The sequence below is a fragment of the uncultured Parasphingorhabdus sp. genome (genome assembly GCF_963975735.1).
Classification (GTDB): domain Bacteria; phylum Pseudomonadota; class Alphaproteobacteria; order Sphingomonadales; family Sphingomonadaceae; genus Parasphingorhabdus.
This window is the reverse complement of sequence record NZ_CAXBIA010000003.1, coordinates 1-115343: the sequence shown is the minus strand read 5'-3', so window position 1 is coordinate 115343 and position 115343 is coordinate 1. Positions and strand designations below refer to the sequence as shown.

Sequence of the window (115343 nt, the reverse complement as noted above, 5' to 3'; positions counted from 1 at the left end):
CCGCCATCAACTTGGCTTCTTTCCAGCGACCGTCGAGAGCGTAAGCCAGACCCAGATTCTGGCGTGTGCGGCCAGTGACATTGGATTCGCGGATAGCCTGTTCCAGAACCTCGATCGCGGTCTTGCTGTCGCCGGTGAGCGCCAAGGCAAGTCCGTAGTCAGCGGCGGGAATATATTGACGATTGTTGACGACAAGCGCTTTTGCCTTGTCGACTTTGCCCTGACCCAATTGAGCAAGGCTCAGGCTGAGGATCGTGCGCGCATCGGTCTTGCCAAGCTCCATGGCATCCTGAAAGCTGCGTTCCGCTGAGGCCATGCGGCCAGCGGACAAATAGGCCTGACCCAGTAGCGCCCGTGTTTCCGGATCACTGCCAACCCCGGCAACCGAACGTTCGGCATAGACAATCGCGGCTTCGACATCGCCTTTAGCCAGCGCCTTTTCAGCCTTCTTGGCATATTTGGCACCATCTTTGACCGTTGCCGTACCCGACACGGATGCGACGGAGCCGCCGCCAAAGGGACCACAACCGGTCAACACGGTGGCGAACACCATGGAGGAAGCAGCCATTTTCAAAATCACATCGCGTTTCATTTCTATGCCCTCGCAATAATAGTCAGTCTTATTTATTCAAAATTCGCTTCAAGCCCTGTTCAAGCAGCTCCGCGCGACGGTATGCGCTCGGCCAGTCCATCCAACTCGGGGATAGACCTCAAATATTCGTCCACAGCTTTGGTTACCAATTGCTGCGCCGAGACGTTTTTTACCGCCGTAGCGAGCCGCAATTTCAAATGCCTGTCCGGGTCCATCCGAAGGGTGAATGCAGTGGTTGCCTTCCGCGTGCGGGATTTCGTGGCCGGACGAGATTTTTTGATCGCGCGCTTCGGTTTCTGGACCGGTTCCGGCACCGTTGAATTGTCAACCAGCGGCTGAACTTCGCGGGAAACCGGCGTCGGCGCAGGCGCAGCAACAGGTTTTTCTTCGACCTTTGGTGCCTCGACTTCGATGGCCGGTTTCTTCGCCAGTTTGGCCGCAATTTCTTCCTGCTGATGTCTGACAACCGAACCGGGATTCGGGATCGCACCAGCCAGAGGATTATGGTGAATATGCTCTATCGGATGCGCTTCATGATCCGGGTCAACATCGTAACCCATGTCATTCCAGCCGAGATCCTCATGCTCATCACTATCGTGATTTTGCGAATTGTCGGGAAAATGCGTAAAGCCCTGACGACGCATCGCCGGCTTCGCACCACCTTTTCGGGCCAATAGGCTCGACGAAAGGGACGCCTGTGGTTTTGGTTCGCTCATTTTTTCAGCCCCTGCCATCACGAACCAACGACCCGCCGGCCAAAATTGCCGCCTGGACGTTGAGCACCTGGATTGACATTTTGCGCCATTGCCGGCGCGCTAAAGATTGTCCGGCGGAAATTTTTCTCGAGCCGGTCAGAAATATACGCCCAGAGCTGGACGACTTCCTGTGCCGACCGACCTTTTGGATCGACTTCCATGACCGTACGGCCATCGATCATCGACCCGGCAAAATCCGTGCGATGATGCACGGTAATCGGTGCGACCGTACCGTGCTGGGATAGTGCAACCGCCGCTTCCGAGGTGATCTTCGCTTTCGGCGTCGCGCCGTTGACGACGAACAGCAGCGGTTTGCCGGCGCGTTCACAAAGATCGACTGTCGCGCCGACTGCGCGGAGATCATGTGGACTGGGTCGGGTTGGTATCACGATAAGTTCCGCGACGGATATCACGCTCTGGATCGCCATGGTGATCGCCGGCGGCGTATCGATGACGGCCAGTTTGAAACCCTGCTGACGCAAGATCGCGAGATCGGAAGCAAGCCGGGATACGGTGGTTTGCGCGAATGCCGGCAAATCTGCTTCCCGTTCGTTCCACCAATCAGCGAGCGAACCCTGCGGATCGATGTCGATCAATACAACGGGGCCTGCCCCGGCCAGTTGTGCCTGTACAGCCAGATGACCCGACAATGTAGTCTTGCCGGAACCGCCTTTTTGCGAAGCCATTGCTAGAACTCGCACGCTCTTCCCCTTATTCATCATAGGCAGAATTTGCCCGAAGATTTCTATTCGGGTGCTTTTGTGACAGAGCAGGGCTAAAATAGGGTTAACAAGTTCAAGACGATTTTGAGTTTGTAAAAAAAAATTTACAACCGTCCATCGGGAAATGGATGAATGATGCTGCGAGTTTTTGCTAGACTTCAAGAGTTCCTGCGGTTTAGCACGGCGGAAACGGCTCGCATCACATTGTAATTATTATTTGAACACCAAGGAATAAACCATGAAAACGGCCAACCGAACCATCACTCATTTGCTTGGCATCATGCTCGTGGCAGCTTCTGCACCAGCCTTGGCCGATGTAAAAGCCGGCGTCGATGCATGGGAACGCGGTGATTTTACCACGGCGATCAACGAGTGGCGCGGACCTGCCGAAAAGGGTGATGCCGATGCGCAGTTCAACCTCGGGCAAGCCTATAAACTGGGTCGCGGTGTTTCGCAGGATCTGGGGCAAGCGGAGAAATGGTACAAGAAAGCTGCGGATCAGGGTCATCTGCAGGCCAATGACAATTATGGTCTGATATTATTCCAGAACAACCGCCGGAAAGAAGCCCTGCCCTATTTGCAAGCTTCGTCCGGTCGTGGAGAACCGCGCGCACAATATGTATTGGGCACCGGCCATTTTAACGGTGATTTTGTCGAAAAGGACTGGATCAAGGCTTATGCTCTTATGACCCGGGCGTCGGCGCAGCAATTGCCGCAGGCAACTTCCAACCTAGCCCAGATGGATCGCTTCATTCCGATCGAGGACCGGCGGCGCGCGATCGAACTGGCGGGTCAGATGGAGCAAGACGAGAAGCGGGTACGGACGGCCCAGATTGGCGGCTTTCGGCCTGTCCAGTCGACCGGAGCGGTGCAGACGGCGCAATTGCCGCCTTCGCAGCCCGCTCTGCCCGATCCGGCTCCAGCACCCGGACCGATCACTCCGGGCGTCACCTATGCGCCGAGCCCGAAACCCGTGCCGGCAGCGCCTGTCGCGACCCAGGCTCCGGTCCGTGCGGTTGCGAGCGGCGACTGGCGGGTGCAGTTGGGCGCGTTTAGCGACGAGAATAAAGCCAAGACCCTATGGACCAAGCTGGAAAGCAGCGTTTCCGCTCTGGCAGGACTGCAGCCCTATCTGGTTAGAGCGGGCGGCATCACCCGTTTGCAAGCAGGGCCATTTGCGACGCAGGCGCAGGCCGATTCAATGTGCAGCAGCGTGAAAGCCTCCGGCAATGATTGCATCACCAAACGCAATTAGGCCTCGGCTATCAACCTGTGGCTATCGGCTGACCCACTGGTCCGCCGCTATGCCCTGAATATATAATAGCGCCGTCAGATCATTATATCTGATCGCTACATCCGCAGCTTGCGCGGCCTTTGGTTTCGCGTGATAGGCGACCCCGAGGCCGGCTCTTTCCAGCATCGGAATATCATTGGCGCCGTCACCCACGGCAATCGTTTGTTCCATGGGCAGACCTGATGCATCGGATGCCGCCTGGAGCACTTCAACTTTTCGGGTCGAATCGACAATCGGTCCATCCAGGCCTCCGGTCAGCACACCGGCATCTTCCCCCAGAATATTGGCATGAAATGACCTGAAGCCAATGGCTTGCGCAACAGGCTTGGCAAATTTGGTGAAACCGCCTGACACGAGAATCGTTTCAGCGCCGCCCTGTGCCATCGTTCTCACAAGCGTCTCCGCACCGGACATGGTTCTCACCCGTTCATCCAGACATTGCTGGATGGCCGACGTGCCCAAACCCCTGAGGAGCGCCACCCTGCCCCGCAGCGCGTCCTCGAAATCCAGCTCGCCCTGCATGGCCCGTTCGGTGATTTCGGCAATTTGTGCCTTGATTCCGGCATAGTCAGCCAGTTCATCGATACATTCGACGGTGATCATCGTGCTGTCCATATCCGAAATCAGCAGCTTTTTGAGGCGATTGGCCTCGGGTTGCACCGCGATATCGACGTCATTTCCAATCAGTTCGAGACGCGCTCGCGCCGCGACCGGGTCGCCGTCGAAGAAAATGTCGAGCACGCGCCCGTCGATCAGCTCAGACTGACGGATAATTGTGGCATCCGCTCTGCCCAGGCTGATATTTGCAGACTGAATATCTCTCTCATTCAGAGATTCTTTTGCTATGAGCGTGGCGATGAACATGATTTCTCCGAAACTGGACAAGAATGTCGCGCTGATCGTCGGACCGACGGCCAGCGGTAAATCCGCCTTGGCACTGGAGCTTGCCAAAAAGCAACCCTCGGTGATCATCAATGCGGACAGCGCCCAGGTCTATAGCGATCTCAGAATCCTGAGCGCGCGCCCGAGCGAAGAAGAAATGGGCGGGATTGAGCATCAGCTGTTCGGCTATATCGACGGCGAGGAAGCCTGCTCCGCCGCGCGTTGGGCTCATGACGCCAAGACGGCAATTGCGGCAGCCCATGAGCGCGATATCCTGCCGATACTGGTTGGTGGCACCGGCCTATATGTCCGGATATTGCTCGACGGCATTGCGCCAATCCCTGAAATCGCTCCGGCAATCCGGCAGAAAATCCGGCAAATGGAACTATTGGAAGCATATCAGGCGCTGCAAAGTCTTGATCCCGTTTCGGCGGAAAGATTGAACCCGAGCGATAGCACCCGCATCCAACGCGCGCTGGAAGTGATCCAGTCGACCGGCAAGCCGCTGGACCATTGGCAAAAGCACAAGACTGGCGGCATTGGCGAGAATATCAAATTGCATCCGCTGATACTGCTGCCGCCGCGCGAATGGCTCTATCAGCGCTGTGACTTGCGATTGCACCAGATGATGGAGGAAGGCGCGGCGGAAGAAGTCGAAAATCTTCTGCAACGGGATCTGCCGCCAAATCTGCCGGTTATGCGGGCTATCGGAGTATCTGCCATCGCCGCCTGGCTAGCCGGTGACATCAGCCGGGAAGCCGCGATAGAGCGGGCACAGACCGCAACCCGCCAATATGCCAAGCGCCAATATACGTGGTTCCGCAATCAGGGCCCGCAAGGATGGCCGAGGCTTGAAGAACCATTAAATAATGATTTTGACGAGATAATTGAAACTATATTACGCGATTAGGCCTTGACATAACATATTCAGATATGTAGCGACCCCCGAATTAACTAAGCCTTGCCTATTGTGTTGCAGTGCATCATGGCGGGGCTTCAGCGCAAACAGACAGCTAATGGAGCATGATGTGGCCGAAAAAAGCGGCGCCGATATATTGGTCGAAACCCTGCTGGAACTAGGCGTGGATACCGTTTTCGGCTATCCGGGCGGCGCGGTGCTTCCCATTTATGATGCGCTCTACGAGCATCCGAAAATCAAACATATTCTGGTCCGGCACGAGCAAGCCGCTACCCATGCCGCAGAAGGCTATGCCCGTTCGACCGGGAAGCCGGGTGTGGTGCTGGTAACGTCCGGCCCGGGTGCAACCAATGCCGTCACCGGTATTACCGATGCCCTGATGGACAGCATTCCGATGGTCGTCATCACCGGCCAGGTCGCAACCAATCTGATCGGCACGGACGCTTTTCAGGAGGCCGACACGGTCGGTATCACGCGCCATTGTACCAAACATAATTATCTGGTGAAAAAGCCTTCCGATCTGGCGCAAGTCGTTCAGGAAGCCTTTCATATCGCTACCCAGGGCCGGCCGGGTCCGGTGGTCATCGATATTCCCAAGAATGTCCAGGTTGCAGCAACAGAATATAGCAGCAATGCGACCAGGACCAACACCCGCTATCAGCCCCAGACCGAGGGTGATTTCAAGGCGATCAACGCCGCCGCCGAAATGATCATGAACGCGAAAGCGCCGATCCTCTATACGGGTGGCGGAATCATCAACAGCGGTCCGAAGGCTAGCGAGACCCTGCGGGAACTGGCCGAATTGCTGGGATGCCCGGTAACCTCGACGCTGATGGGCCTGGGTGCGTTTCCGGCTTCGTCCGACAAATGGCTCGGCATGCTAGGCATGCACGGCACTTTTGAAGCCAATATGGCGATGAACAAGGCTGACCTTGTGGTCTGCCTTGGCGCTCGGTTTGACGACCGGATCACGGGACGGCTTGACGCTTTCTCGCCCAACAGCAAGAAAATCCATGTCGATATCGACCGTTCGTCGATCAACAAGACCATCCGGGTCGATCTGCCCGTCGTCGGCGACGTTGGCCGGGTGATGGAGCAATTAATCGCCGTGCTCAAGGGCCGCCGCTTTGCAACACCGGACCTTGCCGAATGGTGGTCGCGGATTGCCGGCTGGCGGGCAACCAACTGCCTCGAATATCCGGAGAGCAAGACGGAAATCATGCCGCAGGAAGCCATTCGCAAATTGTGGCAGGCGACGCATGAGCGCGAACCGATCATCACCACCGAAGTCGGGCAGCACCAGATGTGGGCCGCCCAGCATTTCGACTTCGAAAGCCCTAACAAGTGGCTGACCAGCGGCGGTCTCGGCACCATGGGCTATGGCCTGCCTGCCGCGATTGGCGCGCAGCTCGGCAATCCGGATGCTCTGGTCATCGATATTGCCGGCGAAGCGTCGATCCAGATGAATATTCAGGAACTCGGCACCGCAACCCAATATCGGCTGCCGGTGAAAATTTTCATCCTCAACAATGAATATATGGGCATGGTCCGCCAATGGCAGGAACTGACCTATGAAAGCCGTTATTCAAATAGTTACAGCGATAGTTTGCCAGATTTTGTAAAGCTCGCGGAAAGCTATGACTGGACCGGTATCCGCATTGAGGATCCCGCTGATCTTGAAGCCGGGATTCAGAAAATGCTCGAAACCGACGGTCCCGTAATGGTTGATTGCCGCGTCGCGCAGCTGGCGAACTGCTTCCCGATGATCCCGTCTGGCGCAGCCCATACCGAGATGCTGCTTACCGCAGAGGATGTTAAGGGCACCATGGACGACCAAGCAAAGGCCCTTGTCTGATGCATATTTACGAAGAAGCCGTTGAACGCCACGTTCTTGCAGTTCTGGTTGACAATGAAGCCGGTATATTGGCCCGTATTGCGGGCATGTTCACCGCGCGCGGATATAATATCGACAGCCTGACCGTGGCCGATATCAGCGAAGATCATGCCGTGAGCCGGATAACCATTGCCACCAACGGCCCGCCGCACGTCATTGAGCAAATCATCGCCCAGCTGGACAGGCTTGTTCCCGTGCATAGCGTGCGTGACCTGACAGAATCCGGACCGCATGTGCAGCGCGAACTGGCGCTGGTAAAAGTCGCCGGTAAGGGCGAGCATCGCATCGAAGCCATGCGGCTGGCGGATATTTACCGCGCCCGGGTCGTCGACGCGACAACCGAAAGCTTTGTCTTTGAAATTACCGGGGCTCCGGAAAAGATCGAGACATTTGTCAGCCTGATGCGCGAAGTTGGTTTGGTCGAAGTTGGCCGCACCGGCGTAGTCGCCATTGGCCGGGGACCAGATCCTGCATGAAACAAATACAGCGTCTCTAGACTGGCCAAATCTGGCGGCTGTGAGCGCCCTAACCCTATTCGCTATCATCTGATTATAAGGAAGAAAAATGAAAGTTTACTATGACGCCGACGCTGACCTCGGCCTGATCACCGGCAAGAAAATCGCGATTGTCGGTTACGGCAGCCAGGGCCATGCCCATGCCCAGAACCTCCGCGACAGCGGCGTCAAGGACGTAGCCATTGCGCTGCGTGCCGGCTCAGCCACCGCGAAAAAGGCCGAAGGCGCCGGTTTTCAGGTCATGACCAACGCTGAAGCTGCGAAATGGGCCGATATCGTCATGGTCCTCGCACCGGACGAGCATCAGGCTGCAATTTATGCCGATGATCTGCACGCCAATATGAAAGAGGGCGCTGCCCTCGCCTTCGCCCATGGTCTCAACGTCCATTTCGGCCTGATCGAGCCACGCGAAGATCTCGACGTGATCATGATTGCTCCTAAAGGCCCCGGCCACACAGTGCGCAGCGAATATCAACGCGGCGGCGGTGTGCCCTGCCTGATCGCGATTGACCGCGATGTGTCCGGCAATGCCCATGACGTTGCGCTCGCTTATGCATCCGGCGTTGGCGGCGGCCGCTCCGGTATCATCGAAACCAATTTCCGCGAGGAATGCGAAACCGATCTGTTCGGTGAACAGGCCGTGCTTTGCGGTGGTATCACCCATCTCATCCAGGCAGGTTTCGAAACCCTGACCGAAGCCGGCTATGCGCCTGAAATGGCCTATTTCGAGTGTCTGCACGAGACCAAGCTGATCGTCGATCTGCTCTACGAAGGCGGCATCGCCAACATGCGTTATTCCATCTCGAACACCGCAGAATATGGCGACATCACCAGCGGTCCGCGGGTCATCACCTCGGAAACCAAGGCGGAGATGAAGCGGATTTTGGAGGACATTCAATCCGGTCGTTTCGTGAAGAATTTCGTGCTCGACAACCGCGCCGGACAACCGGAACTGAAAGCCGCACGCAAGCAGGCTGCAGCGCATCCGATCGAGGAAACCGGCGCCCAGCTCCGCGCTATGATGCCGTGGATCGGCGCCAACAAGCTGGTTGATAAAGAAAAGAACTAGAAGACAGCGAGACCGGGCGACCCAATTTCAGGTCGCCCGGTCTCGAGCCGCCGCAAAGCTCAACAATTCTTCGGCAACCTCATGGTCGCAGTCTTTTACCAGTTCGCTGACCGCCTTGGTCAGGCTGGCAGTTTGATCAACGGTTTTCGATGCCATGCTCCATCCGGGAAACTGCCTCCGGACGATCACACCGCTCTTCAACCGGAAAATGGCATGATGGCGGGCATCCAGGGATATTCGTGCAAATGTCTCCTCAACCCGGTCTTGATCGCCTTCAAGATACTGCAAAAAACGCTTGTGATCCTGGATCAATATACCGGTGATGCCATTGCGATTGTTGTTCTTTGTCGCGGCGGCCAGAATCGTATCCAGCTCTTCACTCGATAACGGACGCTTCGGCGTACTCATATAAACGAGTCGATACATTCCACAGCCCCTCCCGTGGCCTCGAACAGCTCGTGATATTATATCGACCTTAAAGAATTGCAACATATAGTAAATTTTGATTTTTTGGCCGATTTGCCCGCCTCGTTCTGATCCGGTTTACCGCTGTTAACCGTCGGACTGCGCAATTTCTCGCTCGCAGGAGGCGGCCATGCATACATCCGTGTACCGATCAAAAAAATTGCACCGGCTCAAAAAAATCGTCCTCGATGGTTGATTTATCTGCGACTCTGGATAGATACAGCAGCATGACACGGTCTAAAGCTCTCTTGCTGCTACGACTTATACGCCCTTAGGCGTACCGTTGCTGCTGCCCGAATGGCGCAGCGCCCCGCCTAAGGGATGATTTACCAGACAATATAAGCAAACTCGCGAATTTGTGCCTTGCGCGCATCTTCCAGCAGCATAAGAGTAAAGTCATGCACAAGAACCCGTCACAAAAATACCGACCGTTTCCCCAGATAGACCTGCCCAACCGGCAATGGCCATCGCGCACTATAGACAAGGCGCCCCGCTGGCTGTCCACCGATTTGCGCGACGGCAACCAGGCCCTGATCGACCCGATGGATGGCCAGAAGAAGCAGCGGTTTTTCGATCTGCTGGTCAAAATCGGGATCAAGGAAATCGAGGTCGGCTTCCCGTCCGCCGGTGCCACCGATTTCGATTTTATCAGCGGTCTCGTCAAATCGGGCAAGATACCCGATGATGTCATGGTACAGGTATTGACCCAGTCCCGCCGCGACCTGATCGAAACCAGCTTTGCCAGCCTCGAGGGTGCGCGGGCCGCGATTGTTCATCTGTATAACGCCGTATCCCCCGCCTGGCGCGATGTCGTGTTCCGGCTCGACAAGCAGGGCGTCAAGGACATCGCCCGCGAAGGCGCGACCATCTTGCGCGAGCAGGCCGAGAAATATCCCGGCACCGACTGGCATTTCGAATATTCGCCGGAGACATTCTCGACCGCCGAACTGGATTTCAGTCTGGAAGTTGTGGAAGCGGTGATGGAAATCATCGAGCCAACCGCAGAAAAGCCGTTGATCCTCAATCTGCCCGCCACGATCGAAGCCGCGACACCCAATATCTACGCCGACCAGGTCGAGTGGATGTGCAACAATATCAGCAAGCGCGAGCATGTCGTGATCAGCCTGCACACCCATAATGACCGGGGTTCAGGCATTGCCGCTTCGGAACTGGGCATGATGGCTGGCGCGGACCGGGTCGAAGGCTGCCTGTTCGGCAATGGCGAACGCACCGGCAATGTCGATCTGGTGACATTGGGTCTGAATCTCTACACCCAAGGCGTTGATCCGGAACTGGATTTCTCCAACATGGACGAGATCGTAAAAACCGTGGAATATTGCAACCAGTTACCGGTTCCCGCTCGCCATCCTTATGCCGGCGAGCTGGTCTTTACCGCTTTCTCCGGATCGCATCAGGATGCGATCAAGAAAGGCTTTACCGCCCAGGAACAGCGCAATGACGAGCTGTGGAACGTTCCCTATTTGCCGATTGATCCCCGCGACCTCGGCCGCGACTATGAAGCGGTCATCCGGGTCAACAGCCAGTCCGGCAAGGGCGGCATCGCCTGGATCCTGGAACAGGACCACGGGTTGAAACTACCCAAACGGCTGCAAGCCAATTTCAGCCGGACGGTGCAGGAACTGGCCGACGAAACGAGCCGTGAATTATCCTCGGATGATATCTGGGTCGCATTCCAGAAACGCTATCACATTGACGGCAGCGGGAAATATAGTCTGATCGATTATGACGAGCGCGCCACCGGTGGCGAGCGCATTTTCGTCGGCAAGATCAAGGGACCCGATGGCGAGATATCTGTCAGCGGCCGCGGAAATGGCCTGATTTCCAGCGTGGTTGATGCCGTTTCTTCCGCTCTCGGCGCAACCCTCGAGATCGTCGATTATAACGAACATGCGCTGGGTTCCGGCAAGGATGCGCAGGCAGCCGCTTATATCCAGTGCAAGACGGACGACGGCAAAGAATTTTTCGGAGTCGGTATCAACAGCGATGTTGCCACCGCGTCGGTCCAGGCTTTGCTCAGTGCCGTGAACCGAATTTAAGCAGTCGGTTAAAATAACAGTAGAATATGCCGCTGCATCGGTTATTGCAGTGGCATATTTTTTCAGATCGGGGTTTCCATGACTTTACCAGCCATTTTCGACAATCTTCGCCTGCCGCTTATCGGCTCACCCTTGTTCATCGTGTCGGGGCCGGAACTGGTGATCGCGCAATGCAAGGCCGGTATCGTCGGCAGCTTCCCTGCCCTCAACGCCCGTCCGCAGTCGATGCTCGACGAATGGCTGCACCAGATCACCGAAGAGCTGGCGGCATGGAACCGTGAAAACCCTGACAAGCCTGCGGCGCCGTTTGCGGTCAACCAGATCGTCCACAAGTCCAATGATCGACTCGATCAGGACATGGCAACCTGCGCGAAATGGAAAGTGCCGATCGTCATCACCTCGCTGGGCGCGATCGAAGATCTGAACACCGCCGTAAAAGGCTGGGGCGGCATCACCCTGCACGACATCATCAACAACCGCTTTGCCCACAAGGCGATCGAAAAGGGCGCGACCGGACTTATCCCTGTTGCTGCCGGAGCCGGCGGCCATGCCGGCACGCTATCGCCGTTCGCCCTGATGCAGGAAATCCGCGAGTGGTTTGACGGTCCTGTTGCACTCTCCGGCTCTATCGGCAACGGCGCATCTATTCTGGCAGCGCAAGCGATGGGCGCGGATCTTGGCTATGCCGGTTCGGCTTTCATTGCCACCAAGGAAGCCAATGCCGATCAGGGCTATAAGGAAGGCATTGTCGAGGGCAAGGCATCCGACATCGTCTATTCCGACCTGTTCACCGGCGTGAAGGGCAATTATCTGCGCAAGTCGATCGAGCAGGCAGGTCTGGACCCCGACAACCTGCCTCAGGGCGACTATAAGACCATGGACTTCGGATCCGGTGGCAATACCGAGAAAAAGGCCTGGAAAGACATCTGGGGCTGCGGCCAGGGCATCGGCCTGATCAATGACGTGATGAGCGTACAGGACATGGTCGACCAGTTCACCGCCGAATATCGGGCAGCGCGGGAAAGCCTGAAAGAGCGGTTTAACTATTAAACAACCGCCGAGCGCCGGACGCTGTAACAATGGCTCTAATCTGAAAGGATATCATTCCTGATGCAAAAGCCATTGATCACCAACAGATTCGTCGAACGCTTCAATCTGTCGACCCCGATTGCCCTGGCCCCGATGGCCCTGGCTAACGGAGGGAACCTGGCTGCCGCATGCGCGCGTGCCGGAGCGCTCAGCCTGGTCGGCGGTGGCTATGGCGATCTTGTCTGGACGCAACGCGAATATAGCGAGGCGATCAGCCTGCTCGACGGCAACCAGGACAATTTGTCGCGACTGGGCTGCGGCTTTATCTCGTGGAAGCTCGCGGAAGACCGAAGTGCCTTTGACTGGTTGCTGGATCAACCGCAGAAACCCGCTGCGGTCATGCTGTCATTCGGTGATCCGACGGCCTTTGCCAAGATATTATCCGATCTTAATATCCCGGTCATTTGCCAGATCCAGACAATGGCGCAGCTACCGCAAGCGTTGGACGCCGGCGCAAGCGTGATTGTCGCGCAAGGCACCGAGGCCGGTGGTCACGGCATGAATGAACGCGAAGGCCGCAACACATTCACCTTCGTCCCGGAAATCGCTGACTGGCTCGCGAAACATTCTCCACAGACAATATTGCTCGCTGCCGGCGGGATTGCCGATGGTCGCGGTCTCGCGGCTGCAATGACGCTGGGCGCCGACGGCGCGCTGATCGGTTCCAGATTATGGGCAACCACGCAATCACTGGCCACGGAAAGTGCGAAGAATATCGCTCTGCAGGCCAGCGGAGATGACACCACCAGAAGCAGCATTTTCGACATCTTGCGGGGCAAAAACTGGCCGGAACAATTCGACTTTCGGGCGATCAGAAATAAATTGCACAGAAAATGGGAAGGCCGGATCGACGAATTGCGCTCCGACCCCGCGGCAGCGATGGAAGATTATGCCAGCGGTGCCGGTCAGGAAGATTATGACAGGGCCCATATAACGGTCGGTCAGGATGTCGGCCTGATCAACGACATATCATCGGCGGAAGAGGTGATCGACAACATCGGCCAAGAAGCAGCGCGCTTGTTGAACGGTGGAAACACCGGAAAAATAGCCACGAGAAGATTGGCCTGACATCGACAGCGCTTTGCCTATCGATATCCGGTTTCTGCAGCGGGTAACGATGCCTCACTACTGAATATCGGATTGTCCGCACCGATGGCGAAACGCCCGCCGACCAGCCCGACAAAGAGCAGCAATATCAGCAGCCAGATCAGGAATATGCCACTGGTGATTCGCCAGTTTCGCGGCGGCAGTCCCTGCACCAGAAAGGTCACGATTCCGGCTACGTTGATGCAGACAAGGTTGGTTGCCAGCAAGAACAGCGCCCTGAAACCAAGCACCTCCTCGCCGCTGCCGAGGAATAATCCGGCTGCGGCAATCGGCGGGACCAGCGCTACTGCAATCATCACGCCGACCAGCGAGAGCGAAGCGCCCTGACTGAACGCGAGGACACCTGCGGCGCCGCAGGCCAGCGCCAGAGCAATATCGGCGGGGTGTACGATCGTGCGGTTCCTGAGTTCGGGAACCAGCGGATCGACGTCGATGAACATGCCGAGCAGGAATGTGAACGCCAGAGCGGCCAATATTCCGACGACAAGCGTATTCATGGCGCGGCGGCCAAGCGAACGATCGCCGAGCGTAGCAGCCATCGCCATCGCCATGGTCGGACCAAGCAGCGGGGCTATGATCATCGCGCCGATGACCACGGCGGTCTGGCCGCTGCGCATCCCCAAGGCGGCGATCAGCGCGGAGAGGATCACCGTCAGCAGATAATTGGGGCGCAGTTCCAGACTGGCCTCGATATCGTCATAAAGCTCGTTGGTGCTGATCCGGTCCCGGGTGAAGAATATTTCCAGCTTGCTCGGCGGTTTGCTTTCGCCAGACGGGGACGACGCAATTTCCTCCAGCTCGGGGATTTCGGGCAAAACCGCCTCGACCTGAAGAACGAGGACCGAGAATCCTGCAATATTTTTGAAGTTCCGGTCGAGCTCGGCGATCAGCGCCTCGATCAACCGGCTGGCCACTAAGCAGGAAAATTTCTCGAGACCGTCGGGCACGGGTTCCTGCCAGAAACGGCTGCAATGTCGGGCAATAATCTCTTTGGTCCGTGACACTTCTGCGTCGGGTACAATGATCTCAACCAGCCTTGCAGACATATCCGGCTCCTTCCGCTTGCGCGACGGCATTCACGCAGGATCAGCTCAGTCCGACGATCCGCAATTCACCATCGTTTCAACGCCGGGAGCCTACATTTCCCCACGTTCGCGCCGTATCGCAAACCATTTTTCGACATTGGCATTATGCTCTTTCAGCGTGTCGGCAAAAATATGCCCGCCCTTGCCGTCTGCGACAAAGTAGAGCGCGCTGGTCTTCGCCGGATTCAGAACCGCCTCGATCGACGCGCGCCCCGGGTTGGCAATGGGGCCTTTCGGTAAACCCACCATCGCATAGGTATTATAGTCGTTAACCTGGGCAATTTCCGACTGCCTGATACGCCGTCCCAGCGGCTTTCCCTTGGTGATCGGATAAATGATCGTCGGATCGGCCTGCAGCATCATATTCTTGCGGACCCGGTTGCCGTAAACACCCGCTACCGTCCGCCGTTCCCGGGCTAACGCGGTTTCTTTCTCCACGATCGCGGCCAGAATCACCGCTTCCTCCGGTGTCTTGACGACGCTGGCTTTTGTCCGCTTCGGCCAAAGCTCGGCAAGCGTTTCCTTCATCGCGTCCTGCATCCGCTGCAACACCGCAGAGCGTTGCTCACCCCGTTCGAAACTATAGCTGTCCGGCAGAATAGAGCCTTCTGCAGGAACCGGAATATCGCCCTTGAGCAACTCTTCGGCCATCAATTTTTCATACACAATGATCGACGGCGTTCCTTCGGGAACCGTGATCAGCCGTTGCACCGATTTGCCGCCCTGCAGAATATCCAGAACCTGCGCGTTGCTCGCGCCCGCCGGGATTTCGAATTCTCCGGCCTTGATTGGCTCCGATCCACCGAGAATCTTTGCCCGGTTCAGGAATGTATCGGCGGACTTGATAACGCCTTCCGATTCCATGACTTTTGCCGCCATGGACAGACTGGAACCCGGCTTGATGATGATCGTGCGCTGCTGTTCCAGCGGACCGCTGCCGTTCCAGCCATAGAGGAAATTGCCCGCCAGCAGGACTGCAATGATCGCCGCTGCCGCCAATATCAGGCAACCGAGACGGCGCATTATACTAGATGGCTTTCATGATGATGCTGGCATTGGTTCCGCCAAAGCCGAAGCTGTTGCTCAGCACAGCCTTCACTTCGCGCTTTTTCGCGATATGCGGTACCAGATCGACGCCTTCACAACCTTCATCCGGGTTGTCGAGATTGAGCGTGGGCGGCACAATCTGGTCGCGCAGGGCAAGAATGCTGAAGATACCTTCAACAGCGCCGGCACCGCCGAGAAGATGGCCAATCGCCGATTTGGTCGAACTCATCGACATTGTCTTGAGGTCATCCCCGAACAGCCGCTTGATCGCCGCCAGCTCGATTGTATCTGCCATCGTCGATGTGCCATGCGCGTTGACATAGTCGATATCGGCGGTGGTCAGGCCCGAGCGTTTCAGTGCCATTTCCATCGACCGGTAAGCTCCGGTGCCGCCAGGATGCGGCGCGGTAACGTGATAGGCATCGCCCGACATGCCATAGCCGACAACTTCGCAATAGATATTGGCGCCGCGGGCCTTGGCATGCTCATATTCTTCCAGAACGACGACGCCTGCGCCCTCGCCCATCACGAAACCGTCGCGGTCCTTGTCATAGGGACGGGATGCAGCCGTCGGATCGTCATTGCGTTTGGTGGATAGCGCCTTAGCCTGGGCAAAACCGGCGATACCAATCGGACAGATGGTCGCTTCCGCGCCACCGGCCAGCATCACGTCGGCATCGTCCAGAGCGATCATGCGAGCCGCGTCCCCGATGCTGTGCGCACCGGTCGAGCAAGCGGTCACAACCGCGTGATTCGGCCCCATCAGACCATATTTGATCGAAACCTGACCCGAGATGAGATTGATAAGCCGTCCATGGACGAAATGCGGGCTGACCCGGCTTGGTCCGCGTTCCGCGAGAACCAGCGATTCCTTTTCGATTCCGGGCAATCCGCCTATTCCGGAACCGATAGAACAACCAGCGCGCAGCCGTTCTTCCTCGGACATGTCGGTAAGGCCGGCATCTTCAAGCGCCTGACCGGCGGCGTCGATACCGTAGATGATGAACGGGTCGACTTGGCGCTGAACCTTGTGGTCAACGCGCAAGTTGGGATCGAAGCCATATTCATGGTCCGCGGGTTTCACTTCGCAGGCGATATGACATTTCTGATCGGATGCATCGAAACGGGTGATTTTTCCCGCACCAGACTTGGAAGCCAATATATTGCTCCAGGTCGTTTCCACATCTCCGCCCAGCGGCGTTACCAGGCCCATTCCGGTTACAACTACACGGCGCATATCATGCCTCTCCTTGCGGGCTTCCCTGCCCTAAATCAAAAACGGCCACCGGTTCAGGATATTCCTCCCGGGCCGGTGAGCCGCTTTGCTGTCTTTCAGCGATCATTGGCCCCGAGGCGCGCCAGTTTTCGTGGCAGCGCCTCAAAATCAATTAGCCTTTGTTTTTGTCGATAAAATCGATGGCATCTTTGACGGTACCGATTTTTTCAGCCGCGTCGTCTGGAATTTCGACGCTGAATTCTTCTTCAAAAGCCATGACCAGTTCAACAATGTCGAGGCTGTCAGCGCCCAGATCATCGATGAAGGCAGCTTCTTCGGTTACTTTGTCGGCTTCAACGCCGAGATGCTCAACAACAATCTTTTTAACCCGGTCTGCAGTCTCACTCATGAGAGGTCCCTTTTTGTTAGGATGTAATTTCAATTTCGTCCTAGTGCGGTGACGCGCGCCTTGCAAGTGTCCGTGAAGTCGAAATCGCACTAGAGATGATGTTTTTAGGCAAAGCCCTAGGAAATCATCGCCATACCGCCATTTACATGGATGGTCTGGCCGGTGACGTAAGAGGCTTCCTGACTGGCCAGATAGACCACAGCAGCGCTGATATCGTCGCCTTTGCCCATTTTCCCCGCCGGAATCTTGCGGTTGATCTCGTCTTTCTGGGCATCGGTCAGTGCATCGGTCATCGGTGATTCAATGAATCCCGGCGCAACGCAGTTGACCGTGATATTGCGGGAGGCCAGTTCCTGGGCCAAGGCCTTGGACATGCCGACAAGCCCGGCCTTGGACGCAACATAATTGGCCTGTCCGGGATTGCCAGTCGCGCCGACAACCGAGCTGATCGAGATAATCCGGCCATGGCGCGCCTTCATCATCGGGCGAGCAGCGGCACGGATCAGGCGAAAGGCCGATTCCAGATTGACGCGGATCACGTCGGAAAAATCTTCGTCAGACATCCGCATCACCAGCCCGTCGCGGGTAATGCCGGCATTGTTGACCAATATGTCGAGCTTGCCGAGCTTCGCAACCGTGTCCGGGACCAGCGCATCGACTTCTTCCGCTTTGGAAAGATCGCAAGGCATGACGATATGGCCTTCACCGGCCATTTGCGGGATCATCTCCATCAGCACATGCATGCGCGTGCCGGAAAGCGCGACGGTCGCACCTTGTTCAGCGAGGGATTTCGCGATCGCCGACCCGATCCCGCCCGATGCTCCGGTTACCAGCGCGGTCATTCCGCTTAAATCAAACATTCCCAATTCCTTTAAAATTCCGGTCCATCAAGACCGACGATATTGCTGTTACAGACTTTTCAAAAAACTCTCGATATCGTCCATCGTTACAAGGCTGACGGTTTCCGCATCGGGCGCAATGCGTCCGACCATCCCGGTAAGGACCTTGCCGCCAAATTCGACAAACTGCCCGACGCCGGCTTCTGCCATATTGCCGACCGACTCGCGCCAGCGCACGGTGCCGGTCACTTGCTGGACCAGCAGTTCGCGGATTTCGTCGACGTCGGAAACGGGGGCCGCAGTGACATTGGCAAAAACCGGAACTATCGGCGAGAATATGCTCGCTTCGGCCAGCGCTTCTTCCATCGCTTCAGCCGCAGGCTGCATCAGCGAACAGTGGAAAGGTGCCGACACCGGCAGCAATATGCCGCGCTTGATGCCATGTTCCTTTGCCGCGGCTATCGCGCGCTCGATCGCGCCAATCTGCCCGGAAATCACAACCTGAGTCGGGTCATTGTCGTTGGCGACCGTACAGATTTCACCCTGTGAAGATGCGTTCGCCAGCGCGGAAGCCTTTTTGATATCGGCACCCAGCAGGGCCGCCATGCCGCCCTCGCCTACAGGCACCGCCTTCTGCATCGACTGGCCGCGCAATTTCAGCAATTCCGCTGTCGTCGTCAGGTTTAGAGATCCGGCAGCACAAAGCGCGGTATATTCGCCAAGACTGTGACCCGCTACATAAGAGCAGAGATCGCCGAGCGACTTGCCGCCATCTTTCTCCATGACCCGCAAGGTTGCAATGGCATTGGCCATGATCGCCGGCTGGGCGTTTTCCGTCAATGTCAGCTCGTCCAACGGCCCATCGCACATCAGCTTGAACAGACTTTGTTCCAGCGCATGGTCAACTTCTTCGAACACTTCCCGGGCGGTACTACTCGCCTCGGCAAGCGCTTTGCCCATGCCCACGGCCTGGCTACCCTGTCCCGGAAAAACAAATGCACGCATATCGACCCCTCAATTCTCGAATATATTTGGAGGAATTAGGCATGATTGATGGGTCATGCAAGCGCCGCGCATCTCTGAAGCGCATCGGAGGAAACCATTTGCGCAATTTTAATCGCGTGATTAAGCCGTCTCTATGACCGATGAGCTATTTGAAGAAAAGCTGGAAATCTATTGCAAAGCCACATTTGGGGCAGAGGGTGAATTCGGCCAATTGCGGAGACTTTCCGGCGGCGCGAGCATGGAAAGCTGGGCATTTGCTTATGGCGGGGAAGAATTTGTCCTGCGCCGCCTGCCCAGCGGCCTTTCGGCAGATGATGACGGATTGCGCGGCGTACCGCTTTCCGCCCAGGCCGATATTATCGAACTGGCCTGCTCTGTCGGGGTGACGGCCCCTCAGGTTCGAGGCAGGCTGAAGCCGGAGCACGGACTGGGAGAAGGCTTCATCATGGCCAAGGCGGAGGGGGAGACCCTGCCGCATAAAATATTGGACAATCCCGAGTTTGTCGAAGCCGAAGCCAGTCTCACAGAACAATGCGCTGGAGAACTGGCGGCCATCCACAAAATTCCGCTGGCCTCCCTGCCCGCTTCGCTGGAATATTTCTCGCCAACCGAACTGATCCACCTCCAGAAGGACAAATATGACGAGATTGGTGGCCAGATTCCGATCTACGAATATGTCTTCCACTGGCTGGAACAAAATGCGCCGGACGCATCCGACAAATATCTGGTGCACGGCGATTTCCGGATGGGCAATTTGATGATCGACCAGCGAGGCCTGACCGCAGTGCTTGACTGGGAACTGGCCCGGATTGGCGATCCGGTGCAGGATCTTGCCTATTTCTGCACTCCAAGCTGGCGATTCGGTCATTATGAAAAGGAAGCGGGCGGGTTCGACAGCGCGCAATCTTTCCTGCGCGCCTATGCTGCCGCAAGCGGCGCAGAAGTCGATCCGGACCGTTTCTGTTTCTGGCTGATCTATTCCACCCTCTGGTGGGGCATAGCCTGCATGGTGATGGGCCAAATCTGGCGCAGTCACGGCGACCGTTCGCTCGAACGCACGGTGATCGGCCGCCGCGTGTCTGAAGTAGAAGTCGATCTTGCCCTGTTGTGCGAAGAAATTTTGCCGGACGACATTTGCACGCCGCTCCACTGGACAGCGCCCGATTCCGGACCAGCGTCTGGCGAAACCGGCTATGGCGAGCTTCTGACCGCTCTTGGCGAATGGAACAAGACACAAGTCCAGCCCGGATTGGAGGGGCATGACAAATTCCAGTCCCGCGTCGCAGGAAATGCCCTCGGCATCGCGCAGCGGCAGGCGGAATGGGGTCCCGCTTTCCGGGACGCTGCCCGCACGCGCCTAGCCGCTATCGGTTATGATCATCGACAGCTTTGCAGCGGACTTTCAAAAGGCGAGATCGAAATTACCGGTTCGGGAGTCTGGGACCATCTGCGACTATCGGCCCTTGAACGACTGTCTATCGACCAACCCAAATATGCAGGCCTTAAGGTCGCACTCAACAAATGGAGCCCATCATGACCGCTTTCGAAATCCCGCAGGAAATTGAAGATTATCTGGCCGTGCTGGATAGCTTCATCGAAGCCGAAATCAAACCGCTCGAACGGCGCGACGACAATATCCGCTTCTTCGATCACCGGCGCGAAGATGCGCGGACCAACTGGGAAAACCAGGGGCTGCCCACCGAGGAATGGGAATCATTGCTGGTAGAAATGCGGCAGATCGCCGATGCGGCCGGCCATTATCGCTATGCCTTGCCGGAGGAATTTGGCGGCCAGAACGGTACCAATCTGGGCATGGCACGGATCCGGGAGCATCTGGCGCATAAAGGACTCGGCCTGCACAATGATTTGCAGAACGAGAATAGTATCGTCGGCAACCTCGTGCAGCCGCTGATGCTCCGCGACTTTGGCACCGAGCAGCAAAAACGCGACTATATTCCGGAGATGCTGGCCGGACGAATGGGCTGGTGCTTCGGTCTGACCGAGGAAGATCACGGTTCGGACGCGACATGGATGGACACGACCGCCGTCCGAGAAACCCGCGACGGAGTCGACGGCTGGCTGATCAACGGCAACAAGATGTGGACCACCGGCCTGCACAAGGCTTCGCATGTGATGACCTTTGCCCGGCACAGCGGCAAGGATGGCGACGCGCGCGGTATCGGCTGTTTCATCGTGCCGGTTGATGCCGAAGGCTTCAAGATCGGCGAATATATGTGGACATTCAACATGCCCACGGATCATCCGAAATGCTCCTACACCAATGTCTGGATTCCTGCCGACGCAGTGCTCGGCGATCTCGACAGGGGTCTCGCCTGCGCGCAGCATTTTGTCCACGAGAACAGAATCCGCCAGGCCGCCTCTTCACTCGGTGCCGCGCAATATTGCATCGATGAGTCGGTAAAATATGCCGGAGAACGCAAACCGTTCGGCAAGCCTTTGTCGGTCAATCAGGGCATCCAGTTCCCATTGGTCGAATTGCATACCGAAGCCGCCATGCTCCGCCAGCTAATCTACGCGACGGCGGCGAAGATGGACACGATGCCGAAACCGGATGTCGCAAAATATCTCTCCGCTCAGGTCAGCATGTGCAATTATCGCGCGAACCGTCTGTGCTGCGACGCCGCCGACCGCGCGATGCAGGTCCACGGCGGCATGGGCTATTCCCGCCACAAGCCATTCGAACATATCTACCGGCATCACCGCCGCTACCGGATCACCGAGGGTGCCGAAGAAATCCAGATGCGCAAGATCGGTGGCGACATGTTCGGCTTCCTGAACAGGAAGAAGTAGCAATTCAGGGTTGCATCGGGAGGCTGATCGTTCAATATCCAGGCGAAGAATTGTAACAAATCAGGTAGTTCGGACGATGCAGGAACAGTTGATTGACCGTATTTACGAATGTTCCATAGTGCCGGAGCTATGGCCCGATGTTCTGGATGAACTGGCGCAGATAACCGATTCGATCGGCGGCATGCTGTTTTCCGCCCGCAAAGCGGTAAACTGGACGGCTTCGGAAAGTGTGTTCGATGCGTTTGACACTTATGTGAAAGACGGCTGGTTCGAGAAATGTCCCCGGCGGACTTGCATGATGGGCAAATCGCAACCGACATTTTTTGTCGAGCAGGATTTCTGGAACGAAGAGGAACTGGCGAAGAATCCCTTTTACCGGGACTTCTTTCACCCGCGTGGCCTCGGCTGGTCGGCGGGAACGCTTCTGCAAATGCCGACCGGAGACAATATCGTCTTCAGCATTGAACGCCAACTCGACCAGGGACCGATCGAGCGCAATCACGTCGACCGGCTGAACGAACTGCGTCCGCATCTGTTGCGCAGCGCTTTTGTTTCGACCAGACTCGGCCTGCAACGCGCGCAAGGCGCCAGCGAAACACTTGCAAAATTCGGCCTGCCCGCCCTGGTTCTCGACGCCGAGGGCAAATTTGTCGAAGCCAATGACCGGGCCCAATCCGTTGCCGACTATGTGAAATTCAACGAAGCGGGTCGCCGCGTGGCTTTTTCGGATCGGCGTTCGGAGGCCTTTTTAACCAGCGCATTGAAAACACTGAACGTCGTTGCCTCGACCGACAGCCTTTCCTTCCCGATCCGCAATCAGGACGGCAATGCGGTTTTCGTCGGCCATGTCATGCCCATCACGCTGGCGGCCCATGATATTTTTGCCAATAGCTACGCGCTCCTATTCTTCACCCCGCTCGACCAGACGCGGGCACCGTCGACCGATCTGATGCGAAGCCTGTTCGACATGACCGTAGCCGAAACCCGCATCGCCAAAGGTCTGGTAAAGGGCCGTACGCTGGCGGAAATTGCGGAAGACGGCGGCGTGTCGATCACGACCGTCCGATCGCAACTGAGCAGCATCCTCGAAAAGACCGGCTGTGGCCGTCAAGCCGAACTGGTCGGACTGCTTGCCAATATCGCACTCGGTCAAAGCGACGAGACACCGGACAGCTAGGCCTCCCGTACAAACATCGACCCACAGGGTTGTTCCTTTCAAAAGACCATGAATATTCCCGGCCTTCATTCATTTGAATGATGAACCGTCTTTTTTCCCCGCGCATAAACAATCTCACGGTTCCTCGACGGGGAGCCAAGTTTTTCCGCCTGAAAAGCGGATCTATCTGCACAGGGAGCTAGAATATCATGACCAAGTCACAGTTTATCTCGACATCAGCCATCGCCTTTGCCGCAATGATCGCTTTCGGCGCGCCGGCACAGGCGGCAAAGCAAGCACCGGTCGAGCTGACACATTGCGATGCAAGCTATGGCACGATTGCTGTGGTCGAGGGCGATACACAGGGCTGGAGCAAATTCGGACTGGGCAGTCCGCGCGAACTGGTGACAGCCATTGCGCAGCAATCCGGCTGTTTCCAGGTTCATAGCGCCGCGAGCGCGACGCCGGCAGACTTCCTCGTCAACGTCATCGCCGGTGACGAGGAAGAGGTAGACCAGGGCGTACAGGCAGCAAAAGGTCTCGCGACAGATGCTTTCGTCCGCTCCGGCGCTGCTGGACAGATGCTCGGCAGCGTGCCGGGTGCCGGCGCGCTTATGGGCATGTTCGGCGGATTGGGCGGCAAGAAAAAAGTCGTTGCCGCAGGCATTCGCGTTGTCAGCCCCGCCAATGGCCAAACCCTTGTTGCCGGAACCGGAGAGGTCAAAAAATCGACCCTGTCGTTTGCCAGCGGCACCCCTTGGGTGGCTGGCGCCAACACGGCGGGCTATGCGGACTCCAAAGATGGCAAGATGCTGACCGAGGCGTTCATCATCGCCTATAATAGCGTTGTTTCCCAGGCCGGCGCGCTATCGGCTGTTCAAGTGGCAGCGCCTGCGGCCGAAGCGAGCGCGACATATACGGTTGCGATCGACACGAACCTGTACGCCAGCGCCAACAAAAGCGCCGACAAGGTCCGCGCATTACGCGCCGATACCGAATTGACACCAACCGGCAGCAAAGCCGGCCTGTTTGTCGAGGTCAGCGACAATTACGGTACGAAAGGATGGGTTTCGGTGGAAGACTTGCGATAATAGCGACCCGATCGCAAGACTGGCATCGTCTGGAAGGGTGCTTTCCGAACGGAGAGCGCCCTTTTCCCGTCTCAAGCCCCCGACGCCTGTGCCATTGCCGGAAACCCTGATGATTGCGGCATGTTTGGCTATCTCCGGCAGGGTCAGCCTTTGCAACATGAAGCCAGATATCCGTACTCAGAATATTTAAGTTTGAGGAGGAACTTCTTCGACTGTGCCGAAGAAGCGCAAAACCAGATTTCACTCGTCAAAGAAGAGAAGACAGTAATAAATAGCCCTGTTATTCAATGTCTGAAATACAGCCGATTCGCTGGCATCTCGACGGGGGTAGAGTGATTTGATCAAAAGCTTTAAGCAGCTACACGCTGCAATTATTGTATCATTTTTGATCGTATCTCCGGCACTTGCTGGAGAAGTACCGCTATACCAGCCAGCACCAGACTGGATCGAAACTTTTGATATCGAGAGTGTTTTAGCGGCCAAAGAATCCAGCAATGATCTGATTGTGGCGGTGGACCGTCAGGTAAAGATGGAAGATGGCCAGACGTGGCAATATGCCGACGTTATTCTTCGCGGCGGTTCCAGCGAAACTCTGGCCCAGATCGGTCGGTTGCAGGGAATGTGGAATCCCGAGCTTGGCGATTTCATTGTCCATAACGTCCAGATTATCAGAAACGGCGAAAGCATCGACCCGTTGGCCGACGGCAAGACATTCGATATTCTGCGGCGGGAAGCCGGGCTGGAAAAATTACAGATAAACGGGGTTTTGACCGCTTTTCTCCAGCTGGAAGGTTTGCAAATCGGAGATCTGGTGCGTTTGAGGGCGTCAACGACAATACGCGATCCGGCAATGGGCGGGCATATGCAACTGGTCGAGCCTTTGTTGGCCGAGCCGATCCGGCTCCAATTTGGTCGGTTTAAGCTAATTTGGCCCAAGGCTGACAATGTTCGCTGGCAAGTCGCTGGCAAAGATGCGGAATCTAAAATTAGCACGAAAGGTGCGTATAAGAATCTAATCATCGAACAGCCACTTCCAAAACAGCAGGAATCTGTGCCGGGCGCACCGTTGCGCTATGTAATCAACCCTATGATTGAAGCCACCAGCTTTGAGGACTGGGCTGCTGTTTCACGAACGGCTGCCCGTTTGTACAACATTGAAGGCCTGATCGCAGAGGGTAGCGCTCTGGCCAAAGAAGCTGATATCATAGCAGGCCAGACCTCCGATCCGAAAGAAAGAACCGCAGCAGCCCTGCAACTCGTTCAGGACAAGGTCCGCTATCTGTTCAATGGTCTCGGCGGGGGCAATTATACACCGCAAAGCCCGGACAAGACATGGACTCTGCGTTACGGAGATTGCAAGGCGAAAACACTCTTGTTGCTTGCGCTTCTTGACCGCCTCGGCATTGAAGCCCAGCCTGCCATGGTCCACACAACGCTAGCTGACGCGTTATCGGAGAGACTACCGACCCTTGCCGCCTTTGACCATATTATTGCACGAGCGACTATCGATGGACGTGTCTATTGGCTGGATGGAACCCGAAGCGGTGACCGGCTTGCGGACTTGGCTGACACACCCGCTTTTCGATATGCTCTTCCGCTGGAAACCGGCGGCGCCGATCTCGAGACGATCGAATTGATGCCTATGCAACGACCTCTGGCACAGATCACTCTGTCGATCGACGCCAGCGCCGGCATCGGCTTCCCGGCACCCTATGCTTTGACGATCGTTAGTCGCGGACCAGTGGTTGAACAGATGAGTGCCGTCAAGAATTCGGTCTCCTCAACCGAATATGAAGAGTTGCTGGACGGGTTCATTACACAATATGCCGGCGACAAGGCCAGCATAACGGACAGAGAGGCCCTGTTCGACGAGGCATCGGGTACCGTATCGGTAACGGGTCGCGGTCTAATGACCTCAAGCTGGGCCAACGAGCACAACCGACGGACCTATTCAATCGACAACTATCTCGATAATACCGAGGTATTGAGCAATCGGACAAAGGCTGAATGGCAAGCCATCCCATATGCGATGCACTATCCCGGCTATTATGTTCGCAAGCTTCAAATCGTTCTGCCAAACGAAGGAGAAGGCTTCGAACTGGTAGGCCAAGCTGATGTAGCGGGGACGATAGCGGGATACGAGCAGCTGCGAAAATCGGAAATCGTCGAAGGTAAGCTCTCGGTTAACGAGTTCTGGCGTACCGCCATGTGGGAGCTTCCCGCTGACATGGTGACGGCAGAGCGGGCGAAGCTGATGAAAATTCAATCGGAAAAATTGCGAGTCAAGGCTCCGGAACTTTATCCACCGGCGTGGCTCGAGACGAAAACTGCAGTTGAAAACAATAAGCTCGAGCCAATCATCGCCGCCTATAAAGCCGATATCGCCCTGCACCCGGACGATTCGCGCCCTTATGAAAATTTTGCACGATTCTACCAGGGCACCTACCAATATGCGAAAGCCGCCGAGCAGCTTTCTTTCGCCCTCAAACAGGAGGAAAATCCGGAAACATATGTTTGGCTCGCCAGCCTATACCATATTACCGGTGACAAGCGTGCCATAGAAGCCGCACATAAGGCGTTGGAACTAGACCCCGCCTCCCTGGCAGCCATCTCCGCTATTGCTGAAATATATGCCAAGCGTAACCAGACCGACAAAGCGTTGCAGTTTCTGGCCACGGTGGAAAATAACGGGGTGGATGAGGATGCCATCGCCTCCGTAAAAGCCGAAGTGATGATGTTGGAAGGCAAATATGGTGAAGCGCTAGCCATTGTTGATAAGCTATTGGCCAAAAAGCCGAACGATCCGGAATATCTCAACCTCCGCTGCTGGAATAAAGGCCGGGCAAATGTCCAGTTGGACACCGCATTGAAGGATTGCACAAAGGCGATACAACTGGCGGAATCGTCGAGCGCTATTCTGGATAGCCGTGCTTTGGTATTCTTCAGACTGGGGCAATTTGACGACGCCATGTCGGATCTGAATACGGCACTCGACTTCAACCCCAATCTGGCGCCGTCCTTATATTTGCGCGGGATGACATATTCCCGATTAGGCGAGCAGTCCAAAAGCGCGTCTGACATTAGCGCTGCCAAATATATGATGCCGAAAATTGTTGATGACTATGCGTTCTTAGGCCTTGTCCCTTGACCCAAAGCCGCAAGACCATATTCTAGATCATTCGCAGATTGCGGACGAAATCGTGACTCTGAAATGCCGGGTTGCCGGCAAATAATAATACGCACTTTATATACACCTCTCTTCCCTTGCATTCCCTCCGCAATTCCGCCATAGGCGCCGCTTCCGCGTGAACCGGCCTGTCCGACTCATCTGGAAAAAGAAGAAAGCCGGAGGGGCGTTCGCATGGTGCGGCGTCAGCGATCGGCGGTAAATGAAGGAATGATTGCATGCCAATGTATGAGCATGTCTTCCTTGCGCGACAGGATCTGAGCCAGTCTCAGGTTGATGCCCTTGCGCAGGAAGCCACCAAAATTGTTGAATCCAACGAAGGCAAGGTCGTTTTGACCGAAACCTGGGGCCTGCGCACGCTCGCCTACAAGATCCAGAAGAACCGCAAGGCACATTATGTCATGCTGCGTCTTGACGCGCCAGGCAGCGTTGTTCTCGAACTCGAACGCCAGACCCGGATCAACGAAGATGTTATCCGTTTCCTGACCATCCGCGTCGACGAGCATGAAGAAGGCCCGTCCGTGATGATGCGTAAACCCGACCGCGATCGCAAACCGCGTCGCGATTTCGACAACAACTAAGCCAGAGAAGGAGTTAAAACATGGGACGTCCATTTTTCCGTCGCCGCAAAAGCTGCCCCTTTTCCGGCAAGAACGCACAACCAATCGACTATAAGGACGTGAAGACGCTGCAGGGATTCATTTCCGAACGCGGCAAGATCGTACCAAGTCGTATCACCGCAGTTTCAGCCAAGAAGCAGCGCGAGCTTTCCAAAGCTATCAAACGCGCTCGCCACATTGGCCTCCTGCCTTACCTCGTGAAATAGGAGCGAAACAATGGATATTATTTTGCTTGAACGCGTAGAGAAACTCGGCAGCATTGGCGACATCGTCACCGTCAAAAACGGCTATGCCCGCAATTTTCTGCTGCCTAACAAAAAGGCCCTTCGCGCCAATGCGGCGAACAAGAAGGTCTTTGAAGCCAATCGCAAGCAGATCGAAGCTGACAATGAAACGAAGCGCAAGGAAGCCGAAGCGGCATCCGGAAGCATCGAAGGCAAGCAGATCGTATTGATCCGTGCATCGTCCGCTAGCGGACAGCTGTACGGTTCTGTGTCTGTGCGCGATATTGTTGAAGCGCTGAACGCTGACGGCAAGGGCACCGTGGTAGAAAAGAGCATGGTCATTCTGGAAAAACCGATCAAGACCCTCGGTGTTTTCGATGTCCGCGTTCGACTCCACCCGGAAGTCAATGTCAACATTCAGGCCAATGTCGCCCGTTCTGACGACGAAGCTGACATGCAAAAAGACGGTGTCGACGTGATCGCTCAAATGTTTGAAGACGATCAGGCCGAACTGGCTGCTACCGCACTCTCCGCTGATAGCGAAGACGCCGGTGAAGAAGTCGAGGGTGAAGAAGCCGTCGATGCAGCTGCCGAAGTCGAAGCAGCTCCGGAAGCCACAGAAACTGAAGAACAGGACGAGACCGCAACCAAGGAATAGTCCTTTCCGAACCAATCATTGAAAGCCCGGGTCCGGAACGTCGCAAGACGCTTCACCAGACCCGGGCTTTTTCTTTGGAACTTGCATTAACCACGGGCTGACAGATCAGCCTAACGGCCATGCCTGCTTTACAGGCGACACTATGCCGCAGGACAGTTGAGCGACCTGCAGGCGGTGCAATATAATCTGATGCGACGATGGATGCGTTGAGCAGCGTTTCCGCTCAATAGCCCATCAGGCTCATGACTTCCTCGCGACTGCGCGCATCTTCCAGGAAGCAACCCAGCAAACGGCTGGTGGTCATCGACACACCCGGTGTGCGCACGCCGCGCGCGGTCATGCAGCTGTGGCTGGCTTCGATCACCACGGCCACGCCATCGGGTTTGAGGTTTTCCCAGATACATTCGGCAACTTCAGCCGTCAGCCGTTCCTGCACCTGCAGACGCCGCGCGAATCCGTGGAGAACCCGAGCGAGCTTGGAGATGCCGACGACCTTGTCGGTCGGCATATAGGCGATGCTGGCCTTGCCGATAATCGGCGCCATATGATGTTCGCAATGGGAGTGGAAGGGTATGTCCTTGAGCAGCACCAGTTCGTCATAGCCGCCAACCTCCTCGAAGGTCCGCGCCAGGTGCATGGCGGGGTTTTCCGCATAGCCTTCGCAATATTCCTTCCAGGCCCGCGCCACGCGCTTTGGCGTGTCGATCAGCCCTTCGCGCTCCGGATCTTCGCCCGACCAGCGCAACAATGTCCGTACCGCCTCCTGAACCTCGTCGGGTACCGGAATTTTCTGGGCTTCGCGCTCGGCAAGAGCGTCTTCGATAGAAAGGGAATGGTCGGCCAAAACAGGTCCTTCGGTTCATCAGGTTTGTTACCGATAAACTAGGCCAGCATCGGACCCCGCGCAAGTGCACCTTGGGGCATGATCCGATAAAAGAAGGAAAGGTGGTGCGCCCAGAGAGATTCGAACTCCCGACCCCTTGATTCGTAGTCAAGTACTCTATCCAGCTGAGCTATGGGCGCTAACCAGACGGTGCAGATAGGGGGTCAATTCCCCGCTGGCAACCCATAATTTGCGTTGCCGGCCCTACAATCAAAACAATCTTGCCTCGTTCGCGCTCACCGCCGGATACGGAAGCCTGAATGAGGCAGAATTGTCATGCCGCCTGCCCTCCGCATCCCGTGCGGGGGGCATGATTCTATTTGTTCCGCAGCGCCGCCTGTGCCGCTGCCAGACGTGCGATCGGTACGCGATAAGGCGATGCGCTGACATAATCGAGACCGGTTTTCTCGCAGAAGGCGATCGAGGCCGGGTCGCCGCCATGTTCGCCGCAGATGCCTAGTTTGATATTCGGACGCGCGGCCCTGCCCCGTTCGGCGGCGATTTCGATCAGCTGGCCAACACCCTCGATGTCGAGACTGACAAACGGATCGCGCGGAAAGATACCCTTGTCGACATATTGGGTCAGGAAACGGCCCGCATCGTCGCGGGACACGCCCAGAGTGGTCTGGGTGAGATCGTTGGTGCCAAAGCTGAAAAACTCGCCATGCTCGGCAATTGCGCCGGCCATCAGGGCAGCGCGTGGCAGTTCGATCATCGTGCCGACGAGATATTCGATCTCGCGGCCTTTCTCGGCGAAGACTTCCTTCGCCATCCGGTTGACCACATCCTTCATCAATTCCAGCTCACGCGCGGTGGCGACGAGCGGGATCATGACTTCAGGAATCGGCGCTTCGCCGCTGGCTTCTGCGACTTCACAGGCGGCTTCGAATATCGCCCGCGCCTGCATCTCGTAGATTTCGGGATAAGTGACGCCGAGACGGCAACCGCGATGGCCGAGCATCGGGTTGAACTCGTGCAATTCATTGGCCCGCTGTTTCAGCGTTTCGACGCCCACATTGGCGGCTTTCGCAACTTCTTCAAATTCCGACTGGTGATGCGGCAAAAATTCGTGCAGCGGCGGATCGAGCAGGCGGATGGTCACCGGCAGGCCGACCATTACCTCGAAAATCTGGCGGAAATCATTGCGCTGTTCGGGCAGCAGTTTTGCCAGAGCAACCCGGCGACCCGCTTCGTCCGGTGCCAGGATCATCTGGCGAACAGAGGTAATCCGCGCGGCATCAAAGAACATATGCTCGGTGCGGCACAGGCCGATGCCCTCGGCCCCGAAATCGCGCGCGACCTGGCAATCGAGCGGGGTTTCCGCATTGGTGCGGACGCCAAGGCGGCGGACCTTGTCTGCCCAGACCATCAGGACGCCGAAATCGCCGACGAGCTCAGGCTGGATCGTATCGACACGGCCGGCCATGACCTGACCATTGCTGCCGTCGATGGTCAGCATATCACCTTCCTTCAGCTCGCGGTCGCCGACCTTCATGACCTTGGTTTCATTGTTGATCGAAACCGTACCGGCACCGGAAACACAAGGTCTTCCCATGCCTCTGGCGACCACAGCGGCATGTGACGTCATGCCGCCACGCGCCGTCAATATGCCTTTGGCGGCATGCATGCCGTGAATATCCTCGGGAGAGGTTTCGATCCGGACCAGAATGACGTCATCGCCCATTTCGGTGCGCCGCTCAGCGGTATCGCTGTCAAACACGATCAGGCCGCTGGCAGCACCGGGAGACGCCGGCAGGCCGGTGGTCAGCACGTCGCGCTCGGCTTCGGGATCGAGCGTCGGGTGGAGCAGCTGGTCAAGCGCCATCGGATCGACGCGCAACACCGCTTCTTCCTCGGTGATCAGGCCATCATGCGCCATATCCACGGCGATTTTCAGTGCCGCCTTGGCGGTACGCTTGCCCGAGCGGGTCTGCAGCATCCACAATTTTCCGCGCTCTACGGTAAATTCGATATCCTGCATGTCGCGATAATGGCGCTCGAGCAGATCGAAGACGTCGGTCAGTTCCTTGTAGGTTTCCGGCATCGCCTCTTCCATCGACAGCGGCTTGGCATTTGCCTGTTCGCGCGCGGCTTTCGAGAGATATTGCGGAGTGCGGATACCGGCCACAACATCCTCGCCCTGCGCATTGATCAGCCATTCGCCATAATAAGCGCTGTCGCCGGTCGACGGGTTGCGGGTGAAGGCAACGCCGGTCGCGCTGGTTTCGCCCATATTGCCAAAGACCATCGCCTGGACGTTGACCGCGGTGCCCCATTCGGAGGGGATATCGTTGAGACGGCGGTAGACTTTTGCCCGGTCCGCCTGCCAGCTGCCGAATACGGCGCTGACCGCGCCCCAGAGCTGGTCATTCACGTCCTGCGGGAAAGGCTTGCCCCATTGCTTCTCGACCAGCGCCTTATATTCGCTGACGAGAGCCTTCCAATGCTTAGACTCCATCTCGGTATCGGTGAAAAAGCCATTGTCTTCCTTGGTAATTTCAAGAGCCTCTTCAAAGGATCCATGGTCGAGTTCGAGAACCACATCGGAATACATCTGGATGAACCGGCGGTAGCTGTCCCAGGCAAAACGCTCGTCGCCGGAGGTCTTGGCCAGACCTTCCACGGTTTCGTCGTTGAGGCCGAGGTTGAGGACGGTGTCCATCATGCCGGGCATCGAGGCGCGGGCGCCGGAACGCACCGAGACCAGCAGCGGATCGGCAGCGTTGCCGAATTTCTTGCCGGTGACGGATTCGATATGGGCCACGCCCTGCGCGACTTCGGCGGTCAGGCTGTCGGGATAGACTCCCGCGTTGTTCATATATTCGGTGCACATTTCGGTGGAGATCGTGAAACCAGGCGGTACCGGCAGCCCGATATTGGCCATTTCGGCAAGATTGGCCCCTTTGCCACCGAGCAGGTTGCGGGCTTCTGTTGAATCAGCCGGCGCGCCGTCTGAATTCATGCCGCCACCGAAACGATATACATATTGGGTCATTGCACGACTTCCTCTTTATTTTGATTTTTTTGCCATTGCGCAAAAATTGCGTCACCGAGTGTACGAAACAGAACAAGACGGGGCATGGCGGCAAAACGGACCGCCGTATAATGGCCCTTGATCGCCTGCTTTTGTTCAACCAGTTCCACCTTTGTCCAAGGTATGAACAAAGGCGGATGGAATGTTCGGAAAAAACGCCCCATTCTCAGATAAATGCCATCATCGCTATACCCGACCGTGACGCAATGGCGGTAATTGGCCGGCATGAAATCACTGCCGACCATGATCGATTCCCCGTAGAATATCTTCACATCCGCGGGAAATTCCCGTTGGCCCCGATCAGTCAGGGCATAGGATTGCCAACCTCTGAGCGCCGTGAAACCGCATATTAAAAAGTACATAATTGCCAGAAACACCAGAACAGCGGCAAAGATGATGATCAGCCATGCGTAACCCGGAAGAAAGCTCAAATCGTAAAGCGGTTGAACAGTCTTCCCCGTATCCATGAGACCGTTAGCCTTCAATCTTCGAGAAATCAGCGACCTGGTGAACGGCGTTGCGGAAGCGCGCGAGCAGGGCTAGCCGCGCTTCGCGCTTCGTTTCGTCCTCGTCGTTCACGGTCACATCCTCGAAAAACTGGTCAATCGGTCCGCGCAACGCCGCCAGCGCGGTCATCGCCGTTTCGAATTGCTCGGCGGCGATCGCGGCGGTGACTTCCGGCTGTGCGGCGTCAAGCGCGTCGATCAGCGCCTTTTCCGCTTTTTCGGGTGTGTAGGAAAGCGGTTTTGCGTCACCCTCCCCGTTCGTCTCGAGCGAAGTCGAGAGACCCTGCGCACTAACATCCGTGTCTCGACTACGCTCGACACGAACGGCACCAGCGCCCTCTTTCTTCAATATATTCGAAGCCCGCTTGTAACCGGCGAGCAGGTTCTCGCCGTCCGCGGTTTCCACAAAAGCCTGCAAAGCCTTAACCCGGGCGAGCAAGCGCACCAGATCATCTTCACCGCCGAGCGCGAATACCGCGTCGATCAGGTCATGACGGACGCCCGCCTCGCGTTGCTGTACTTTTAATCGGTCGGCGAAGAAGTCGAGAAACGGAGACAAAACATCATCAACTTCTACCGGTTCAGGAATTACTCCGATAGAAGCTCCAATGTTGCCTAGCTCAACCTTACCATCGATTACGATTTCAAAGTTGTTTGCATCCTCGTATCTGACGTCAGCCGTTTCTGCTCTTAGCATTCTGTCGATCCAAAATCTCCAATCACCCGCCTCGTCTTCGATAGCTTGTAATTTCGAAATCCATCCAATCGGAATAAACGCGGTTCTAAGAGCGGAGACCAACGGAATCCGTAATTGATTTTCATCAACTATCTTAATTACCGCTAAAGCTGCTCGTCTCAACGCAAACGGGTCCTTCGAACCCGTCGGCTTCTCATCAATCGCAAAAAACCCAACCAAAGTATCCAGCTTATCCGCCAGACTCACCCAAACCGTCACCGGATCGGTCGGCACATCATCGCCCTGCCCGACCGGCTTGTAATGATCTCTGATCGCGTGCGAGACTTCTACCGGAAGTCCTTCTTTCTCTGCATAATAGCCGCCCATCAAGCCTTGCAGCTCGGGGAACTCGCCGACCATTTCGGTGACGAGATCAGCTTTGCAGAGACGTGCAGCCAGTTGAGTCTGTTCTGGGTTGGCACGGAGTAACCCAGTCCCTTCTAAAGACGCCAACCACTCAGCCAACTTGACTACACGCTCTACCTTGTCGGCAACCGTTCCCAATTTCTCGTGGAACACAATGTTGCTCAATTTCTTCGCATGATCCTCCAACTTGGTCTTCTGGTCAAGTTCCCAGAAGAATTTGGCGTCGGAGAGCCGCGCGGCGAGGACTTTTTCATTCCCTGCGATAATTGCTTTTCCGCCATCGCTGGCGTCGATATTTGCCGTACAGACAAAATTCGGGGCGAGAGCGCCCTGTTTGTCGCGGCAGATGAAATATTTCTGGTTCACCCGGGCGGTCAACTGGATCACCTCTTCGGGGACATCGAGGAACGCGGGATCGAACGACCCGAGCAACGGCACAGGCCATTCGGTCAGGCCGGCATTTTCGATCACCAGGCCTTCGTCTTCGACCAGATCCAGTCCGGCATCCGACGCCGCCTTGGCAGCCCCGTCACGGATGATATTCTGGCGCTCTTCATGATCGACCAATACGTGGCAGGCGCGGAGCTTTTCAACATAGTCACCGGCGTTTCCGATGGTGATGCGCCCGGGTTCCGTTCGCCCTGAGCTTGTCGAAGGGTGCTGCGCGTCCGAGACAAGTGCTTCGACAGGCTCAGCACGAACGCTATTTGTTACCTGATGGTGAAAGCGATGCCCGACAGTATCATAGCCTGACGTCATGCCGTCAATTTCGCACGCGACCAGATCATCGCCCAATATCGCGACAATGCCGCTGAGCGGCCGCACCCAGCGCAGGCTTTCGGTCGACGCACTGACGTCACCCCAGCGCATCGCCTTGGGCCATGGAAAGGCCTTGATGATCGCGGGAATGGCTTCGGCCAGAACATCCTTGGTATCGCGGCCCGGCTTGTTGATCACCACGAAATAGGTCGGTCGCCCCTTGACGTCACGCACTTCGAGCTGGTCGCGGGTGACGTCATTCTTGCGGCAGAAACCCTCTACCGCCTGATCGGGTGCGCTTTCCGGCGGTCCCTTGGCTTCCTCGCTGACCGCTTCGGTCTGCGCGGGCAGGTCTTTGGCGATCAGAGCAAGACGCCGTGGCGTCGAATAGACGGTGACGCCACCAGCCTCCAAGCCGGCTGCTGCCATCTGTTCGGTGAACAGCCGTTCGAGGTCGACGCGCGCTTTTGCCTGCATGCGGGCGGGGATTTCTTCGGATAGCAGTTCGAGGAGGAAATCGGTCATCTATTTCCTCCCTGTTGCGCAGCAATGGGGAGGTGGCGTCCGCCGTAGCCTTGGCGAAGGCGGATGACGGAGGGGGCCCCTCCACCATCCTGCGGATGGTCCCCCTCCCCGTGCTTCGCACAGGGAGGAAAATACGGTGTCTCCAACCATCACGCGGCCCACCCGTTCTTTTCCATATGCGCTTCACAGCTACCCTTGGCCAAATCCCGCACACGGCCCATATAGCTGGCGCGTTCCTGGACGCTGATCACACCGCGGGCCTGCAGCAGGTTGAAGACGTGGCTGGCCTTGATCGCCTGTTCATAGGCGGGAATCGGGAGTTTCGCCTCGAGGCAGTTCTCGCATTCGCCAACCGCCTTGTTGAACAGGTCAAACAGGGTTTCCGTGTCGGCGACCTCGAAATTCCATGCCGACATCTGCTTCTCATTGTCCAGGAAGATATCGCCGTAAGATACTCCATTACCATTGAAATCCAGATCGTAGACGCTGTCGACATTCTGGATGTACATGGCCAGCCGTTCGAGGCCGTAGGTCAGTTCGCCGGCGACCGGCTTGCAGTCGAAACCGCCCATTTGCTGGAAATAGGTGAACTGGGTGACCTCCATGCCGTCGCACCAGACTTCCCAGCCGAGTCCCCATGCACCGAGCGTCGGGCTTTCCCAGTCATCCTCGACAAAACGGATGTCGTGCAGCATCGGATCGATGCCGATCGCGACCAGACTGTCGAGATAGAGCTGCTGGATGTCCGGCGGCGATGGTTTGAGCACCACCTGATATTGGTAATAATGCTGCAGCCGGTTCGGATTTTCGCCATAGCGGCCATCGGTCGGACGGCGGCAGGCCTGCACAAAGGCGGCATTCCACGGATCAGGTCCCAAAGCGCGCAGGGTTGTTGCGGGATGGAAGGTCCCGGCGCCCATTTCCATGTCATAGGGCTGCAATATCACGCATCCCTTCTCGCTCCAGTAATTGTGGAGCTTCAGGATGATCTGCTGGAAGCTGAGAGGCCTCGTATCGGACAATTTCAGGGCTTTCTTCGCGAGTGCAATATTTACGCGCTGCTTTGGCGAAGGAGGGCACTAGGGTCAAGGGAGGAGTTCCCTCTGGCGGGGATAAAAATGTCATCCCAGCGCAGGCTGGGACCCAAAGCAAATTTGCGGCTCCCCCGATCGAGCGGATTAGACCCCAGCCTACGCTGGGGCGACAGACTCTATTCCGCCGCCACCAATTCTTCTGCTCGCGCAACCGTAACCGACACCGCATTCAACACCGCATTGCCCGACAATGGGTCAAAACGCTCGGTATCGGTCAGATCGTTGATCGAAACCCCCGGCTTCTCCTGCGCCACCGAAAGACCGACGCCTTTGCGTCCGTGACCGAAGCCATGCGGGATAGACACCACTCCGGGCATGACGTCATCGCTCACTTCGACCGGGATATCGACGCTGTTCACCCGGCTGGTGACCGTCGCCATACCGCCATCGATCAGGCCGCGAGCCATGGCGTCATCGGGATGGATCATCAATGTGCAGCGGTCCGGCCCCTTGAGCAAGCGTTTGCTATTGTGCAGCCAGCTGTTGTTTTGCCGTACGTGACGGCGGCCGATCAGGCGCAGGGTATCCGGTTGCTCATTATCGAGCGAAGCGGCGAAGCGCTGCAGTTCGGCGAGAAAATCGGGATGGGCGCAAAGGATCATCTTGTCCTCGGTCCGCAGCCGTTCGGCCATGCACGGGCGCAGCGGTCCCAGATCAATACCATTGGGTGCCGCCTCGACCTCCGCCAGCGTCAGTCCGGCGGGGGAGCTTTGCAACATGCCGTCAAGCACATCGCGCGGTTCGCGGATATTGGGAACATCCTGACCGTCCTGCGCCAATATCTCCCGCGCCAGTTCCGCGATAATCTCCCAGTCGGTCTTCTCGCCATCCTGCAGTTCGAAGATTGCCGGCGAGTAGCTGGCATAGTTGCGGATCGCCAGCGGCCCGAAGAAAAACGGATAATGATCCTTCTCCAAAGGTCCGCAGGGCGGCAATATATAGTCGGCGTGGCGGCTGGTCGCGGTGACATACATGTCGAACGAGACCATCAGGTCGAGTCTGTCCAGCGCGCGGTCCAGTTTGGCGCCGTCGGGAGCAGAGAGCACCGGATTGCCGGTGACCACGAACAAAGAGCGAATGCGCTCGTCATCGTCGCGGAGCATTTCATCGGCAAAGGTCACCATCGGCAATTCGCTCATCACCGACGGCATCACGCCGCGCACCGTCTCTGCCGTGCGCACAGATCCCCTGCCCACCAGATTGATCGTATCGAGCGCCGGTTCCGGCACCATCGTGCCGCCTTCCCGGTCGAGATTGCCGGAGGCGATATTGATGATCTGGATCAGCCACTGGTTGAGGGTGCCATATTCGCAGACCGAGACACCCATCCTGCCGTAAATTGCCGCCGGCTGATCGGCCGCGAGCTGGGCCGCCATATCTTGCATGACCTCGACCGATATTCCGCAATGGGCGGAGAGCTGATCCATATCAAAGCCCACAATCGCCGGTTCGATGGCGCTCCAGCTGTGATCGAGAATGTCTTCGACTCGGGAAATATCGACCAGCCCGGCGTCAAACACGCTCTTCAATATCCCGATCAACAGCGCCGTATCCGTCCCCGGCTTCACAAAATGATGCGCGTCCGCCAGCTTGGCGGTTTCGGTCCGGCGCGGATCGACGACGACCAGCTTGCCGTCCCGCGCCTGCATTTCCTTCACGCGCTTTTTGAAGTCGGGCACGGTCCAGATGCTGCCATTGGACGCCGCCGGATTGCCGCCGATGATCAGCAGATACTGGCTGCGGTCGATATCGGGCACCGCGGCGAGGCTGACATGGCCGTACATATGATATTGCACGACATGATGCGGGATCTGGTCCAGCGTCGAGGCGGAATAGATATTTTTCAGCCCGATCGCCCGGCGCAAGGTGCTGATCTGGGTCGAAATGCCATAATCATGCGCGCTTGGATTACCCATATACATGGCGGGCTTGGCGCCCTGTCTCTTCAAATCCAGCAGCTTGGCAGCAATTTCGGAATAAGCCTGTTCCCAGCCAATTTCCTGCCACTGGCCGTCGACTTTTTTCACCGGCTTGTGCAGGCGGTCGGGGTCATCCTGAAGATCGGCGATGGCGGTCGCCTTCGGGCAGATATGCCCCCGGCTCAGCACATGGTCCGGATTGCCCTTGATCGAGAGTATCTCGCGACCCTCGACCTCTATCAATACGCCACAATTGGCTTCGCAGATATGACAGGTGCGGGCGTGGATCATGCTCATCGGGGACCTCCTTGATTTAACCATGTGATTAACAGATTTGCATCGCCGTAGCCAGCCACTGCTGATCGCCGGGCAAATTTTACTGGGCATTTGCCGTCAATTGTTCAATGAAGCCCGTCCTGTCTTCTGTTGGAGTATATATTCATGGCGCGTCGCTGGCTTTTAAACGGCTTACTCCTTCCCCTCTATCTGTCGCTGACCGCCTGCCCCGCGCCACCGGAAGATATGACCAGTGCCGGCAGCGATGCGGTTCCGGAAATCGTGGCTGAGCCTGCGGTCTTGCCGGATGACGCCGATCCCGCATTGTGGGTGATCAGGGATGAGGACACGACCATCTATCTGTTTGGCACCGTCCATATATTGAAACCCGGCATGACCTGGTTCGACGAGGCGGTGAAAGACGGTTTTGACGCATCGGACGAACTGGTCGTCGAAATGATCAAGCCCGATGCTGCAACGATGGCAAAAATCATTGGTGATCTTGCCATAGACAAGACCGGCGTGTCGCTGCGTGACAAACTGGCCGCCGACGACCGGGTTGACTTTGAAGCGGCAATGACCAGCCTGGGCCTGCCGGTTGCCGCCTTTGATCCGCTCGAACCATGGTTCGCCAGCGTCAATCTGTCGCTGATACCACTTGTGCGCAGCGGATATGATGCCAATCAGGGGGTCGAGGATGAATTGCTGGCCCATGCGAAGGCCCGGAAGATCAAAATCACCGGACTCGAAACAGTGGAACAGCAATTGGGCTTTTTCGACAATTTGCCCGAAGAAATCCAGATCCGCTTTCTCAACTTCACCGTCGACACGATTGACGAGACCGCCGATGGCATGGAACAGATGGTCGCCGAATGGGCCAATGCCAATATCGACGCGCTGGCCGGATTGATGAACGCCGGACTGGAGGACAAGATTCTTTACGAAACGCTGCTGGTTAACCGCAACGCCACCTGGGCCGAATGGGTCGATCAACGGATGGCGCAGCCAGGAACGGTGTTTCTCGCAGTGGGGGCCGGTCATCTTGCTGGCGAAAGCAGCCTGCAGGCATTGCTCGCCAAAAAAGGGCTCGTTGCAGAACGGATTGAATATTGATTTTTCAACCACCGGCTTTTCTTTTGCGGGCAAGCACACCAAATAGGTAATATGCGTATCATAACATCCATCCTGACACTGATTGCGTCGTTGATGCTCGCTGCATGCAACAACACCCCCGATCCGGTAGCCCTGAACACCGTGAAAACCGGCACGCCGGCGCTCTGGAAGGTCAGCGGCACGACAGCCGGACAACAAGGTGTCGCCTATATGTTCGGGACCATCCACATCCTGCCGGACGACGTGCAATGGCGCACACCTGTACTGGAGAATGCAATTGCAGATTCCGACACTCTGGTGATTGAAGTGCTGGGACTGGAAGACACCCGCAATGCAGCCAAAATATTCTCCCGGCTGGCGGTTTCACCCGGTCAGGAGAAGCTGGACGCACGGATCAAGCCGTCGCTGCGTGACGATCTCGACCGGATCATCGACTCTGCCAACATTCCCGAACGGGCGCTCAACCGGATGGAAACCTGGGCCGCCGCCCTGTCGCTCGCCTCTGCGCAGACCAAGGGTCTGGGTCTGAAATCCAGCGGCGGAGTCGAAAAGAAACTCAGCGCCCAGTTTGAAAAAGCGGGCAAACCGATCGAGGCACTGGAAACCATTGAATTGCAACTGGGCTATTTCGACAAGCTTCCCGAAGAGCAGCAGCGCCAGATGCTGACCAGCGTGGTTGAAGATTCCAGTAATGCCCAGCAAGCCTTTGAAAAACTGTTCAACGCCTGGATGACCGGCAATGTCGAAGAAATCGTGACTCTCTCGGATGCGGGCATATTGACCGACCCGAAGACGCGCGAATATCTTCTGGTCGCGCGCAATCTGAATTGGGCCGAACAACTGGACAAGCGCCTGCAAAATCCCGGCACATCGATGATCGCGGTTGGCGCCGCCCATCTCGTCGGGCCGGATGCGGTTCAGGCAACCCTCGCAAAGCGCGGGTACAAGATCGAAAAAATCCAATAATCGGGGCAGCACATGACATTTATATTTGATCGCGAAACTGCGCTGATTGCGCAGGATGACGGACAGTTCACGATTGAGGCGAGCGATGTATACCGCAATCCGACCGGCATGGCCTTCGGAGGTTGGGTAGCCGCCGTTGCCGCCAAGGCAGTCGAAATGCATCCGGAGTGCCGGGGCCCGCTCGTTTCCCAGCAGATAATATATATGACCGGTGTCGGACCGGGCGAGGTCAAGCTGTCGGTCACACTGCTCCGCGCAGGATCCTCGACGCAGTTCTGGCGGGTGGAGCTATCACAAAACGGTTCGCTGACCAACGCTGCGGATATTGTGACCAGCACACGTCGTCCGACGGATATCGATTATCAGGTGGAGATGCCGGAAGCCAGGTCGCCCGAGGATTCCGTCTCGTTGCCGTCGGTCAATCCGATGGCGCCAGCATGGGTTACCCATTATGACCAGCGCATCGCCAAAGGCAGGCCCTTTGCCGTCAACGATTCTCCCGAAGCGATCGTCTGGATCAAGGAAGCCGATGGTCGCCCGGTCGACCGGGTCGGCCTTTTTTCGATCCTCGACACGCCGATGCCACGGACATTTTTCGTCACCGAACAATTCCGTCCAGGCTCGACCGTATCCATGGCCACCTATATATATGCGAGCGAGGAAGATCTGGCGGCGACCGGCAGCGATTACATGATGCTCCGCGTCACCGGCGCGACGGTCAGGAACAGCGCGACAGACGGTCGGGTCGAGCTTTGGTCGCGGAGCGGAACTTTGCTGGCAACAAGCTCGCAGATCGGCTTTTTCCGCTAAGCCTGCCCTGCCGCGCAAATCCCTTGCCTTTGCGATGTTCCGACATTATAGCGCCCTCTTTCCGACCATGAGCACCCTGGAGGCGTGGCGGAAATTTTAACAAAACCTAATTTTGGAGCAACATTATGAGTGACCAGCTGACTATTTCAGCCGAGCCACGCGAACGGGCTGGCAAGGGAGCCTCCCGTGCACTGCGTCGCGAAGGCCGTATCCCCGCCGTTATTTATGGCGATAAAAAAGAAGCCATCACAATCCACGTTGAAGAGCGTGCATTGAACAAGCTTCTCGGTACCGGCCATTTCATGAACTCGCTGGTTCAGGTAGAAGTCGACGGGAAGAAAACCCGGACTCTGCCAAAGGATGTTGCTTTTGACCCGGTCACCGACCGTCCGCTCCATGTTGACTTCTTCCGCCTTGCAAAGGGCGCGAAGGTGCAGGTCAATATTCCTGTAGTCTTCATCAACGAAGAAGATTCGCCTGGTCTGAAACGTGGCGGCGTCATGAACGTTGTCCGTCACGAGCTCGACTTGATGTGCGATGCGGATCATATCCCTGACCAGATCGAAATCGATGTAACCGGCCTCGAAATCGGCGATTCGATCCATATCTCCAGCATTACCCTGCCAACTGGCGCGGAAAGCTCGATCACAGATCGTGACTTCACCATCGCTGGTGTGACCGCACCATCTGCTCTGAAATCCTCTGACGACGAAGCCGAAGAGAGCGAAGACAGCGCAGAAGAAGCTGAAGGCGAAGCAGCCGAAGGCGAAGAAGGCGGTTCCGAAGACTAGACCTTCACTTACAAAACAATGTAACGGGAAACCGTCCATGCCGATCAAACAGGGCATGGGCGGTTTTTTGCCTTTGGAACAGCTCGGAACGAGCGGAGAGCGTTTTAGAAAATGCAACTATGGGTCGGTCTTGGCAATCCGGGCGCGCAATATGCGATGCACCGGCACAATGTCGGCTTCATGGTGATCGACGCGCTCGAAGAAGTACACGGTTTCCCGCCACCGAAACAGAAGTTCAAGGGCTGGACGATGGAAGCGAGACTGGGCGGCGAAAAGCTCGTCCTGCTCAAACCGGCGACCTTCATGAACGAAAGCGGCAACAGCGTTCGCGCGGCGATGGATTTCTACAAATTGCAGCCGGAGGATGTCACAGTCTTCTACGACGAGCTTGATCTCGAACCGTTCAAGATCAAGGTCAAGCGCGGCGGCGGCGCGGCGGGCCATAACGGCATCAGATCGATGATCGCCCATATCGGCCCGGAATTCCGCCGCGTCCGGATTGGCATTGGCCATCCGGGCACCAAGTCACGGGTCACCGGCCATGTACTGGGCAATTATGCCAAATCGGAGATTGACGATCTGGCGGACATGCTCGGCGTGATTGCATCCGAAGCGGACTGGCTGGCCAAGGGCGACGACCCGCGGTTCATGAGCGAAGTCGCGATGCGGATGCAGCAGGAATAGCGATCATGCAATATCTGGAAGCATCTCAAGAATCCGCGATCCGGCTTATATCACGGGGGCTGACGGGTCCGGTGGTGAATTTAAATATGCTGCGTTTCCGGGATGTGGCTGATTATTCGGCGTCACCCGAACTGGCGCCAGACAGCCCGATCAGCGGCTCGGAGGCATATCGGCTTTACGAACAGGCAACCCTGCCCATTGTCCAGCGTCACGGTGGAGATGTTATTTTTTCCGGGTCCGGAGGGCATTATTTCATTGGTCCGGAGGCTGAAATCTGGGACCATGTGTTGCTGGTAAGACAATCCAGCGTCCAAAGTTTTTTCGCAATGGCGCAGGATCCGGAAAATATGAAAACAATCGGCCACCGAATGGCGGCAATTTGTGATAGCCGATTACTGGTTATCGATCCTTCCCAGAAACAGGAACAATAATATGGGTTTCAAATGCGGTATCGTTGGCCTTCCCAACGTCGGAAAATCAACGCTTTTCAATGCACTGACCGAGACACAGGCGGCGCAGGCGGCAAACTATCCGTTTTGCACTATCGAACCCAATGTCGGTCAGGTCGCCGTTCCCGATCCGCGGCTTGACCAGATCGCGAAAATCGCCGGCAGCGCCAAGATCATCGAGACCCAGCTGGCATTCGTCGACATTGCCGGTCTGGTCAAAGGCGCGTCGCAAGGCGAAGGTCTGGGCAACCAGTTTCTCGGCAACATCCGTGAGGTGGACGCAATCGTCCACGTGCTCCGCTGTTTTGAGGATGATGACATCCAGCATGTCTCGAACAAGATTGATCCGATTTCCGATGCGGAAGTCGTCGAGACCGAGCTGCTGCTCTCCGATCTCGAAAGCTTGGAAAAACGCGTTCCCGCCTTCCAGAAAAAAGCCAATAGCGGCGACAAGGAAGCCAAGATTGCTGCCAATGTTCTGGGCCAGACCCTTGAATTGCTGCGCGAAGGCAAGCCTGCGCGGCTGACCGAACCGGAAGGCGAGGAAGAGCAACGGATTTTTGACCAGTCACAACTGCTGACCGCCAAGCCTGTGCTTTATGTGTGCAATGTCGCCGAGGAAGATGCCCAGAATGGCAATGCGCTGAGCGCCGCCGTTTACGAAAAGGCCAAGGCCGAAGGCGCCGAAGCGGTGATCGTTTCTGCCGCCATCGAATCCGAACTGGTCAGCATGGAACCGGAAGAACGCGTGGAATATCTCGCCGACCTCGGACTGGAAGAATCCGGCCTCGCGCGGGTCATTCGCGCTGGCTATCAGCTGCTCAAACTGCAGACCTTCTTCACCGTTGGCCCCAAGGAAGCACGCGCCTGGACCGTCCACAAGGGAGCGAAAGCGCCCGAGGCGGCTGGCGAAATCCACAGCGACTTCGAACGCGGGTTCATTCGCGCCGAAACCATCGCCTTTGACGACTATGTCGAACTGGGCGGCGAAAGCGCGGCGCGCGAAGCCGGAAAGCTCCGTCAGGAGGGCAAGGAATATGTCGCGAAAGATGGCGATATCATGAATTTCAAGTTCAATGTCTGAATTGTCACAATAGCCCGCTAGGACCTGAATCTATGGGAGCAGAACGCATGATTCGATCGATTTTTTCACTGATATTGGCGAGTTTTCTGCTGGCCGGCGTGCCTATGTATGCTGCGGTCACACCCGTGCAGGACGACATCGAATCCGAGAAAGCCGAGATACGCGATCCCGTCACGATCCTGATCTCGATCGACGGGTTCCGACCCGACTATCTCGACCGCGGAATCACGCCCAATCTGTCCGCTCTGGCGGCGTCCGGCATATATGGACCGATGCGCCCGTCCTTCCCGAGCAAGACCTTCCCCAACCACTGGACCCTGGTGACCGGAAAAACCCCTGATAATCACGGCATCGTCGGCAACACGATGGAAGACAGCGCGCGGCCCGGCGAAGTCTTCAAAATGGCGACACAGGATCCCTTCTGGTGGAACCAGGCCGAACCGATCTGGATCACCGCCGAAAAGCAGGGCATCCGTTCGGCAACCATGTTCTGGCCCGGATCAGAAGTGGATTTCAACGGCCTGCGCCCCGCCGACTGGTGGCCGTTCAACCAGAAACTGTCCAATGACCGCCGGATCAATGCTGTGGTCGACTGGATGCGGCGGCCGGCCTATATCCGGCCTCGCCTGGTCACGCTCTATTTCGATACCGTCGATACCGCCGGTCATTATTTCGGACCCGCACCGGGTGAAAAACTGCACGCCGCAATCGCGGACGTCGATAGCGAAATCGGCCGGTTGAAACAGCAACTGGACAACATGGGACAGCCGGTCAATTTCGTCATCGTATCGGACCACGGCATGACCGAGACGTCAGCCGATCGGATCGTCCATCTCGACCGGATCATGCCGCGCGACGAATATCATCTGGTCGAAGGCGGCAATTACGTCGGAATCGAGCCGCTCGAAGACAATGAAGACGCGGTACGCGCGGCCTTTATCCGTCCGCACGAACATATGGAATGCTGGGACCGGGAAAATATTCCGGCGCATTTTGCTTATGGCAAAAACCCGCGCGTGCCTTCGATCTTCTGTCTGGTCGAAAGTGGCTGGGTCGGATTGCAGGACGTCCCGGAATGGATGACCGGCACTGGCGGCGGCCACGGATATGATCATCGGGACGCCGACATGATGGCCTTTTTCCTGGCAAATGGTCCGGCTATTGCTGCCGACGGTCAGCTGCCGCTATTCGACAATGTCGACATTTACTCTCTGGTCGGCAGACTGGCCGGTATTGCTCCGCAGCCTAGCGATGGCGATCTCGCGCCATTTGAACCATCACTGCGTCCCTGAAGGTAAATCTCCGCCATGCTCTATTACGAAGATATCGAGATCGGCGTCGTCCAGTCCTTTGGAGAATATCCGGTCACCCGCGAAGAAGTGATAGAATTCGCGACAAAATATGACCCGCAACCGTTTCACCTCGACGATGAAGCAGCGGCGAAAACCCATTTTGGCAAATTGTCCGCCAGCGGTTGGCACACGGGCTCGATCGCGATGCGGATGATCGTGGACAATTTCAAAAAACACGAACAGGCAGGACTGGGCTCGCCCGGCATTAATAATCTGCGCTGGATCAAGCCGGTTTTTCCCGGCGATACACTGCGCTGCGAAAGCGAGATAATCAGCAAGCGCCGTTCGGAAAGCCGACCGGAAATGGGAATTACCGTCGGACGCCTGACCGTTTTCAACCAGAATGACGAGCCGGTCATGACGATGGAAAGCACCGGATTGATTGCCGTTCGCGGGGACTAGCGTCCCGGCGCTACTCCGTCACTTTCGTCCGAACAGCTTCTCGACATCTTCCAGCGCCAGCTTGACCCATGTCGGGCGACCGTGGTTGCACTGGCCGCTATGCGGCGTCACTTCCATTTCCCGCAACAGCGCGTTCATTTCCGCGACATTGAGCACCCGCCCTGCCCTGACCGAGCCATGACATGCCATCGTCGAAGCGACATGATCGATCCGTTCCTTCAGGCTCAACGCCTGGTCAAAAGCGCCAAGTTCGTCGGCCAGATCCGTGACCAGTGACTTCACATCACCCGCACCGAGCATCGCCGGTGTCGCACGCACCAGCATCGCCGTGGGCCCGAAACGTTCCATTTCCAATCCGAAATCGGACAATTCCGCCGCGCGCGCTTCCAGCCTGTCGCAGGCATTTTCATCCAGTTCGACGACTTCGGCCATCAACAGTGCCTGCGAAGCGACCGTGCCGCCATCGACCGCCTTGCGCATCCGCTCCAGCACAAGCCGCTCGTGCGCGGCATGCTGGTCGACGATCACCAGACCGTCTTCGGCCTCTGCGACGATATAGGTTTTTGCCACCTGTCCACGGGCGATACCCAAGGGATGGCGCGTTGCGTCTGGCACCGGACCGGAAGCCTCCTCTGCCTTGCCCATGAGCGGCGCGATTTCCTCACGCGGATCAAAGCCCGAAAAGGCACTGGCGCCCTCTTGCATCTGCGCGGAAGGATAAGGCTGTTGCGCAATATTGGACCCGCCCTGCGACGTAAAAATATTACTTTGCGGGTCCGGTGCGGCCGGTTCCCTCTGCCAGTTTGACAGCGCCGATTCGGCCGGTCTCTGGACCGCACGAAACCCGCCCTCGTCGAGCGCCTTGCGCAAGCCGCTGACGATCATGCCGCGAATCATCGCCGGCTCGCGAAAGCGCACTTCGGTCTTCGCCGGATGGACGTTCACATCGACCAGTTCCGGCGGCATTTCGATGAACAGGGCCACAACCGGATGGCGATCCCGCGCGAGCATCTCGGCATAGGCACCACGCACCGCGCCGACCAGCAACCGGTCCTTGACCGGGCGTCCGTTGACGAACAGAAACTGGTGATCGGCGACACCGCGATTATAGGTTGGCAGGCCGGCGACGCCGGTCAGGTGAATTTCTTCCCGCTGCAGATCGACGCCGACGCTGTTGGCGCGCAGATCGCGGCTGGTCAGCGCGGCCACCCGTTCGGGGCCGGTTTCCCCGCCCTGGACGGCTATTGCCTTGCGTCCCTGATGTTCCAGCGTGAACCCGATATCGGGCCGCGCCATCGCCAGTCGCCGGACGATATCGGTGCAGGCGGCATATTCGCTTCGGGCGGTGCGGAGAAATTTGCGGCGTGCCGGTACCTTGCCGAACAGCTGTTCGACGCGCACCTTGGTTCCTGGCGGAATCGCGGTCGGCCCTTCGTGGACCAGCTCGCCATGGTCGATGACGCGCGACCAGCCATCTTCACCGGCCATCCGGCTTTCTATCGTCATCCGCGCTACGCTGGCGATCGAAGGCAGCGCCTCGCCGCGAAACCCCATGGTGGTCACCAGTTCAATCGCTTCGTCGGGCAATTTCGAGGTTGCATGGCGTTCCAGCGCCAATGTGATGTCGTCGCGGCTCATCCCGCAACCATTGTCCGAGACCTGGACAAGATCCAGACCACCCTCGTCCAGACGGATATTGATCTGGCTTGCCCCGGCGTCGATCGCATTTTCGACAAGCTCTTTCAGGGCGCTGGCAGGGCGCTCGACAACCTCTCCGGCAGCGATCCGATTTATCAGGCTATTTGGAAGTCTTCTTATTGACATAATCGCGTTCCTAGCCCAAGCGACCTTACCAAGCGACCCCTGATTTTCTGGACGAATATCATGGTTAATTTCATGACCCGTCCAGCTTAACCAGAGCGTCGAGCATTTGGTGCAGCTTGGTCTGCGAAGATAAGAAATTACGGACAAAAATATGTTTGAAAATCTGTTCAAGTTCCGCTCGCAAGATTTGGCGATCGATCTCGGCACCGCTAATACGGTGGTTTATGCGCGCGGTCAGGGTATCGTTCTTAACGAACCATCGGTTGTCGCAATCGAAACCATCAACGGTGTCAAGAAAGTCAAGGCGGTCGGCAATGACGCGAAGATGATGATGGGTAAAACCCCCGACAGCATCGAAGCCATCCGGCCTCTGCGCGATGGTGTTATCGCCGACATCGATGTTGCCGAGCAGATGATCAAACATTTCATCCAGAAAGTGAACGGCAAGAGCAAGCTGTTCAGCTATCCCGAGATCGTGATCTGCGTTCCAAGCGGCTCGACCTCGGTTGAACGCCGCGCCATTCGTGATGCAGCTTCCAACGCCGGCGCGCGGCAGGTATTCCTGATCGAAGAACCAATGGCAGCAGCCATCGGCGCGGACATGCCCGTCACCGAACCAATCGGATCGATGGTGGTGGACGTGGGCGGCGGCACGACCGAAGTTGCCGTACTCTCGCTGCGTGGTCTGGCTTATACGACTTCCGTCCGCACCGGCGGCGACAAGATGGACGAAGCGATCGTTTCCTATGTCCGTCGTCATCACAACCTGCTGATCGGCGAAACAACCGCTGAACGGATCAAGAAAGACTTTGGCGTCGCCCAGGCTCCTGCCGACGGCGTCGGTCACACGATCCACATCAAGGGCCGGGATCTGGTAAATGGTGTGCCGAAAGAAATTTCGATCAACCAGGGCCAGATTGCCGAAGCGCTTAGCGAACCGATCGGTACGATTATCGAAGGCGTTCGTATCGCGCTGGAAAATACGGCACCGGAACTGGCCGCCGATATTGTCGATCAGGGCATTGTCCTGACCGGCGGTGGCGCTCTGATCTCCGGTCTCGACGCGGCGCTTAGCGACGAAACAGGTTTGCCGGTAACGGTTGCCGAAGATCCTCTGGCTTGCGTCGCAATCGGCACCGGTCGCGCAATGGAAGACCCCATGTTCCGGGGCGTCCTGACCACCGCCTGAGACCCGGCCAATGATGAAGCAACGATTGGAAATGAAAGGATAGATCAATATGGCGCCGCCAAATAATCGGCGTCCAGGATTTTCCAAGCGGGCGCAATATAGTATTTTCGCTAGCTATTTGCTGGGCATATTGGGAGCGATCATGGGTCTGCTTCTCTTGCTCGTCTCTTTCATCGATCCTCTCGGATTTTCAGCCCTTCGCACGATCGGCGCGGAAACAATGGCTCCTGTAAGCCGTTTTCTTTCCAGCGTCGGCGGCGCAACCGGCAGTGCCGGTGGCGAAATTTCCGCCTATTTCAACGCGGCATCGAAAAATGCCGCCATGGACCGGGAGCTCGAGCAGAATCGCATAGAAATCCTGGAAGCCCGTGCCCTGAAACAGGAGAATGAACGGCTCAAGCGGCTGCTGAAGCTCAACGAGGATGTACCCGATTCGATCGCGATGGCACGTCTGATAAGCTCTACCGCATCAAGTTCGCGCCGTATCGCGACGCTGGGTGTCGGCAGCAACAATGGACTGGAACCAGGCCAGCCTGTCCGGTCGCCGGAAGGACTGGTCGGCCGGATATTGGAAACCGGCCCGACAACGGCCCGGGTATTGCTGGTATCGGACGGAAAAAATGTCACGCCGGTCCAGCGGGCCAGCGACAGCCTTCCCGCTTTTGCGACCGGTCGCGGCGACGGCACAGTGGATATTCAGCCGATCAACATCGGCACCAATCCGTTCAAGGGCGGTGATCTGATGATCACATCCGGCAGCGGCGGTCTCTACAGCCCGGGCATCCCCGTGGCGGTTGTCATTCGCAAAACCGAAACCGGTGCCATCGGCCGGGTTCTGGCCAATCCCGCCAAGGTCAGCCACGCAATTGTCCAGCCTATTTTCCAGGCCGAAACGATGCGCCAGATCGAAAAAGATTCTGCGGCTGATGCGGAAGAGGAAACCGGCGAATAGTGGCCAAGTCCCGTCACTCCGCCATTGGCAGGCAACCATCCCGGTTGCGGATCATGCTGGTGCCACCGGTGACCGTTGTCCTGGGTTCGATGATCACGGCTCTGCCGATCATCACCGATTATCCGATTCTGCCGCCGATGGGGCTGCTGATATTATTGGCCTGGCGCCTGATCCGTCCGGGATACTGGACGGTCTGGGCCGGCTTCCCGCTCGGTCTGGTCGATGATATGTTCAGCGGCCAACCCTTTGGCAGCGCCGCGTTTCTCTGGTCGGTCGTGTTCGTCCTGCTGGAAACGATCGACAGGAAAGCGGTGAGCCGAGACTATTGGCAGGATTGGCTTATTGCCTCCATCGCCACCGTTTTTGTGCTAGTGGGCGGTATGTTGATCGTCGATTTGCAATCCAATATGCTCCGGCTCGATTTGCTCGCGCCACAGATTCTTTTGTCGACTCTCCTCTATCCGTTTCTTACCCGGTTCATCGGTGCCATCGACAATTGGCGGGTCGCTTCATGAAGCCAGCCAAAACCATCAGCAGCGCGATGCAGACGCTCAGCTTCTCCCGAAGGGCGACGGTGATCGGCGGATTGCAGGTCGGCGTCGGCGTGCTCCTCGCTGCCCGGATGGCCTATATCTCGGTTGCCGAGAACGAACGGTACAAGCTTCTCTCGGAAAGCAACCGGGTCAATCTGACACTCGTCCCGCCCCGGCGCGGCTGGCTGGTCGACCGCTATGGAAAGCCGATTGCCAATAACAAGACCGATTTCCGTGTCGACATCATTCCCGACCGGTTGCGCGACCGGAAAAAGACCGTTGCGACCCTAGCTGATCTGCTTGCCCTCGATCCCGAGGAGCTGGAACGGATCAACCGCGAGCTCGAGCAGGCCAGCAGCTTTCAGCCGGTTCAGGTCGCCACCGGACTGGATTGGGAACAATATGCCGCCGTCAGCGTCAGACTCCCCGATCTTCCCGGTGTTTCACCGCGTCAGGGTTTCTCGCGCAACTATCCCAGCGGCCCGGCTATCGGGCATCTGGTCGGCTATGTCGGCATAGCCTCGGCCGAGGATTATAAGGAAAATCCCGATCCGATATTGATCACGCCGGGGTACAAGATCGGCAAAGACGGTCTGGAGAAGATTTTCGAGGACCGGCTACAGGGCAAACCCGGCGCCAAACGGGTCGAAGTGACCGCGCGCGGCAAGATTGTCCGGGAGCTCAACACGCGGCCGGATGTTCCGGGCAAGGCCCTGCAACTGACGCTCGATATCGATCTGCAGGAATATGCCGCTCGCCGTCTGGGACCAGAATCGGGATCGGTGGTCATTATCGATTGCCTGACCGGCGACATATTGACGATGACCTCGATGCCATCCTTCGATCCGAACAGCTTCTCCGACGGCATCGGTGTCACGGAATATGGCATGCTGCGGGAAGACGATCATGTCCCGCTGCTCGACAAATCGCTCAAAAGCCTGTTTCCGCCGGGATCGACCGTAAAACCGATGGTCGCACTTTCCTTTCTGGAGGCCGGTCTCAGCCCCGACGAGACCGTCAATTGCAACGGTGGCCTGCAAGTTGGCAACCGGCGCTTCCGCTGCTGGAAGCGTGGCGGCCACGGACGGGTGGATATGGCCAAGGGCATCTACCAGAGCTGCGATGTCTATTTTTACCATTTTGCCCAGAAAATCGGCATCAACCCGATAGCGCTGATGGCCAACCGTCTGGGTCTGGGACAGAAATATCCTTTGCCGGTACTCAGCCAGTTTTACGGCACGGTTCCCGACCCGGCATGGCTGCGCAAGAAATATAAGCGCGAATGGCAGGCCTATGACACGGTCAACACCACGATTGGTCAGGGATATATGCTGGTCAACCCGACCCAGCTGGCGGTCATGGCGGCGCGGATCGCGACCGGAAAGAATATCGTTCCTCGGCTCATCATGGACGAGAAAAAGCCTTTGATCGAAACCCTGAATCTGGATCCGGAACATCTTGTCTATGTCCATCAGGCGATGAGCGATGTGGTCAACGGACCTGGCACCGCCGGACGGGCGCGCCTGCCGATCGAAAATGTGAAGCTGGCCGGCAAGACCGGTACGGCCCAGGTGGTCAATCTCGATTTCGGTCGCGGTGGCAAGGATGTTGCCTGGAAATATCGTGACCACGGCCTGTTCATCTGCTTCGCCCCCTTTGACAATCCCCGCTACGCTGCTGCTGTGGTGATAGAACATGGCGGCGGGTCCGGTGCAGCCTATCCGGTCGCCCGCGACGTCCTGACCTTCCTCTACGATCGCCAGAAGGCGATGGATGTTCTCACCGGGCTCGAGGAATCTTGGGGTGGCACGATCCAGCAGCGGATGGACATTAAAATGAACGCCTATCGCGCGAGGAAAAATCTCGAAAAGGCGATGGCCGAAAATCCGGCTCCGGCGAAACCCGAGTCCTCCGAAACCGGCGTCGGAGAATAGAAATTGAGTGATTTCATTCCAGCGCCGATCGCGCAGCTCCCGTGGAAGACAATCCTGCTGCTGTTCGTCATGGCCAGTTTCGGCTTCATCGTCCTCTATTCGGCCGCAGGCGGCAGTCTGACGCCGTGGGCCGGCATGCACATGGGCCGGTTCGTGATCTTCCTGGCGATGGCGGTCGTGATGTCGCGGTTCAAGGAAAGCTTCTGGAAAACCATGGCCTTCCCGACCTATATCATCATCGTTGTCATGCTGCTCGGTGTGGAACTGATCGGCGCTGTCGGCGGTGGTAGCCAGCGATGGCTCGATCTGGGCGTCATCCGGCTGCAGCCATCGGAAATGATGAAGGTCGCGATCATATTGGCAGTGGCCCGATTCTATGATCTGCTGCCACCTAGCCAGATACGGACATGGGGGGCTATCTGGCCGCTTTTTGCCCTGCTGGCACTGCCCTGCGCGCTGATATTGCTGCAACCCGATCTCGGCACGACGATAACCGTGGTGGCCGGCGCGCTGACCGTCGCCTTCTTGGCCGGGCTGCCGTTGCGGCTGTTCATCGGTGGTGGAGCGGCGATCGCGGTTCTGGCGCCGGTAGCCTATTTCTTTGCTCTGGAAGAATATCAGCAACGGCGCGTCACCACATTCCTGAATCCGGAAAATGACCCGCTCGGCTCCGGCTATCATATCAGCCAGTCAAAAATCGCGATCGGTTCGGGCGGCCTGTTCGGCAAAGGCTTTATGAACGGCACCCAGAGCCATCTCGATTATCTGCCCGAGGGCCACACCGATTTCGTCTTTGCAACCATGGCCGAGGAATGGGGCCTGTTTGGAGGCATACTCGTGCTGTTCTGCTTCTTCCTGCTGTTCCGCTGGGGTCTGGGCGTCGCGATGAAAGCGAAAACCCGCTTCTCGCAGCTGACCGCAGCAGGACTGACGGTGACGATTTTCTTCTATGTCGCGATCAACCTGATGATGGTAATGGGCTTGGCACCGGTCGTCGGCATCCCCCTGCCTTTCCTCAGCCATGGCGGCTCGTCGATGATGACGATCATGATCTGCGTCGGGATATTGATGTCAATCGACCGCCATCCCGGTCGCCAGGGCGGCGCATTTGGATAATTTCTGCAACCAAGCTGTTGCGTTCACAAAATCCGGCCCTATATACGCCTTCTAATGGACGCTTAGCTCAGTTGGTAGAGCAGCTGACTCTTAATCAGCGGGTCGTGGGTTCGAACCCCTCAGCGTCTACCATTTTTTCCGCAAGAGAAACCATCCGGCGGACGGTTTCCGGAAAAAATCCCCAGTGCAAACGAGGGCATTTCCCAGCCGCTATCAATAATCCGGCCGGCGACAATTTTACAAAATATAGCCGCTCGTGGAAAACGACAGCCCCCGTCACGAGGTCTGGCGTATATTTCTGGATCAAGGCCCCGTAACCGGACAAATCGCCGCTGTAACCGACCACCTAGCGCAGCTGGCTGTCCTTGCTTCCCCGCCGGTTGATGCCGACACTTGCCCGATCCGCATCGCGGGCGGACTGGCAAACAACACAGGTACGCGTGCCCGGCAAGGCGCGACGGCGCGCTTCGGGAATTTCTTCACCGCATTCTGCGCAATATTTGGCGGCTTCTCCAGACGGCATATCGGCACGCGCACGTTTCACCGCATCGGCAATCGTATCGTCAATCTGATCCTGTACCGCGCCATCGCGCGCCCAACCGCCTGCCATAGAAGCTTCCATATTTTCGTATTTGCTATGCCCTCAATGTAAGGAGCAAGAGCAGGATTGCAAGCTGGGGGCACGCGGCCTGCGCCCATAGAAAAAGGCGGGCCCCTTTTCGAGGTCCCGCCTTATTTTTCTAGAACAAAGTGCGAAAAAATGGGGAGCGAAACTATGCTCCCCGATTTGGTTTTTAGTTTACGGCGTCTTTCAAGCCCTTGCCGGCTTTGAACTTTGCTTGTGTCGATGCAGGAATCTGCATTGGTTCACCGGTACGCGGGTTGCGGCCGGTTGAAGCTTTACGCTTTGAAGTCGAGAATGTACCGAAGCCAACGAGACGAACTTCGCCGCCGCCTGACAATGCGCTGGTAATGGATTCAAATACGGCATCTACCGCTTTGCCGGCATCACTCTTGCTGAGGCCACTGTGGTCCGCAACGTTACTGATAAGATCCTGTTTATTCATTCTGGGTATCCCCCCTTCTCTGATGGCAATTCGTTTGAATCGCAACTTTGTCTGGCGGCAGTAATGCGAAATTATCCGAGTGAGTCAAAGTAAAACCGCTGTTTTCCGCGCCAAACCCCCATTTTTTACGACAAAACATGGTAAATGAACAGATCAGCGGCAACGCTTTGGTTATTTTGGATAATTTACAGCGGAATTTCGCCTTCGTTTCCCGACCGCGACTCGATGATGACAGTCGTTTAATGCCGCGCCGCTGAAGCCCCGTCGTCTGGGATCGGTGCGGTCGCGTGACTGGCGAGTTCGTCCGCATCGCTCCACTCTATCGGTTCCACCGTTTCTGCCAGCGCCACGGCGAGCACTTCATCAACATGTTTCAACGGGATGATCTTCAGCTTCGACGTGATATTCTCCGGTATCTCGACCAGGTCTTTCTCGTTGTCGGCCGGGATCAGCACTGTGGTAATTCCACCGCGCAAGGCCGCCAGCAGCTTTTCCTTCAGTCCGCCTATCGGCAAGATCCGGCCACGCAAAGTGACTTCGCCGGTCATAGCCACATCGCGACGCACCGGAATTCCGGTCAGGGTCGAAACGATCGCGGTAACGATACCGACGCCCGCAGACGGGCCGTCTTTCGGCACAGCCCCTTCGGGCAGATGGATATGAATATCCTTGCGGCTGAAGACACTCGGTTTGATGCCATAAGAAGGCGCACGCGCCTTCACAAAGGAGAGCGCAGTCTGGATGGATTCGTTCATCACGTCGCCCAGCGTACCGGTGGTCTTGATCTGGCCTTTGCCGGATACGGTAACCGATTCAATCGTCAGCAGTTCACCGCCGACTTCGGTCCAGGCGAGGCCGGTTACGGCACCCACCTGGTTTTCTTCTTCACCAATGCCATGGCGATATTTTTGCACGCCGGCATATTCCGCGAGATTGTCGGGCGTGATTTCGACGCTCTTATAGTCGCCTTCGAGAATGCGGCGCAAAGCCTTGCGCGCCAGCTTGGCGATTTCGCGTTCAAGGGTCCGCACACCGGCTTCTCTGGTATAGTAGCGGATGAGATCACGCAGCGCATCTTCGCGCAGCGAAAACTCGCCTTTTTTCAGACCATGGGCCTCGATCTGCTTTTCGAGCAGATGGCGTTTGGCAATTTCGACCTTCTCGTCCTCGGTATAGCCTTCGAGACGGATGATCTCCATCCGGTCCAGCAAAGGCTGCGGCAGATTGAGCGAATTGGCGGTGGTCACAAACATGACGTCGGAAAGGTCGATATCGATCTCGAGATAATGGTCCTGGAACTTGTCATTCTGTTCCGGATCGAGCACTTCAAGCAAAGCCGATGCCGGATCGCCGCGGAAATCCTGACCCAGTTTGTCGATTTCGTCGAGCAGGAACAAGGGATTGGATGTGCCAGCCTTTTTCAGATTGGAGACAATCTTGCCGGGAAGCGAGCCGATATAGGTTCTGCGATGGCCGCGGATTTCCGCTTCGTCGCGAACGCCGCCCAATGATTGGCGGACAAATTCGCGTCCGGTGGCACGAGCGATCGAACGACCGAGCGATGTCTTGCCGACGCCAGGAGGACCGACGAGGCACAGGATCGGGCCTTTCAGCTTGTTGGTACGGGTCTGCACCGCGAGATATTCAAGAATCCGTTCCTTGACTTTCTCGAGCGCGAAATGATCATCGTCCAGAACCTTCTCGGCCTGTTTCAGATCCTTCTTGAGCCGTGACTTCTTGCCCCAGGGCAATCCGAGCAACACATCGAGATAGTTGCGTGTGACCGTTGCCTCGGCCGACATCGGCTGCATGCCCTTGAGCTTTTTCAGCTCTGCGGTCGCCTTGGCCTTCGCTTCCTTGGAAAGCTTCAGCTCCTTGATCTTTTTGCTCAATTCGCCGAGTTCGTCGCCCTCGCCATCTTCGCCGTCACCCAGTTCTTTCTGGATCGCTTTCATCTGCTCGTTGAGATAATATTCGCGCTGGGTCTTTTCCATCTGCCGCTTCACACGGCCACGGATTTTCTTTTCAACCTGCAATACGCCCAGTTCGCCTTCCATGAAGGCAAAGACCATTTCGAGACGCTTGGTCGGATCGCTCTCCATCAACAGGCTCTGCTTGTCCGAGACCTTCACATTGATATTGGCGGCCACGGCATCAGCGAGGCGGGCAGCATCGTCAATCTCGCCCAGTTGCACCACGGTTTCCGCAGGCATTTTCTTGTTGAGCTTGGAATAATTTTCAAACTGGTCGACGACAGAGCGCATCAACGCGGAAGCCTGAGCCCCCTCGACAGCTTGCTCTTCGAGCAATTCGACGGAAGCCAGTACATAGCCATCCGACTTTTCTTCGAGCGACAGATGTTTGGCGCGTTGCTTGCCTTCGACCAGCACCCGAACGGTGCCGTCGGGCAATTTCAGCAATTGCAATACGGTCGCGACCACACCGAGATCATAGAGTTGATCGCGAACCGGATCATCTTCCGCCGGATCAAGTTGCGCGACGAGGAAAATTTCCTTGTCCGAATCCATCGCTTTTTCAAGCGCGACCACGGATTTGTCGCGACCGACAAACAGCGGCACGATCATATTCGGGAACACCACTATGTCGCGCAATGGCAACAGCGGCAGGGCCTTGGCTTCAGGGATGGGGTTGGCTTCGATCTCGGACATTTTTACTCCACATGCTGCGCTGCAACAGCGCTTCTATCCACTATATGGTGGCTGTGAGAGACACTTCAAGCGTTATGCGTTCGAACGGGAGCAGCCCCTAAAATGGCAGTTTAAAACCTGGGGGTAACTGCATACCGCTGGTCATCTTGCCCATTTCCTCGCTGCTCACGGCATCGGCGCGGTTGCGGGCGTCGTTAAACGCCGCTGCGACCAGATCCTCGAGCATCTGCTTCTCTTCGGCCTTCATCAGGCTTTCATCAATAGTTACCGCCAGTACGCGGCCTTTTGCGGTCGCCTTGACCTTAACCAGTCCGCCGCCGGCCTGCCCCTCGACTTCAAGACTATCCAGTTTCTTCTGTGCCTCTTCCATCTGGGTCTGGACCTGTTGCGCGGCTTCCTGCGCGGCTTTCATCATTTCTTCCATCGATTTCATGGCTAAGCGCTCCTTGATTCTTGTGGGCGAGGACCTTCATCCTCCAGCAACTGGGCATCGGGAAAGGCTTCAAACGCAGCCTTTACCAGCGGCGCATCCAATATCGCCTGCCGCGCTGCATCTCTGATCTGTTGTTCCTGCTCGACAAGGCTCGGCTGCGCCTCGCCCTGCCCTTCGGTGAACTTCCACTCCTGTCCGGTTTCCTGACGCAGCGTGTCGGTGATTCTGCGGATATCGGCGTCACCTATCGCACGTACCGGCTGATAGACGACATTGGGTGGATCAAGCGATATCAGCCGCATGTCGGCGATCAATATGCTTTCCAGAACAGCGGAAACCCGCCCGACGGTTTTGACGACGTCGGAAAACTGGTCGGGAAGCGGGCTGGTTTGCGGTTCTTGCGCAGCAACCGGTGCTGGAGCGGGATCTGGATTTATCTGCGCGACAGGCTCTGCCATCGGCGGAGCCGGTGCTGCCTGCTGGGCCTGCGGAGCGCTGCTGGCCGTTGCCGCTCCCTGCTCCAGCATTTTCGCGAGTTTTCCGGGATCGGGCATATCAGCGGCACAGAGCACCCGCAGCAGGGCCATCTCGCAGGCTTCACGCGGCAGATGCGCTTGCTGGACTTCCTGATAGCCCTTGAGCAACAACTGCCAGAGCCGGTGCAGGACCGGATAGGAGAGCTGCTGGGCCCAATCGGAAAATTGCTGTTTGGCATCGTCCGACAATGTCGGATCGCTGGCTCTGCCGACTTTGAACAAGGTCACCTGATGGGACAATGACAGCAACCCGTTCATCAGCGACAAGGGCTCCACGCCGATCTTATATTGTTCGGCAATCGCATCGAGCAGCGCCGCGGAATCGCCTTCAAGCAGCTTTGCGAATAACCGCCGGACAGCGCCGCGATCGGACAGGCCCAGCATATCCCTGATCTGCACAGCCTTGACCTGACCGTCGCCATCCATATCGGCATGGGCGATCGCCTGATCGAGAATCGAAAGACCGTCGCGGACCGATCCTTCGGCCGCCTGCGCGATCAGATCGAGCGCTTCCTGCTCGGCGGTCACGCCTTCTTTTTCGACGATCATCCCGAAATGCGCCGACAATTGCTCGGCGCTGATCCGTTTCAGGTCAAAGCGCTGGCAACGGGAAAGAACGGTGATCGGGACCTTGTTGACCTCGGTGGTCGCGAAAATGAACTTCACATGTGGTGGTGGTTCTTCGAGCGTCTTCAACAACGCGTTGAAAGCGTTTTTCGACAGCATGTGAACTTCGTCGATGATGTAGATCTTGTAACGCGCCGAGACCGAGGAATAGCGCACCGCCTCGACAATCTCGCGGACGTCGTCGACGCCGGTATGGCTGGCGGCATCCATTTCTATGACATCGATAAAACTGCCTTCAGCGATGCTGCGGCACGGTTCGCACTGACCGCAGGGATCGATCGTCGGACCGCCCTGCCCGTCTTCGCCGATGCAATTCAGCGCTTTGGCAATCAATCGAGCAGTGGAGGTCTTGCCTACACCGCGGACACCGGTCATCAGGAACGCATGGGCGAGCCGGTCGCGTTTGATCGCATTGCCCAGCGTCTGGACCATCGCGTCCTGACCGATCAGTTCGGAGAATTTCGACGGGCGGTATTTGCGCGCCAGCACCCGATAGGGCTGCGCCGCACCGGGGGCAGGCTGTTCTGGTGCATCCACACCGCCAGCAGCGAAAATATCTTGTGAATCGGACATGTGCTGAAGAGTTTAGGCGAGAGGCCTCGGCTTGTCGAAGGCTATTCGCCGTCAATGGCGAGTCTGTTCCAAAATTAGCGACAGAATCCGCTGAACTATCGATTGTTAGGAGGTTTGAAACTTTCAACCGCAGTAAAGGCGTGGCGGTGTTTCAAAGTAGGAGCCGAGCGACCCGCAGAAAAATCGTTGCGGCTGCTTCCTTCCGGACCTGACCGGGTTGGCGAAGACTGCGTCCACCCGACTCCCGCTGCGCATATGGTGGGAGTCGGGCAAAAATGCAAGCCGTTAGACGATCTGCATATTGTGGCTTTCAACCGGCATATGCACGGTCAGGCCGTCAAGGTCGGCCGTCAGCGTAATCTGGCAGGCCAAGCGGCTGGTACGGCGCGCTCCGGCGGCGAGATCGAGCATATCCTCTTCCATCTCGGTCGCATCGGGCAATTTGTCGAAATCAGCCGCCTCGACGATCACGTGACAGGTCGAACAGGCCATCTGCCCTTCGCACGTCCCCTCCAGCGGCTGGTCATGAATTTGCGCAACGGTGAGCAAATTGTCACCTTCCGATGCCTCTGCGGTGACGGTTTCGCCATTCACCTTGACGAAATGGACCGTGATTTTCTTCATGATAGCTGTTCCTCCGCCGCTTCATTGATCAGGTGCGCTGCCCGTTCCACCTCTTCGATAGTGTTGTAGCGGCCAAATCCCAGACGGATAGAGGATTTAATCTGTGCCGGTTCCAGCCCCAAAGCCGCCAGAACATGGCTGGGCCGTCCCGAACCGCTGGCGCAGGCCGATCCGGCGGAGAATGCCACACCGCGAACGGTCGACATCAGACGTCCAACATCAAGCCCGTCGCGCCGGATATTGAGATTGCCGGGATAACGATGGTCGAGTGATCCGTTGACCGTCCAGGCACCGAACAGACCGCGTGCTGTTTCGGCCAGATTCGCAACATGATGCATATCTTCCTGCCAGCGTTTGGCACAAATTGTCGCAGCAGCGCCCAATCCTGCACATAAAGCGGGAGAAAGCGTCCCGGATCGAATCCCCTGTTCCTGCCCCCCGCCATGGATTAACGGTGGTATATCGATACCATCACGAACCCACAAAGCGCCAATGCCCTTGGGCCCGTAAATCTTGTGTCCGGAAAGCGCGATAAGGTCGGCCTCTTGCGGAATATCGATCCGGCCAAATCCCTGCACCGCGTCGCAGAGCATCAGCGCGCCTGCCCGATGAGCCAGCTCGGTGATCTGGTCGACCGGCTGAATGGTCCCTATCTCGTTGTTGACAAGCATAGCCGCGACAAGCGCAGTTTTCCGGCCTAAACATGCTTCCAAATCTTCCAATTTGACCAGACCCTGCGGGTCGACGGGGAGCCGTTTCGTGTGAAAATCCTGCGTGCCGTACCAGAGCGCCGTGTCACGCACTGCGGCGTGTTCGGTATCGATTATCGCGATCTGGTCACGGCCTTGCCGGTTGCGGGCAGCGCCCATCGCCAGATTGATCGCTTCGGTCGCGCTGCCAGTGAAAATCACCTGCCCTCCCGGCGGGAGCAAAGCGGCAACCTGCTCACGAGCAACTTTAACAGCCGCCGCTGCCTGCCGCCCCATCACATGTGAGCTGTGTGGATTACCGAAATTGTCTTTCAACCAGGGAAGCATGGCCTCGAGCGCCTCTGGCGCGAGCGGCGTGGTCGCCTGGTTATCAAGATAGATGACGCTCATTGCTCCTGCTCAGCTTCGCCGGGATTCCGCGAAGATCGATTTCCATTGCTCGATGAAAGCGTAAATATGGCTCCGGGTTGTATCGCGTCCAATGCTGACCCGGATCACTTCGCGCGCCACCTGCGGCTCGGTGCCCATCGCTTCGAGTACATGGCTGGTCTTCAGCGTTCCCGACGAACAGGCGCTACCGGCGGAGACCGAAAACCCGGCCATATCGAATTTGATCAGCTGCGTGTTCGCGGCAACGCCAGGCATATGATAGCTGGCGATAGTAGCGATGCGCGGCGCGTGTTCGGCAATCACCGAGCCACCTTCCTTCCGGATCGCGTCGTCGAGATGCTGGCGCAATTCCGACGCCCGCCCGGCCCAGTTGGCGGGTGCTTCCAAAGCGGCGGTCATGCCCATGATAAAAGGCAGATTCTGCGTACCGGACCGATAGCCCTGCTCCTGCCCGCCGTCGGCTTCGAGTAGTCTGAGGTCCTTGACCAGCAGCGCGCCGACACCGGGCGGCCCGCCAAATTTATGCCCGGCGACAATGATCAGGTCGGCATCCGGCAACGGCATTTTGCCAATGGATTGCGAGCAATCGGCCAGAAGATAGCTGCCCCGGTCGCGGACGACTTTCGTCAGCCCGTCCAGATCCTGGATCACGCCCGTTTCATTATTGACCGACTGTATTGCTACCAGAGCTGGTCCATCGGTGCCCTTCAACAGGTGGTTCAGGTTCATCGGAACCACCATCCCATTCATGTCGACCGGAATTGATTGGGCATTTTGCGCGAATCTCAGCACCACATCATGTTCGACAGGGGAAATATATTGTAGCGCGGGCTTGGATTTGGTCAGCGCCATCTGGACCGCCTCGCTCGCCCCGCTGGTAAATATGACGTCGCCTTTCCAGTCCAGCGCCGCCTTGAAGCGCCGCCGCGCGTTTTCCAGCATCGCTTGCGCCGCCCGACCGTCGCCATGGGGCGAAGACGGGTTGGCCCAATTCTCGAATCCCTCGGCGCACGCCTTTTTGGCCGCATCCAGCATCGGTGCGGTTGCGGCATAGTCAAGATAGATGCGTTTGGGCTCGGTCACCATATTGGCAAAAACTCTCTGGCGTGCTGGATTGAGTTGCGGATTTGTTCACTCTCCCTATATAGACGCTGCATCCAGCGCAAAAGCTATTCTGACTTCTCGCGCTCTGGAGACGACAATCTAGATCGAAGAATTGAAAATCCATGCCTGACGTAATTTTTACCGGACCCGAAGGCCGCCTCGAAGGCCGTTTCAGCCCAGGACCCCGTGACCGCGCACCGGTTGCAATGATTTTACATCCCCATCCGCAAGCGGGTGGCACGATGAACGACCGGATCACCCAGGCGATGTACAAGACATTCGTCAAGCGCGGTTTCGCGACCTTGCGGTTCAATTTCCGTGGCGTCGGTCGCTCGCAGGGCACATTCGACAATGGTATTGGCGAATTGTCCGATGCAGCCTCGGCGCTCGACTGGGTACAAAGCTTCCATCCCGAAGCGCAGACCACCTGGATCGCCGGCTATAGTTTCGGCGCTTGGATCGGTATGCAGCTCTTGATGCGGCGTCCGGAAATCCGCGGTTTCATTTCGGTGTCGCCGCCAGCCAATATGTATGATTTCAACTTTCTCGCCCCCTGCCCGTCATCGGGTATCATCGTTCAGGGCGTGAATGATGAAGTCGTCACCCCCGGCGCCGTCCAGAAACTGGTCGACAAGCTGCGGACCCAGAAACATATCACGATCCATCACGACGAGATTCCCCGCGCCAATCATTTTTACGAGAATGAAATGGAATTGCTGATGGGTTCGATCGACAATTATCTCGACATGCGGCTCGCGCCGGATTCGCCGATCAAATAGGATCAGCCGGCGGACTGCGCCGATAATGGCTGGTTGCTGTCAGGGACAGGAATCAGCCCGATTCCGACATTGGCAAACATGACAGCAGCGGCGACGAGCATCAGCCAGCCCTGCTTTTTATTGTCGCCCTTGCGCAAGACAAAGACGCCTCCGGCCAGCAGCGCTGTTCCGGCCAGCATCAATACGGATAATATCAGGTTAGACATGCCGGGATAGTTACGGCTGCATCGCCAGAGTGACAATCATTTGTTTCGATGATTTTCCGCATCCCGGACATGATCATGCAACACTCCGTTTCCTCGGCCGAAGCAGTGGCTCGTCAACGGAATTGCTTTCGCCTGCAATTTCGACTAGAACATAAAAAGAACAAGGTGATCGATAGGCGGAGCTGGCCACGTGAATTCCGAACCTCCTCTGCTCATAATAGCGCCTCTGGCCGGAGATTTTAATCTGGCGCATTTGCCCTGGCCCGAGTCAGCAAGTGGAAAAATATCGGTCAATGACGCCAAGTTCAACGAACTGGACATGGTCGAGGTCATCCTTGACGGGATGCCGTTCCTGTTATCTCATTATACAGCAGATGAAACCGCCCGGCGTTTTGCAGCACAAACATTCGATCCACTATTTACCGGTCTCCCGACTCCCGATGAATCGTCCATAGGGGTGGCACCCAGGGACATCTTGACCAGCGCCCGGCATCTGCCCGAAATAAACCATCGCATACTCCTGTTGGGCAAATGGATAGGAGAAGCGGTGGACGCCACTGCTGCGGCATGGACGCCCTCGCACAGGATTACGAACTTTCTCTATTTCGACGAGACCGTAGTAGAATATCTCGACGGCGGACCATTTCCCGCATTATTTCAAACTTCATTTTCGGAAGTCCGGGAAGGCTATTACATCACCACAGGTTTGCACTATTTCGCCGGTCAGGAGATTCGCCTGACCGCGCCTCCGGATTATACTCCTGCCGACGTGGCAGATCGGCTCGTCCGCATCATCGACGATTTCGCATCCCATGGAACGATCGATAAACCAGCCCGGGCGAAGGGTATGGCCGAAGGCGAAACGCTGATCTTCTCACCCAGCGACGATCTGGCGCATGTCGATATCTCTATCAACAACTGCGCCGTCAACGCCGACCAGGCAAAGATGCGACCGGAACCTAGGCGGCGGTAGGTGCCGCTTCCCGGACGTTCTGATCAACATGATCAGCAAATTGTTCAAAATTATCGATGAACAATTTAACCAGCTTTTGAGCGGTTTCGTCATAAGCGCTCGGATCGGACCAGGTCGAACGCGGATCGAGTATCGCACTGTCGACGCCGGAGACTGCTGCCGGTACTTCGAATCCGAAATTCTCGTCGATGCGGAATTCGCCGTCATTCAGGCTACCGTCCAGCGCAGCGTTGAGCAATGCGCGGGTTGCCTTGATCGGCATCCGGTTGCCTTCGCCATATTTGCCACCGGTCCAGCCCGTGTTGACCAGCCAGCAACGGACGCCGCCCTTGGCGATCCGCTCCTTCAGAAGATTGCCATAAACCGACGGGTGGCGCGGCATGAACGGCGCGCCGAAACAGGTCGAGAAGGTTGCTTCCGGCTCGGTCACGCCGATTTCGGTACCGGCGACCTTGGCGGTATAACCGGAAAGGAAATGATACATGGCCTGCTCGGGTGTTAGCCGGGAGATTGGAGGCAATACGCCAAACGCGTCAGCGGTCAGCATGATGATATTCTTGGGCACCGGCCCCATATTTTCTTCCGAAGCATTCGGAATGAAATCGATCGGATAGGCGCCGCGGGTATTTTCCGCTTTGCTATTGTCGTCGAGATCCAGCTCCCGGGTTTCCGGGTCCATCACGACATTTTCAAGTACGGTTCCGAACCGGCGCGTGGTCGCAAAGATTTCCGGCTCCGCTTCTTCGGACAGCCGGATCATCTTGGCGTAACAGCCGCCTTCGAAATTGAACACCGCAGTATCGGACCAGCCATGCTCGTCGTCGCCGATGAGCACGCGGCTGGCATCAGCGGACAGCGTCGTCTTGCCGGTACCCGACAGGCCGAAGAAAATGGCGGTATCGCCTTCCGGCCCGATATTCGCCGAGCAATGCATTGGCATGACCGAGTCGAGCGGCAACAGATAATTGAGCAGGCCGAACACGGACTTCTTCATTTCGCCGGCATAAGCGGTGCCGCCGATCAAGATCAATTTCTCGGTCAGGTTTACCGCAATCACGGTGCCGCTGCGCGTACCGTGACGTTCCGGGTCAGCCTGGAAGCTGGGCAAATCGATGATGGTATATTCGGGATCAAACGCAGCGAGTTCGGCAGCATTCGGCCGGACCAGCATCGTGCGGATAAAAAGATTGTGCCAGGCCAGCTCGTTGATGATCCGGACATTGACCCGGTGCTCCGGCTGTGAACCACCGAAAAGATCCTGTACGAACAACGTATCTTTCTCGGCCAGAGCGGCGAGGAAATCTTCTTTCAGCGCTGCAAAATGATCGGGAGTCATCCCGACGTTGGTTTTTCCCCACCAGACGCTGTCTTCGGTTTCGGCATCACGGACAATGAACTTGTCATTGGCGGAGCGTCCGGTGTGCTTGCCCGTTTCCACGACCAAAGGACCATCTTGCGCCAAATGTCCCTCGCCGCGCGATACGGAGGCCTCGACCAACGCCGGCGCACCCAGATTCCAATGCTGCTCCGCCGAACTGGCAAAACCTTGATCATTTAAAGAAACAGACGAAATATTTGGCACAGGTAATCCCCTAAAGCTTAAAACGGGTTGAGGTCACGCCGATCTGGCAATTTGGAACGGCGCTTACTTGACCATCGCGAGTCGGTCAAATTTCTTCCAACCACGTGCCGCAAAATTACGGAATTCCTCACCAGATTGCCAAGTCCGAAGCAAATACGGCTACCGACGAGTTGACTTGAAACATGACATCCCATCCACTAGGTCAAATCCAGAGCGGGCGGCAAAGGAACATAAATTAATGGCAGCCAATATTGCTCTTGTCGACGACGACCGCAATATATTGACCTCGGTATCGATTGCGATGCAGGCCGAAGGTTTTATCACGCGGGTTTACTCTGACAGCGAAGCCGCTCTTCATGCGATTCTCGAGAACCCGCCGGACCTTGCCGTCTTCGATATAAAAATGCCGAAGATGGACGGACTGGAATTGCTCCGGAGAGTGCGTGAAAAATCGAACCTGCCGGTCATCTTCCTGACCTCGAAAGACGAGGAGCTGGACGAGGCACTCGGCCTCGCAATGGGCGCCGACGACTACATCAAAAAGCCGTTTTCGCAGCGCCTGCTTATCGCCCGGGTGAAATCCATCTTGCGCCGGACAGAATTTATCAAGTCACTGGACGAGGGTCAGGATGACGAATCCGCAGAGCCGCTCGTTCGGGGTAATCTGGAAATGGATCCGGCCCGCCATCTGGTGCGATGGAAGGGAATAAATGTCACGCTGACCGTCACCGAATTCATGATTCTCGAAACATTGGCGCATCGACCGGGTGTCGTGAAGAGCCGTAACCAGTTGATGGATGCCGCCTATCAGGATGACGTCTATGTCGACGACCGCACCATCGACAGCCATATCAAGCGATTGCGGAGAAAATTTCGCGAAGTTGATTCTGAATTTGACGCAATAGATACGTTATATGGAGCCGGATATCGCTACACAGAATGATCGCGGAACAGATAGTGAAAGCGGCCTGTCCCTGCGTTGGTCGGCCCGGCTTTCACTGACAACCCGCATATTGGTCGTCAACGTCCTGGCGATTGCGCTTCTGGCTGGCGGCCTGTTCTATCTGAACAATTACCGGGACAGGCTGACCGAAGAACGTCTCACCCAGGCCCGGATGCAGCTGACAATCATTGCCGACGCCCTGTCATCGGGAGAGCAACAAAAGCGGGACGCGCTCATCCGTCAATTTTCGGATCATCTGAACGCCCGACTCCGAATCTATTCCCCAGACGGCACAAAAACGGTCGACAGCTTTTCGCTGGCAAAGCCGACCTATGAATTTGTAGATCCGGATGCCGAACCCCTGCGAAAAGATGTGGCCCGGATATTGGACCGGATCATTGAAAGCTTTGTCTTCAGTGCGGAGGTCCCGAATTTTGCCGAACCGTCCCGCGATATCGCGAGTGAATGGCCGGAGCTTCTTGCTGCCGGGAATACCACAGATGCGGTCAGTTCGGTCAGTTTGGCACCTGACCGCACTCCGGTGATTGCGGCCGGGAAGCCCTTGCAAGATGGCACCGGTTCCATATTGCTGACCGCCAATGCGAGGGACATCACGCGAATTGTGAGAGCGGAACGGTCCAGCGTACTGCTCGTTATCTTGGTCGCCGCAACGGTCTCGATTCTGCTCTCGCTTTTTCTGGCGCGGACCATCGTCAGACCGATCAGAAAGCTGGCCCGTGCAGCGGTGCGGGTACGGATGGGGCGGTCGGACGAAATCGCAATCCCGAGAATGCCCGGTCGTCGGGACGAAATCGGCCAATTGAGCCGTGCCTTATCCGATATGAGTGCTGCCTTACGTCATCGGATCGATGCCACGGAGGCTTTTGCCGCTGACGTCAGCCATGAAATCAAGAACCCCCTCGCCTCGCTTCGTTCGGCGCTCGAGGGGCTGGAACGGGTCGATGACCCCGACCTGCAGAAACAGCTGCTCGATGTGGCCAATGACGATGTCCGCCGCATTGATCGCCTTATCAACGATATCTCCGACGCGTCCCGGGTCGATGCCGAACTGGCCAGAGCCAAGTTTGAACCGATTGATATTGGCAAGATGCTCGAACAGTTGCTCGCTGCCCGCGAACAACGGACCTCCAATCTGGGTGTCCATATCGCATTCGCGCGACCGGCAAAGGATGTTGCAAAAGTGATGGGCGACGGTGGCCGGCTCGAACGTGTGTTCAGCAATCTGCTCGACAATGCCGTTTCCTTTTCGCCCGACGGCGGGCTGGTAGAGATATTGGCGACACCCGATGGAGAGGAGATTGTTATCCATATCGCCGATCAGGGCCCGGGCGTGCAACCGGATCAACGGGAAGAGGTTTTCCAGCGTTTCCACTCCGACAGGCCCGACGGAGAAGCGTTTGGCAAGCATAGCGGACTGGGTCTGGCGATCGCAAAGACCATCATCGAAGGTCATCAGGGCAAGATTCATATTCTCGACCGTGCGGGCGGAGAATCGGGCGCCTGCTTCGAGATTCGCCTGCCCAAGGCTCCGTGATGACAGATATCAGCGCAGATGGCGATCAGTTGAACCTGCACGCTACAGCTGTCGCCATTTCCGGTGCGGGATTGATGATTTGCGGCAAATCGGGTTCGGGAAAATCCGATCTGGCGTTGCGGCTTATTGACCGCGGCGCGACCTTGATCAGCGATGATTATGTGGACATCAGCCGCGCAAACGAGAAGCTGTTCCTGAGCCCGCCAGCCAATCTTGCCGGTAAGCTGGAGGTCCGGTCGATGGGGATCGTCGAACAAGACTATCTGTCCGGCATTCCGTTAAAACTGATCGTGAAACTGGAGGATCGTCCCGACCGTTTCCCGATGGACAAACAGACCATGATTTTGCTGGGAATAACTATTCCATTCTGTACACTGGACGCCATGGAAAATAGCGCGACGATCAAGGCGGAATTGGCTTTGCAACGAATATTACGGGGTGCAGCGGGCATATGACTGGTGAAGGCGTCAAACGCGTCCTGTTGGTCACCGGTCTTTCTGGAGCGGGAAAATCCACGGCGTTAAAAACAATGGAAGACATTGGTTGGGAAACGGTCGACAATTTCCCCTTTCGCCTGGTCGAAGGCTTGCTGGAAACCCCTCCGTCCAGTTCCCGGGGGGACAGCGACCCGCCACTGGCACTCGGCTTCGACAGCCGGACACGTGGGTTCGAACCGGACAAGCTGATCGAAAGCGTGAAACGTCTGCAAAAAAAGCCGGGCTATCTGATCTCGACATTATTCCTCGATTGTGCAGGCGGTGAACTGGAGCGGCGCTACGGAGAAACCCGGCGACGCCATCCGCTCGCGTTGGATCGACCGGCAAAAGAAGGCATCGCGCTGGAGCGGACCTTGCTCGCACCCTTTCGCCGCTGGGCCGATCATCTGATCGACACCACTGATCTGACGGCCAATGATCTGCAGCGCGAAATCCGGCAACGTTTCCTGCTCGACAAGGACACCGCGACAACCATTACACTCACCAGCTTCGGTTTTTCCCGCGGTCTCCCGAACAATATCGATCTTTTGTTCGACGTCCGCTTTCTGGCGAATCCCTTCTGGGATCCGGACCTGAAGAAAATGACCGGTCTCGATCCGGAAGTGGCAGACTATATCAGCAAAGATCCGGCCTATCCCGAAGCTATCGAGAGAATAGCCGGCATGCTCGAATTTCTTTTGCCGCGCTATCAGGACGCTGGCAAAGCCTACGTCAACATAGGTATTGGCTGCACCGGCGGACGTCACAGATCGGTACATGTTGCCGAGCGCCTGAGCAAAGACTTGCGTGCGGCCGGCTTTTCGCCCAATGTCGTACATCGCAACCTGACATCACGACCGATGGAAGCGCTCGAATCCATGCAGAGTTTGAACGGGAACAAGGAAATTTAATCAACATGATTGGGTTGGTTCTCGTAACACACGGGCATCTGGCAACGGAATTTGTCATCGCGATGGAACATGTCGTCGGCGCGCAAAAGGCGATCGCAGCGATCGGCATTGGTGCGCGTGATGATATGGAAGAACGTCGTCAGGAAATTGCGGATTGCATAGCGAAAGTGGATTCTGGTGAAGGCGTCATCATTTTGACAGACCTGTTCGGTGGTACGCCGTCGAATCTTGCCATTTCCCTGATGGAAAAAGGCAAGGTCGAAGTCATCGCCGGTGTCAATCTGCCGATGCTCATCCGCCTCGACGGCGCGCGCAAGTCGATGAAAATCACTGCCGCAATCGCTGCAGCCAAGGAAGCCGGACAGAAATATATCAGCGTCGCTTCCGAAATATTGGGAAGCGATGCGTGAGCGAATTTCGCAAAACCGTCGAGATCACAAATAGCCGGGGGCTGCACGCAAGAGCGAGCGCGAAATTTGTCACCTATGTCAGCAAATTGCCCGACGATCTGGACGTAAAAGTGGCGAAGGATGGTACCGAAGTCACCGGCATGTCGATCATGGGCCTGATGATGCTCGGTGCGGCCAAGGGCGACAGCATCGAAATCATTGTTTCCGGTGAACAGGCTGAAAGCGCGCTCGAGAAACTGACCGGTCTGGTTGTCGACGGCTTTGGTGAAGACTGAAGTCATGCGCCACCAGATTACCGGCTTTTCCAATCCGACGATCAAGCGGCTCAGGAGCCTGCGCGAGAAGAAACACCGCAAACGGGAAGGGCTGTTCCTTGCCGAAGGGCTCCGGATCTTAGCGGAGGCGCTGGACAGCGGCAGAACTCCGAAAATACTGGTGGTTGTCGAAGGCACCGAGCTTCATCCCCTCGCCCGGAAAATGGAGGAAGCAACCGTGGCCGCCGGTGGCGACGTCATCGAAACCAGCGAGGCAATCATTGCCAAGCTCTCCGGAAAGTCCAATCCCCAGTCGATTATTGGCATTTACCCCGATCATCCGGTCGCGCTCGAAGATCTTGATCGATCCGGCTCGAATATCTGGCTGGTGGCACAAGCGCTGCGGGATCCCGGCAATCTCGGCACGATCTTGCGGACCGGTGACGCGGTTGGGGCTGGCGGACTGATCCTGATTGACGACTGCGTCGATCCCTTCTCGGTCGAGGCGGTGCGCGCCAGCATGGGGGCTATTTTCACCCAGCAGATCGCGCAGGCACGCTGGCCGGAATTTCTGTCCTGGCTGCGCAGCGGTCCGGGCGAGCTGGTCGGAACGAGTCTCAACACCGAGAATGATTATCAGTCGGTGCTGTACAAGCAACCGACCTTCCTGCTGATCGGCAACGAAGCGCAGGGACTGCCGGAGGACTATGAAGCCGCCTGCGACACCCTTGTCAAAATGCCGATGATGGGCAAGGCCGACAGCCTGAACGCCGCCGTCGCGGCATCGGTGATGGCCTATGAAGTGCTAAATCAGAGCCGAAAGAGATAAATAGCCTTCCCCTCATTGCTATGTTACATTTCACAGCGGAGGGGAAAAATATGAAAAATATAATATTGCTTTCATCGCTCGCCGCATTGACGCTTTCGGCCTGTGACGAGCCTGCTGCAGAACCGGTAGTCGAGGAAAAACTGGGTGACTATAGTGCCATCGGCACCGAACCGGGCTGGCGGGTCGACATAACGGGCGACAATATCGCTTTGACCACCCAGAGCGGCAATGACTTCACGCTTCCGGTTCAGCGCATGAAAAAGACCGACAGCGGATGGGAAGTCAAAGGCTTTTCCGACAGTCACAATATCAATATCTATGTCACCAGCGGCGAAACATGCAGCGATGGCATGAGCGATCGCAGCTATGCCGACACGGTGAAGATAGAGGCCAGCGAGAATGGCACATTGAACGGTTGTGGCGGCGCCATTACCGAAACAGCGGATGGACCGCCCTAAGGTCTATTCCGCAGCTTTTTCGCCGATTTCCCGGTCATCTTCGATCAGTTTTTCGGTCACTGCATCGCTGTAGCGCGGTAGCGCTTCGACAAGTTCGATGTCGGATAGCTCTCTTTTGCCCTGCTCTACTTCCAGAGCTTCGAATTTCCTACCGGTGGCAATGAGTCGGCTTTGGAAACTATTGGCAAAACCGTTGTAGCTTGTAACGGCACGCCCTAAATGGGTGCCAACTTTTTGTAGGTCTTCTGCTGCCTTTGCTAACCTTTCGTGCATCTCTTTACCCAAGACTGCGATCTCGGCAGCATTGGCATTAAGTGACTCCTGTTGCCAAACGGATGCGACGGTTCTCGCAATGGCTACGAGATTAGTTGGCGTTGCCAACAGAATCTTTTTATCAAAAGCATTATTCCAAAGGTTCGGATCGTGATCAAGCGCTGCCGCGAGAAAATGTTCGCCAGGCACAAACATGATCACATAGTCGGGAGCAGTGTCAAATTGAGTTTGATATGACTTTGCACCCAGAGCGTTGATGTGCGCTTTCATCGACAGACAATGCCGATCCAGCGCATTCTTTTTATCTGATTCATTTTCCGCCGCAAAGGCGTCCTGATAATCATTTAATGAAACTTTCGCATCAATGATTAGTGAACGTCCCCCCGGTATTCTAACTATCGCATCGGGGCGTAAACGCCCTTCATCAGTTTCGATACTGACTTCCATATGAAAATCGGTATGCTCAGCAAGACCACATGTTTCGAGCACATTCTTGAGCTGTTGCTCCCCCCAGCGGCCCCGTGATTTTGGGGCATTGCGCAACGAATTGACAAGCCGCGCTGCTTCCTGCTGTACCCTATCCTGCCCCTGCCTAACCTGTTCTACAGTTGCTTTTATATCGGCATATGACTCAGAGCGTTCTTTTTCGATTTTGCGAATACTCTCCTCGTAAGCCGTCAATCTTTCTCTAACCGGCTGCAGCAGTTTGGCGATTTTCTCGCCGCCCTTTTCATTGGCCTGGTCAAAGCGCTGGTCCGCCCGCTCGAGAAACTGCCGCTGGGCCGTCTCCAGCATTTTGGCACCAATTTCGGAAAATTGCGCTGACAAAGCCTCTTTCGCTTCCATCAGCTGCTGCATCTGCTTGTCATGATTGCGGGCATCGGCTTGCAACGCCGCCAGTTCGGTCTTCGCCGCATCGCGCTCGTCGCGCACGCCATCCAGCGTGATCCGCAATGCATCGGTCGCCTGCGCGGCCTCTTTGGCCGCTTGCACCGCATCTCTGGTAGCCTGCGCTGCATCCTTCGCCGGCTTGCCGCCAATAAACCAGCCCAGCGCCAGACCGCCCAGAAGAGCGATGACGATGACGATGATGACAATGATGGGGTCCAAATTAACTCACTTTCCGATAAGAACGAAAAGAGAACTTAGAAGCGTTTCCCGTAATAGGCAATAGACCTAATGCCGGATTTGACTGGCGACGGTTAGGCCGCGATCCCGTGTTCCTTACGCAATTTCGCGAGCTTCTTCAGCACCATCTGGCGTTTCAGGCGCGACAGATGATCGATGAACAATATGCCTTCGAGATGGTCCATCTCGTGCTGCAGGCAGGTAGCGAGAAGCCCCTCGATCTGTTCTCCATGCTGCTTGCCGGTCTCGTCCTGCCAGCGCGCGGTGATGGCGGCGGGCCGCTCGACATCCGCATATTGGTCGGGTACCGAAAGGCATCCCTCGCTATAGACATTCACATCTTCCGACGGATCGAGAATCTCGGGATTGATGAAGACGCGCGGATCACGGATGACTTCCTGCTCATGATGGCAATGTTCGCCATGTTCGTGATCATGGTCATGCTCGACCGGCTCCTGAAGGTCGATAACCAATATCCGTTTGGGCACACCAACCTGAATCGCGGCCAGACCAATGCCCGGCGCATCATACATGGTTTCGAACATGTCAGCGATCAGCGTTCTGAGCGCGTCGTCAAACTCGGTGACCGGTTCTGAAACAGTTTTCAGCCGCGGATCGGGAACTTCAAGGATCGGTAAAATAGCCATGGTGCAAATTTAGGGATTTTGCCTGGATTCGTCAAGCAGCGCAGGAGTGTGTTTACCATCCGGCCCGAATATCCGGCAAAATTCAAAAACATCTCCACCCGCTGCGATAGCGCATATTGTGCAGCAGCAGGCAATGGCAGTACAAATAAAAAGGTGTGCGGTTCATTATCTGAACCGCACACCTTTTCTTATTCAGAGGCTATCGCTTGGTTTAGAAGCGGGTACGCACCGTGAGGCCATAGGTTCTTGGCTCCGCAAGGAACGCCGAATAGGTCTGCTGCGATGCGACAAATGGCGTGTTGAACGCAACCTGCGAATAATTGATGTTGAACAGATTTTGTGCCCAACCTTCAATTGCCCATTTGTCATCAGGACCGCGGATACCGATACGTGCATTTACCAGCGTAAATCCGTCCTGTTCCTTGCCATAAAGCAAATCCGAGCCGGTGTTATAGTCGCTGGTCGTACGCGCATTCACATAGAACAAGCCGGTCAGTCCGCTATTTCCGATTGGCGGAGTATAGGACAGAGACGCCGTTGCTGTGATTTCAGGCGCGTTGGACAGATTGTCACCTGGAAGCAGGCGCAAAGCAGGATCCAGCGCGGTTCCGTTATCGCGACCAACCAGATCATTTTCATAGCTGGTGTCGGTATATGTCAGGCCCATAGAGACGTTGACATGTCTGACCGGATTGATCGACGCTTCCAGTTCGATGCCCTGTGCAACAACGCCATATTTGACATTGTCAGCAGCACAGTTGCCGGTTGTGCCGTCGGCATCGCTATCCGCACCGCCGAGATCATCGCTACAGCCATTGATATTCTGAACGAGGAAAACGGAGCCGTTGAACGTGTTGAGCTGGAAATTCTGGAATTGCTGACGGAAAGCAGCAACGCTCAACGAAAATTCGCGGGTCGAGTATTTGGCACCAATTTCAAAGGCATCTACCGTCTCCTGGTCAAACTGGAGATTGGCAGTATCACCCGTCAACGCCGGATTGGCCAGAGTTGAACTGGTCAACGCAGACCGGTCAAGGTTGAAGCCGCCTGCCTTGTAACCGCGCGAGTAGCTACCATAAAGCAGCAGATCCTCAGTTGGCTTGTAGGACAGGATGGCCGTACCGGTAAATTCATTCTCGCTCCGGCTGTCGCTTAGCGTAACGCCGTCCAGTTCGGATGTTGAATTACCCTGACATGACAGACCGATAAGACCGGCTGCCAATCCACCAAGTGGTCCTCCGAGCAACGGCGTGAACAATGCGCGTTGTGTAGGGCACATCGTATTGTCGTTGGTAAAGGCAGCGTTAAAATCCTTCGTTTCATTGGTATAACGCAGGCCAAGGGTTAGATCGAGCTTGTCGGAAATGTGGAAGATATTGTGGGTGAAAAACGCAAAATTCTCGCTTTTCTGGTTGTAGACATCGAGCACAGTTCCCCGGTCGTTGATCGTGGCCAAATTATCCAGACCGGCAAAAATCAAGGGCGTAGCGGCACCGAACGCGCCAGCTAATGCGGCTCGGCCACCGGCGCTCAGACAGCCTGTGCTGGTTGGCGACGCGAGGGCAGGATTAACCGCGTTGACGATCCGGCATGGCGCGAAGGCACCATATTGCGTGCCGAAGCGAATATTGTCGCGCGTTTCCAGTTTTTCGTTGGCATAAAAACCACCGATCAACCAGTCCAGCTTGTCATCGAAAGCCGAACCCTGCAGCCGCAATTCCTGGGTGAAGGTCTTGAATTCCCGGGCGCCGGCATTTTCATTCGGCTCGCGATAGAGAATGTCGACCTGCGTGTAATCCGTGTCCGAGGCCTGAAAGTTGGAATATTCACGATATCCAGTAATCGACGTCAGGTTCATGTTACCCAGTTCGGCATTGACCTCGACCGAAGCACCGAAATCTTCAGTCTCGCCCGCATAGGAACGCCCCGGCGTGACATAGATATCCCGGTTAAATGTACTCTGCGTAAGTGCGTTGTTGTTTTGACCCAATGCCAAAAGCACCGGAATGATCGGATTTTGCGTACTCGTCAGAGCCGGTGCGCCAGGTGGCGGAACCGAAAAGGGATCAAGTCCCGCGCCCACTCTTGCCTGCTGAGCAAATTCAGGCTGGACGAATGTCGCTGCACAGCAGGACTCGTCCTTCTTGGAATAGTCCCCGATAACGCGGATGCTCAGGCCGTCATTTGGTTCAAACAGCAACTGCCCACGAACCAGATAGCGGTCCTTATTATTGACGTCGGTTCCGTTCACCACATCGTTGTAAAAGCCGTCTCGCTTCAGATAGACCCCATCAATGCGGGCGGCGATCGTATCGCTCAACGGGCCGTTGATGCCGCCTTCCAGGCGAAGCTGGTCATAATTGCCGTAAGTGGCGGACGCATGTCCTGAAAACCGGAATTCTGGAGCTGCCGTGGTGATGCTGATCATACCGGCAGAAGAGTTGCGTCCGCCAAGCGTTCCTTGCGGGCCACGCAGAATTTCGATCCGGTCAATCGGGCCGAGTTCACTCAGCGCATTACCGCTTCTCGAGCGATAAACGCCATCGATGAACACAGCGACCGAGCTTTCCAGGCCGGGGTTGTCACCAACCGTACCAATACCGCGAATACGGGCAGAGCCGTTCGCTTCGTTGCCGGTTGAAGAGACGAGCAATGAAGGCGCAAGCTGATTGAGCTCACGAATATCGCTGGTGCCGCTCTGTTGCAATTGCTCCGCACCAATAGCCGAGATGGCAACCGGCACGTCGGACAAGACCTGAGCCCGGCCCTGTGCGGTTACGACGATTACGTTGCTGTCGACGGTTTCATCGACCTGGTCAGTCGCCTCCGATTGCGACTGCGCATAGACGGGGGCCGTGGCGACGGCTGCAAGTGCGAACGCGCAAGCAGATAGATTCAATGCCAATTTCATAATATACTCTCTCCTGATTGTTAGTCTCATTGCCTTCTTGGGGAGGACTAACTTTTTATTTTTATTGGCTACATAGTGGTCGTCATACTGCCGCTGCGTCAAGGGTGTTCAATCGCTTGCTTAACCAACGGAAAAAAGCGCCAAAATCAGCGCTTTCCACATATATTCATCAACCAGGATTTGTCGCTCGTCCAGTCGGCTGTGGCCGCTAAGACACAATTATCATGCGCTAATTTCTGGTTCACGATGCGGTTCGAAACCGCGATGGCATATCGCGTTAATCCTGATTGACCGGCCGCCGCGAACGCAGCGCCTGTGCCAGCGTGCCTTCATCCAGATAATCCAGCTCTCCTCCCACCGGTATGCCATGGGACAGCTGGCTGAGCCGCAGCGGATAATTTTCGAGGCGTTCTGCGATATAATGGGCGGTCGTCTGGCCTTCCAGAGTCGCATTCATAGCCAGAACGACTTCGTCAATCCCGCCCTCCTCGACACGCTTGATCAATTTGTCGATCGCGATGTCTTCCGGTCTTACCCCGTCCAGTGCCGACAATCGCCCGCCGAGCACATGGAATTTTCCGGGGAACAGCCGTGATTTGTCCAGCGCCCAGAGGTCGGAAACTTCTTCAACCACGCAAAGCGCCTTTGCATCGCGGCGCGGGTCATTGCAGATCTGGCAGGGGTCCTGCGTATCGACATTGCCGCAAATGCCGCAGGTTACGAGCCGTTCCTCGACCATCGTCATAGCCGCCAATATCGGCTTCATTGCCGTTTCCGGACGTTTCAGCAGATATAATACCGCCCGCCGCGCCGAACGCGGACCGAGCCCGGGAAGTTTGGCCAGGGCCTGAACCAGATTTTCGATCTCTTGCGATGCCATGATTTGACCTTTAGGGACATATTCCGTCACCTGCCAAGAACTTAGCTATAGTTTGGCCACACACAAGCGAGATTTTATGCGCCTAGCCTTTATGGGAACCCCGGATTTTGCCGTTCCTGCGCTGCAAGCGCTGCACGATGCCGGACATGAAATTATTGCGGTCTACTCGCAGCCCCCGCGCCGCGCCGGACGCGGGAAGCAGCTTAGCCCCTCGCCAATCCAGAAACTGGCGGAGAATCTGGGGTTACCCGTAAGGACTCCGATTTCCCTCAAAGACGAAGCGGAGCAAGCCGCCTTTGCCGCGCTCGATCTCGATGTAGCAATCGTCGCCGCTTACGGTCTCATCCTGCCACAGGCGATTCTCGACGCACCGAAGACGGGATGTCTCAATATTCACGGCTCGCTGCTCCCCCGCTGGCGTGGCGCGGCTCCCGTGCAGCGAGCGATCCTCGCGGGAGATATGGAGACCGGCATCACCATCATGCAGATGGAGGCGGGGCTCGACACCGGACCGATGCTGCTCAAGGCGGCAACAGCGGTCAACGGTAAAACCGCTGGCGAACTGACTGACGAATTGGCCGATACGGGTGCCGCACTGATGGTTCAATATCTCGCCTCACCAACGGGATATCCACCGGAGGCGCAAGTTGATGCGCTTGCCACATATGCGAAGAAGATCGAGAAACAGGACGCGCGGCTTGATTTCAGCCAGTCGGCAGATCAGGTCGAACGCCAGATACGTGCCTATAATCCTCAACCGGGCGCCTTTTTCGAATATCAGAGCAACCGGTATCGTATTCTCGAAGCGCAGGTCAGCGAAACGACAGGACCGGCCGGCACAATATTGGACGATCAGCTTCTGATCGGCTGCGGCACCGGATCGATCCAGCCCAAAGTCGTTCAAAAAGCCGGCAAGCCGGCGATGGAACTCAAATCCTTCCTCAACGGAACGAAAATTCCTGCAGGGACCAAATTGCAATGACCCGCTTTGTCCTCACTCTGGAATATGATGGTCGTCCGTTCATGGGTTGGCAGCATCAGGATCACGGCCCCAGCGTCCAGCAGGCGGTCGAAGAGTCGATCAGGAAAATCACCGGCCAGACGGTACGGGTCTTTGCCGCAGGAAGAACTGATGCAGGCGTCCACGCGCTGGCGATGCGCGCCCATTTCGATCTTGATACCAAGCTGACGCCCTTCCGGTTGCGTGAAGGCATCAATGCGGGATTGCGGCCCAATCCGGTCGCGGTGCTCGCCTGTGACATTGCCGACGAGGAATGGCACGCCCGCTTTGCCTGCGAGGGGCGACGCTATCTATACAAGATCACCAATCGTCGCGCGCCTCTGACTTTCGATCGCGGCCTGAGCTGGCAGGTCGCCCAGGTTCTCGACGCGGAAGCGATGCACAACGCGGCGCAGGTGCTGATTGGCCAGCATGATTTCACCACTTTCCGATCGGCCCATTGTCAGGCGCAAAGCCCGGTCAAGACGCTCGACCGGATATCGGTCAGCCGCTTCGGCGACGAGATCGAAGTCGAGGTCTCCGCCCGCTCTTTCCTACATCATCAGGTGCGTTCGATCGTCGGCTGCCTCAAACTGGTCGGCACCGGTACTTGGAGCAAAGCGGACTTGAAAAACGCGCTGGCGGCAAAGGATCGCAACGCTCTCGGCTTCAACGCCCCGCCGGATGGCCTCTATTTTGTCGAGGCTCTTTATCCGCCGGTATCAGAGGCCGAATAAGCGCTGCAGGCTCTTGTCGAGCATCAGCAGCTGCCACAATAAGCGACTGTTATCGGAACGTCCGGCAATATGGTCATCCGCCACCTTGCGCAGAGATTTGCTGTCAAACCAGCCGGTGCGTGCCAAAGCTCCACCGCTGGTGATATCCCGTGCCTGATCGGCCAGCGGTCCGCGGAACCATTGCGCGATCGGGGTGACAAAACCCATTTTCGGCCGGTAGAGAATATCATTGGGCAGATATTGCTCCATCGACTTTTTCAGGAGATATTTGCCCTGCCCCTTGTGCACCCGCAAATTGGTCGGCAGCTTCGCGGCAAATTCCATCAGCTTGTAATCAAGCAATGGCTCTCGCGCTTCTAGTCCCACCGCCATGCTGGTCCGGTCCACCTTGGTCAGGATATCGCCGGGCAGCCACATTTTCATATCGGCATATTGCGCTTGGTCGAGGCCATTTTGCGCCGGAGCATTTGCCATCAGGTCGATCATCCGCTGCTCCGCGTGATAATCTCCCAGGTCGCGCCGCATCGCATCGGAATAGATTGACCGGCGACCCGACGGCGTCGTCACGCCAACCGCTTCGGCATAGCCTTCCGGTCCCGTTCGGGCCAGCGACAACAAGGTCGACTTGGCACGAAACGGACGCGGTGCCCAGTCGGCCTTGGGATAGACAGAGCCCAGCCAGCCCAATACCGGTCCCCGGAAGGATTGCGGCAACAGCCCCCTCACCCGCTCTTCACCATGGTGGAAGACATGACGTCGATATCCGGCCATCGCCTCGTCCGCACCGTCTCCCGACAGTGCAACAGTCACGGTCTCGCGGGCCAGTTCCGCCACCCGGTAAGTCGGCAAGGCAGAGGCGTCGGCAAAGGGTTCGTCGAAATGGTCAGCCAGCGTATCTATCAGACCGAAATCATCAGAGGCCACGATACGCTCGCGATGATCGGTCTGGAAGCGCTCCGCTATCGCACGTGCGTAGCCAGTCTCGTCGAGCGATTGCTGGTCAAAGCCGATCGAGCAGGTCTTGACCGCCCGGCGACTATTCTCGGCCATCAGGGCGACCACTGCGCTGCTGTCGACCCCGCCGGAGAGAAACGCTCCCAACGGCACATCGGCAATCATCCGCGAGCCTACGGCCTGTTTCAGCAGCTCGACCAGTTCTTCTTCGAGAGCCCTTGCCGATCCCTTGCTCCGCTGGCTGAAATCCATATCCCAATATTGAACCGACGCGGGTTCCGGCTTGCCTTGCTCGAGCAGCAGATAATGCCCGGCGGCTAATTTCTTCACGCCCTTCAGCAGCGATGTCTGATCCGGCACGTAGCCAAAGGCCAAATAGTCATCGACCGCCGTGATATTGGGGTCGCAGCGCAATAATGGATTGGCGAGAAGGGCCTTGAGTTCCGAACCGAACAAAATGCTGCCATCGGACACCGCCGCATAGAAGAGCGGCTTCACGCCAAGACGGTCGCGGGCGAGAAACAATTGCCTTGTGCGCTGGTCGTATATCGCGAAGGCGAACATGCCGTTCAGCCGCTTGAGACATTCCATGCCCCATTGCCGCCAAGCGAAAAGAATGACTTCGCTGTCGCTGCTGGTCTGGAACTGGTGGCCGAGCAGTTCGAGTTCGGCGCGCACTTCGCGGAAATTATAAATCTCGCCGTTGAAGCTCAGCACCTGCGCCTCGTCGGGCGTCAGCATCGGCTGCGCGCCGCCCTCCAGATCGATGATCGAAAGCCGGCGATGGCCAAGCCCGACACCTGGCGCTGTCCAGATGCCCGAACCATCCGGACCACGATGGCCGAGACTGTCGGTCATCTTGCGCAGACGATCGGGATCGACCGGCTTGGCCGTCTCTAGATGAAAAATACCTGCAATTCCGCACATATTGTGCGCCCTAGCGCAGCCCCGCCATCTCGTCAGCCACTTTATCGACCGGCCCCAGATCGGCAAGAAAAGCATCGATCGGGATGCGCGGCGACGCTTCGCGGTTTGTTTCGGACGAAACGAGTATCGCCACCGCCTGCCGGGAGCCGCCGAGAATATTGCTCTTCAGCGTTTCCAGCTTCACCGCCGAACCGCTACCCGTCAACTTTCCGCCAATCCGGTAAAAGGAAACCACATCGCGAACCACGGGACCGGGCGCGATTAGTTCGACGGCAGTAGCACCCGCTGGCGCGTCAAGATCACGGTTCCACGACCAGCGCGTATTCGGGACCAGAGCCCCCTGACCGTAACCGACAATCTCCCGTCCTTCTTGCTGACGGTCATAGACAGCGATCGACAAGTCCACTTCCATGCCGGTCGACCGGTTCCGGTAGCGACCGAGGAGCTGATGGCTGGACCCGTCAAAGCGCGGCCGCCATGGGTAAAGCGGTTGATAGTCGACGATCTCCCAACCGGTGACTTCGGGAAGTGCGATTTCATCGGGGACGGACGATTCCTGCGCCGCAAGTACCGAGGTCCATAGCACCGGGATGAGGACCAGAGCGGCCATTGCGGCCATTGCCTTGACCGGGTTTTGCTGGAATGCCCGTGGAGGCCGGCTTTTGCTCAACGCATCGCCATCGATCATCGGATCGTCGATCCTGCGATCAAAAAACGGCCAGCCGATGGCCATCACCAGGATCAGGACGAAGGCAAAAAAGAACCAGCCGTAAAAAATATGATCGAAACCGGCAGCGAAATCGAGCGTCGTATGATGGGCGATATACATTGTACCGAAGGCACGGACGCCGTTAGCGATCACAGGAACGATCACCGCAGCGGTCATGAACAATATCCGGCGCTTCCAGCTCAGAAAGCAGACATTGCTGACCAGCGCGCCATAAGCGAGCATCGCGATCAGAAACTTGATTCCGGAGCAGGCTTCGGCCACTTCAAAATAGCCGGTGGGCGTCGAAATGAAGACACCGTCGATAAAGGCCGGGATATTCGCCCAGCCCAGAAAGACCATCGACAATTTGGCGGTCACCATTTGCAGAAACGGAACAAACTCCTCTCCGAACGGCACCAGGAAAAAGCTGAAGCACAGTGGAAAAATCAACCCCCGCGCAACCGTCGGACCAAGCAGCGTCACTACCGCGCCCTGCAACATCATCAACAGTCCGAGTTGCCGGGCAAAGGCGACACCGGCCGCCTCTCCCAATAGCCAACCCAGCGAAGCGAGAGCCGTCAGGAGCAATCCCGGCAACCAGATTTCCGGCGTAATTTTCGCCAGCTCCTGCTGCCGCTGCTGCACCAGATAATAGAGGATCGGCACGATCAAGAGGCAGTGGTTATAGGTGGAGATCGTCCACCATATCCGCACCATATCCACGCCATCTCGCCAGAAAATTGCAAGAATCGCCAATGTGGCAATCGCCAGCAATTTCAGATGTTTTGACCATGCAGAAGCGGATGTAGAAGGCTTTGGCGTAGCTTCCATCTGGTCAGCAGTCGCGCTTGTCATGCTACCGCCTCCGCAATCGCGGGGTTCTGGAAACCGCACAGGCTGGACAAATCAACGAGCTGTGTTTCCCAAGAATAATGCGAATGGATCAAACTTCTGGCTTGCTCGCCGAGCTGCCCTGCCCGTTCGGGGTCTCCCAATAAATCGCACACCAGCCGCGCTTCTTCCGCGACAGATTGGGCAATCAGGAAATGTTCGTCGTCGTTCGCCTCGATGCCCTCGGCAGCGCATGCCGATGCAACCACCGGCTTGGCCATCGCCATTGCTTCCAAAACCTTGTTCTGAATACCTCTGGCAATTCGCAGCGGCGCCACAACCACATCGGCAGCCGCGATCCAGCTGCGAATATCGTCCACCGCGCCCGTCACGATTGTACCATTTCGGCCATCGAGTTGAGTCACTTTTTCCGACGGTGCCCGCCCGACAATCGCGAATCGTGCGTCGGGGAAATGCGCAAGAATATTGGGCATGACCTCGGTGCTGAAACTCTGCACCGCCTGAACATTCGGTTGATAATCCATCTGGCCGGTAAACAGGATCAACGGACCATTATTTACAGAGGCCTCTGGCTGAACTTCCCGCGAACCATAAAATTCCAGATCGATTCCGTTGCCGACGGCTTTCACCTGCTCAGCTGACAATCCCGAGCGCTGTCGGAACAAAAGCGCCTCGGCTTCGCTGACAAACAGGCTATGGTCGGCCCGTCCGGCGACTGTCTTCTCGAAGGTCCGCAATAGACGTCCTTCGCGGCGATTGATCCAGGCCATTGGTCCAGAACCTTCGTCCGCATAGCTTTCAAATTTCGCGCTATCGACATCGGCAAAGTCCATCACCACACGGCCCGCAAATTCCGGCGGAATAAACTGCGCCATCTGACCGGAAAATACGAAGATACAGTCAATCCGACAGGTATCAATCGCCTGTGCAACATAGGTGCTGATTTGAACGCTCTCGAAAGATACCAGCGACACCGGTTTTCCGGAAGCCAAGGCTTCAATCCCTGCCCGCCATTTGGGTTTATTCCGCACCACTATTTCGCACGAAGCCAGTTCCGCTTTGCGATCCCAGCCGGTTTGTTTTTCATTCTCGTCATCTGCGAAACAGGCGACATGTACCGGCGCGCAATCCATCAGCTTTTGCAGGAAATGATGCGAGCGGATCTTGTCGCCACGGTTCGGCGGCCATGGAACGCGATGCGCCAGAAACAGGATTTCACCCATCAGCCGAGGCCCTTGGCAATCATCGGTCCGACGAGATTGGCAAGCGGCAGGGGCAGACGCTGCCACAGCGCGATCTTCGCTTTATATTTGGGGCTCATCGGATTGACATCGCGAGCCTCTTCACCATCGGCGGTGCGTATCGCATAAGACAGCGGTTCCGGTTCAAAGCCCCAGTTTTTCTTGAACGAAAAAGCGCCGGTGCCATATTTGGACCGGCCAAAGTCAAACTTGTGACATCCGCGTTCGCGGGCATGATTCATCAAGCTATAATACATGATATCATTGGCCCTGAAGCGGCGCGCATCCCATGTCCCGCCACCCCAGTAAGGCATGACGGTCTGCTGGTGATAAAGGCTCAAGACACTGGCCACCGGTTTGCCGTCGTGCAGCACTGTCAATATATCGGCATCCTCGCTGAATGCATCCAATACCTCCTCGAACAGCGCCTTTGGGAAAACCGGCGTTCCGAGATTGCGGACGCTTTCCGCGTAAACAGCATAATGGTCCGCCCGGTCTTGCTCGCCGGTGCCGACGCGAACGGTCAACTCGTTCGCAAGGCCCTTGCGGATTTCCGCCCGCTGCTTGCGCGGGATCGCTAGCAGCTGGCTCTCCTCGTCTTCCGCCAGTGGATTGACAAAGCCGGCATAGACGCCCTGCTTGTTCTGCCATTGGTCGTCCGGCGAGGGTCCGCCGCGCAATTCTACTGTGGGGAAGCTGTGCCGATCGGCAAAATTCCAGACTTCGTCGGCCAGCAACCGGATGGCCTGATCATTATTGGCCAATATTCCGCCACCTACCGCGAAACCGGAAGACACCAGTGCCCGGCCGAACAATGCCGAATGTATCAGGTTGAGCGGCAATATGCCCTGCAACGCTCCGGCGTCATCTTCTGCGAGAAGATAGCGCCATTCATGGCCGCAACCCTTACTGACCGACAGAACCCATGCAGGACGATGAAAGGCTGTGCCTTCGGGTGAAGCGGCGACGAAAGCCTCGATACGGGCCAGTTCATTCGGGTCGGGACGATCAAGCACGCGAACGATCAAAGAGTTTGGTTTGAATGCCATGTTCATTGCATCAGCCCCGCTTCCAGTGCCGCCAGCTCATCGACCCTGCCCCATTTGAAATCCTGCCCGGCCCGCAAAAGCTTGCCCCTCATGCTCTTCAAATTCGTGTAATGGCGGATCTTTGATTTTATCGGCGCGTTGCCAACCCTTGGCTGTTCCGGATCTATCTCCCACGGGTGGAAATAGAATATCGCCCCGCGCCCGTCGTCTCGGTGCATTTTCCTTATAGCCTGATCATATAAGGCATAGGGCAAGAGCCGGAAAAAACCGCCGCCACCGGCGGCCAATATCCGGCTTCCCAGCCTCACGGTTGTCACCGGCAGTTCGATAAAGTCAGATTGCTCCACAGGTTTCCAGGCGAAGCGCGGCGATCCGGCCCATCCATAATGATCGTGGTTGATCGGCGCGACACTGGACGAATAGGTATAGCCCTGTTCAGCCAATATTTCATGCGCCCAGGGTGTCCGCTGATCGATCGAGAAGCTCGGTGCCCGATAGCCGGCAACCTTCTGGCCGGACGTATCTTCCAGAATTTTCCGGCTGCGATCGAGATCGCTGCGGAATTGATCCGGGGTCAGCGTGAACACGCGCGCGTGGTCATAGCCATGATTGGCAATTTCATGCCCGGCCGACGCAATCTGGCGCATCAAGGCCGGATAGCGTTCTGCTACCCAACCCAATATGAAAAATGTCGCCTTGATTCCCGCATCGTCGAACAGCGCAAGCACCGCTTCAGTGTTACGTTCTACCCTATGCTGAAGCTTGTCCCAGTCGGCACGATCAATGACCGTCTCGAAGGCTCCCACCTGAAACCAGTCCTCGATATCGACAGACATGGCGTTGAGCAAAGCATCCGCTTTTCCCGCCGTGGCGAAAGATTCAGGCCGCGCGTCCTGCATTGACATAGCTTTCCTTGCTCCGGACATCGTTTTCGACCCATTCCACGAGCATCGTCAAGACGCGGTGCAGATTCTCTTCCTGACCATCCATGCGCTTTTCCACCAGCGACAGCCGTTTTGCAAACATATCGACTATCTGGGCGGTTTCCTCGTCAATTACGGGCGCGCTGGCCTCGAATTCTGGCGCATTCGTTGCCACCGGGGCCGGCGTTGCTACGGCTGGCTTGGAAACTGATTCGTCCCGGGCTGGCGAGAGCGTTGGACTGACGCTTTCATGTTCCGGCTCGAAAGCTGGCGCGCTCGAGTGTTGGAACTGGGGCTCAAATTGGGTTTCCTGATCTTGCTCAGCCATGTTGCCCGATGCATCAGGTGCACGGTCGGAGCCGGCATCGCTGGTCTTCCTTGGTTTTTCCCAGAGCGGACTCTTGATTTCCTCTGGCAATTCTGACGGTTCGGCAATGTCCACCTCTTCGCCATTCAGGTCGGCAAGCACCCGCTCGACCATCACCTGGTCGATCAATTCGGAATGTTCAATCGAACCCATCAACAAGACCCGGCTCATCAATGTGTTGATTTTGCGCGGCACGCCGTCTGTTTCGGCGTAGAGCAAACGGAATACATTGGAAGTAATCTTGGGACGCCCGGACCAGCCGCTTTTCGACAGGCGATGGGTGATATAGGGTTCTATTTCCTCCGCACTCATCGGTTCGAGATGATGATGTGCGATCACCCGCTGGCGCAGTTGCTCCAGCCGGTTGGAATTTTCCAGCATGTCACGGAATTCCGGTTGGCCAAGCAGGAATATCTGCAACAGCGCCTGTCCGCCGAGCTGGAAATTGGACAGCATCCGCAATTCTTCCAATGCATCCACCGGCAAATTTTGTGATTCATCGACGATCAGCAAACAGCGGCGACCGGCCCTCGCTTCGGCGTGCAGAAATTCTTCAAACGCGCTGAGCAGCTGCGCCTTGTCCATATGGTCGGTGTCGATATCGAAATGATTGGCAGCAACGCGGACGATATCCTGACTGTCCAGCTTGGTGGTCACGATATTGGCCGCAGTCAGACGCGCCTTGTCGATCGTCGCCATCAGATGGCTGACCAACGTGGTTTTACCCGCGCCGACATCCCCAGTGATGACGATGAAGCCTTCACCCTGAGCCAGGCCATAGCCGAGATAGGACAGCGCCTTGCGATGCGTCAGACTCTCGAAATAGAAATGCGGATCCGGAGTCAGCTGAAAGGGCCGACCGTTTAATCCATAAAATGTTTCATACATGCGCGTATCTCCGATCAACTTCTGTGTTGATGCTCTTAAAAATCATATCTGAGGCCCAGCAATGCGGAAGCGGTAAGTTCACTGTCGAAACCAGCCTGCTCATAACTGTCCAGACCAACGGCTGCCGTGCCCTGCAACCCTGGAAAAATCTGGCGATAATATGCAGCATTGGCGCCAATTCCCAAAACGTTGGGAGCGCCTGCAAAGCCGCTGTCCAGCAGATTGGCATAAACATTCGTATCGATGCGGGAATAGGCATCAAGTTCCCGGCCAAGCGACAGATTGGCGTAATAATTTTCGTCGACCAGACCATCGACGGCAGCAACCGCGCCCAATTGCGAAGCAAAGAAACGGCGACGGGCATAGCCGACGCCAAGTCCGGCTTCCCAGCCGCGGTGATTATAGGTGTACTGCCCGTGTACGCCACGCGCACGGAAAGCGGATGAAGATGCCGATTGCAGCACATCGTTAAAGCAAAGACCGCCGCCTTGTCCGAAAGCACAACCATTGAACTCACCGCTCAACGGATTGCGCGAACTGGTAAAACTGGTGCCCAGATTGGCGAGGTTGTCATTGAGCAAATTGCCGAAGCCGGAAACCGTATCATAGACCGATATGTTCAGAGCGGTGTTCTGGTTGGGCTGATAGACGAAGGTACCGAAATAGGTTTCGCTGCCATAGCGCTGCCCGACCCGCGCCTCGAGCGACGTGCGGCGACTGGGCCGCCACAAGACACCGGCATCCCAGATGATTCCGTCCTGATCATAGGACAGCAATCTGGGTGACGTTTTATCGGTTACCAGACGACCGTCATTGTCGATGACCGGATCACCATTGATATCGCGAACCGCGTCGCGTTCCGAAATTTCGATATCTTCATAACCGACACCGCCTACCACTGCCAGTGTCGTCGACACAGGTACGGTAACGTCAGCCCGAGCATATTTGCCCTCATAACGCTGATCAAGCTGGCTCGCATCCTCGCGTTCCCAGCCGCCGCTGACGGACCAGCCGAAAGGCAGGTCACCCGGTTGCTGGCCGACACTGGCGCTGGCTGAATGGCTTATACTGTCATCGAAAACATCGATCGGAAGCTGTCCCGGAGGCAGAATGCCGGTGTCTTCGCTTTCGACCTTGGTATAGCCGACCCGGTAATTGGCATTCACATCCAGCCCGCCGACCTGGGTCGACAGATTGGGACCGGCGTAGACCGAATAGACTTGCGTCACATTGTCGATATTGCCCACCGTATTCGACGGTGCCTCGCCGCGCAAATCAACCCGGCTACGCGTAGCGATACCTCCGGCTTCCAATGACAGCAAATTGGGAACAACCTGTATAGCGCCACGCGCCAGTCCGGTGACGATATCATCATCGCCGACACCATTCTCATAAGAAAAACGGCGCTCATAGCGCACATTTACCTGTGCTTCGGCGTTGCGCGTAGAAATAGAGCTATCGATACCCGCTGCCACCGAAGTATAGGTCAGCACATCGCTGCCGTCCTTCAGATCGGCGACCAATATTTGCTGGATCTCGATATAGGGCGCCACTTCAGCCTTGCGTTCGCGCGCCTCGACGGCAGGCGCGGCAAGCCCCAGCAGCGGCAGGATCGCTGCACTATATTTCAAAATTCGGGCAGTCGTTGGCGAGGCCATGGGTTACTCTCCATATCCGTAATAGGATCCGAACCGTCTTCCGGTCGGCGAAAATTTGGTGCCGTTCAGAAGCAGTTGGATATGTTCACATCCGCCCATCAAGCTCAGCGCATCGCGCAGGGCGGTTTCGGTTGTATCGTCCGCTTTGACCACCATCAGGACCTGACCGACATGCGTCGCCAGAACCGATGCCGGCGATGCCGACAGAGCGGGTGGTGAATCGAATATAACAATGCGATGGGGGTTATTCTGGGTCAGGCGGTTGAGCACCTGTTCTGTCCGCGAAGACGCCAGATATTCTGTATCTGCATTGGTCTGATCACCAGCTGGCAAGATTGCCAGACCGGGAATATCGGTATGAATGATGCAATTCTCGACCGGCAGTTGCGGATCGGCCAGCGCATCCATCAGACCTTTGCTGCCTTCCAGTCCAAGGCTGGACAAAATACTTGGTTTGGCGAAATCGGCGTCGACCAGCAGGACTTCATTATCCTTCTCTGCCGCTATCGAAAGCGCGAGGTTCAGGGCACAGAATGTCTTGCCTTCATCCGGGTGGGCGGAGCAAATCAAAATGCGTTCGCCATGGCGAACCGGCTCGCTTTTCTGACTGCCCTTTGCAGCCAGCAGCAATTGGCGCTTGATGATCCGGAACTCTTCCGAGATTCCGGTGACGGGGCCATCGGGAACGATGAATCCGGCTTCCCTAAGCTTGTCCCGATCGACGATGACACGCGGCCCGTTATACGGCGCTACCGGCTTTTGCGGCGCCGGAGCGATCTGCTGACGGGAAGGCTCGGAAGGAAAAACTTCCGGGGCAGCGCCACGCTGTTCGACGGTCTTCATTGCCGGGATATAATCATAGATTTCGCCTGCTCTTTCGAGCAACGAAGCCGGTTTCTTGGGAGGACTATATTTATTCATCATTATTCCCTCAGGCCACCATGCCGCGCTGGATGAATTCCACGATCATCAACATTCCAAAAACCGCGAACAGCGCACCGCTTGTGCCGTAAAACATGCGCAGCTTTCTCCCGCGCATCGTGCGCTGGGCGTTGGTCAGAACCTGGGAGACAGAACCGATAACCGGCAGCCCACTGGCTTTTTCCAGCTTCGCTGCGGTCGGATAACTGGTCTGCAAATGACCCATCGCGAAAGCGGTGCCGACACCACCACCAATGCCGACGAACAATACGAGCGCCAACAGTAGCGGCCGGTTCGGCGCTGCCGGAGACCGCGGACTGGACGGCGGATCGATCACACGGAATTTTAGCGAGTCGGTTTCCGATTCCACCTGACCGCGCAATTTGATCTGCTCACGGTCGGTGAGCAGTTTGTTATATTGCTCCTTCAGGACATCATGGTCGCGATTGATCCGCGACATTTCAGCAGCGATCCCCGGTTCCAGCGTTTGTTTGGACGCCAGTTGCGCCATGTCCGCCTGCAGCGCATTTTTCCGTGCCTGTAACGCGGCAACGCTCGCCTGACGTTCTGCCCGCATGCTTTGCAGCGAACTATAGGCCGGATTCGGCGTGCGGTAGCCGCCTCCGCCAGCGGGTTCCTTGCCTGCCTGTACCCGAAGCGCGGCAATTTCGTTTTTCATCGAGATGATATCGGGATGGCTGTCGGTCCAGCCGCGGGCACGGGCCGAAGCCAGTGTCGACTGCGCCTGCGCCAATTGGGCACGGGCTCCGCCGCCCCCGACTCCAGGTGTCGCAATTGACGAAGGTGTGCCGGAAAGCTGACCGTTCAGGGCGGCTAGCGAGGCCGAGGCCTGGCTAAGCTGCGAATCAATCTGCCCCAGTTCAGCACGAGCGGCTTCCATGCGCTGGCTGATAGAGCCGATCCCGGGCAATAATCCCAGATTTTCTGTCTCGAACTGGACGCGCTTCTGCTCTGCCTCCTGCAGCTCTTTTTCCCTCTGGGCGAGCTGGGCGTCGAGAAACTTGATTGTCTGGCTCGTTTCGTCACGGTCACCGGACAGATTTTCCTCGACGAAAATGTCGATCATCTTCTGGACAATATCGCGGGCGAGAACAGCATTTTCCGCGTCAGACAGATTGCTCGCCGAAGAGGTTGCAATAATCTCGAACAGATTATCCTTTTCCGATTTGATCTGGATGCTCTTGCGCAGCATTTCTACCTTGCCGGCCAGTTCCCGATCGCTCGCAACCGACTCGTTCAAAGCCGTTCCGCGAACGACTTTTTCGAGATTGATGGTCGAAGCCAGAGTCTCCTGCACGCGCTCCATATTCTTTTTCCGCTCGCGCGAATCCACGCCGACCTTGTCGGACAATATCGACTGCATCTCGACCGAGATGCGAGCCTTCGATTCATAGCTATTGGGTATCAAGGCAACAACAAGCCAGCCCATAAGGCAAAGGCCCCAGGCAACAGCCAATGCTAACCAGCGCCGATTCCAGACGCTGTGTACCGCAATTCGAAATTCATCATAAAGACCGTTCATGATTTCTATTCAATTCCTGTCAGATAAGACCAAAAACAGATCAAAACATGCTTTCCGGAATGATGATCACATCACCGGGGCGCAGCATAACATTGGCGCGCGTCGCACCTTTTTTGAGCAAGTCGTCGATGCGGAGCGCATATTCTTTCTGTTTGCCGGTACCGCGATCAAACCGGATCAGTCGCGCACGATTGCCAGATGCAAATTCGGACAGGCCGCCGACCGCGATCATCGCGTCGAGCAACGTCATATTGGCGCGATATGGAATCGACGCCGGTTTCTCGGTCGCGCCGACGACCCGAATTTGCTGGGAGAATGTGCCTGAAAAATTGTTGACGATAACCGACACCAGCGGCTCGTTGATATATTGCGACAGTTGCAGCTTGAGATCTTCCGCCAGCATGGCCGGTGTCTTGCCAACCGCTGGCATATCGGTGATCAGCGGTGTGGTGATCCGTCCATCCGGCCGGACCTGAACCTTCGCGCCGAGTTCGGGATTGCGCCATACGAAAATTGTCAGTTCGTCGAGCGGCCCGATCACATATTCTTCACCGGGACCTTCCTGCATGGAAACAAAAGATGCCGGTGGCAGCTGCGGGCCGCTTGAGTTGCCGGTACAGCCGGCGACGGCAAGTGACGCCATTCCGGCACCAATCATCAATTTTGCCAACTGTTTGTTTTTCTTAGCAGAATGCATCTTGTTCACCTCGTAAAAATCCTCTGGCGACGTCCGGTCTCCGGTGGAAAACGGTCAAGTCGCGCAAAGTCGCGAGATGGCTATGCTGGAAAATAATGAATATAGCGTTAGGAATAGCTGAATTTCAGGTTAACGGATCTGGCGTTTTGACTGCAGCCAAGGACCTTGAAACTATTCGACCAAAAGCTCTGTCGCCGGCCCCTGACCGAGAAAATTTGCCGGACTTGCCGTAGCGCCATAAGCACCGGCGCAGAAGATCGCGACGACGTCACCGACACTTGCTTCCGGCATCGCAGCATTGTCGCTCAAACGGTCAAGCGGCGTACAGAGACAACCGACGACGGAAACCGTCTCGGTTGGCTCTTCTTCAAATCTGGTAGCAATGGCGGCCGGATAGTTGCGCCGTACCACCGTCCCGAAATTGCCGCTGGCCGCGAGCTGGTGATGCAGTCCGCCGTCGGTGACCAGAAAGGTTTGGCCCTGACTTTCCTTGCGATCGACGATCCGGGTCAAATAGACACCGGCTTCGCCGACCAGATAGCGGCCAAGCTCGATGGCAAATTGCGTGGAGGCAAGGATGTCGGGCAATCGCTTGAACTGTTCCGACAGGGCATCTCCGACTTTTGCAATATCGACCGGCTCATCGCCCGGAAAATAGGGAATGCCGATTCCGCCACCAAGATTGACATGATCCGGCGCCTGGCCAATCATCGTCGCCAGCCGGGCTGCAAGCTCAAGAGTTTGAGCCTGTGTCTCGATAATCGCGTCAGCGCTCAGTGCTTGCGAACCGGCGAAAATATGAAAACCACGCCAATCTGCGCCAGCCTCCAATATCCGTTTCGCCGTGGGCGCAACCAGTTCGATATCCATTCCGAACGGCTTTGCGCCGCCGCCCATTTTCATCCCCGACCCCTTGAGATCGAAATCCGGGTTCACGCGAATCGCAAGATGCGGCTTTTTGCCGAGGCTGACGCCGATGCCCAGCGCCCTCTCGCATTCGCTTGGCGATTCGATATTGATCGTAACACCGGCTTGAATCGCCTGTTCGAGTTCCTCGTCCCGTTTGCCGGGACCAGCAAAGCTGATATGTTCCGCAGCGGCTCCCGCTGCCAAAGCCATCTGCAATTCCCCGCCGGACGCGATATCAATCCCATCGGTCAGGCCGACCATATGGCGAAGCAGTGGCTGAAACGGATTGGCTTTCATCGCATAATGGAGATCCAGAGCGTCGGGCATAGCTGCCCGCAATTGCGCCATCCGGGCGTCGAGCCGGCTTCTCGAATAGACGAATAATGGCGACCCATTTTCCGCAACCAGCACGCTGGCTTTCTGTCCACCAAGGGCCAGTTCGCCGTCGATTGCATGATATCCGGGAGGGATCGGCCCTGTCGCCTTGGTCTTGATCATTCTATATCCATGCTGGCCAATGCGTTGCGGTCCAGCTTGCCATTTGGGTTTTTGGGAAATTCGGAAAGCAGGACAATATCTCTCGGGTGCATAAAATTCGGTAAATTCTGCTTTAAATATTTTGCCAGCTGCTCTGTGATCGCGGCAGAATCCGATTCCCGCTCAGCCGGTCTGGCAAATATGCGGATCGCCTGACCTAGCCGTTCATCCGGTACGCCCAATGCAACCGCTTCCGCGATAATTCCCGATTCGACGGCAATTTCTTCAATCTCCGTCGGGCTGATCCGGTTGCCAGAGCTTTTGATCATCGCATCATCCCGGCTGACGAAATACAGCAATCCATCGGCGCCGCGCTTCACCGTATCGCCGGAGAAAACCGCTGTCCCGCGATAACTTGATGCTTCCGGCGCGCTCTTGAACCGTTCCTCCGTCCGCTCGGGATCATCCCAGTAACCTTGCGCGACCAGCGGTCCGCAATGCACCAGTTCGCCGGCTTCCTCGGGCGCGGCAACTTCCCCCGCTTCGTTGACCACCAGAATTTCGGCGAATGGAATCGCCCTGCCCATGCTGGTCGGGTTATCGTCAATCAGGGCGGGATCCAGATAGGTTGACCGAAATGCCTCGGTCAGGCCGTACATCGCATAAATATCGGTCGCGGCCCCGAATATTGATCGCAATTGCTTGACCAGAGTCGGGGTCAGCGCACCGCCGCTATTGGTCAGCCGCCGCATTGGCGTCACGGCGTCTTCTGGCCACTCATGCTCGACCAATTGCACCCAGAGCGGCGGAACCGCAGCCAATGTCGTGATCTTTTCGCGCGCGCATGCCTTCATGACGTCACGCGGAGTCAGATAGTCCAGCGGCACCGCGCATCCGCCCGCGGCCCAGGTGGAGAACAGCTGGTTCTGGCCATAGTCAAAGCTCAGCGGCAATACGCAAATGGTTCGGTCATCGTCAGCAAGTTTCAGATATTCAGCAACACTGAGCGCTCCCAGCGTCAGATTTGCATGGCTCAGCATGACGCCCTTGGGACGGCCCGTGGAACCGCTGGTGTAGAGAATCGAAACCAGATCATTGGTGTCGGTCGTATCCGCGCTTGGCGGCATTGGTGTCGCCATTGTTTCCAGATCGGCCGAGACAAGCTTGTCTTCGAACAAGGCGCACTCGCTACAGACATTGCTGTCTTCGAGCATTTTCAGCCGCCCCGCATTGCTGATCAATAATCTGGCGCCGCTATCTGCAACAATATGCGCGACCTGGGCCTGTTTCAGCACGGGATTAACGGGCACATAGACCAGACCTGCCCGCGCCGCCGCAAGCGGCATGATACAGGCCAGTTCGGTCTTCGCCAGCCATGACGCCACCCGGTCCCCCTTGACCATATTCTGCGCCAGCAGCCATGCCGCCAGCACACCGACACGATGATTTAACATCTTGTAGCTAAGAGTCCCCGAACGCATCGCGAGAGCGTTCGCATCCGGATCCTTGCCTATGGCCAGATGATCCAGCGGGAATGCGGCGGTTTCGGGATTTAAATTCAATTGCGTTGACCTATGGGAAAAAGAGTAGATTTGTGACAGATACGACCTTAGCCATGACCAGCGAATATCATAGCAATTTTCAGTCCGTGCAAGCCATTGCCGGAGAAAAACTGGGCCGGTCCGTCCAGAAGTCCCTGTTCGACCGGATCGAATGGTTGAGACAGTTGCATGAACTGTGCCTGCCGGACAAGTCGCCGCTGATCGTCCATAGCAAGGAGGGGGACGCCGAAGCATGGATGTTCCTGATGAAAACCGGACTGGGTCGACACGCCGCGCTGGCCAATTGGTATAATTTCACCTTCCGACCGATTTTCCTCGGAGATTATGACGAAGTGACTAGGCTGGCACTGCTCGCAAAACTCGCAAAAAAACTCAAATCCAGCTCGCATCACATTGAAATTACGCCGGTTCCTGACGAGGATTCTGCCGCAAGCCTGACCGAACGTGCGTTCGAGCAAGCCGGCTGGATCGTTTTCCGGTCGAAGGCGGATGACAATCATATTCTCAATGTCAAAGGCCGCACTTTCGACCAATATTGGGCTGATCGCCCGGGACAATTGCGCAGCACAGTGCGACGCAAGGCAAAGAAAAACATCGTCTCCGTCAGGATTGAAAAGGATTTCTCCGACGAAGACTGGAATGATTATGTCTCGGTCTACGAACGCAGCTGGAAACCCGAAGAGGGCAATCCTGATTTCCTGAAAAAACTGGCGAAACATGAAGCGGCCGCAGGCTGCATGCGCCTTGGTCTGGCCTATATCGATGGCGAACCGGTGGCCGCGCAATTCTGGACCGTCGAAAATGGCGAAGCGCTGATCCACAAACTGGCCCATATCGAGGACGCGACAAAATCCTCTCCCGGAACCTTGCTGTCTGTGGCCATGTTCCAGCATGTGATCGACATCGATCATGTGACCCTGATCGACTTTGGCACCGGCAATGATCCCTATAAGCGCGAATGGATGGAAGAGGTCCGCGACCGCTACCGGCTGGAATTCTACTGGCCAAACAACCCGTTGTCCTGGTTCCCTATCTTGCGCCATTACGCCTCGGGCCTTGCCGGAAAGCGCGCTTCGCTTTAGGGAAGCGCCGTTATCCGGATTCGGGGGTTTTTGAATGCAGAATGAGGTTGAGTTGACGCCGGAAGCCGCCGTGCGTGCGGTGATGCGGGATATTCTGGGGCTGAGCGAAGAGCAAGTCGCAGAATTCACAGCGGAAACCGAGCTTTTCGGCGCTCTTCCCGAATTGGACAGCATGGCTGTTGCGGGATTGCTCACTGAACTAGAAGATCGTCTCGATATCATGATCGAGGATGATGAAGTTGACGGCGAATTGTTCGAAACCTTCGGCAATCTGGTCGCTTTTGCCGAGATGAAAGTCACAGAGTGACGCTTATCCCCGCATTCGTCTCCTACGAATTTGCGGATCGCAAAGAATTTTGTTTGTCCATCGCGGCGCAATCCTCGCGCAGGGTGATGCTCGTCCCTCCCCTGTTTGACGAGATGAACCGCATGCGCACGATGCTGGTTGACGTCATGCGCTCGCTTGAAGCGCTTGGCGTGGGCAGCTTCCTGCCCGACCTGCCGGGCACCAATGAAAGCCTCATCCCGCTCGAGCAGGTCACGCTGTCGGATTGGCAAAAGGCGATCGAGACCTGCGCAGCGCAGCACAAAATCTCCCATATTGCCTCCTTTCGTGGCGGCGTCTTGACGGCTGCCAATATGAAAACGGCAGAACACTGGATTTTCACCCCGGCCAAAGGCGCGACAATCTTGCGGACGATGCTCCGCACAAAAGTGGCCGCTGACCGGGAAGCGGGATTGACCACAAGCCTTGCCGAACTGGCCAGCCGTGCCGGGGCAGGACCACTCGAGCTGGCCGGCAATATCATCGGGCCGGACCTGTTCGCTCAGCTCAATGCCGCCGATATACCGGATCTGAAACATCAGCGGATCGTGCGTCTCGAATCCGACAGCAAGCCCGCCGACGGTCAAATCACCGGGTCAGCCTTGTGGCTCCGCGCCGAACCCGATGACGATCCGGCGATGTCCTCTGCCATTGCTCAGGATATCGCGAACTGGATCGGCCAATGACGCGGAGTTTTCACCAGATAGCCTGTGAAAGCGAGACACTCGCGACCAGTCTCGACAGCGGCAACGAAGCGACTGCGTTGCTGATCGTCAGCGGCGGCAACGAAATCCGCGCCGGCGCGCATGGCGGCATGGCGCAGCTGGCCAGACGGATTGCCGAACAAGGCTTTCCCGTCCTGCGCTATGACCGGAGAGGTATTGGCGAGAGCAGTGGCGAAAATCGTGAATTTCCGGGCAGCGCGGATGAAATAGCGGCAGCGGCCCGGTTTCTCCGACAGCAACAGCCTCAAGTCAGCAAGATCATCGCCTTCGGGAACTGTGATGCAGCAACAGCATTGGCGCTCTTTGGGCCGGATGCAGGGATTGATGGCTATGTGCTGGCCAATCCCTGGGTGATTGAAACAAGCGATAAAAGGGATAGCGAAAAATCCCTGCCGTCATCCGCAGCGATCCGTTCGCGCTATTGGGACCGGATCAAAAATCCGCGCACGATTATCGATCTGCTGTCAGGAAAAATAGACTTCAGAAAACTTCTAAAGGGATTGATGCAAGCCTCTAAGGTAGAAGAAAATAGTGCGCTTTCCATCCGATTGCGTAACGCCCTGTCGCGTCTTGACCGCGACAGCCAGATATTGCTGGCAAAGCGCGACACCACCGCTCGCGCTTTTCTGGCCACCTGGAACAGTCCCGACTTCGCAACCTTGCGAGCCAGCACCGGCATCACGCTCGAAACGCTCGATAGCGCATCGCACAGCTTTGCCGATCAAGCCGCCAAAGACTGGCTTGCCGGAAAACTGATAGAGGCGCTGCGTCAGGCCTGATTATTCGGCGGCCATCAGTTCAAATTCCTGTTCTGCCAGAAAGCGCTCGGCATCAAGCGCCGCCATGCAGCCGGTTCCCGCCGCGGTTACGGCTTGACGATAGACATGGTCCATGACGTCACCGCATGCGAACAGGCCAGGAATCTTTGTCTTCGGCGTGCCCGGTTCGACCTTGATATAGCCGCCGTCGATCAGATCGAGATGGTCTTTGAATATCTCCGTCGCAGGCGCATGACCGATCGCGACAAATGCGCCGTCGACCGTCATATGGCTTTTTTCGCCGGTCTGCGTGTCGACCAGGTCCAGTCCAACCAGTCCCACAGGCTCACCACCCCCGACAAAGCGCTCGACATTCGTATTCCAGAGCACCGAAATCTTGGGATTGGCAAATAGCCGGTCCTGCAAGATCTTCTCCGCCCGCAGACTGTCACGGCGGTGGATCAGGGTCACGTCATCGCTGTGATTGGTCATGTAGAGCGCTTCTTCGACCGCAGTATTGCCACCGCCGATCACCGCGACCTTCTTGCCGCGATAGAAAAATCCGTCGCAGGTCGCGCAGGCCGAAACGCCCTTCCCCGACAATTCCTCTTCGCCCGGCAAGCCGAGCCATTTGGCCTGCGCACCGGTCGCGATCACCAGAGTATCGCCTTCATAAATATCGCCGCCATCCCCGGTCATCCGGAACGGACGTTTGGAAAAATCGACATCGACAATCATATCAAAGATGAACCGTGTGCCGACCTTTTCCGCCTGCGCCTGCATTTCTTCCATCAGCCACGGCCCCTGAATTACATCGCGAAACCCCGGATAATTTTCAACATCCGTGGTGATGGTCAGCTGGCCACCCGGTTGCAAGCCCTGAACCACGATCGGCTCCAGTCCGGCACGGGCACCGTAAATGGCAGCCGACAATCCAGCCGGTCCCGAGCCCAGGATGAGCATTTTCGTGCGATGTGTTTCGGCCATATTCGATTCCCGCTGATGATGATTCTGTTCATTGCAAATAGGGATGCCCGGTGCCGCTAGGCAAGACCTATTGCCAGCTGGGCATGCGAAGAATTGCTTTGGACGGTGATAGCTTCGATAGGATTCCGCGACATGAAGGCGGTTTTGGACGACATCTCAGCAGATCAATCGCTATCCAAGGGTTGAAGCACCGTCGCTTTGCGTCAGGATCGCTCTGGGTCCTCCGCAGCAGAATTTTGGGCAACGGCATCCCTGCCCAACTGACGACTGTACAGCCAGCCAATGCCGATCAGGCTGAAGCCCAAGGCAACAAAAGAACCGATCCGCGTCAGTCCTTCCAGTCCAGAAGCATCAAAGAAAAATACTTTGCCGACGGCGAGCAATATCAGGACCAGTGATGCGATCCGCCAATCGCGCTGGTCGCTCCGGATTCCCCAAAGCAGGAAGCCGATCGCCAGCCCGATTGCGAGAATAGACCGCAAGATATCTTCGGCGTCGAAAACGCCCGGTGCCACCAGCAACGATCCATGGAAAAACTGTCGCAAGCTAGCCCAGGCGAACAACAGGATCAGGATCATCTTGATCGCTTGCACAGGTCTCTCGCCAAGCAGTTTCTGATCCGGGTTAGTGGACCGGAGCAATAATATCCCGATGAGCGGCAGAGCGAATGCCGGGGCCAGCAGATTGGCAATTGGCATGCTACCCACCGCCTGCGCGGCCCAGAGCGGATTGTGCAGGATCAGAGTGAACCACGCGCAGTGCAGACTGCCTGCCAGAACCAGCGCGGTAGCGCCTCTCTGCAAAAGTTGGTCCTGGCCAAACCGGCTCTGGACAAATCGATAGATCAGCCAGCCGGCGGCGATTAACAATGCTTCCCAGATCAAACGCTGCAACAGTCCCCATTCAACAAAGTCAGTGCCAAAGATATTTGCAAACCCGATCCGGTACAGGCTGTGGATACTGACCAAGGCCATGACCGAAGCGACCGCCGCTGCGCCGTTGCGAACGAGTGATGGCAAGCGATCCCGCAGATACCAGAGCTGGAACCCGATGAGCAAAGCAGGCAAAAGCAATTGTTTCACTATCATCATAACTGTCAGCGACGGGTCAACGATCGTCATTGGCTGTCCAACCAAAGCCGGCAAAGCATTTGTCAACCAGAGCCAGACCGGCAACATTGCCCAGCCGATAACGAACAAGGCCAACACGCCCGCAGCCGGTGCCAATTCTGGCCAGGAGAGCCGCCGCGTCCAGATCGCGAGACCGGTCATTGCGACTGGAGCGAGTAGTGGTAACAGCGATACCGGCAATATCTGCGAAATCGCGCCATAAGCCATCAATGTTGCCGCAATTTGTGCCGCTATGCGGAGCAGCCCAAATTGCGAGCGCATGGCGAACAGGACGCCAAGCGCGGCGAGAGAAGCCCAGCGCAGTGCGGCAATGACCGCTCCGGATTCAGCCGTCCCGCCGAATAATCTCGTCCATTCGTCGATCGGGCCGTCACCGGTGATCACGAGCAATGGAATAGTCGCCAGAGCGAAGGCAGCCGCGATCTTTTCAGCGACCGGTTCTTTCTGCTTCAGTCCGGCAAATAGCATCGCCGCAGCGATTAGCGCGAGGCCTACCGGCAATGCCCAACCCTGAAGAATCTGAGCAAGCGTGAAATAGGCGAATATCCCAGTCGCAGAAAATCCCAGATGGCGGACGTTCACGATCGACGCCCGCATTGCGAAGACGAGAAACAATGCCGTCAAACCGGCCCAGCGGATCACGCTGTGAATATCGACCGCAACTTCATTCCCGGATACCAGCCGGACCAGTTCACTGGTGTCGCCCTGCATGGTGATCAGTGCCAACGGGAAAGTCGCTGCGGCGAATATCGCGGATACGGGTTCCAGCCGGTGGTCGCGGGCTCGTTCTCCAAAGAGCAACAGACCTGCTGCAACGGCTGCCAGACCAAGCGACCACAACCATGACGGCATCGCGAAACAGAGAGCCACCACCAGCAATATTCCGCTTGTCGCGGTCAGCCACATGAACCGGGTGTCGCCGTTCCGGCCTTCCGATTTCCAACCGGTTGCCACAGCCGCCGCCGGAATCAGGGTGGCGGCGAAGGTCAGGACGGCAAACAGTATGTCGCGGCTGCCATCAAACAGATAGAAATGGATCATTGATAGGGCCGGGATAGCCACCGCAAGGCCGCTCAGTTCAAGAGCATCCTGCACCCGTGACGGTATTCTCCACATTTTCCACAGCAACGGCCCGGCGTGTATCACAGCCAGAGACCCGCCAATCAGCGTGAACCAGAAGGCGCTGGCATCGCCCCAGATTGCAAGCAGCATGACAGAGGTGCCCAGACTGACAGTGGGAACGATTTCAAAGCCCTTTTCCCGCCAGCTGAGCCATTGGCCCGCCGCCGCGAGCAAGGCAAAAAGCCCCCAGTGCAGAGGCTCGAATCCGCCCAGCGCCACCAGCATAGCGAGTTGCGCGGCACCTACGATGGCGGCCGCGCTACGCATCAAGGCTGCACGCGGGCCGCGCATCACCAATAGTGGCAATCCGATCGCCAGCAATATCACAAAGCCGCCAACCGAAAGCGAGCCGATCACATCGAGCGCGTTGGACGCCAGGATCATCCACAGGCTCCAGCCTGCCCCACCGACGAGCGCGGCAAATCCGAGCATCGGCCAACGCTGCATCCGGGACACACCCGCCATGCCGGCGATCGTCAGTCCCAGATAGACCGCGAGCAACGACACGTTTGAATCGAGCCCGCCGATCATCGCCGGAGCGGCAAGGCCGCCAGCGAGGCCCAAAAGTGCTGTCGGCGGGCCAAAGCGTATCGAGAGTCCGAGCGCCGCAGCGGTGATTGCCGCAAAGGCTATGAATGCCGTCAGCGGGCTGATCAATTGATAGAAATTGCTGGCCATCAAAACCGCTGCGTAGAGGGTCGCGATACCCGCGCCCGAGAGCGCCTGCGCGACGCGCGGATCCTGAACACGAGCCTCGTATCGCCGCGCAGTTTCCGCTCCGGCAATCAATCCGCTGCCAAACAGCAGGCCACATATTATCTGCACGGTTGGCGTGAAAATCCGGCCGAAGATACCCGCATCAATCGCATATTTGACGATCAATACGCCCGCGATGGCCAAAGTGATTCCGCCAGCCCATATCGGCAAGCGGCGACCGAACAGGTCTTCGAAACTGAAGGATATGCCCCTGGATTTTGGCGGCGCATCTTCCTGAGAAAATTCTTCCTCTACGCTTTCGACAGCCAGAGGTTCTCCAACCTGCTCAACCGCATCCTCCGTCGCGGAGTTTTCCGATTGTTCCACAACCATTTTGTCCGCAATTGTCGGCGCATCGTTAGCGGCGGTATCGTCAGCGAGGTTATCGGCCTGAACCATTTCTGATTCCGTAACGGGACTGCCTGCTGCTTTGGCTACGCTGGCGATGCGTTTTGCACGCCGAAATTCGGACTGCTGCTCCGGCAAGGCCGCTGACATATCAGCGTCTGGATTCTCGATAACATCATTATCGGCCACTGCGTTTTCTTCGAACGTCGCGCTTTTTGACATTGTGGAGGGGCCGGCTTCTCCGGTTTCAACCGTCTGAGATTCGGGCCGTGATGAGAGGCTGTCCGCAAGCTTCGCCGCTGCGTTGCTGACGATATCTGCCAGACTGTCTTCCAGCAGCTCGGTTTGACGCTCAAGCCGCCTGATTTTTCCGGCCATCGACCAAATAAGCGCAAAAGCCACAATAAAACCGAAAAATGTCATCATGCTTGAACCGCTCCCAAAGGCTCCATTACATCGAAAACATGAATATCAAACCAATTTTCTTCGGCGATCCCCAACGGTCAATAACGCCAATTCGCTACAAATCAGGACGGCGTCGCGAGCTTCATCAGCACCAGTCCGCCGACGATCAGCAAGGCCGCGGCAATGCGCATGATACTCATCGACTCACCAAAGAACAGCATCCCGATCACAAAGGCTCCGGCCGCACCGATACTGAAGACAATATTACCCGGCACCCGCGCCCAGACCAGAGCCTGAATAACCGGACCCTGCATAAACTCGGCAGAGCGGGCGAAGGAATGCCCTGTTCGATGCTGATATAGGTCTGGATCAGGCGCTGCGGTGACAGCGACTTTCCGCTTTTTTGCACCAGCACCTGCAATAATCCGCGAACCACCAGCCCGACCCAGAAGTTCATGGTCCGTTGAAGAACCGGTGAACATCGAGCGGCCCATTGACCGGCAATTGAACCGGCGACAATGATCAATCCAGCCATGTGATATCTTACCGGGAAAGCCTCCCCCCGATATCCCGACGCCGTACCTTGATTTTTGGCACACAGAGTTCATTATACCGATCAGCGCGTTGCCTGATCCTGACAAGTTGTGGTTTAAAATCTATCTCAGACCAACCAAACCTCGTAGTTCAGACATGCGGCCGATCATCAGGCAAGGACACAGGAAAATCGCTGTCTCTGCTTGATGCCATCTGCTTTCCGACGACGTGCGGCTAGCGAACAGGCTTAGTGGCTCGGCAAGTCTGCAAGCAACTTGTCCAGCGTGGCAGGATAATCACGAACGCGGATAGCTGTCGCATTATATATCGCATTGGTGACCGCAGCCGCAGCGCCGCATATACCCAGTTCGCCAATCCCCTTGGCCTGAATAGGGCTGGCCCATTCGTCTCGTTCCTCAAGCAGGACAACCTGGATTTGCGGGACGTCCAGATTGACCGGGATGTGATATTCCGCCAGATCGTGGTTGACGATATGTCCGTCTCGATCATCGAAAACCAGCTCTTCGGTCAGAGCGCTGCCTATCCCCCAGATCATGCCGCCATAGCATTGCGAAGTCGCGGTCTTCTCGTTCAGGATTCGGCCGGCACCAAATACTCCGAGCATCCGTCTGACCCGTGTTTCACCTGTCACCGCATTGACTGCGACTTCGGCAAAATAGGAACCATAAGTGGCCTGCTGCATCTCTTCCAGCGTCTGGCCCGGTTCGATATGGCCGATTGCAGAGATTTCCTGTCCGTCCAGAATGTCCGGATAGGATCGCAAAGCATCTCCGGTGCCGGCCGCGCCATTTTCAAGCGTCAGCTCTGCCTCGTCGCTGCCCAACTTGTCGGCGAGCTTCTTGCGGATTTCCTCACATGCGAGAAACACGACTGACCCCGCAGAAGACGCTCCCCACGATCCACCCGAGCCCGGCCCTGCCGGAAAATCGGTGTCACCCAGTTTGGTTTGGACCTTGTTTGCCGGCAAGCCCAGCATGTCTCCGGCAATTTGCGTCAATATCGCGTAGGTTCCAGTGCCGATGTCGGTCATGTCGGTTTCGACCACGGCGCTGCCATCTGCAAGCAGTGTCACTCTGGCTTTCGCTTCCGAGAGGATGTTGACCCTTGCGGCGCCGGCCATGCCATGACCCACCAGCCAGTCGCCTTCGCGCAGAGACCCCGGCTTCTTGTTGCGCTTGTCCCATTCAAAAAGTTTCGCGCCCTCGTCGAGCGCCTCGATAAACCGACGGGACGAATATGGAATGTCCTGCTCCGGATGGCGGTCAGGAACATTGCGCCGCCTGAGTTCAACCGGATCAATGCCCGCCGCTTCCGCAAGCTCGTCCATGGCATTTTCCAGAACCTGCATGCCGACTGCCTCACCCGGGGCCCTTACCGAGCCACCGCAAGTTCGGTTGATCCTCGCGACCTCGATACCGAGCTTCCGGTTTTTGCCACCATATATGAAGTGGGTCGCCTGGGTGACCGGCTCGTAAAATTCTTCCTCGGGCAGGTTGGACACCAGACATTCGTGGCCCAGACCGGTCAGAACGCCATCTTCTCCGCAAGCCAGTCGGACATGCTGCCGGGTTTCCGACCGGCGCATGGTGGTTTCGAAAACCTGCGGACGCGACAAGGCAACGCAGACCGGTTGGCCGATTTCCCTGGCAGCGAGCGCCGCAGCTACGGCCTCCGGTGAAATGCCCAGCTTGGAGCCAAAGCCGCCGCCTACGAAGGGCGACAACATGCGGATATTCTCCGGCACGATATGCAGCGCATCGGCCAGTTCGTTGATGTTGAAATTAAGCATCTGATAGCTGCCATGCAACGTCAGCTTGTCGCCTTTCCAGCTAGCGATCGCACAATGCGGTTCCATCGCGGCGCTGTTATGACCCGGTGTGCGATAGACCTGATCGACGGTGAACGGGGCATCGGCCATCGCCTTGGCGAGATCGCCCTGATCAAGCTGATCATCTTCCGGCTTGTCAGTGGGGGTGTCATCGGCCTCGGGGTCGAACGCAGCATTAGCCATCGTCTCATAGCTGATCTTCAATATATTGGCTGCATGGCGAGCCTGTTCAAAAGTATCGGCAACGACCAGCGCGATGGGCTGGCCGAAATAGTCGACCTGTTTCGAACCCTGCGGCGGCGCTTCATCGGCACCGCCTTGTGCAGGCCGTCTCAGCAAACGGTCATCGGTGATAACCGCGCGGACGCCGTCTTTACCGATTAGTGGGCTGCTCGCCACATCGGTGACACGGCCCTTGGAGATGGTTGCCCGAGCCAGCACTCCGAATAGCATGTCCGGCACGTCCCATTCGTGCGCATAGGTTGCTTGTCCGGAAACCTTGAGCGGTCCGTCCGGACGATCCATCGGCGACCCGACCAGGCCCTGCACCATATCGTCGAGCCGATTGCGCGTGTCCGCTTCGTCCATTTTATGATGCGCGGTCATGCGGCTGCTCTTGTTTTGGTGGCTTCTTGCAAGACGGAGATCAGCACCCGTCTGGTCAGCGGGATTTTGAAATCGTTGCTGCCATAACCCTGTGCTTCGGCGAGCAACCGATCGGCCGCCTTGCCGAATAATTCTGCTGACGGCTTCTCGCCGATCAGTAGAGCTTCGACGGCTTCGTCACGCCAAGGCTTGTGCGCCAGTCCGCCAAAGGCCAGCGCGGCAGCTGCAATGGTTTCACCATCCATCTTCACGATCGCAGCGACAGAGCAGAGCGCGAAGGCATAAGATGCCCGGTCGCGGACTTTCCGGTATATCTGCTTTCCCTCAGCCGGACGCGGAAGGATCACGGCGGTGATCAAATCGCCCGCCTGAAGGATATTATCCCTCTCAGGCCTATCGCCCGGCAGAAGATGGAAATCCTGGATCGGGACCTGCCTGATATCACCGTCAACGTCTTGAATCTCGACCCGCGCGTCCAGCGCCGTCATCGCCACTGCCATATCTCCGGGATAGGTAGCGATGCAGGCATCGCTCGCGCCGAGGATCGCATGGATGCGATTAAAGCCTGCCAGTGCTTGACAGCCAGAACCCGGCTCACGCTTGTTGCACGGCATCGCCGTATCGTAAAAATAATAGCAGCGCGTCCGCTGGCACAGGTTGCCGCCGGTGGTCGCCTTGTTGCGAAGCTGTCCGCTTGCCCCCGCCAATATCGCTCGCGAGAGCACCGGATAATCGCGCCGGACACGCTGATCGGCGGCGCAATCGCTGTTCGTTACCAGCGCGCCGATCCGCAAGCCCCCGTCGTCGGTCTCTGTGATTTCGGAAAGGTCGAGCCGGTTGATATCGACCAGCTTGTCGGGTGTCATCACCTCGAGCTTCATCAGATCGAGCAAATTGGTTCCGCCCGCTATGAAGGTCGCATTGTTCGCCACTGCCTCTGCTGCATTGGCACGGTCGGTAGCTCTTGAATATGCGAAAGGCTTCATGACTTTTCTCCGGCAACCTGACGGATCGCATTGACGATATTGGGATAGGCAGCGCAGCGACATAAATTTCCGCTCATCCGCTCCGAAATTTCTTCATTGCTTAGCACCTCTGGACCCTCGAGATCGTCGGAGACAAAACTCGGCCATCCCACTTTGGCTTCCTCGAGCATAGCCGTGGCCGAACAAATCTGGCCGGGCGTACAATATCCGCACTGGAATCCGTCATGGGCGACAAAGGCCGACTGGAGCGCGGACAGATTGTCCGGTTGACCGAGGCCTTCGATCGTCGTGATCTCGTCACCGTCATGCATGCAGGCCAGCGTCAGGCAGCTGTTTATCCGGCGCCCCTCGACGATCACGGTGCAAGCGCCGCATTGTCCATGGTCGCAACCCTTTTTGGTTCCGGTCAGGCCGAGATGGTTTCGCAGTGCATCAAGCAAGGTCACTCTGCTATCGGCTTCCAGTTTATGGGCTTTGCCATTCACGCTCAACTCGGTGATTTCCATTTACGGGGCGTCCTTCCGTTATTGGCAATATGATGCCCGCAGATCAGCCAGCGGCGGCAACCATAGCTCTGTATTTGAGATTCAATGTCGCAGGCTACATCACTGTTTTACGTGCGACCGACCCGATCGTTCCGCAGCACCTGATATTTTTTGAAGCGCTCGGTCATCACACTCCTTCAATCTTGGTTGAACCCACCGCTGCGAAAAAAGACTTTCCCCAAAATTTCACCAATCATTTTTGGGAACGGAATTCGACGAGGGTCGTTTCGTGTTTGCATCGCAATGATCCGCGAACATTCTGAGGAGTGATAAAATGACCAAAAGCAAATCCCCGTCCAAATCGAAAAAGCCATCAGGTTCAGGCAGCCCCGCCCTCGATAATTCACTTCATGAAATCCAGCCCGGCAGCGGTCGTGTCGACCACGCAGAAGAACAGCGGGCTACTGGCGGTGAAACCCATCAGCAGATTAAACCGGATGCCGATCATAGTGATGGCGCGGCCCATCTGACCGACAATTTCGGGCATCGCATTTCCGACAACCAGAACAGTCTCAAAGCCGGTGCGCGAGGCCCCAGTCTTCTTGAGGATTTCGTGCTTCGCGAGAAAATATTCCATTTTGACCATGAACGCATCCCCGAACGTATCGTGCATGCCCGCGGCTCCGGAGCGCACGGTGTATTTGAGGTGACAGAAGCAATCCCCGAGCTGACCAAGGCTGAGCTGTTCCAGAAGAAAGGCAACAGCTGCCCTCTGTTTGTGCGCTTTTCGACGGTAGCAGGATCTAAAGGTTCCAAGGACACGCCGCGCGACGTTCGCGGATTTGCCGTTAAATTCTATACCGAAGCCGGAAACTGGGATCTGGTCGGCAACAATATGGCGCCATTTTTCATCCAGGATGCGATCAAGTTTCCCGATCTTATCCACTCGGTAAAACCTGAAGCCGACCGGGGATATCCGCAAGCGGCCTCTGCCCATGATACATTCTGGGATTTCATCAGCCTGATGCCGGAAAGCATGCACATGATAATGTGGGCCATGTCCGACCGTGCACTGCCAAGAAGCTTGCGGATGATGGAGGGCTTCGGCGTTCACACCTTCCGTTTTGTCAACGCAGAGGGCAAGGGAACATTCGTTAAGTTCCACTGGAAACCAAAGCTTGGTATGCAATCCACGACGTGGGACGAGGCCGTCAAGATTTCCGGCGCCGATCCCGATTATCACCGCCGTGATCTGCACGACGCAATTGACGCGGGCGATTTCCCGGAATGGGAACTGGGTATCCAGACATTTGACGAGCAATGGGCGGCCAAGCAGCCCTATGATGTGCTCGACGCCACCAAGCTGATACCGGAAGAAGAAATTCCCGTTCGCATCATCGGCAAGATGACCCTTAACCGGAACCCGGACAATTTCTTTGCCGAAACCGAACAGGCAGCCTTTCTGCCGACAAATGTCATTCCGGGAATTGACTTCTCGAATGATCCGCTGCTGCAAGGCCGTTTGTTCAGCTATCTCGACACGCAAAAGTCGCGTCTTGGCACAACCAACTTCCACCAGATTCCGATCAATGCGCCAAAATGCCCGATGCACAATTTCCAGCGTGATGGCCTGATGCAGACGATGGTCCCCACCGGCCGCGCCAATTATGAGCCGAACAGCCTGGCCGAGGCGGGTGAGGACGGAGGTCCTCGTGAATGCCCGGAAACCGGCTTCAGCTCGTTCAGAGAGAATGCCGAGCGGAATGACCCGACCGAGAAAGTACGTGCCCGTGGAGAACTGTTCGCCGATCATTTCAGTCAGGCGCGCATGTTCTATCTCTCCCAGACCGACAACGAACAGGCGCATATCGCTTCCGCCATTGTCTTTGAATTGTCGAAAGTCACCCTGCCCCACGTTCGTGAGCGCGTGGTTGCCCAGCTAAGGAATATCGATGTGGACCTCGCCAAACGGATCGCCAACGGGTTGGCAATTGATCTGCCAAAAGCGGCCAAACCGGCACGCAAACCGGTAGACCTCGATCTGTCGGACGCCCTCTCCATCCAGAAAAACGCCAAGAATATCCTCCAAGGTCGCCAGGTTGGTATCCTGTTCGCCGAGGGTTCGGACAAGAAGACCATCGACGGGCTGAAAAAGAAGATCGAGGCCCAGGGCGGCACAGCAATGTTGATCGCGCCAAAGATCGGTGGGATCAAGGTGGACGGCGGCACGCTCGAGGCGGACGGCCAGCTGGCCGGCACGCCGTCGGTGCTTCTGGATGCAGTTGCCCTTGTTCTGACCAAGGAGGCGGCCGAAAAGCTGACAACGGACAGCGCTGCGGTCGACTTTGTTTGCGACGCATGGGCGCATCTCAAGGCCATCGGCCATGATGAAGGCGCCAGGCTGCTCCTCGACCATTGCCATGTCCCTGCAGATGCTGACGGCGTCACGGATACAGGCGCTTCCTTCGTCGATAATGCCGCATTGCGTTTCTTCGATCGTGAACCCGATGTTCGCGACCTTGCTTAACAGACTATAACAAAAACACTGATCATGCCGGACGGATGACCGGCTCGCGGCCATCGCCAACTGCGATTGACGTCCGCTAGCGTGCCACCGGCCAGTGTTTGATGGAATGCTTTTTCTAACGTCCGGCGCAGCGCTGTCCGCGAGACAGTGTTGCGCCGGACGGTGCTTCATGTTGCGGAAAGGATGAAAGCCTTGCGGAAGATCGGAATCGTGGGCAGCGGCCCGATGGCGATTTATTTGCTGAAGTATCTAGCGGCCAGTGACGAGGCGCTTGCCATTTCCATTTTCGAAGCCTCGTCCTGTGCGGGAACGGGCATGCCCTATGACCCTTCCCTGAATGGCGACTATATGCTTTGCAACGCTTTCAGTCGGGAAATCCCTGCCCCCGTGCGGCCATTGGTAGACTGGCTCAAGGACCGGCCAAAGCGCGAACTTGGCGAATGGGAATTGTCGGCGCATGACCTGACTGCCCGCGCATTCTACCCGCGCGTGCTGATCGGCGAGTATCTCCATTCGCAATTTGAGGATTTGTGCGAGAATGCACGCGATGCTGGTCACGTAATCAATGTGCTTACGGAATGCCCTGTGGTCGATATCGAGGCCGCAAACGGCGGGAAGGCTAAGGTTCAATATCAATCCGGCCAGTCTGTCAAAAGTCTGCAGTTTGACGCAGTCGTAATTGCTTCGGGTCACAGCTGGCCTGACGTTCCCCATATCGATGAAGCAAATCTGGTTTCACCCTGGCCCTACACAAATATCACCGAGCTGGAACAGAATGACATAGGCGTGCTTGGCTCGTCGCTGTCGGCGATAGACATTGTAATCGCGCTTGGTCATGCGCGTGGCCAATTCGAAGAAAGCGGTAGCCGGATCAGCTGGGTGCCGAATGATGGGGAAAACAGGCTGCGGATCACTATGGTGTCGAAAATGGGAATTATGCCGGAGGGCGATTTCTATTACCCCTTTCCCTATGAGCCGCTCGTCTGCCTGACCCAGGAGGCCATAGACGCAGAGATTGCCCGAGGAGTGGACGGCCTGCTGGACCGCGTTTTCACGCTACTGTGCGACGAACTGGATGCGGCCGACCCCGACTATCTGGGTCGCTTGCCCGAGACGGCGAGGACGGTGGAAGGGTTCGCGCCTGCCTATTTCTCCCATCGACGCGAAGCTGGTGGATTGCGAGCGGTGAAACGCGATCTGGCTGAATCGCGGGAGACCTTGGGCCGGAAGGAAACAATTGCGCATCGCTATGCCCTGCTGCGCGGTCACGAGGCATTTGACCATATATTGCGAGAGCTGACAGAAACAGATTATCAGCGCTTTCTCGATCACCTTATGCCGGTGTTTGCCGATTGCTATGCTGCCGTGCCGCATCTTTCCCTCGCTCGCATCACCGCCCTGTATGATGCTGGCGTGCTCGAACTTGTGGCAACTGAAGAAGATGCTGAATTTTCACAAACGGACGATGGAGCCATCAAGGTGGACACCGAAGATGGCACTGCGAGATTTGATGTCATGGTGGACGCCCGAGGACAAGCTCAAGCAAGTTTGGCGGATCTGCCATTTCTCTCACTGGTCAAGGCTTTACGCAATCCCGCAGAACCGGTGTTGCAGCCATTTGCGCTCGACCTGGCACTTGAAAGTACAAGCCGGATTTACTGTCTGGCACTGCCGCAACTTTTAGAGCGCTACCCATTCTCCCAGGGATTGGTAGAATGCTCGCGCCAGGCACGCCATGTTTCTGATGATATATTGTGTAGATCGCGCAATCAGAAATGCGACGAGTGAACATTCCGTCGAGCTGGAGATCACCCCGCAATTTTTATAGTGCAGTTTTATACGCAAGAATCAGCGCCTATCAGGCATAAACTTCAGCTGTGCTAACGATGGCAATTGGACATATTCGGGACCTGCGGAAAATCGTCCGTTAAGGGATTGACCGCATTCAATAACGAGCACGGATAAAGCGAACGTTGTTGCTCGATTCCAGTTTCTCGCGGACATCCAACCACATAAACATCCTGCTCCTAAAAAGTTGAAACCAGATCAGGCCGACAATCGCGTCACTTCAATTCCGCTCGCTAGCCAATCCGACTCAAATATATCGGAGGCCACCGGTTTGGAGATATGCCAGCCTTGTCCGATGTCGCACCCGTATCGGGCCAGCAAGGCCATGCAGGGCTTATCCTCGATTCCTTCGGCGACAATCTTTAGTCCCAGAGCATGGGCCATTTTTATGGTGGACTGTACCATCACGCGGTTCGCTTTGTCGGTGATCATTGTCTTGACGAAGCTTTGATCCAGCTTGATTTCGTTTACCGGCAGTCGCTGCAAATAGCTCATCGTCGACTGTCCGGTACCATAATCGTCTATGGATATCCGGATTCCGGCATCCCTGATCAGGTTCAGCGCTGCAATGGATTGTTCGGGGTCGGCCATCGTGGCTGTTTCTGTCACTTCGAACACAATCTGGCGGTTATCGACAGACGACCTGTCGACCATCCCGATCGCGTTCTCGACGAAACCTGTATCGCCCAGCAGCCTCGCGGAGATATTGACGGAACAGGTCAGGCCTGACCGCCGAACACCCCAGCGGGCGACGTCATCCAAAGCCTGCCCAAGAACGAAATAAGTCAGGCCGTCGATCCGTCCGGCATTTTCCAGCATCGGAATGAAAATAGCGGGACTGATGATGCCCCGCTCGGGATGGCTCCATCGCACTAGCGCTTCGGCGCCGTCCAGCTGGTTGGACTTGAGGTCCCATTTAGGTTGGTAAACCACATCCAGTTTCCCGGCTTCGATCGCCTGGTCCAGTTCGACAAGCAGATCATGTTTCTGACCGATTGCCTCGTCGAATTCCTGATCGTGCCACGCCCATTTCTTTCCGGTAGCATAAGCCTGTTCCGACGCAATTCGGGATTTATCCAGGCTTTCGCCGCTAATTCCGAATGTGGAACCGATTTTCAGCCGGGTTTGCTCGGCCATGACCGGCGCTTGCAGCAGCGCGCTGGCCGTCGCGAAGTGCCCCGGGATGTCGTCGCAATATTCTTTCTTCACTATCCATGCGAGCATGTCGGAATCAACATGATATATCTGTTCGTCCCGCGCGAGGAAATTTAGGCGGCTCGCGATATTCTGGAACATATCCCGTCGTGAGATTTCACTGGTCAAAACCAGCAACTCCCGGAAATCGGAAATCCGGGCCGTTACAATATAATCAAATGGTGCGGCAGCTATATCCTTAAGTATGATAAGTTCGTTTGGCAAACCACTGATACTATTAATATATTTACTCGTGTTCAAAGCCTTTGCCGTAATCAGGAACTTCTGTAGCGCCATATATGCCGTCAGGAAGAGTATGGCGGGGACGATCGAAAATGTGAAAAGGTCGAGATATTCGACCAAAAACAGGATCGACGTCAGCGCCAGAAACGACACGAACGCAATGCGGATCAATCCTTCGGGAGAGATTTTTCCGCTGACGATGGATATGAGCAGCAGCATCGCGACCACGAAAAAGGCCGGGACTGCCCCCACACTGGAGAGACTGCTGCCCTGTATCAGAGTTTCGCTAGCCAACGCCTGAACGACCACCCCCGGAACCACGCCAAAGCGGCTCAGCGGATAGCGGTCACCCAATTCTATCGCGGTTGCGCCGATAAGGATTTTTTTCCCCTGTAACGCCGACACCGGTGTGTCGGCGTTTATGAGATCCACGAAACTCAGCCGCGGGATTGTCGCCGGATCAATGGTTTGATCGATCGCAAAGCTGTCGTCAATATTACCACCAACTTCGGCGATCATACTCGCAAGCGAGGGACGGGCAATGCCGGCGGTTGTTGTACCGAAGCTATACTGGTTCAACTGCCCCAGATCGTCGGGATGGATATTTACAGATGACAGAAATGCATTTTCTCTCAGGATGTCGATAGGCACGCTCTCGACAAAGTCCAATCGCTCGTTCGAAGCCCGCTGGCGAAATGTCGGCAAGATGATCGTGGCAGCGGATCGGTCGATTGCCTCTGCAAACATCCGATCCTGTGCTTCGGATGAGCGCGCAGAGAAGTCGATATCAAAAGCGATTTGCGACACGCCCGCGTCATTCAACCTGTCCACGGCGTTGGCATAATATTCCCGCGGCCACGGCCAGCGTTTGATCGCCTGCATCGATTTGGCATCGATTTCTACTATGATGACCTGACCGCTTGCCGGCTTTTCCAGCATATCCGCGCGTATATTGCTAAGTTGTCGTTCAACGTCCTCGCCGGCACCGACGAGGCTTAGCGCCAGGGCCCCGATCAATGCCAGTACCCACGCCGCGAGCAAACGCCCGGAAGTCATGTCTTTTAGGAAAGATAGAATGGTCTTCAACGATATCTCCGCGGTTCACGCGGACCTGCTTATCGAAGACCACTCTATTTTATGTTAATGACAATAATTCGACAGAAAACCGATAGTTCCTGAAAAGCGATAGTTACAACCGCACCTCTATCAGTTCTGCCTTCCGCCGCGATTTCCGAGACCACCGCTGAGACCGCCGAGAAGACCGTTGACGACGTCACCTAACAAACTGCCGCCCGTGCCGACCCCGCCGCCGCTACCAGTTCCCGTGCCGTTAGTGCCGGAACCGCCGGTGCTGCCCGCTCCATTTGAAGCGGAACCACCGCTGTCGCCGCCGGCGCTGGAATTACCGCTGCCAAGTCCCAAATCAACTCCCAGTCCGAGGCCACCGCCTCCTGCATCCACGTCGACACCGGCATCAACACCGCCGCTACTACCGGCGCTGGAATTGCCAATGCCAAGCCCCAGATCAATTCCCAGATCGAGGCCGCCGGATCCTGCGCCGCTATCGGCTCCTGCAGAGCCATTAGGATTTGGCCCACTCGCGCAATTGGGGACGCCGTTACAAGTGCCGTCGGGCTGATCGCCCCCATAGTTCATTCCGGAACCGGTATTGCCGTTCCCGGCATTGTTTGCGTTACCACCGCCAAGCCCCAAATCGATCCCCAGTCCGAGGCCACCGCCTCCGGCATCTACGTCGACGCCTGCATCAACACCGCTGTTACCACCGGCGTTGGAATTACCACTGCCAAGCCCCAAATCGACTCCCAGTCCGAGACCGCCGCCAGCGTCGACATTTACATCGCCACCGGCAGTAACTCCGCCGCTGCCGCCTGCATTGACGTTAGCATTACCGCCAGCGTTCACGTTGCCGTTGCCGCCTGCATTGGAGTTGCCATTGCCGCCTGCGTTGGAGTCGCCATTGCCGCCTGCGTTGGAGTCGCCATTGCCGCCTGCGTTGGAGTTGCCATTGCCGCCCGCGTTGGAGTTGCCATTGCCGCCCGCGTTGG

At 56.6% G+C, this 115343-nt stretch carries 100 protein-coding genes, 2 tRNA genes, 1 other RNA gene and 1 pseudogene (1 of these 104 running past the window's edge); 50 read left to right on the top strand and 54 right to left on the bottom strand.

Annotated features, from left to right (window positions below; all coding sequences use genetic code 11):
- The 3 genes from AACZ86_RS06390 to AACZ86_RS06380 form a co-directional block, all read right to left on the bottom strand.
- Window positions 1–568: the 5' portion of an SPOR domain-containing protein gene (locus AACZ86_RS06390; RefSeq protein WP_339690501.1), read on the bottom strand. Its footprint begins 773 nt before the window's first position; only the first 568 of its 1341 coding nucleotides appear in the window; its start codon is at window positions 566–568; its stop codon lies beyond the left edge, outside the window.
- 83 nt (window positions 569–651) lie between these two features.
- Complete coding sequence (locus AACZ86_RS06385) at window positions 652–1308, bottom strand: hypothetical protein (protein ID WP_339690500.1); 657 nt, start codon at window positions 1306–1308, stop codon at window positions 652–654.
- Between the two features lie 17 nt (window positions 1309–1325).
- Window positions 1326–2048 (bottom strand): ParA family protein, encoded by a 723-nt coding sequence (locus tag AACZ86_RS06380; RefSeq protein ID WP_339690498.1) that lies wholly within the window; start codon window positions 2046–2048, stop codon window positions 1326–1328.
- A 259-nt stretch (window positions 2049–2307) separates the two neighbouring features.
- Here AACZ86_RS06380 and AACZ86_RS06375 point away from each other — a divergent pair, with 259 nt between their 5' ends.
- Window positions 2308–3324: an SPOR domain-containing protein gene (locus AACZ86_RS06375; RefSeq protein ID WP_339690496.1), complete on the top strand. Its 1017-nt coding sequence runs from the start codon at window positions 2308–2310 to the stop codon at window positions 3322–3324.
- Between the two features lie 21 nt (window positions 3325–3345).
- Here the strand turns inward: AACZ86_RS06375 and serB are convergent, their stop codons facing one another.
- Window positions 3346–4227, bottom strand: a complete 882-nt coding sequence (gene serB / locus AACZ86_RS06370; RefSeq protein ID WP_339690493.1) for a phosphoserine phosphatase SerB — start codon at window positions 4225–4227, stop codon at window positions 3346–3348.
- Between serB and miaA the strand changes: the two genes are divergently transcribed.
- The 4 genes from miaA (at window position 4220) to ilvC (ending at window position 8642) form a co-directional block, all read left to right on the top strand.
- Window positions 4220–5155, top strand: coding sequence for a tRNA (adenosine(37)-N6)-dimethylallyltransferase MiaA (miaA, locus tag AACZ86_RS06365; RefSeq protein WP_339690490.1), 936 nt, complete (start codon window positions 4220–4222; stop codon window positions 5153–5155). The genes serB and miaA overlap by 8 nt on opposite strands.
- A gap of 118 nt (window positions 5156–5273) precedes the next feature.
- The gene (locus AACZ86_RS06360; protein ID WP_339690487.1) at window positions 5274–7019 is read left to right on the top strand and encodes an acetolactate synthase 3 large subunit; all 1746 of its coding nucleotides are present in this window, start codon (window positions 5274–5276) and stop codon (window positions 7017–7019) included.
- Window positions 7019–7534, top strand: a complete 516-nt coding sequence (gene ilvN, locus AACZ86_RS06355) for an acetolactate synthase small subunit (protein ID WP_339690486.1) — start codon at window positions 7019–7021, stop codon at window positions 7532–7534. The genes AACZ86_RS06360 and ilvN overlap by 1 nt, the downstream gene beginning before the upstream one ends.
- 88 nt (window positions 7535–7622) lie before the next feature.
- The gene (gene ilvC / locus AACZ86_RS06350) at window positions 7623–8642 is read left to right on the top strand and encodes a ketol-acid reductoisomerase (RefSeq protein ID WP_339690483.1); all 1020 of its coding nucleotides are present in this window, start codon (window positions 7623–7625) and stop codon (window positions 8640–8642) included.
- A gap of 27 nt (window positions 8643–8669) precedes the next feature.
- Here ilvC and AACZ86_RS06345 read toward each other — a convergent pair whose 3' ends face one another.
- Window positions 8670–9068 carry a BLUF domain-containing protein gene (locus AACZ86_RS06345; RefSeq protein ID WP_339690481.1) on the bottom strand — a complete coding sequence of 133 codons (399 nt, stop codon included), beginning with the start codon at window positions 9066–9068 and terminating at the stop codon, window positions 8670–8672.
- A 437-nt stretch (window positions 9069–9505) separates the two neighbouring features.
- Between AACZ86_RS06345 and leuA the strand changes: the two genes are divergently transcribed.
- The 3 genes from leuA to AACZ86_RS06330 all read left to right on the top strand — a co-directional run bounded on the left by leuA (window position 9506) and on the right by AACZ86_RS06330 (window position 13321).
- Entirely contained in the window at window positions 9506–11164 is a 1659-nt protein-coding gene (leuA, locus tag AACZ86_RS06340) for a 2-isopropylmalate synthase (RefSeq protein ID WP_339690479.1), read from the top strand.
- A 78-nt stretch (window positions 11165–11242) separates the two neighbouring features.
- Window positions 11243–12214, top strand: coding sequence for a nitronate monooxygenase family protein (locus tag AACZ86_RS06335; protein ID WP_339690476.1), 972 nt, complete (start codon window positions 11243–11245; stop codon window positions 12212–12214).
- A gap of 60 nt (window positions 12215–12274) precedes the next feature.
- The gene (locus AACZ86_RS06330) at window positions 12275–13321 is read left to right on the top strand and encodes a nitronate monooxygenase (protein ID WP_339690473.1); all 1047 of its coding nucleotides are present in this window, start codon (window positions 12275–12277) and stop codon (window positions 13319–13321) included.
- Window positions 13322–13338: 17 nt separating this feature from the next.
- Here the strand turns inward: AACZ86_RS06330 and AACZ86_RS06325 are convergent, their stop codons facing one another.
- The 6 genes from AACZ86_RS06325 to fabD all read right to left on the bottom strand — a co-directional run bounded on the left by AACZ86_RS06325 (window position 13339) and on the right by fabD (window position 18961).
- Window positions 13339–14406 (bottom strand): TIGR00341 family protein, encoded by a 1068-nt coding sequence (locus AACZ86_RS06325; RefSeq protein ID WP_339690470.1) that lies wholly within the window; start codon window positions 14404–14406, stop codon window positions 13339–13341.
- Between the two features lie 90 nt (window positions 14407–14496).
- On the bottom strand, window positions 14497–15468 hold the full coding sequence (gene mltG, locus AACZ86_RS06320; RefSeq protein WP_339690469.1) for an endolytic transglycosylase MltG: 972 nt from the start codon (window positions 15466–15468) through the stop codon (window positions 14497–14499).
- Between the two features lie 4 nt (window positions 15469–15472).
- Window positions 15473–16729, bottom strand: coding sequence for a beta-ketoacyl-ACP synthase II (fabF, locus tag AACZ86_RS06315; protein WP_339690466.1), 1257 nt, complete (start codon window positions 16727–16729; stop codon window positions 15473–15475).
- Window positions 16730–16880: 151 nt separating this feature from the next.
- Window positions 16881–17117 carry an acyl carrier protein gene (locus AACZ86_RS06310; RefSeq protein WP_089132491.1) on the bottom strand — a complete coding sequence of 79 codons (237 nt, stop codon included), beginning with the start codon at window positions 17115–17117 and terminating at the stop codon, window positions 16881–16883.
- A gap of 116 nt (window positions 17118–17233) precedes the next feature.
- The gene (fabG, locus tag AACZ86_RS06305; RefSeq protein WP_339690451.1) at window positions 17234–17977 is read right to left on the bottom strand and encodes a 3-oxoacyl-[acyl-carrier-protein] reductase; all 744 of its coding nucleotides are present in this window, start codon (window positions 17975–17977) and stop codon (window positions 17234–17236) included.
- Between the two features lie 48 nt (window positions 17978–18025).
- Complete coding sequence (fabD, locus tag AACZ86_RS06300) at window positions 18026–18961, bottom strand: ACP S-malonyltransferase (protein WP_339690449.1); 936 nt, start codon at window positions 18959–18961, stop codon at window positions 18026–18028.
- A gap of 133 nt (window positions 18962–19094) precedes the next feature.
- Between fabD and AACZ86_RS06295 the strand changes: the two genes are divergently transcribed.
- From AACZ86_RS06295 to rplI, 8 genes are all read left to right on the top strand, one after another.
- Window positions 19095–20498, top strand: a complete 1404-nt coding sequence (locus tag AACZ86_RS06295) for a phosphotransferase family protein (RefSeq protein WP_339690447.1) — start codon at window positions 19095–19097, stop codon at window positions 20496–20498.
- Complete coding sequence (locus AACZ86_RS06290; RefSeq protein ID WP_339690446.1) at window positions 20495–21772, top strand: acyl-CoA dehydrogenase family protein; 1278 nt, start codon at window positions 20495–20497, stop codon at window positions 21770–21772. Before AACZ86_RS06295 ends, AACZ86_RS06290 begins: the two co-directional genes overlap by 4 nt.
- Before the next feature lie 88 nt (window positions 21773–21860).
- Window positions 21861–22949, top strand: coding sequence for a helix-turn-helix transcriptional regulator (locus AACZ86_RS06285; RefSeq protein WP_339690443.1), 1089 nt, complete (start codon window positions 21861–21863; stop codon window positions 22947–22949).
- 188 nt (window positions 22950–23137) lie between these two features.
- Window positions 23138–24019 carry an SH3 domain-containing protein gene (locus AACZ86_RS06280; protein ID WP_339690442.1) on the top strand — a complete coding sequence of 294 codons (882 nt, stop codon included), beginning with the start codon at window positions 23138–23140 and terminating at the stop codon, window positions 24017–24019.
- Between the two features lie 385 nt (window positions 24020–24404).
- Entirely contained in the window at window positions 24405–27167 is a 2763-nt protein-coding gene (locus AACZ86_RS06275) for a tetratricopeptide repeat protein (protein WP_339690439.1), read from the top strand.
- A 257-nt stretch (window positions 27168–27424) separates the two neighbouring features.
- Window positions 27425–27787 carry a 30S ribosomal protein S6 gene (gene rpsF / locus AACZ86_RS06270; RefSeq protein WP_339690437.1) on the top strand — a complete coding sequence of 121 codons (363 nt, stop codon included), beginning with the start codon at window positions 27425–27427 and terminating at the stop codon, window positions 27785–27787.
- A gap of 20 nt (window positions 27788–27807) precedes the next feature.
- Entirely contained in the window at window positions 27808–28032 is a 225-nt protein-coding gene (gene rpsR / locus AACZ86_RS06265) for a 30S ribosomal protein S18 (protein ID WP_176279215.1), read from the top strand.
- Window positions 28033–28042: 10 nt separating this feature from the next.
- Window positions 28043–28708 (top strand): 50S ribosomal protein L9, encoded by a 666-nt coding sequence (gene rplI / locus AACZ86_RS06260; RefSeq protein WP_339690431.1) that lies wholly within the window; start codon window positions 28043–28045, stop codon window positions 28706–28708.
- Window positions 28709–28931: 223 nt separating this feature from the next.
- On the opposite strand, the gene folE is transcribed toward rplI, so the two are convergent.
- From folE to AACZ86_RS06225, 7 genes are all read right to left on the bottom strand, one after another.
- Entirely contained in the window at window positions 28932–29552 is a 621-nt protein-coding gene (gene folE / locus AACZ86_RS06255) for a GTP cyclohydrolase I FolE (RefSeq protein WP_217272193.1), read from the bottom strand.
- A 102-nt stretch (window positions 29553–29654) separates the two neighbouring features.
- Window positions 29655–29731 (bottom strand) — tRNA-Arg (locus AACZ86_RS06250).
- A gap of 176 nt (window positions 29732–29907) precedes the next feature.
- Window positions 29908–32586, bottom strand: coding sequence for a pyruvate, phosphate dikinase (gene ppdK, locus AACZ86_RS06245; RefSeq protein ID WP_339690425.1), 2679 nt, complete (start codon window positions 32584–32586; stop codon window positions 29908–29910).
- Entirely contained in the window at window positions 32583–33092 is a 510-nt protein-coding gene (locus tag AACZ86_RS06240; RefSeq protein ID WP_339690423.1) for a hypothetical protein, read from the bottom strand. The genes ppdK and AACZ86_RS06240 overlap by 4 nt, the downstream gene beginning before the upstream one ends.
- A 7-nt stretch (window positions 33093–33099) precedes the next feature.
- Window positions 33100–35517, bottom strand: a complete 2418-nt coding sequence (glyS, locus tag AACZ86_RS06235; protein WP_339690421.1) for a glycine--tRNA ligase subunit beta — start codon at window positions 35515–35517, stop codon at window positions 33100–33102.
- 149 nt (window positions 35518–35666) lie between these two features.
- Entirely contained in the window at window positions 35667–36539 is an 873-nt protein-coding gene (locus AACZ86_RS06230; RefSeq protein ID WP_339690419.1) for a glycine--tRNA ligase subunit alpha, read from the bottom strand.
- Between the two features lie 188 nt (window positions 36540–36727).
- Window positions 36728–38827: a molybdopterin oxidoreductase family protein gene (locus AACZ86_RS06225; RefSeq protein WP_339690416.1), complete on the bottom strand. Its 2100-nt coding sequence runs from the start codon at window positions 38825–38827 to the stop codon at window positions 36728–36730.
- Window positions 38828–38971: 144 nt separating this feature from the next.
- On the opposite strand from AACZ86_RS06225, the gene AACZ86_RS06220 reads away from it, so the two are divergent.
- From AACZ86_RS06220 to AACZ86_RS06180, 9 genes are all read left to right on the top strand, one after another.
- Complete coding sequence (locus AACZ86_RS06220; protein ID WP_339690414.1) at window positions 38972–39919, top strand: TraB/GumN family protein; 948 nt, start codon at window positions 38972–38974, stop codon at window positions 39917–39919.
- Between the two features lie 51 nt (window positions 39920–39970).
- Window positions 39971–40885, top strand: coding sequence for a TraB/GumN family protein (locus AACZ86_RS06215; RefSeq protein ID WP_339690412.1), 915 nt, complete (start codon window positions 39971–39973; stop codon window positions 40883–40885).
- 12 nt (window positions 40886–40897) lie between these two features.
- Entirely contained in the window at window positions 40898–41695 is a 798-nt protein-coding gene (locus tag AACZ86_RS06210; protein WP_339690411.1) for a thioesterase family protein, read from the top strand.
- A 125-nt stretch (window positions 41696–41820) separates the two neighbouring features.
- A complete protein-coding gene (locus AACZ86_RS06205) occupies window positions 41821–42486 on the top strand; it encodes a 50S ribosomal protein L25/general stress protein Ctc (protein WP_339690410.1) in 666 nt (221 codons plus the stop codon).
- A gap of 111 nt (window positions 42487–42597) precedes the next feature.
- Window positions 42598–43170: an aminoacyl-tRNA hydrolase gene (pth, locus tag AACZ86_RS06200; RefSeq protein WP_339690408.1), complete on the top strand. Its 573-nt coding sequence runs from the start codon at window positions 42598–42600 to the stop codon at window positions 43168–43170.
- A gap of 5 nt (window positions 43171–43175) precedes the next feature.
- On the top strand, window positions 43176–43601 hold the full coding sequence (locus AACZ86_RS06195; protein WP_339690405.1) for a DUF1330 domain-containing protein: 426 nt from the start codon (window positions 43176–43178) through the stop codon (window positions 43599–43601).
- A 1-nt stretch (window position 43602) separates the two neighbouring features.
- A complete protein-coding gene (ychF, locus tag AACZ86_RS06190; protein WP_339690402.1) occupies window positions 43603–44703 on the top strand; it encodes a redox-regulated ATPase YchF in 1101 nt (366 codons plus the stop codon).
- 47 nt (window positions 44704–44750) lie between these two features.
- The gene (locus tag AACZ86_RS06185; RefSeq protein ID WP_339690401.1) at window positions 44751–45995 is read left to right on the top strand and encodes an ectonucleotide pyrophosphatase/phosphodiesterase; all 1245 of its coding nucleotides are present in this window, start codon (window positions 44751–44753) and stop codon (window positions 45993–45995) included.
- A 15-nt stretch (window positions 45996–46010) separates the two neighbouring features.
- Window positions 46011–46457, top strand: coding sequence for a MaoC family dehydratase (locus tag AACZ86_RS06180; RefSeq protein ID WP_339690400.1), 447 nt, complete (start codon window positions 46011–46013; stop codon window positions 46455–46457).
- Between the two features lie 18 nt (window positions 46458–46475).
- On the opposite strand, the gene mutL is transcribed toward AACZ86_RS06180, so the two are convergent.
- Complete coding sequence (gene mutL / locus AACZ86_RS06175) at window positions 46476–48281, bottom strand: DNA mismatch repair endonuclease MutL (RefSeq protein WP_339690399.1); 1806 nt, start codon at window positions 48279–48281, stop codon at window positions 46476–46478.
- Between the two features lie 151 nt (window positions 48282–48432).
- Here mutL and AACZ86_RS06170 point away from each other — a divergent pair, with 151 nt between their 5' ends.
- From AACZ86_RS06170 to AACZ86_RS06145, 6 genes are all read left to right on the top strand, one after another.
- Complete coding sequence (locus AACZ86_RS06170) at window positions 48433–49470, top strand: rod shape-determining protein (protein WP_339690397.1); 1038 nt, start codon at window positions 48433–48435, stop codon at window positions 49468–49470.
- Between the two features lie 49 nt (window positions 49471–49519).
- A complete protein-coding gene (mreC, locus tag AACZ86_RS06165) occupies window positions 49520–50422 on the top strand; it encodes a rod shape-determining protein MreC (RefSeq protein ID WP_339690394.1) in 903 nt (300 codons plus the stop codon).
- Window positions 50422–50937, top strand: a complete 516-nt coding sequence (gene mreD, locus AACZ86_RS06160) for a rod shape-determining protein MreD (protein WP_339690392.1) — start codon at window positions 50422–50424, stop codon at window positions 50935–50937. The genes mreC and mreD overlap by 1 nt, the downstream gene beginning before the upstream one ends.
- Entirely contained in the window at window positions 50934–52889 is a 1956-nt protein-coding gene (gene mrdA, locus AACZ86_RS06155) for a penicillin-binding protein 2 (protein WP_339690391.1), read from the top strand. Before mreD ends, mrdA begins: the two co-directional genes overlap by 4 nt.
- A gap of 3 nt (window positions 52890–52892) precedes the next feature.
- Entirely contained in the window at window positions 52893–54005 is a 1113-nt protein-coding gene (rodA, locus tag AACZ86_RS06150; RefSeq protein WP_339690389.1) for a rod shape-determining protein RodA, read from the top strand.
- Between the two features lie 56 nt (window positions 54006–54061).
- A tRNA-Lys gene (locus AACZ86_RS06145) sits at window positions 54062–54137 on the top strand.
- Window positions 54138–54351: 214 nt separating this feature from the next.
- Here AACZ86_RS06145 and AACZ86_RS06140 read toward each other — a convergent pair.
- From AACZ86_RS06140 to AACZ86_RS06100, 9 genes are all read right to left on the bottom strand, one after another.
- Window positions 54352–54615, bottom strand: coding sequence for a DksA/TraR family C4-type zinc finger protein (locus AACZ86_RS06140; protein WP_339690387.1), 264 nt, complete (start codon window positions 54613–54615; stop codon window positions 54352–54354).
- Between the two features lie 184 nt (window positions 54616–54799).
- Window positions 54800–55072 carry an HU family DNA-binding protein gene (locus AACZ86_RS06135; RefSeq protein WP_335652535.1) on the bottom strand — a complete coding sequence of 91 codons (273 nt, stop codon included), beginning with the start codon at window positions 55070–55072 and terminating at the stop codon, window positions 54800–54802.
- Window positions 55073–55311: 239 nt separating this feature from the next.
- Complete coding sequence (gene lon, locus AACZ86_RS06130; protein WP_339690383.1) at window positions 55312–57741, bottom strand: endopeptidase La; 2430 nt, start codon at window positions 57739–57741, stop codon at window positions 55312–55314.
- 97 nt (window positions 57742–57838) lie between these two features.
- Window positions 57839–58174 (bottom strand): YbaB/EbfC family nucleoid-associated protein, encoded by a 336-nt coding sequence (locus AACZ86_RS06125; RefSeq protein WP_339690382.1) that lies wholly within the window; start codon window positions 58172–58174, stop codon window positions 57839–57841.
- Window positions 58175–58176: 2 nt separating this feature from the next.
- A complete protein-coding gene (locus AACZ86_RS06120) occupies window positions 58177–59910 on the bottom strand; it encodes a DNA polymerase III subunit gamma/tau (protein WP_339690380.1) in 1734 nt (577 codons plus the stop codon).
- Window positions 59911–60063: 153 nt separating this feature from the next.
- Window positions 60064–60158, bottom strand: an RNA gene (ffs, locus tag AACZ86_RS06115) — signal recognition particle sRNA small type.
- A 37-nt stretch (window positions 60159–60195) separates the two neighbouring features.
- Window positions 60196–60534, bottom strand: a complete 339-nt coding sequence (locus AACZ86_RS06110; RefSeq protein ID WP_339690378.1) for a 2Fe-2S iron-sulfur cluster-binding protein — start codon at window positions 60532–60534, stop codon at window positions 60196–60198.
- Window positions 60531–61634, bottom strand: coding sequence for a cysteine desulfurase family protein (locus AACZ86_RS06105; RefSeq protein ID WP_339690376.1), 1104 nt, complete (start codon window positions 61632–61634; stop codon window positions 60531–60533). Before AACZ86_RS06105 ends, AACZ86_RS06110 begins: the two co-directional genes overlap by 4 nt.
- 9 nt (window positions 61635–61643) lie before the next feature.
- Window positions 61644–62720 (bottom strand): aminotransferase class V-fold PLP-dependent enzyme, encoded by a 1077-nt coding sequence (locus AACZ86_RS06100; protein WP_339690374.1) that lies wholly within the window; start codon window positions 62718–62720, stop codon window positions 61644–61646.
- Between the two features lie 140 nt (window positions 62721–62860).
- Between AACZ86_RS06100 and AACZ86_RS06095 the strand changes: the two genes are divergently transcribed.
- A complete protein-coding gene (locus AACZ86_RS06095) occupies window positions 62861–63517 on the top strand; it encodes an alpha/beta hydrolase (RefSeq protein ID WP_339690372.1) in 657 nt (218 codons plus the stop codon).
- A gap of 2 nt (window positions 63518–63519) precedes the next feature.
- On the opposite strand, the gene AACZ86_RS06090 is transcribed toward AACZ86_RS06095, so the two are convergent.
- On the bottom strand, window positions 63520–63723 hold the full coding sequence (locus tag AACZ86_RS06090) for a hypothetical protein (RefSeq protein WP_339690370.1): 204 nt from the start codon (window positions 63721–63723) through the stop codon (window positions 63520–63522).
- A gap of 190 nt (window positions 63724–63913) precedes the next feature.
- Between AACZ86_RS06090 and AACZ86_RS06085 the strand changes: the two genes are divergently transcribed.
- Window positions 63914–64696: a hypothetical protein gene (locus AACZ86_RS06085; RefSeq protein WP_339690368.1), complete on the top strand. Its 783-nt coding sequence runs from the start codon at window positions 63914–63916 to the stop codon at window positions 64694–64696.
- Here the strand turns inward: AACZ86_RS06085 and AACZ86_RS06080 are convergent.
- Entirely contained in the window at window positions 64683–66269 is a 1587-nt protein-coding gene (locus AACZ86_RS06080) for a phosphoenolpyruvate carboxykinase (protein WP_339690787.1), read from the bottom strand. The genes AACZ86_RS06085 and AACZ86_RS06080 overlap by 14 nt on opposite strands.
- A gap of 247 nt (window positions 66270–66516) precedes the next feature.
- Between AACZ86_RS06080 and AACZ86_RS06075 the strand changes: the two genes are divergently transcribed.
- Genes AACZ86_RS06075 through AACZ86_RS06040 form a run of 8 tightly spaced genes read left to right on the top strand, consistent with a single transcriptional unit; the run spans window position 66517 to window position 72114 of the window.
- Window positions 66517–67221, top strand: coding sequence for a response regulator transcription factor (locus AACZ86_RS06075; RefSeq protein ID WP_339690367.1), 705 nt, complete (start codon window positions 66517–66519; stop codon window positions 67219–67221).
- The gene (locus AACZ86_RS06070; protein WP_339690365.1) at window positions 67193–68776 is read left to right on the top strand and encodes an ATP-binding protein; all 1584 of its coding nucleotides are present in this window, start codon (window positions 67193–67195) and stop codon (window positions 68774–68776) included. Before AACZ86_RS06075 ends, AACZ86_RS06070 begins: the two co-directional genes overlap by 29 nt.
- Window positions 68776–69231, top strand: a complete 456-nt coding sequence (locus AACZ86_RS06065) for an HPr kinase/phosphatase C-terminal domain-containing protein (RefSeq protein WP_339690363.1) — start codon at window positions 68776–68778, stop codon at window positions 69229–69231. Before AACZ86_RS06070 ends, AACZ86_RS06065 begins: the two co-directional genes overlap by 1 nt.
- Complete coding sequence (gene rapZ, locus AACZ86_RS06060) at window positions 69228–70163, top strand: RNase adapter RapZ (protein ID WP_339690361.1); 936 nt, start codon at window positions 69228–69230, stop codon at window positions 70161–70163. The genes AACZ86_RS06065 and rapZ overlap by 4 nt, the downstream gene beginning before the upstream one ends.
- A 5-nt stretch (window positions 70164–70168) precedes the next feature.
- Complete coding sequence (locus AACZ86_RS06055) at window positions 70169–70573, top strand: PTS sugar transporter subunit IIA (RefSeq protein WP_339690359.1); 405 nt, start codon at window positions 70169–70171, stop codon at window positions 70571–70573.
- Window positions 70570–70848, top strand: a complete 279-nt coding sequence (locus AACZ86_RS06050) for an HPr family phosphocarrier protein (protein WP_339690356.1) — start codon at window positions 70570–70572, stop codon at window positions 70846–70848. The genes AACZ86_RS06055 and AACZ86_RS06050 overlap by 4 nt, the downstream gene beginning before the upstream one ends.
- 4 nt (window positions 70849–70852) lie before the next feature.
- Window positions 70853–71656 carry an RNA methyltransferase gene (locus AACZ86_RS06045; RefSeq protein ID WP_339690785.1) on the top strand — a complete coding sequence of 268 codons (804 nt, stop codon included), beginning with the start codon at window positions 70853–70855 and terminating at the stop codon, window positions 71654–71656.
- 50 nt (window positions 71657–71706) lie between these two features.
- Entirely contained in the window at window positions 71707–72114 is a 408-nt protein-coding gene (locus AACZ86_RS06040) for a hypothetical protein (RefSeq protein WP_339690354.1), read from the top strand.
- Between the two features lie 3 nt (window positions 72115–72117).
- Here AACZ86_RS06040 and rmuC read toward each other — a convergent pair whose 3' ends face one another.
- The 4 genes from rmuC to recR all read right to left on the bottom strand — a co-directional run bounded on the left by rmuC (window position 72118) and on the right by recR (window position 77953).
- Window positions 72118–73497 carry a DNA recombination protein RmuC gene (rmuC, locus tag AACZ86_RS06035; RefSeq protein ID WP_339690352.1) on the bottom strand — a complete coding sequence of 460 codons (1380 nt, stop codon included), beginning with the start codon at window positions 73495–73497 and terminating at the stop codon, window positions 72118–72120.
- A gap of 92 nt (window positions 73498–73589) precedes the next feature.
- Window positions 73590–74162: a peptide deformylase gene (gene def, locus AACZ86_RS06030; RefSeq protein ID WP_339690349.1), complete on the bottom strand. Its 573-nt coding sequence runs from the start codon at window positions 74160–74162 to the stop codon at window positions 73590–73592.
- 211 nt (window positions 74163–74373) lie between these two features.
- Complete coding sequence (locus AACZ86_RS06025) at window positions 74374–77073, bottom strand: TonB-dependent receptor (RefSeq protein ID WP_339690346.1); 2700 nt, start codon at window positions 77071–77073, stop codon at window positions 74374–74376.
- Between the two features lie 277 nt (window positions 77074–77350).
- Window positions 77351–77953, bottom strand: coding sequence for a recombination mediator RecR (gene recR / locus AACZ86_RS06020; RefSeq protein ID WP_339690345.1), 603 nt, complete (start codon window positions 77951–77953; stop codon window positions 77351–77353).
- A 76-nt stretch (window positions 77954–78029) separates the two neighbouring features.
- Between recR and fmt the strand changes: the two genes are divergently transcribed.
- Entirely contained in the window at window positions 78030–78935 is a 906-nt protein-coding gene (fmt, locus tag AACZ86_RS06015) for a methionyl-tRNA formyltransferase (protein ID WP_339690343.1), read from the top strand.
- A complete protein-coding gene (gene truA / locus AACZ86_RS06010; protein ID WP_339690341.1) occupies window positions 78932–79690 on the top strand; it encodes a tRNA pseudouridine(38-40) synthase TruA in 759 nt (252 codons plus the stop codon). Before fmt ends, truA begins: the two co-directional genes overlap by 4 nt.
- Here truA and AACZ86_RS06005 read toward each other — a convergent pair.
- The 12 genes from AACZ86_RS06005 to AACZ86_RS05950 all read right to left on the bottom strand — a co-directional run bounded on the left by AACZ86_RS06005 (window position 79676) and on the right by AACZ86_RS05950 (window position 95367).
- On the bottom strand, window positions 79676–81571 hold the full coding sequence (locus AACZ86_RS06005) for an XrtA/PEP-CTERM system amidotransferase (RefSeq protein ID WP_339690339.1): 1896 nt from the start codon (window positions 81569–81571) through the stop codon (window positions 79676–79678). The two genes, truA and AACZ86_RS06005, sit on opposite strands and share 15 nt — an antisense overlap.
- Window positions 81572–81581: 10 nt before the next feature.
- On the bottom strand, window positions 81582–83135 hold the full coding sequence (gene xrtA, locus AACZ86_RS06000; protein ID WP_339690337.1) for an exosortase A: 1554 nt from the start codon (window positions 83133–83135) through the stop codon (window positions 81582–81584).
- Complete coding sequence (locus AACZ86_RS05995) at window positions 83132–84355, bottom strand: TIGR03087 family PEP-CTERM/XrtA system glycosyltransferase (RefSeq protein ID WP_339690335.1); 1224 nt, start codon at window positions 84353–84355, stop codon at window positions 83132–83134. Before AACZ86_RS05995 ends, xrtA begins: the two co-directional genes overlap by 4 nt.
- On the bottom strand, window positions 84355–85422 hold the full coding sequence (locus AACZ86_RS05990) for a FemAB family XrtA/PEP-CTERM system-associated protein (protein WP_339690333.1): 1068 nt from the start codon (window positions 85420–85422) through the stop codon (window positions 84355–84357). Before AACZ86_RS05990 ends, AACZ86_RS05995 begins: the two co-directional genes overlap by 1 nt.
- Window positions 85423–85424: 2 nt before the next feature.
- A complete protein-coding gene (locus AACZ86_RS05985; RefSeq protein WP_339690331.1) occupies window positions 85425–86327 on the bottom strand; it encodes an XrtA system polysaccharide deacetylase in 903 nt (300 codons plus the stop codon).
- The gene (locus AACZ86_RS05980) at window positions 86302–87600 is read right to left on the bottom strand and encodes an XrtA/PEP-CTERM system-associated ATPase (RefSeq protein WP_339690328.1); all 1299 of its coding nucleotides are present in this window, start codon (window positions 87598–87600) and stop codon (window positions 86302–86304) included. Before AACZ86_RS05980 ends, AACZ86_RS05985 begins: the two co-directional genes overlap by 26 nt.
- A gap of 35 nt (window positions 87601–87635) precedes the next feature.
- On the bottom strand, window positions 87636–89258 hold the full coding sequence (locus AACZ86_RS05975; RefSeq protein WP_339690325.1) for a hypothetical protein: 1623 nt from the start codon (window positions 89256–89258) through the stop codon (window positions 87636–87638).
- A gap of 3 nt (window positions 89259–89261) precedes the next feature.
- On the bottom strand, window positions 89262–90179 hold the full coding sequence (locus AACZ86_RS05970; RefSeq protein ID WP_339690323.1) for an AAA family ATPase: 918 nt from the start codon (window positions 90177–90179) through the stop codon (window positions 89262–89264).
- Window positions 90180–90189: 10 nt separating this feature from the next.
- Window positions 90190–91722, bottom strand: coding sequence for an XrtA system polysaccharide chain length determinant (locus AACZ86_RS05965; RefSeq protein ID WP_339690320.1), 1533 nt, complete (start codon window positions 91720–91722; stop codon window positions 90190–90192).
- 40 nt (window positions 91723–91762) lie between these two features.
- Complete coding sequence (locus AACZ86_RS05960; RefSeq protein WP_339690318.1) at window positions 91763–92380, bottom strand: XrtA/PEP-CTERM system exopolysaccharide export protein; 618 nt, start codon at window positions 92378–92380, stop codon at window positions 91763–91765.
- 210 nt (window positions 92381–92590) lie between these two features.
- Window positions 92591–93826: a pyridoxal-dependent decarboxylase, exosortase A system-associated gene (locus AACZ86_RS05955; protein ID WP_339690316.1), complete on the bottom strand. Its 1236-nt coding sequence runs from the start codon at window positions 93824–93826 to the stop codon at window positions 92591–92593.
- Window positions 93823–95367 carry an acyl-CoA ligase (AMP-forming), exosortase A system-associated gene (locus AACZ86_RS05950; RefSeq protein WP_339690314.1) on the bottom strand — a complete coding sequence of 515 codons (1545 nt, stop codon included), beginning with the start codon at window positions 95365–95367 and terminating at the stop codon, window positions 93823–93825. Before AACZ86_RS05950 ends, AACZ86_RS05955 begins: the two co-directional genes overlap by 4 nt.
- A gap of 32 nt (window positions 95368–95399) precedes the next feature.
- On the opposite strand from AACZ86_RS05950, the gene AACZ86_RS05945 reads away from it, so the two are divergent.
- From AACZ86_RS05945 to AACZ86_RS05930, 4 genes are read left to right on the top strand one after another with little or no spacing between them, the layout of a single operon-like run.
- A complete protein-coding gene (locus AACZ86_RS05945) occupies window positions 95400–96449 on the top strand; it encodes a GNAT family N-acetyltransferase (protein ID WP_339690313.1) in 1050 nt (349 codons plus the stop codon).
- A 34-nt stretch (window positions 96450–96483) separates the two neighbouring features.
- Entirely contained in the window at window positions 96484–96756 is a 273-nt protein-coding gene (locus AACZ86_RS05940; protein ID WP_339690311.1) for a phosphopantetheine-binding protein, read from the top strand.
- Window positions 96757–96809: 53 nt separating this feature from the next.
- Entirely contained in the window at window positions 96810–97460 is a 651-nt protein-coding gene (locus AACZ86_RS05935; protein WP_339690309.1) for a hypothetical protein, read from the top strand.
- The gene (locus AACZ86_RS05930) at window positions 97457–98278 is read left to right on the top strand and encodes a hydrolase 1, exosortase A system-associated (RefSeq protein ID WP_339690305.1); all 822 of its coding nucleotides are present in this window, start codon (window positions 97457–97459) and stop codon (window positions 98276–98278) included. Before AACZ86_RS05935 ends, AACZ86_RS05930 begins: the two co-directional genes overlap by 4 nt.
- On the opposite strand, the gene trxB is transcribed toward AACZ86_RS05930, so the two are convergent.
- From trxB to AACZ86_RS05900, 6 genes are all read right to left on the bottom strand, one after another.
- The gene (gene trxB, locus AACZ86_RS05925) at window positions 98279–99244 is read right to left on the bottom strand and encodes a thioredoxin-disulfide reductase (RefSeq protein ID WP_339690304.1); all 966 of its coding nucleotides are present in this window, start codon (window positions 99242–99244) and stop codon (window positions 98279–98281) included.
- A gap of 203 nt (window positions 99245–99447) precedes the next feature.
- The gene (locus tag AACZ86_RS05920; RefSeq protein ID WP_339690303.1) at window positions 99448–103026 is read right to left on the bottom strand and encodes a DUF2339 domain-containing protein; all 3579 of its coding nucleotides are present in this window, start codon (window positions 103024–103026) and stop codon (window positions 99448–99450) included.
- 101 nt (window positions 103027–103127) lie between these two features.
- Window positions 103128–103499, bottom strand: a complete 372-nt coding sequence (locus tag AACZ86_RS05915; protein ID WP_339690302.1) for a hypothetical protein — start codon at window positions 103497–103499, stop codon at window positions 103128–103130.
- A 287-nt stretch (window positions 103500–103786) separates the two neighbouring features.
- Window positions 103787–105994 (bottom strand): xanthine dehydrogenase family protein molybdopterin-binding subunit, encoded by a 2208-nt coding sequence (locus AACZ86_RS05910; protein ID WP_339690300.1) that lies wholly within the window; start codon window positions 105992–105994, stop codon window positions 103787–103789.
- Entirely contained in the window at window positions 105991–106980 is a 990-nt protein-coding gene (locus AACZ86_RS05905; RefSeq protein WP_339690298.1) for a xanthine dehydrogenase family protein subunit M, read from the bottom strand. Before AACZ86_RS05905 ends, AACZ86_RS05910 begins: the two co-directional genes overlap by 4 nt.
- Window positions 106977–107486 carry a 2Fe-2S iron-sulfur cluster-binding protein gene (locus AACZ86_RS05900; RefSeq protein WP_339690296.1) on the bottom strand — a complete coding sequence of 170 codons (510 nt, stop codon included), beginning with the start codon at window positions 107484–107486 and terminating at the stop codon, window positions 106977–106979. Before AACZ86_RS05900 ends, AACZ86_RS05905 begins: the two co-directional genes overlap by 4 nt.
- A gap of 29 nt (window positions 107487–107515) precedes the next feature.
- Between AACZ86_RS05900 and AACZ86_RS05895 the strand changes: the two genes are divergently transcribed.
- From AACZ86_RS05895 to AACZ86_RS05885, 3 genes are all read left to right on the top strand, one after another.
- Window positions 107516–107788: a hypothetical protein gene (locus tag AACZ86_RS05895; protein WP_339690293.1), complete on the top strand. Its 273-nt coding sequence runs from the start codon at window positions 107516–107518 to the stop codon at window positions 107786–107788.
- Window positions 107789–107799: 11 nt separating this feature from the next.
- Window positions 107800–109992: a catalase gene (locus tag AACZ86_RS05890; protein WP_339690290.1), complete on the top strand. Its 2193-nt coding sequence runs from the start codon at window positions 107800–107802 to the stop codon at window positions 109990–109992.
- Window positions 109993–110184: 192 nt separating this feature from the next.
- On the top strand, window positions 110185–111780 hold the full coding sequence (locus AACZ86_RS05885) for an FAD/NAD(P)-binding protein (RefSeq protein ID WP_339690288.1): 1596 nt from the start codon (window positions 110185–110187) through the stop codon (window positions 111778–111780).
- Between the two features lie 258 nt (window positions 111781–112038).
- Here AACZ86_RS05885 and AACZ86_RS05880 read toward each other — a convergent pair whose 3' ends face one another.
- Both AACZ86_RS05880 and AACZ86_RS05875 read right to left on the bottom strand, forming a co-directional pair.
- A complete protein-coding gene (locus tag AACZ86_RS05880; protein ID WP_339690285.1) occupies window positions 112039–114333 on the bottom strand; it encodes an EAL domain-containing protein in 2295 nt (764 codons plus the stop codon).
- 150 nt (window positions 114334–114483) lie between these two features.
- A pseudogene (locus AACZ86_RS05875) lies at window positions 114484–115343 on the bottom strand (hypothetical protein); the annotation flags it as partial.

Bases quoted from the DNA above. Each gene is read 5' to 3' on its own strand.
- AACZ86_RS06385 (WP_339690500.1), bottom strand. From the start codon at position 1,308: ATGAGCGAACCAAAACCACAGGCGTCCCTTTCGTCGAGCCTATTGGCC.
- AACZ86_RS06375 (WP_339690496.1), top strand. From the start codon at position 2,308: ATGAAAACGGCCAACCGAACCATCACTCATTTGCTTGGCATCATGCTC.
- miaA (WP_339690490.1), top strand. From the start codon at position 4,220: ATGAACATGATTTCTCCGAAACTGGACAAGAATGTCGCGCTGATCGTC.
- serB (WP_339690493.1), bottom strand. From the start codon at position 4,227: ATGTTCATCGCCACGCTCATAGCAAAAGAATCTCTGAATGAGAGAGAT.
- ilvN (WP_339690486.1), top strand. From the start codon at position 7,019: ATGCATATTTACGAAGAAGCCGTTGAACGCCACGTTCTTGCAGTTCTG.
- ilvC (WP_339690483.1), top strand. From the start codon at position 7,623: ATGAAAGTTTACTATGACGCCGACGCTGACCTCGGCCTGATCACCGGC.
- AACZ86_RS06345 (WP_339690481.1), bottom strand. From the start codon at position 9,068: ATGTATCGACTCGTTTATATGAGTACGCCGAAGCGTCCGTTATCGAGT.
- leuA (WP_339690479.1), top strand. From the start codon at position 9,506: ATGCACAAGAACCCGTCACAAAAATACCGACCGTTTCCCCAGATAGAC.
- AACZ86_RS06335 (WP_339690476.1), top strand. From the start codon at position 11,243: ATGACTTTACCAGCCATTTTCGACAATCTTCGCCTGCCGCTTATCGGC.
- AACZ86_RS06330 (WP_339690473.1), top strand. From the start codon at position 12,275: ATGCAAAAGCCATTGATCACCAACAGATTCGTCGAACGCTTCAATCTG.
- AACZ86_RS06325 (WP_339690470.1), bottom strand. From the start codon at position 14,406: ATGTCTGCAAGGCTGGTTGAGATCATTGTACCCGACGCAGAAGTGTCA.
- mltG (WP_339690469.1), bottom strand. From the start codon at position 15,468: ATGCGCCGTCTCGGTTGCCTGATATTGGCGGCAGCGGCGATCATTGCA.
- fabF (WP_339690466.1), bottom strand. From the start codon at position 16,729: ATGCGCCGTGTAGTTGTAACCGGAATGGGCCTGGTAACGCCGCTGGGC.
- AACZ86_RS06310 (WP_089132491.1), bottom strand. From the start codon at position 17,117: ATGAGTGAGACTGCAGACCGGGTTAAAAAGATTGTTGTTGAGCATCTC.
- fabG (WP_339690451.1), bottom strand. From the start codon at position 17,977: ATGTTTGATTTAAGCGGAATGACCGCGCTGGTAACCGGAGCATCGGGC.
- fabD (WP_339690449.1), bottom strand. From the start codon at position 18,961: ATGCGTGCATTTGTTTTTCCGGGACAGGGTAGCCAGGCCGTGGGCATG.
- AACZ86_RS06295 (WP_339690447.1), top strand. From the start codon at position 19,095: ATGACCGATGAGCTATTTGAAGAAAAGCTGGAAATCTATTGCAAAGCC.
- AACZ86_RS06290 (WP_339690446.1), top strand. From the start codon at position 20,495: ATGACCGCTTTCGAAATCCCGCAGGAAATTGAAGATTATCTGGCCGTG.
- AACZ86_RS06280 (WP_339690442.1), top strand. From the start codon at position 23,138: ATGACCAAGTCACAGTTTATCTCGACATCAGCCATCGCCTTTGCCGCA.
- rpsF (WP_339690437.1), top strand. From the start codon at position 27,425: ATGCCAATGTATGAGCATGTCTTCCTTGCGCGACAGGATCTGAGCCAG.
- rpsR (WP_176279215.1), top strand. From the start codon at position 27,808: ATGGGACGTCCATTTTTCCGTCGCCGCAAAAGCTGCCCCTTTTCCGGC.
- rplI (WP_339690431.1), top strand. From the start codon at position 28,043: ATGGATATTATTTTGCTTGAACGCGTAGAGAAACTCGGCAGCATTGGC.
- ppdK (WP_339690425.1), bottom strand. From the start codon at position 32,586: ATGACCCAATATGTATATCGTTTCGGTGGCGGCATGAATTCAGACGGC.
- AACZ86_RS06240 (WP_339690423.1), bottom strand. From the start codon at position 33,092: ATGGATACGGGGAAGACTGTTCAACCGCTTTACGATTTGAGCTTTCTT.
- glyS (WP_339690421.1), bottom strand. From the start codon at position 35,517: ATGACCGATTTCCTCCTCGAACTGCTATCCGAAGAAATCCCCGCCCGC.
- AACZ86_RS06225 (WP_339690416.1), bottom strand. From the start codon at position 38,827: ATGAGCATGATCCACGCCCGCACCTGTCATATCTGCGAAGCCAATTGT.
- AACZ86_RS06220 (WP_339690414.1), top strand. From the start codon at position 38,972: ATGGCGCGTCGCTGGCTTTTAAACGGCTTACTCCTTCCCCTCTATCTG.
- AACZ86_RS06215 (WP_339690412.1), top strand. From the start codon at position 39,971: ATGCGTATCATAACATCCATCCTGACACTGATTGCGTCGTTGATGCTC.
- AACZ86_RS06210 (WP_339690411.1), top strand. From the start codon at position 40,898: ATGACATTTATATTTGATCGCGAAACTGCGCTGATTGCGCAGGATGAC.
- AACZ86_RS06205 (WP_339690410.1), top strand. From the start codon at position 41,821: ATGAGTGACCAGCTGACTATTTCAGCCGAGCCACGCGAACGGGCTGGC.
- pth (WP_339690408.1), top strand. From the start codon at position 42,598: ATGCAACTATGGGTCGGTCTTGGCAATCCGGGCGCGCAATATGCGATG.
- AACZ86_RS06195 (WP_339690405.1), top strand. From the start codon at position 43,176: ATGCAATATCTGGAAGCATCTCAAGAATCCGCGATCCGGCTTATATCA.
- ychF (WP_339690402.1), top strand. From the start codon at position 43,603: ATGGGTTTCAAATGCGGTATCGTTGGCCTTCCCAACGTCGGAAAATCA.
- AACZ86_RS06185 (WP_339690401.1), top strand. From the start codon at position 44,751: ATGATTCGATCGATTTTTTCACTGATATTGGCGAGTTTTCTGCTGGCC.
- AACZ86_RS06180 (WP_339690400.1), top strand. From the start codon at position 46,011: ATGCTCTATTACGAAGATATCGAGATCGGCGTCGTCCAGTCCTTTGGA.
- mutL (WP_339690399.1), bottom strand. From the start codon at position 48,281: ATGTCAATAAGAAGACTTCCAAATAGCCTGATAAATCGGATCGCTGCC.
- AACZ86_RS06170 (WP_339690397.1), top strand. From the start codon at position 48,433: ATGTTTGAAAATCTGTTCAAGTTCCGCTCGCAAGATTTGGCGATCGAT.
- mreC (WP_339690394.1), top strand. From the start codon at position 49,520: ATGGCGCCGCCAAATAATCGGCGTCCAGGATTTTCCAAGCGGGCGCAA.
- mrdA (WP_339690391.1), top strand. From the start codon at position 50,934: ATGAAGCCAGCCAAAACCATCAGCAGCGCGATGCAGACGCTCAGCTTC.
- AACZ86_RS06140 (WP_339690387.1), bottom strand. From the start codon at position 54,615: ATGGCAGGCGGTTGGGCGCGCGATGGCGCGGTACAGGATCAGATTGAC.
- AACZ86_RS06135 (WP_335652535.1), bottom strand. From the start codon at position 55,072: ATGAATAAACAGGATCTTATCAGTAACGTTGCGGACCACAGTGGCCTC.
- lon (WP_339690383.1), bottom strand. From the start codon at position 57,741: ATGTCCGAGATCGAAGCCAACCCCATCCCTGAAGCCAAGGCCCTGCCG.
- AACZ86_RS06125 (WP_339690382.1), bottom strand. From the start codon at position 58,174: ATGAAATCGATGGAAGAAATGATGAAAGCCGCGCAGGAAGCCGCGCAA.
- AACZ86_RS06120 (WP_339690380.1), bottom strand. From the start codon at position 59,910: ATGTCCGATTCACAAGATATTTTCGCTGCTGGCGGTGTGGATGCACCA.
- AACZ86_RS06110 (WP_339690378.1), bottom strand. From the start codon at position 60,534: ATGAAGAAAATCACGGTCCATTTCGTCAAGGTGAATGGCGAAACCGTC.
- AACZ86_RS06105 (WP_339690376.1), bottom strand. From the start codon at position 61,634: ATGAGCGTCATCTATCTTGATAACCAGGCGACCACGCCGCTCGCGCCA.
- AACZ86_RS06100 (WP_339690374.1), bottom strand. From the start codon at position 62,720: ATGGTGACCGAGCCCAAACGCATCTATCTTGACTATGCCGCAACCGCA.
- AACZ86_RS06095 (WP_339690372.1), top strand. From the start codon at position 62,861: ATGCCTGACGTAATTTTTACCGGACCCGAAGGCCGCCTCGAAGGCCGT.
- AACZ86_RS06090 (WP_339690370.1), bottom strand. From the start codon at position 63,723: ATGTCTAACCTGATATTATCCGTATTGATGCTGGCCGGAACAGCGCTG.
- AACZ86_RS06075 (WP_339690367.1), top strand. From the start codon at position 66,517: ATGGCAGCCAATATTGCTCTTGTCGACGACGACCGCAATATATTGACC.
- AACZ86_RS06070 (WP_339690365.1), top strand. From the start codon at position 67,193: ATGGAGCCGGATATCGCTACACAGAATGATCGCGGAACAGATAGTGAA.
- AACZ86_RS06065 (WP_339690363.1), top strand. From the start codon at position 68,776: ATGACAGATATCAGCGCAGATGGCGATCAGTTGAACCTGCACGCTACA.
- rapZ (WP_339690361.1), top strand. From the start codon at position 69,228: ATGACTGGTGAAGGCGTCAAACGCGTCCTGTTGGTCACCGGTCTTTCT.
- AACZ86_RS06055 (WP_339690359.1), top strand. From the start codon at position 70,169: ATGATTGGGTTGGTTCTCGTAACACACGGGCATCTGGCAACGGAATTT.
- AACZ86_RS06045 (WP_339690785.1), top strand. From the start codon at position 70,853: ATGCGCCACCAGATTACCGGCTTTTCCAATCCGACGATCAAGCGGCTC.
- AACZ86_RS06040 (WP_339690354.1), top strand. From the start codon at position 71,707: ATGAAAAATATAATATTGCTTTCATCGCTCGCCGCATTGACGCTTTCG.
- def (WP_339690349.1), bottom strand. From the start codon at position 74,162: ATGGCTATTTTACCGATCCTTGAAGTTCCCGATCCGCGGCTGAAAACT.
- AACZ86_RS06025 (WP_339690346.1), bottom strand. From the start codon at position 77,073: ATGAAATTGGCATTGAATCTATCTGCTTGCGCGTTCGCACTTGCAGCC.
- recR (WP_339690345.1), bottom strand. From the start codon at position 77,953: ATGGCATCGCAAGAGATCGAAAATCTGGTTCAGGCCCTGGCCAAACTT.
- fmt (WP_339690343.1), top strand. From the start codon at position 78,030: ATGCGCCTAGCCTTTATGGGAACCCCGGATTTTGCCGTTCCTGCGCTG.
- truA (WP_339690341.1), top strand. From the start codon at position 78,932: ATGACCCGCTTTGTCCTCACTCTGGAATATGATGGTCGTCCGTTCATG.
- AACZ86_RS06005 (WP_339690339.1), bottom strand. From the start codon at position 81,571: ATGTGCGGAATTGCAGGTATTTTTCATCTAGAGACGGCCAAGCCGGTC.
- xrtA (WP_339690337.1), bottom strand. From the start codon at position 83,135: ATGACAAGCGCGACTGCTGACCAGATGGAAGCTACGCCAAAGCCTTCT.
- AACZ86_RS05995 (WP_339690335.1), bottom strand. From the start codon at position 84,355: ATGGGTGAAATCCTGTTTCTGGCGCATCGCGTTCCATGGCCGCCGAAC.
- AACZ86_RS05990 (WP_339690333.1), bottom strand. From the start codon at position 85,422: ATGGCATTCAAACCAAACTCTTTGATCGTTCGCGTGCTTGATCGTCCC.
- AACZ86_RS05985 (WP_339690331.1), bottom strand. From the start codon at position 86,327: ATGTCAATGCAGGACGCGCGGCCTGAATCTTTCGCCACGGCGGGAAAA.
- AACZ86_RS05980 (WP_339690328.1), bottom strand. From the start codon at position 87,600: ATGTATGAAACATTTTATGGATTAAACGGTCGGCCCTTTCAGCTGACT.
- AACZ86_RS05975 (WP_339690325.1), bottom strand. From the start codon at position 89,258: ATGGCCTCGCCAACGACTGCCCGAATTTTGAAATATAGTGCAGCGATC.
- AACZ86_RS05970 (WP_339690323.1), bottom strand. From the start codon at position 90,179: ATGAATAAATATAGTCCTCCCAAGAAACCGGCTTCGTTGCTCGAAAGA.
- AACZ86_RS05965 (WP_339690320.1), bottom strand. From the start codon at position 91,722: ATGAACGGTCTTTATGATGAATTTCGAATTGCGGTACACAGCGTCTGG.
- AACZ86_RS05960 (WP_339690318.1), bottom strand. From the start codon at position 92,380: ATGATTGGTGCCGGAATGGCGTCACTTGCCGTCGCCGGCTGTACCGGC.
- AACZ86_RS05955 (WP_339690316.1), bottom strand. From the start codon at position 93,826: ATGATCAAGACCAAGGCGACAGGGCCGATCCCTCCCGGATATCATGCA.
- AACZ86_RS05940 (WP_339690311.1), top strand. From the start codon at position 96,484: ATGCAGAATGAGGTTGAGTTGACGCCGGAAGCCGCCGTGCGTGCGGTG.
- AACZ86_RS05930 (WP_339690305.1), top strand. From the start codon at position 97,457: ATGACGCGGAGTTTTCACCAGATAGCCTGTGAAAGCGAGACACTCGCG.
- trxB (WP_339690304.1), bottom strand. From the start codon at position 99,244: ATGGCCGAAACACATCGCACGAAAATGCTCATCCTGGGCTCGGGACCG.
- AACZ86_RS05920 (WP_339690303.1), bottom strand. From the start codon at position 103,026: ATGATGACATTTTTCGGTTTTATTGTGGCTTTTGCGCTTATTTGGTCG.
- AACZ86_RS05915 (WP_339690302.1), bottom strand. From the start codon at position 103,499: ATGGGCCGCTCGATGTTCACCGGTTCTTCAACGGACCATGAACTTCTG.
- AACZ86_RS05910 (WP_339690300.1), bottom strand. From the start codon at position 105,994: ATGACCGCGCATCATAAAATGGACGAAGCGGACACGCGCAATCGGCTC.
- AACZ86_RS05905 (WP_339690298.1), bottom strand. From the start codon at position 106,980: ATGAAGCCTTTCGCATATTCAAGAGCTACCGACCGTGCCAATGCAGCA.
- AACZ86_RS05900 (WP_339690296.1), bottom strand. From the start codon at position 107,486: ATGGAAATCACCGAGTTGAGCGTGAATGGCAAAGCCCATAAACTGGAA.
- AACZ86_RS05895 (WP_339690293.1), top strand. From the start codon at position 107,516: ATGATGCCCGCAGATCAGCCAGCGGCGGCAACCATAGCTCTGTATTTG.
- AACZ86_RS05890 (WP_339690290.1), top strand. From the start codon at position 107,800: ATGACCAAAAGCAAATCCCCGTCCAAATCGAAAAAGCCATCAGGTTCA.
- AACZ86_RS05880 (WP_339690285.1), bottom strand. From the start codon at position 114,333: ATGACTTCCGGGCGTTTGCTCGCGGCGTGGGTACTGGCATTGATCGGG.